Genomic DNA, 115,343 nt, shown 5'->3' on the forward strand with positions numbered 1-115,343 from the left:
ACCTATTTTAGGACGACTCAATGTTTACGGTTATCGGAAGGTTATAGGCAGTTCTGACAGGCTGACCGTTTTTGTAGCCCGGTGTCCATTTTGTTTTAATGGAGTTTAAAACACGGATGGCTTCTTTACCCAGTCCGTAGCCGGGATCTCTGGTAACCCGGATGTTTGATAGAGTACCGTCTTTTTCAATAACAAAAAATACCAGTACTTTCAATGTTTTCAGTTCTTCCAGTTCCGGTGTTTTGAATCGTTTGCCCACGGCGTTTAAGAATTCGCCCATACCGCCCGGAAATTCCGGTAAGGCTTCCAGTTCTACGGTGTTGCGGATCGTGTTTCCGTCGTCGGTACCGGTTCCTGTGCCGTTAGATGGAGCAGTCGTGGTGATGCTTGTGTTTGATGTGGTTCCTTCCCCCTCGGTTGTTACGGTGCTGATTATCGCATTTTCGACTTCCCTGTTTGTGGGAATATCTGTAGCGGCATTTGCTTTTGTTGCCGGAACAAGTTTGGTGTACTTAATTTGTTTTCCGGCCGGAGTTTCTGTTTCCTGCTTTGGTGCAGCCGCTTCTCTTAGCTGTTCGTTCAGTTTTACTTCTACTAATGTTAACGGCTCGGTTAGCGGCAGGTTGCAAATGGCAACATCGTCTTTTTTATGGGTACTATTCAGTACGATCGGAATAGCGATAGCGCTTCCCAATAAGAAAATACCTGAAAATAAAGCTTTGATTGTTGTTTTTGGATTTTCGGCACGTAGCTGATAGGCGCCGTATTCTTTGTTTCGGCCTTCGAAAACAATGTCCAGCCACCGGGTGTCATAGATGTTTAGTTTTGACATAATAACGTAGTTTAAGGTTAATAAATAGTGGTATTACTTTAAATAACGTAAGAAGTCAGTTTTTTAGTGTTTGAATTGTTAATTTTTTGAAATAAAAACAATTGATTTATTGTTTTGGTAAAGAATAATATGTATATGGGGTTTTTTGTGCGGAATGTTGAAGTGGATTACCTTTTTTGCTGAATAATTTCAAATAAAAGCTTTTTGGCACGCAGCAGTTTGATTTTTACATTGTTTAGCGGCTCTTCAAGCTGGTCGGCAATTTCCTGATAACTCATTTCCTGGAAATAACGCAGCTGGATAACTTCCTGGTAGGCCGGTTTTAATTCCTTGATGTACAGTAATAAGCGGGCAAGGTTTTGCTCTTTAATGATCTCGTCTTCAATGGTGGGCGAGGAGTCGATAACATTGTATGCCTGTTGGTTTTCTTCGTCATTGATGTCCAGAAACAATGCCGATTTCTTTTTACGCAGCATATCAATATGGACGTTCTTGGCAATGGTAATCAGCCAGGTATTGAATCCGAATTCCGGATTGTAGGAAGTTATTTTGTCAAAAGCTTTTGCAAACGTTTCAATGGCAATATCTTCGGTGTCCGTTTCGTTTTCGGTACGTTTCAGCATAAAGCCGTAAATCTCATTCCAGAAAAAATCCAGCAAAAATGTAAAGGCTACCTGATCTCCGGATTTTGCCTTTTCAATGTTCTTTTGAATTATCTCTGAATTTATTTCCAATGTACCGGTTTTGAAATAGAGTTTGTAAAATAAACGTTCAATTGCGTGAAGATAAGTATTAATTCGATAACAGGGAACCAATACATGACATCTTTCTCTTTAAGTCTGCCGGAAGCATATCCCAGTGTGATCCATGTGAAAATATAACGGAAAACAATTAACCCGCACACGATCATCCATTGAAACTGAAAAGCTAACAGGATTATTGCCAGAAGGAAAAAGAAAAGTTGCGAAAAGTAGAATAATCCCAATTGGAACTTGTCAAAACCCTTATAGAATGAAGCGGTGGAAACATGGCGGCGTTTTTGTTTGAACCACTCACTGTAAGTGGTTTTTGGTGCCGATATGGTAAAACTTTCCGGAGCATAGCAAATGGTCGTGTTTTTACTGTTGGATGCCTGATTGATAAACAGATCGTCATCGCCGGAACGGATTTTCATGTGATCCATAAAACCGTTCACCTTGAAAAATTCTTCTCTTTTATAAGCCAGATTACGGCCAACGCCCATATAAGGTCTGCCCATTTTTGCCCATGAAAAATACTGTACTGCGGTGAGTACTGTTTCAAAACGAATGATTTTATTTAAGAAAGAGCCTTTGATCTTTTCATAAGCACCATACCCCAGGATAATGGTTTTGTGCAGTGTGAATTGCGAGGTCATGTTCATGATCCAGTCTTTCGAAGTAGGATAACAATCGGCATCGGTGAATAGCAGGTATTCTTTTTTAGCGGCCTTGATACCCAGAGTCAGTGCGAATTTTTTATTTCCCCAGAAGGCTTCGTTGTTTTGAACCTTAACCAGGCGAACATTGGTATACTGTTTTTCGAAAGCTTCAAAAATTTCAAGCGTGTCATCACTGGAAGCATCGTCAATTAAAACAATTTCATAATCCGGATAATTCTGCTCGGCTAAAAGTGGAATGAATTTCGTAACGTTTTCGGCTTCATTTTTAGCGCAGACAATTACAGAAACGGGAATGCGTTTAGGCGTTATTTTTTGAGGTTTTGCAAACGCAAATTTGCTGAAAACAATCAAATAATAAAAAATCTGAAGGGCTATAATTCCAATAAAAATGTAGAGTAGAATTGTTAACATATGCAATTCATGACAGAGTTAAATGTTGGACAAAGGTACAAATCAAATGTTAAATTTCAAGTCGAATTCAACAAATTACTGACAGGGCTATTCCCTTAATTTTCTCATTTCTTGAGCAATCATTGCCGAATTAGCATCTTTTTTGCTTTCTAATTTGGAAATGATGGCATTGTAGTTTTTATCGTCACGATTTTGTGATAATTTATGTACAGCCTGAATGTCTTCAATGGCAATTTCAAAAGCGACAAGTCCGTTTACCTGGCGCATGGTTTTTTGGGAAAGTTCTTCAATGCGCACCGGATTCTCCGAACCGGCTTCATATTTGTCAACCAGCTTTTTCAGCAAATACAGCACATCATCGCCTTCCAGAATTTTTATTTTTCCATAAACATGTACAGCGATATAATTCCAGGTAGGGACGTTTTCATGATCGTACCACGAAGAGGAAATGTACGAATGCGGTCCCTGGAAAATTGCCAGTACCGTATTGTTGTTTTCAAAATCTTTCCACTGCGGATTGGCTTTGGCAATATGACCGAAAAGGACTTCTTCTCCGGCTTTGTTGGTTTCCAGTTCCAGCGGAATATGGGTTCCCCACGGCTTTCCCTGTGTCTGGTTGATGAGGATGCCAAAACTGTTTTGTCTGATAAACGTTTTGATAGCGTCTGAATCCTCGTTTTTATTGCTGTCGTCAATATACATAAGGACCGGTTTAAATAATGTTTACTTCGGCTTCGATAGCGATGCCAAAAGTATCCACTATGGTTTTTTGAATGTTTCTGGAAACGTTCAGGATTTCCTGTCCGGTTGCATTGCCGTAGTTTACCAGAACCAAAGCCTGGTTTTTGTGTATGCCGGCATCACCAAAACGCTTTCCTTTAAAACCGGCCTGTTCGATAAGCCATCCGGCCGGAACTTTAACCAGCGTATCGGAAACTACATAATGCGGCATGTCCGGAAATTGCAGGTGGATTTTATCAAAATCGGCTTTGCTGATAATCGGGTTTTTAAAGAAACTACCGCTGTTTCCTAATTCTTTAGGATTCGGTAATTTACTTTCACGAATCGCAATAACCGCATTGCTGATGTCTTTAATTGTCGGATTGCTGATGTTTTCTTTGGTAAGTTCCGCTTCAATCGCACCATAAGAAGTGTTCGTCTTGTGGTTTTGTCTGGTTAGCTGAAACGTTACGGAAGTAATGATATACTGGTCTTTGGCTTCGTTTTTAAAGATGCTTTCCCGATAGCCAAAACGGCATTGCTCCCTGTTGAAAGTGGTTATTTCCTGTGTTTTAATATGCATGGCTTCGCAGGAAACAAATGCGTCTTTGATTTCCACACCATAAGCCCCGATATTCTGAATAGGTGTAGTACCCACATTCCCGGGAATAAGCGATAAGTTTTCCAATCCGCCCAGATTCTGATCGATACACCAAATTACAAATTCGTGCCAGTTTTCACCGGCCTGTGCCTGAACCAAAGCATAATCGTCATTTTCGGAAATTACCTTTTTTCCTTTCAGATCGACATGAATAACCAGGGCGTCAATATCCTGTGTTAAAAGCATATTGCTTCCACCGCCTAAAACAAATAATTTCTCCGATTGGTGTTCTTTTAAAATTTGAGCCAGTTCGGTTTGATTTTCAACAGCAACAAAAGCTTTTGCCTTCGCTTCAATACCAAAAGTATTATAGTTTTTAAGGGAAAAATCAGTGGAAATCTTCATGGTAAAAAAATAATTTTAGAATGCTGTAAAAATAGTCAAACCGTTTTTAATTCCTTTCCTTTTCATCGCGATAATTGTAAAAAACAAAGGCGATGAAAAAGAAAAGAACTGTAAAGGTCTCCGTGCGGAGGTTATGATAAAACTTTTAGAATTTTAGTGTAAAATTCCTCTTTATTTATCGGTTTGAGTATAATGTCGTCAAAAGGAGTGGTGGCGATATCATGGGAAGTCATGTAGTCATCGCCGGTAATCGCCAGGATCGGAATACCGGCGTTTATCTCATTTTGCTGTTTTATATCCCGGGCAAGCTGTATTCCGGAAACACTGTCAAGCTGTAAATCGGTAATGAACAGGTCAACCGGATTTGTCTGCAGATAGGTTCGGATCTCTGCCGCCGAAGAGAAACCGATGGCTTCTGCTTTAACGGAGGTGATCAGTTTTTTTACGGTTGCCAGGGTTATCATATCGTCATCCACAACGGCAATGGTTGTTTTTTTGAGTTCCGTGATTGCCATAAGTTTTTCCTGGCTGGTTTTGATGGCCTGCGGTTTGTCCAGTATCAGGTGGAAGCTCACTTCCGTTCCTTTTTGCTGCACACTATTGATGCTGATGGCGCCATGGAAAAGTTCTACGATTTCTTTGCAGAGGTTTAAACCCAGTCCGGCACCAAATTTAAACTGCTCGGAATGGAATTTACTCTGGTAGTGTTCGTTAAAGATGTTTTCCAGATCTTCTGCCGGAATACCGGAACCGGTATCTTTTATGGTAACATTCAGTCGGTATTTTGTATCGGTAGTATCCAATAGTTTAGCGGTAACGGTAATGTTTCCTTTAGTGGTGAATTTTATTGCATTGCCGATTATGTTGTAAAACAACTGGTGGATCTTCACATTGTCAGCCCAAACTGCGGTGTCCAGATTCTGGTCCAGTTGCATGATCAGGTCGATTTTTTTGATTTCGGCTAAGGAACGCAGTGATTCCAAAACGGAAAGGATTTCCTCTTTTAAATTAAAATTGGAATTATAAACCGCCAGTTTGCTGCTTTTGTTTTTAAAGAAATCCAAAATCTGGTTTACAGTGATCTGTAAGGAATTGGAAGTAAAAATAAGCGAGTTAACCGTTGGTGTTTGCTCTTTGGGTAAACCGGATGCTTTTAATTTTTTTGAAAAATTCGAAATGATATTTAACGGCGCCCGCATTTCATGGCTGAGCATGCCAATAATACGGTTTTTGAATTCCAGATTTTTTTCGGCTTCCATCTTGGCATTCGATAAATTCCGTTCATACATATAGGCAAATAAGGTATAGGCAAGCAATATCAGTGTGATAACCGCCATGATGCCCAGCAGTGTCAATATGAGTGTTTTCTGGCTTTCAATATTAGTGATCGCTTTGGTGTATTTTATCTTGTCCATTTCCTGGGCCGATTCGGAATAGAGCTCTAGGATCTCCTTACTTTTATGAAGAATGGTTTTGTTGATCTCCAAAAGTTCCTTGTCCTTACTCCTTAAATTATTATAGGTATTGTTCAGGCGCTGGAATTCGTGTGTGTAGTATTTGTCAATACTGTGAAAAGTGTTTTTTAGCTGGTCTTCAAAAGAACCGATCTTTTCCGTATTGCCATACATCATTTTAATGCGCACCTGAAGCTGCTCTTTCAGGATGTCGCTTTTGCCGGAAATGGCTTTTCCGATTCTCGTAAAAAAACCTTTTTTGGAATCCTGGTTGGAAGTTAAAATCGTATCGTAGGTAATGGAATTTAACGTCCGGATGTAATTGTACTTTTTAACATTGAAGTTTAACGGTACGACCGTATCCATTAGCGGTATGATGCCGCGAAGCATCAGGGAATCCAGTTGCTTCTTGATTTTATAAATCTCCCTTTCTGTGGTTTCTTTGGATTTGATCACATTAAAGAAATCCTTATTCACACTGGTCAGGTTGTCCAGGCTGTCCAGGTATATGGTCATCTCTTTAATAGAACTTTCGTATTTGTTTAAGGAAGACTTTTTGTGATTGAGCAGGTAATCGTTAAAAGCATTCTGGGCATCCAGGAAACTGCTGGTTGCTTTGTCTGAAAAAAACAGGGCGCGGTTGGGCTTACTCGCATTTTGAACGGACTCGGAAAGATTGTTGTATTCTTTGCCTTGTTTGTACCAGATCCAAAAAAATAATAATTGAATAATAATGATGGAAATAAAAAGGGCAATATGAACTTTTTTTCTTTGTTGCAACGGGATCTTCATCAGCTATTTTTATTAGTTTTTACTATGTTAGAACAGCATTAGGCAGGAAGGGGCAGGTAGCAATATTGGGGCAGTAAAAATAGAAAAGTCTCTTTGGGATTTTAAATGTTTGGTAATCAAAAAAATAAATATCTTTAATATTTATCTAAATTCCAAATAAAAAGAGTTTTTGGTGCGGAAAAAGAATAGCAGTGAGGTAGTTCTTTACATTTTAAGCAAAAAAACACTCTGAAAATTAAAGCTGAAAAATCCTGTAACTCTGTAAAGTAGACTTTACAATGGCTTCTGTACGTTCCGGATGGGTGTCGGAAATGAATAACTGACCGAATGTCTCATCGTTAACCATTTCAATGATTTTGCTGACGCGCGTTTCGTCCAGTTTGTCGAAAATATCATCAAATAAAAGTATCGGAGCAACCCCGTTTAGTTTTTTGATAAACTCAAACTGTGCCAGTTTTAAGGCGATAAGAAATGACTTTTGCTGTCCCTGGGAACCGAATTTTTTAATAGGATGGCTGTCAATTTCAAAAGACAGATCGTCTTTGTGAACACCCACGCTGGTATATTGCAATGCGCGGTCCTTTGCCAGATTGTCCTCGAATAATTCTGTCATGTTTTTTTCAAACAGCTGGCTGTCATAAACAATCTGAACCGTTTCGGCAGCATTGGTTATTGCCCGGTGGTGCTCATTAAATATCGGGATAAATTCCGCTATAAAGTTTTTTCGTTTTTCGAATATGGCATGTCCCAGCACGGCTAACTGCTCGTTATAAACGGTAAGGGTGTCTTTTTCGAAAGTGTGGTTCAGGGCAAAATACTTTAAAAGGGCATTGCGCTGTGCGGTTATTTTCTGGTACTGGATTAACTGCTGCAGGTAGTAGCTGTCTGACTGCGAAATAACGCTGTCTATAAACTTCCGGCGTGTTTCGCTTCCTTCTATAATTAAATCCTGATCGGAAGGGGAGATGATCACCAGCGGAATAAAACCGATATGGTCGGAAAACTTATCATAGGGTTTGCCGTTGCGTTTCAGGATTTTCTTTTGTCCCTTTTTCAGGCTGCACACAATCTGTTCCGGGCGTTCTTCTTTTTCGAAACTGCCGTCGACTACAAAGAATTCTTCGCCGTGTTTTATGTTTTGTATTGCTAACGGATTGAAATAGCTTTTCCCGTAAGCCAGGTGGTATATCGCATCCAGGACATTGGTTTTACCAATGCCGTTTTTACCCACAAAACAATTGATTTTGCTGTCAAAGTCGTAAGTGGCTTCGGATATATTTTTATAATTAAATAAGGAAAGCTTCTTTAAATACACGTAGCGAAGGGATTATTTCTGAATTTTTCTGTCCATTTTTCAAAAGTGGGTGCAAATTATTGAAAAATATCGATAAAAAGGTCTTTTAAGTTTCAATAAAAAGTATATTTTTGCAGCTCAATAAATTTAAAATAAATGGCAACATATAACAAAAGAGGATACAAAGCCCCAAAACCAAAGGACGAAGCTGTTGAAAACGAATTTGACCAAGTAGAAGATATTCAGGATAAAAATAGTGCTACTGCGGAAGTTTTTAATAAATTAGACGAAGGTGCTTCCAGAACGGAAGAATGGGTAGCTAAAAATCAGAAATATATTTTCGGATTTGTAGGAGCTATTGCCATAGCTGCTGCCGGGTACCTTTTGTATAATAAATTTGTAGTAGGACCAAAAGAGGAAGATGCTGCAAATGAAATGTTCCAGGCACAACAATATTTCCAACAGGCGGTAGACGGACAGGCTTCGGATTCTTTATTCGCTTTATCGTTAAAAGGTGGTGAAGGAAAATTAGGATTCTTAGGAATTACTGAAAACTACTCCGGAACAAAAGCGGCTAACCTATCGCATTATTATGCAGGTATGGCTTATTTGAACACTGCAAAATACAAAGAAGCTGTACAACAGTTAGAGCAATTCTCTTCTGACGATATGATGTTAAAAGCGTTAGCTTTAGGTGGTATCGGAGATGCTTTTTCTGAATTAGATAAAAAAGAAGATGCTTTAACGTACTACAAAAAAGCGGCAGAAGCAAACGATAACGAATTTACAACACCAAGATTCCTGTTTAAAGCCGGTGAAACTGCTTTGGCCTTGAATAAAAAAGCAGAAGCTTCTAAATTCTTTACACAAATTAAAGAAAAATACGAAAGTGCTGCTGAAGCTGCAAATATTGATGCATTGATCGCAATGACAGAATAATAAATATGGCTACTGCAAATAAAAACTTATCCAATTACGATAAAAACACAATCCCAAGCGCGAAAGATTTTCGGTTTGGGATTGTTGTTTCAGAATGGAACGACAAAATAACGGAAGGATTATATTCCGGAGCGGAAGCAGCCTTATTGGATTGCGGTGCTTTGGAAAGCAATATCGTCCGTTGGAATGTACCGGGAAGCTTTGAGCTGGTATACGGTGCTAAAAAAATGATAGCAACGCAAAATGTAGATGTAGTCATCACCATTGGCTGTGTGATTAAAGGCGAAACCATGCATTTTGAATTTGTTTGTGAAGGAGTAACGCAGGGAATCAAAGACCTGAATGTTCAAACGGATGTACCGGTTATTTTTTGTTTACTGACCGATAATAACGAACAGCAGTCCATTGACAGAAGCGGAGGCGCTCACGGAAATAAAGGAACAGAAGCTGCTATTGCAGCGATAAAAATGGCCGACCTGAGAAAAAAGGCGTAATTTTTACCAACACTATACCTGTGAAACCTGTAACGCAAAACGTTACAGGTTTTTGTTTTCAGGGAATCCCGTATTAACAAAAAATTGAGAGGCTTCATTCGTTAATGTCTGCCATTTTCTTTAAATTTGGTGATTCGGAAAGAAAAAACTTTTAATTTAAACAGCTTCAAAATATACGAATGTCGAGTATTATCCAATTACTTCCCGATCACGTTGCGAACCAGATTGCTGCTGGTGAGGTGGTGCAAAGACCAGCCTCAGTAGTTAAAGAATTGATTGAAAATGCAGTAGATGCTGGAGCAACCGAAATCAAACTTATCGTGAAAGATGCGGGTAAAACACTTATTCAGGTCATCGACAACGGTAAAGGCATGAGCGTGACCGATGCGCGTTTGTGTTTTGAACGCCATGCAACTTCAAAAATACGCCATGCTGAAGATTTGTTCGCGCTGCATACTAAAGGTTTCCGCGGGGAAGCACTGGCTTCCATTGCGGCTATTGCCCATGTGGAACTAAAAACCAAGCAGGACCAGGAAGAATTAGGAACCCATCTTATTATTGAAGGAAGTAAATTCGTTTCGCAGGATGTGGCCGTATTGCCAAAAGGGACGTCCTTTTCGGTAAAGAACCTGTTTTTTAATATTCCGGCGCGGCGCAACTTTTTAAAATCGGATACGGTTGAGTTCCGCCACATCGTGGATGAATTTGAACGGGTGGCTTTGGCACATGCCAATATTCATTTTGTCTTGTTTCATAACGGAAGTGAAATGTTTAACCTTCCGGCTTCTAATTTCCGCCAGCGTATCGTGAATGTCTTTGGCGGGAAAACAAATGAAAAACTGGTTCCGGTTAAGGAAAGTACCGAAATTGTGGGCATACAGGGATTTGTCGGGAAACCGGAATTTGCCAAGAAAAGCAGGGGAGAGCAGTTCTTTTTTGTGAACGACCGTTTTATTAAAAGTGCCTACCTGCATCATGCGGTTATGGCTGCCTACGACGGTCTGCTGAAAGATGCCAGCCAGCCCAGTTATTTTTTATACCTGGATGTGCCGCCGCATACGATCGATATCAATATCCATCCGACCAAAACAGAAATTAAATTTGATGACGAACAGGCTTTGTATGCCATTTTACGCTCGTCAATTAAACATAGCCTAGGGCAATTTAACGTGTCGCCGGTTCTTGATTTTGAACGGGATGCCACATTAGACACGCCTTATGAATATTCGGGTAAAGAAGCGGAAACACCTTTAATCCAGGTAGATGCAAATTTTAACCCTTTTTTAGAGGAAACCCCTAAAACGTCGCAGGCGTTTACGGCTTCCTTTTCTGCTTCGGCAGGAAATTCTACAAAGTCTCCGGGTTCGAATCCCTCTTTCTCCGCAAGCTATAAAAAGCAGGAATCCGGTCAGAGCTGGGAGAGTTTGTATGTAGGCTTAAAACAGGCTACAGAAGAAGTGGATGTGGCCGAAATTCAATTTGAGAGCGAGGAAGTAACCGGTTCTCTTTTTGATGACAGCGCGATAGAAGAGGTATCGAATAACAGAACCTATCAGATCCATAAAAAATACATTGTCAGCCCGATCAAATCGGGTATGCTGATCGTTGACCAAAAAAGAGCACACCAGCGTATTTTGTACGAACAGTTCCTGACAAATATTACCGTACAGCAGGCTGCCAGTCAGCAGCTGCTTTTTCCGTTAGAACTGTATTTTACCAAAGCAGAGTTAATCCTGATTAAAGAATTGCAGCATTCACTGGAAAGCACCGGATTTGTTTTTGAATCCCTAGCTGAAGAAAGTGTTACCATTTCCGGTTTGCCGGTTAACGTAGCCGAAAGTGAAGTGTCTATTTTACTGGAGGAATTGGTTGGTGATTTACAGGGCGAGCTTCCGGACAGCAGTTTCAGTCAGTGTGACCGCATTGCCAAATCGATGGCAAGAAGCCTGGCAGTAAAAACCGGAACCTATTTAACGGAACGCGAACAGGAAACAATGGTGAATGCCTTGTTTGCCTGTAAAGAACCGAATGTTTCCCCTTTTCATAAACCCACTTTCATCACGATGCGTGTGGAAGACTTAGATAAACGATTTGCAATATGATGAATATAACCGAAACCGTAAAACAGTTAATTATAATTAACGTTATCTTTTTCCTGGGCGCAATGTTTGTTCCTGCGGCAAATACTTATTTGGCATTATGGTATTTAGAAAATCCTAATTTCGGTATCTGGCAGCCGTTAACACACATGTTTATGCATGGCGGATGGATGCACATTTTCTTCAATATGTTTGCGCTGTATTCTTTCGGGTCGGCTTTGGAACATTTCTGGGGGGCAAAGAAGTTTTTATTCTTTTATATTTCCTGCGGATTGGGAGCAGCCTTACTGCATTCGGGGGTAAATTTTTACTTATTCCACGACGGACTGAATACTTTAGTGGAAAGCGGTATTCCGAAATCGGAAATTCTCCAGATTCTGGCAGAGGGAAAATACAATACAAAATGGCAGGAAGTTTTATCGGTAAACCAGTTTAACAGCTTTATGGAAGCGTTTAGTGTTCCTGCTGTTGGAGCATCCGGGGCTATTTATGGTCTGCTGGTTGCCTTTGCGTTTATGTTCCCAAATGCAGAACTGGCGCTGATGTTTATTCCGGTTCCGGTAAAAGCAAAATATTTTGTACCGGGATTGTTAATCATCGATTTGATTTCAGGACTTTACGGAAGATCTATTTTTGGAGGCGCGAGCGGTATTGCCCACTTTGCCCACATTGGCGGAGCCGTTGTTGGTTTCCTGATGATGTGGTTCTGGAAAAAGAATCAGTTCGATAATAACCGTTGGGACCGATAATTCGGAAATAAATTATAAATTAGGAGTAGAATAACTGTAAAACATAAAGACGAGAATGAACATCATTGAGGATTTTAAAATGCAATATAAAATAGGGGGAATAGCACAAAAGCTTATTTTCTGGAATGTAGGTATTGCTATCCCGTTCTTTCTTTTAAGAGCATTTGCTCCTGCTCTTTTTGAAACAGTATTGGCCTGGACCAGTCTTTCATCCGTTGTGATGACGGCGGTAACCCGACCGTGGACGCTGCTGACGTATGCTTTTCTGCATGCCGATTTCTTCCATTTGTTGTTTAACATGATTGTGCTCAATTTTGCCAGTCGCCTGTTTACAACCTATTTTACACAAAAACAACTATTCGGGTTGTACCTGCTTGGAGCGATTTTTGCAGGAGTGTTGTTTGTTGCAACCGATTTTATTTTTCATAACAATACCATATTAGTAGGCGCATCGGGAGCCATCATGGCGGTTTTGATTGGTGCGGCGGCCTATTCGCCTTTAACCGAAATCCGCCTGTTGCTAGTTGGCAACGTAAAGCTGTGGCACATTGCCCTGGTACTGGTTGTTTTAGACCTGATCCAGATTCCGGTGAGCAATACCGGCGGACATATTGCCCATTTGGGTGGTGCTTTCTTCGGGTTTTTATATATAAAATTGCTGAAAAACGGAACCGACCTGACAAAAGGAGTTTCTGCTTTTCTGGATACGGTAGCAGGTTTATTCAGCCCTAAAAAAACAACACCGTTTAAAACAGTACACCGAAATACCCGTCAGCAGACAAAATCGACCGGCAATTCCGGAATATCCAATAAAGATGTTACCCAGAAGCAAATTGACGATATCCTGGATAAAATCAGTAAATCCGGGTATGACAGCCTTACAAAAGACGAGAAAGAATTCTTGTTTAAAGTTGGCAAATAAATAATTTCAGGCACACGCCTTATCCGCAAATTTAGTCTTTGGACGAAACAGTATGAAGAACTTATCATGGTTTAATAAAGTGGCTTTCTTTTTCAATATAGTGTTGACTGTATTGAGCTTTATTGCCTATGTACTGCCGTTCCTGGCGCCCAAGCTGTTCCCGTTCCTTTCGGTACTGACGCTGGTGCTGCCGCTGATGCTGATCCTGAATTTACTGTTCCTGTTTTACTGGCTGATCCAGCTGAAAAAGCAGGTGCTGCTTTCGGTTTTTGTATTCCTTATCGGGATTACATTCTTTAATAAGTTTTATAAATTCTCGGCTAAAGATTTAATTGCAGAAGAAGATGATTTTGTCGTGATGAGCTATAATGTGCGTTTGTTCAACGTGTTTGAATGGATCAAGCAGGACAATGTGATCGACAAGATCCAGGCTTTTGTATTGTCGCAAAATCCGGATATTCTATGCCTGCAGGAATATTCGAATACGCAGCCGGTACAGTTTGACGGTTATAAACACCAGTTTATTTATATGCAGGGCGATAAGGTAAAAACCGGCCAGGCTATTTTTTCAAAATTTCCAATTGTAAATGGCGGCAATATTAAGTTCCCGAATTCGAATAACAATGTGATTTTTGCCGATATTAAAAAAGGAAGGGACACCCTTCGCGTGTACAGCATGCATTTGCAGTCTATCAAGATAAGTCCCGATATACACGAGAAAATCGATGAGGTGAAGTCTAAAAAGATATTCAGACGTATCAGTGAGGCTTTTGCCGTACAGCAATTACAGTCGGAGCTGATCAAGCAGCACAAAGCCGAATGTCATTACCCGCTGATCATCTGCGGCGATCTGAACAACAGTGCCTTTTCCTATGTGTACCGAAACATTAAAGGGAACATGAAAGACGCGTTTGAAGAAGCCGGTAAAGGTTTCGGGAAAACGTATGACTACGACTATTATCCGGCACGGATCGATTATGTGTTTGTGGACAAACGCATTGAGGTGAAAAACTTTGTGAACCACGATAATTTTATCAATTCCGACCATTTTCCTATTACCACCCGCCTGACTTTACGGGATGAGGCGCCAACGACCAATACTAAAGAAACAACGGAAAAGAAAAAGTAGTTTTATAAAGACTGGTTTTTCAGGTATTCCATGGCATAACGCCCTTCGTTAAAAAGTACGTCCAGGATGCTCAGGTTGTTAATAAACCCGTGTTTTTCTTCAAATACCTGTGTGTAGGGTTCAAAAACGGAAGTGTCTTTTTTACCGTTTGCTAAAGAACGGAAATCAGCTTTATCTGCCGGTTCGGCGAAATATTCAGTTGTTTTGGAGTAGGAGAAATCCATGCCCAGACAATCGGTAACGATTTCCATGACCTCAAAATTCAGGTCCATCATAAAAGTATGCTCTTTTTCAAATACCGGACGGATGTCGTCTTCAAAATACTCAAAGAAAGGCGATGTTCTGTAGGCCGCTTCCAGTGATTTCCAGTGCTGTTTCTGCCAGTTAAAGGCATTTTCAATCTTTACATCCTTAAATTTCTGGTGTAACACCGGACTGTGCTTTACCGGAATATTGAGCATCTGCATCCCGTTAGGGCTGTAAATATACATTCTGTTGCGATTGGTTTGCTTCTGGAAGTTGTCTTCCGTTTCGAACGTAATCGTATCTGCTTGTACCATCGCTGTAAAATGACTGATGGAAGGAAAGTAGGTAGGATGTATAAGGATGTTCATTTTGATGTGTGATTTTTGATGTATGATATACGATATATGAGGTTTGATTTATGAAGAATGAGAAGTAAAAATAATTGCTGTGGTTTATGACAACTTTTAATTTTACTTCTCATTCTGTTTATGACGCCTGCATACTACATCGTAAAGCAGACAGCTTATATCATAAATTAATTACGAGTTTCTTTTCGCTTTTCTTTTCTTGTAGAAGTCATATCCTAACCATGCTGCCAAAACAACTACGAAGTAGATAAAATACGATACCGGTTTCCCGCTTCCGCCAACTGTTGTGAATAGTCTTTCCCAACGTATTTTGTCGATGGCTTTAGCCCAGGGAATATTCTGATCCAGACTCATCCAGATGAATACCGGTTTTCCCACTACGTTTTCGAAAGGTACATAACCCCAGTAACGGCTGTCCTGTGAGTTGTGACGGTTGTCACCCATCATCCAGTAATAGTTTTGTTTAAAAGTATAAGAGGTCGCTACTTTACCGTTAATACGGATTTCGTCGCCATTCACTTTTAAATCGTTGTTTTCATATTCGGTAATGATCTGCTTGTAGAAAGGAAGGGTTTCTTTGTTTAAAACAACAGTTTTGCCTTCTTCCGGAATGTAAATAGGACCAAAGTTATCCTGGGACCAGCTTTGTGTGCCCGGGAATATGCCTTGTTCGCGTTCTTTGGAAATATTTTTTGTGATCGATTTTACAATCGGGTTGTTTTTGATGCGTTCTGCTGCTTCATCCGTTAAGCACTGAAAGTAGAACAGGTTTTTATCCTGAACATAGTGAACTTCGCTCGGATTTAATTTCAGGTCATTAATCAGGTAGTTGTAGTCAAAAGCATTACCGTCTGTGATAACCTGGTAAGAGAACTGTATTTTTTGTCGGTCGTGTAATTCAAGCGGTTTCCCGTTAATCATCACTACCCCGTCTTTAATGGAAAGACTGTCGCCCGGAATACCAACGCAGCGTTTTACATAGTTGGTTTTTTTGTCAACAGGCTTATAGGTATATTGTCCGGAATTGTCGCCAAACATGGTTCTAACGGTGTCTACCGGCCAGTTGAAAACAACAATGTCGTTACGTTCTATTTTTTGGATTCCCGGTAAGCGGAACGACGGGAATTGCGGCCAGCTCAGGTAGGATTTGGTATTGATAAGCGGAATGGTATCGTGAACCATCGGCATTGCCACGGCTGTTTTTGGCGTTCTGGCGCCATAGTGAAATTTGCTTACAAAAAGGAAGTCACCAATCAATAAGGATTTTTCCAATGAAGAAGAAGGAATGGTGTACGGCTGCATCACATAGGTGTGTACTAATGTTGCCACTACCACGGCAAACAACAGCGAACTTAAGGTGTTGTCCTTTTTAACTTCATTCTTATTCGGGATATAAGTTACATTCTGGGTATAGTTGATATAATAGATATACAAACCTAAAGTCACCACACCTAAGATGGTGTCAACCGGCGTATTCTTACCAAAGCTTCTCAGGGTTTCCACCCAGATAACCGGAAACATGATCAGGTTCACGATAGGGATGAACAGCAGGATGGTCCACCATTTCGGGCGGTCGATAATTTTCATTAATACAATCGCATTGTAAACCGGAATAGCGGCTTCCCAGGATTTTCTACCGGCCTTTTCGTATAATTTCCATGTTCCTATATAGTGTACAAGCTGTATAACCAGGAAGAATATAAACCATTGAATAAGTGTCATGTTTTTGTTTGTTTAGTATATTATTAAATCAGATTTAATACGTCTTTCATTGTGAAAACACCCTTTTTTCCGGCGATCCATTCGGCAGCAATTACGGCTCCAAGAGCGAATCCTTCCCGGTTGTGGGCAACGTGTTTGATCTCTATAAAATCCACATCAGAATTATAGGTCACCATGTGTGTACCCGGTACGTTTTCAATACGCTTGGCATCAATCTGTATTTCACCGGCTTTGGGAGCATCCATCGTCCAGCTGTTGTAGCCGGAATTTTCGATAATTCCTTTTGCCAGGGTAATCGCCGTACCGCTTGGCGCATCCAGTTTTTGCGTATGGTGGATTTCTTCCATCGAAACGTTATATTCTTTTACATTCGCCATCATCTTTGCCAGATAATTGTTCAGTTCAAAGAAAATATTAACACCCAGACTGAAATTGGAACCATAAATAAAGGCTCCGTTCTTCTCCTGGCACAATTGTACCATGTCGTTGTATTGTTCCAGCCATCCCGTTGTTCCGGACACTACTGGTATATTAGTAGCAAAACAGGCGGAAATGTTACTAACGGCACTGTCGGGAACGCTAAAGTCTATGGCAACATCGGCTTTTTCAAGTCCGTCATAAGAATCGGCACTGGATTTTCGAAGTACAATTTCATGACCTCTTTCTAAAGCAATTCGTTCAATTACTTTACCCATTTTACCATATCCTAAAAGAGCAATTTTCATTTGGTGTGTAGTATTAAAAATTATAATTCAGTGTTAATCCTAAACTGTGTTTATAATTCATATCGTTTTGATAAATGTCAGGACGAACGGAAAGATTATCGTTTACGTTAAACTGCATTAAGTGGGCATCTACATTGGCATCTACGATGTTTAAAATGTAAATCCCTACGGTAATCAGCATGGAAAGGTCACGGTTTCGCTGATAGAATTTCTGGGCTTCTACCAGTCGGTTGTTATCCAGACCACCAAAATAAGGATCGTTCGGATCAGATGTTCCGTTCAGACGCTTTTTGTATTCGCTGCGGAAATCGTGATACTTGTTATTGTTTGTGGTGTAAAAATACAAACCGGTTCCCAGTCCGATATAGACTAAAGGAACCTTCCAGTATTTTTTATTGTATATCTGTCCTAATCCGGGTACTACAGCAGAATAAAAGGCTGCTTTAGAGGGGGCAAGCGGATTAATCCTGACGGGTTTGACAGAGTCAAGTGCTTTTAATATGGCGTCGTCTTTTTTATTTTGAGAAAAAACAAACTGACTTATTAGAAGCAGTGTGATAATCAGTATGGAATTGCAGCGACTCACTAACCTTCTATTAGCTTAATAATTCTTTTAAAATCTTCTTCAGAATGGAAAGGAATGGTGATCTTCCCTTTACCATTGCCGGCAACTTTTACATCAACCTTAGCCCCGAAAAATTCGGTAATGGCTTTTTTGTTTTCTTCAGCAACATTAAAAGAGGTGCCTTTTGGTGCTTTTGGTGCCGCCGGTTTTAAACTGTCCTGATATGCTTTTACCAAAGCTTCCGTTTCACGGACAGAAAGATTCTGGCTTACAATTTTCTGGTAAATATCGGTTTGAACGTCAAGATCTTCAATGTTGATGATGGCACGGCCATGACCCATAGTGATAAAACCGTCACGGATTCCGGTCTGGATAATCGGATCCAGTTTTAATAAACGAAGATAATTGGCAATAGTGGAACGTTTTTTACCAACACGCTCACTCATTTGTTCCTGTGTTAACTGGATCTCGTCAATTAAACGCTGGTAAGACAACGCAATCTCGATAGGGTCTAAATCGTGACGCTGAATGTTTTCTACCAATGCCATTACTAACGATTCGTTATCGTTAGCCAGACGGATATAAGCCGGAACAGTTGTTAATCCTACTAATCTGGAAGCACGCAAACGGCGCTCACCCGAGATCAGCTGGTATTTGTTGAAATCTAATTTACGAACGGTAATCGGTTGGATTAAACCCAGTTCCCTGATGGAAGACGCTAATTCCTGTAAGGATTCCTCGTTGAAATTAGTACGCGGCTGAAAAGGGTTTATTTCAATAGCATCTAAGTCAAGCTCAATAATATTCCCAACAACTTTATCGGCATTTTTATCCTCAACCGATTTGATATCGTTTTCAGGATCTTTTAATAATGCGGATAAGCCTCTTCCTAATGCTTGTTTTTTAATTGCCTTCGTCATAAAACCTTAGTTACTATTTTTTTTAATAATTTCTTCTGCTAAATGAATATAATTGGTTGCGCCTTTGCTGGTTGCATCATAGTTAATGATACTTTCCCCAAAACTTGGTGCTTCACTTAATTTTACGTTACGCTGAATAACGGTTTCAAAAACCATATCGTTAAAGTGTTTCTGTACTTCTTCCACTACCTGGTTCGATAAACGCAAACGGGAATCATACATGGTTAGCAATAAACCTTCGATATCCAGCTGCGGGTTGTGGATTTTCTGCACACTTTTAATCGTGTTCAGTAATTTGCCCAAACCTTCCAGTGCGAAATATTCACACTGAATCGGAATAACAACCGAGTCGGCTGCCGTTAGCGCATTTAGCGTTAACAAGCCTAATGACGGTGCACAGTCAATAATGATATAATCATATTTTTCCTTAACACTGGCCAAAGCCTGTTTTAGCATATATTCACGGTTTTCTTTATCAACCAGCTCGATTTCGATAGCTACCAGGTCAATATGAGCCGGAATCAGCGAAACATTCGGTGCCGTACACGATAAGGTTGCTTCGTCCGGAGTATTGCTATGCTCTAATATCTGGTAGGTTCCTATTTCTACACTTTCTACGTCAATACCCAATCCGGAACTGGCATTAGCCTGTGGATCTGCATCAATCAATAAAACTTTTTTTTCCAATACGCCTAATGCGGCGGCTAAATTTACTGAAGTTGTAGTTTTTCCAACGCCACCTTTTTGATTGGCAATAGCAATGATTTTACCCATTTTGTCTTTAAAAATTTTGAACCGTAAAAATACAATTTATTATGGTTTATGAAAATGTTATTTGTTAACAATGTGATAAAGTTAAAAGTCCGTGTGAATGCTATGTGTATTGTGTTTAGGACTTTAGTTTTTGTTAGATCTTTTATTAAAAAACAACATGAAAGATTTAATGTTTTAATTGAGATTTTGTTACAAATGGTCTTTGTAAGAATGCTTTTTTTGTGATTTTAATACGAAGTGTTGTTTAATTTTATTATATTGCTATATTATTAACACAAAATTTTATATTATGAGCCTAGATGATTTTGAAAAAAATGTAATTACTCAAAAGAATGTAATTACAAAAAAAGAGTTGATTAATGGTGGGTTACTTACAGGGACGCAAACTGCTAAACCGTACAAAACCCATACAGCCATGAGCACAATTCTCGAATGGATTTACGGAAATGATTACGGCACTCAGACAGATACTGCGGGCGATTGGAATGATGAAGGAACTTGTTAACCTTTTTTTTAGCAGATCTTTTTTAAAAGAGGTCTGCTTTTTATTTTTTTTAGGAGCTCTTTGTGTGTCGTGTAAAAATTTTAAAGAACGGAGTTGCTATGAAGATAAGACGTTTATTGATAACGGGAAACCGAATATTAATAATTTAGACAATAAAATTTATAAAAGCGGATTGAAGTTTGTTCATTCCATACGCTTTTTTAAAGGTGAAAAAGAATATTTTTTAGAATTAAAAAATTTAAGAGAGGAGCCTGTTTTAGTTCAGAAGAAAGATGTTGATGATGATGCTGTATTAATAAATAAATTTATTCTTACAGTTTTTAAAGGTGTTTATAAGTCAGTATTAGAAGATCAAACAATAATAAAATACGATTATTATAATGATGATTGTCCTATTGGAGCTCTTTCGGAATTGTCCGGGATAATTGAAGATGAAAAAATGATTTTTTTGCATCCACCCAGGACTCCTTCCGGTTTTTCTTTTTTCGAAGTAGTACCTTTTCCCGATATTAATTTGCCTTTAGCATTAAATAAAGAATGGGAGAGTAATTTATATATTTCGGAAGACATGAAACAAAGTCTTAAAATAAATGAATCTAATATTTATAAGAAATATAAAGTCGTTGGAAAAGAGGCTGTTAATGTGGGAGGGGCAGGATTGGTTGATTGCTATGTTATTAATTGCGAGTCTTTTACTGGAGAGAAAAGAATTTCATTTTGTAAGCACTATTTTAATGAAAAATTCGGTTTTGTAAAGTTAGATATTAACTATAGAGGGAGGAAAATAATTGTGGATTTGATAGGGGTAAAATGATTTTAATCTTGAGTGCTTATTTTGATCAAAGTACAAATGATGTTATAGATTGGCTCTGTCATTACAAAGTATCTTTTGTTAGAATTGATGGTGAATCATACTTGAATTCTGAACTGAATTATAAAGTAATTCTTTCAGATAACGGTATTGAATTAAGTCTTGGAAATATCTTGTTAAACAATCTTACAGCTGTTTGGAATAGAAGATGGATTCCGTATAATTTTTCATTTAATGATGAATTGAAAAAGTTTGAAGATGTTGATATCGGAGTTTTAGCAAATATTAAGAATAATGTAATAATCGAAATGAGGAAGTCATACAAACTGCTTTTCGATTTTTTACAAACCAAAAATATTAAATCGTTACCCTTTTTTAATTCAATAGCTATAGATAAATTAACAGTTCTAAAAGCCGCTGCCGGTGTTGGATTGAAAATACCTGAAAGTATTATTTGTAATAATAAAAATGACTTATTGAGATTTTACGATAATCATCAGAAAATTATAACGAAGCCTTTAGGAGAAGCAATGAGCTTTTCCGGGAAATCACATAGTTATCTAAATAAAACGGTTATAATTGAGGAGTGTTTTCTTGAACAAATTGAAAAAAGATTTTTTCCTTCACTATTTCAGAAGTATATAGAAAAGGAAATTGAAATTAGAAGCTTTTTTTTAGAAGGTAAGTTTTATTCAATGGCAATTTTTTCTCAATTAGATAAAATGACTTCCGTAGATTTTAGAAATTATAATGATTTGCATCCTAATCGAAATACACCTTTTAAATTACCTGAAGAAGTTGAAAAAAGAATAGATAATTTGATGTCTGTTTTGAATCTTAATACAGGATCTGTTGATATTATACTAACTCCTGATAATGATTTTGTTTTTTTAGAAGTGAACCCTATAGGTCAATTTGGGATGACCTCATATCCATGTAATTATTACTTAGAAAAAGAAATAGCCAAATCTTTAATTGTAAACGTTCATGAATAATAAATTACCCGCCATATACTCATTATTGGAAAAAGTTGAAAAGCAGAAAGAAACTGAAATGCAGGAATTGTTTTTTGATCATATAGGTAAATATAAAACAAAATTAGCTATGTGTTCAGGACCACAAAAACCTATTTCAAAAATGTTAAAAGATGAAGTACTTTAAATTATTTGCCACTTGTATAATTGTAAAAGGTTTTAAACGAAGTTCAATATCAGATTTAGAAAGAAATAAAAATTATATCATTCCAAATTTTGTAGCCGACTTTCTGTTAAGAGGGAATGCTACGATTGATGTAGATGACAATTTAAAACAATGGATTGATTTATTTGTGAAAGAAGAATTAGGTTTTTTTACAAAATATCCGGATTATTATCCAAATTTAAGTTTGGAATGGGATAGCCCGGAAACGATAAATAATGCCATTATAGAAGCAGATAATTTAAATGAAACAGCGCTTATAGACCTTATTAATCAATTAAACGATTTAAGTTGCAGGTATATTGAATTCAGATTTTATTCAAATATAAATATTTCATTATTTGAACAAATACTAATAGACTTACATAAAGGGAGCGTTTCTGGTATCGTGATTTACGCTAAATATGACTCTAATGATATGGAATGTATTCAAGGGTTATTAGCGAAAAGTAATATTATATTAAGTATTGTTCTTCATTCCTGTAATGAGGAAATAATTAATGATAATCCGAGAATATACATTACAAATCAAATTATTAACGCATCTGTTCATTGTGGTCAAATCTCTCAAGACTATTTTTCGATTAACATAAAAACATTTACAGAATCGAATCATTTTAATACCTGCCTGAATAAAAAAATTGCCATTGATAATGATGGAAATATAAAGAATTGTCCGTCCATGAAAGAAAGTTATGGAAACATTAAGGATACTAAGTTAATAGATGTCGTTGATAATTCTTGTTTTAAAGATTATTGGATTATTAAAAAAGATGTAATCGATGTGTGCAAAAATTGTGAGTTTAGACATATTTGTACAGATTGCAGAGCCTATATTGAAGAACCAAACAATAAGTTTTCAAAGCCTTTAAAATGTGGGTATAATCCCTATACTAATAAATGGAGTGAATGGAATTCAGATCATTCTAAAAAGATGTTAATAGAATATTATGGTTTATGAAAATGTTATTTGTTAACAATGTGATAAAGTTAAAACAGTGAGGGAATTAGCAAATTACAATTATTTGCAGTAGCAATACTGGAGCGGAAATGGTTTTGCAGGATTTTTAGGATTATATAATCAGCAGTAATATTGGTGCCTATTATATCTGTCAAAAAGCAATAGAAAATAACAGCAATGCATTCGTTTATGCAGGTTGTGTACTAGATTGTTTAAGCATTGCAATGCATGATATTGTTTAGATGTTGCAGGGGTTTGTTACTGTCCTGCCATTGGTTTTAAACAAGCGGTTTTACCAAAATAAAAAAGACCGGTAATTGCCCGGTCTTTTGATATTTTATTTGTTTCCTTTTTGTTTGATCATGGCTTCCAGCATGTCCCACATTTCTTTTGGAATGGCTTCCAGCAGGTTAAATTGTCCTGCGCCCTGCAGCCATTCGCCACCATCGATGGTAATCACTTCACCGTTAACGTAAGCCGAAAAATCAGAAACCAGATAGGCAGCTAAATTAGCCAGTTCCTGGTGGTCACCCACACGTTTTAACGGTACTTTTTTTGCTAAATCGAACTTGTCCTTTAAGTCACCCGGTAACAAACGATCCCAGGCACCTTTGGTAGGAAAAGGTCCCGGTGCAATGGCGTTGGTACGGATGCCGTATTTCGCCCATTCTACGGCCAAACTGCGGGTCATGGCTAAAACACCTGCTTTTGCTGTGGCCGACGGGACTACATAAGCCGAACCGGTCCAGGCATAAGTGGTGACGATATTTAAAATAGTGGTATTGGTCTGTTTGGTATCTATCCAGTGCTTACCAAAAGCAAGCGTACAGTTTTTAGAGCCTTTTAATACGATATCAATAATCGTGTCGAAGGCATTTGCCGAAAGACGCTCGGTAGGAGAGATAAAGTTCCCGGCGGCATTGTTTAGTAAAACATCTACTTTTCCAAAAGCGTTCAGTACTTCCTGAAGCATGGCTTCTACCTGCTCATAATGGCGGACATCACATGGAACGGCAAGGCATTTTCCTCCGGTTTCCTGTTCCAATTCTTTTGCAGTATTTTGCAGTTTGTCCAGGTCACGGGAAGTTATCGCTACTTTTGCGCCTAATTCCAGGAAATATTTTGTCATGGCTTTTCCCAAGCCACTTCCGCCACCGGTTACGACAATTACTTTGTCTTCCAGTGCATTATCACGAAGCATTTTTGCTGTAAAATTCATAAGTTTTATTTTTTGGAAACGTAAATATAGGGAATTTTTTTATTATGCATGCATAATAAAAAAGAAAGCATGTGAAAGGTTTTGATACCGTTGAAACGGGAAATAAATTTAGGTAAACCAGGTTTTTAAACCTATGTAAAAGCAGCCGGTTACCCGGAATCATAAGGATTGCGGGTGCTGCTACGGTAAAAGCAAAAGGGATAACAACTGCTGTTATCCCTTTTGGTTATTGGATTTAATAGGTCAGGACGATTCCGCCTCCCATACCCATATCGCTGTCGTAATGAGCCGAGAGCGACCAGTATTTGGTGAGGATATACCGGGAACCGACACTGTATTCAAAATCGGTATTCCAGGAGCCCCAAAGCCGGACCCTGTCGGTTACCGGAATGTCTTTGCGGACAAACTGCAAACGGGCTTTGCCTTCATGATCCAAGCGGACATCGGCATTGATAAGCCAGGGCAGCTGGTAGATCAACCCGATACAGGCCACAGCCCTTTGGTTTTGCGTACTTGCCTGCCCGAACAGGTTTTCTTCCCGTTCAAGGCTGTTGTGGTAACGGAAATCAAATCCGGTATATACAGACAGGTATTGGTTTTTATCCAGATAGCGTCCGAAATGAGCTTCGGTTTCATATCCGGTATTCTTGTTAAAGCCCAGGCGCCATTCTACATCAAAGAAATTACGGGTGTTTTCCAGGCGCATTTCGCCATCGCTTCCGTTGCTTTCCAGGCCAACCTCAGCAGAAAAATAATAACGTCTGTCGTCGTTATAAACCATTTTCAAAGCCATTTCCGGATCCGGAATCTGTGGGTTAGGCGGTGAGTTTTCATAGGTAAAGATACGACCCATTCCGGCCATCATGTGGTACAGAATGTGGCAGTGGAAATACCAGTCGCCATATTCCTCCGAAGCATGGAATTCGATCGTGTCGGTTTCCATCGGCATGATGTCCAGTACATTTTTTAACGGAGCATAATCCCCTTGTCCGTTCAGGATACGGAAAAAATGCCCGTGTAAATGCATCGGGTGCCGCATCATTGAATTGTTCGTGACTACAATACGGATGTTTTCTCCTTTTTTGATCAGTACTTTATCCGATTCGGATATGGTTTTATTGTTCAGGGTCCATACATAACGGTTCATGTTTCCGGTGAGCTCAAAATGCAGCGTCCGGACCGGACCATCGGGAAGGTTTGTTTTTACCGGCGATTTCAGCATGGCATAATTCAGGGTAACAATATCGGTATTGCCGGTTTCCTGATGTTGGTGACCATCCATAGCCATACCGGCAGTTTTTTTATCCTTTTCCTTTCCGGTTATTTCGGGATACATAACAGTGTTCATGTCCATTTGCTGCAGGCTCATGTTCATGCCCATATCTTTCATGTTTCCGCCTACGGTCATCATGTCGTTCATCATTTTCATCCCTTCAAAATATTTCAATTTCGGTAAAGGCTGCTGCAGCTGTTTGACGCCGTTGCCTAACCAAAGGGAAGCCTGCCCGGTACGGTCTTCTGCCGTAGCGACCAGTTCAAAGGCGGTGTCTTTATCCGGTATCGTAACGATAACATCATAGGTTTCGGATACGCCTACAATAAAACGGTCGACCGCTACCGGTTGTACATCCATACCATCGCTGGCGACAACCGTTATTTTTCCTCCGGCATAGTTGAGCCAGAAGTAGGTGGAGGCACTGCCGTTAATAATGCGTACCCGTACTTTTTCGCCGGGTTTGAATTGAGGGGCATGATCTTCCTGTTTGCCGTTTACAAAGAAGCGCTCGTAATAAACATCGCTCACATCCATAGCATGCATGCGTTTCCATTCGTTGGTAAACTTGGTCAGGAAATGGCCTTTTCCAATCGCCTCGGCATAATTTTGTGTGGCACCTTTTTTAATGGCATACCAGTCGTTTGCTTTGTGCAGCGAACGTTCGATTTCATGCGGATTGGCATCGGTCCAGTCACTCAGCAGCATGGTATATTCCGGTAGTTCCGGTTCCTGCTTTTTATGGATGATAAAAGCACCGTACATCCCGATTTGTTCCTGCAGCATGGTATGGGAATGATACCAGTAGGTTCCGCTTTGTTTAATCGGGAACTTATAGGTGTGTGTAGACATGCCTTTTATCGGGGCAGTCGTCAGGTAAGGAACCCCGTCCTGTTCATTTGGCAGGAGCAGCCCGTGCCAGTGAATGGATGTTTCGTGGTGCATTTTGTTGTGTATGCGGATTACAGCGGTATCTCCTTCGGTAAAATGAAGCGTAGGCGCCGGAATGCTGCCGTTTATGGCAATGGCTTTTACTTTTTTGCCGGTATAGTTCACCACAGTGTCCGTGACATAGAGGTCGTATTCCTTACTGTTTTGCGCATAGCCGCTAAGGGCTGCAAACAGCAGCAGCAGTTGATAACAATGTTTCATACTGCTGTTATTTTAAAGTTTCCACAGTACTGCCGCAGCTCAGCATGGCAGAGCCGTAATAAGGGTTTTTGATGGTGTTTTCTTTACTTAACCAATGGGCGCCTTTACCGTTATCATACATCGGACACTTCTGATAATAATACGGAGCGCCGTTAGTTATTGTTTTGGCTAGGGCATACAGGTTTTCCGAAAGGGAGGCAAAATGATCGCGCTGGTGTTTTACATCCGTTGTTTCGGCTATATGTCCGGCATCGGTTTTTAAACTGTTCTGGATTTTCATCCACAGGGTATGCTGTTCGGTTTTCATTTTGTCCATTGGCGCAGCAGCAATGGCTTTTAGCAGTTCGGAAGCTTTGGCGGAAGCCGTTTTTCCGTCTGACTTGATCAGCGCATCTTTGATGGAAAAATAGGCCGTATATACCGGGTTAAAAAGCGGACTGTTCTGGTTGGTTTCCGCTGCCGGCATATCATGTCCTTTATGAGAATCATGGTTTTCTGCGATTGTGCTCACTTTTGCCGGGCGGTCATACTGGCAGCATTCCGGCAGGTTTTTATAGGCTTCATCCGGTGCGCGGAATGTTTCGCTGTCATAACCGGCATAGGCTACTTTTTTAAGGATGGCATCGGTATTGGTTTTGGTCTGATCGTAGGTAAGGGTCAGCATATCGGTATCGACATTCCAGTCGGCTTTTACGATACCTTTTTCATTTGCTGCTTTTTCAATGGTTTTCTTACACATCTCGCAGTTGCCATACACTTTTACGGTTTCCGTTTTCGGGTTTTTTATCTGTGCTTCACAGCTTGTAAAGACGAATGCCATAGCAACAGCCATGGCTATATTTCTTAAGGTTTTCATTGTATTGAATTTTTGAATTAAGGAATGATGTAAATAACAATAACCCGTACTGTTTGGGGTACAGGTGTAATCATATTCTAATAATCAAATTCGAAATACTCTGTTAAGCAGGTATATGGGCTGCTTGTAACGGTTGGGTGGGTTGTAATAGGAATAATTAAAGGACTCGGTACTTTTAAAAACATAGGGTATTTCAAGTACGGCCGGTATTGTAAACTGTATATGAAACGGATTGCTGAATTTTTGGGTCAGCAATTCTGCTTTCTGCTGATTGTCGTCAATTTTGATTTTAACCTGTTTGTCTTCGCAGCACGGTTTTTTGGTTGCCTTAATACCGCAAAAGCATTTTGTTTCGTTGGCAGCAGTATGACTCAGTGAGGCCAGTTCTTCTCCGCAAAAATGCGCCGATACATTAACCCCGACTGCGGGGATTAAGTATAAGAGCATTAATATGGTTGCGAAAAACTTTTTCATGAATAAGAATCAATCTTCAAAATTATCGAATTAATGGGATTTTGTCATTAATAATGTGTTAAAAAGTTTTTTAAAGGCTTGGCGGCTAACCGGGATAAGGTTTTTATCGGGTGATCTTTCGCAGGCGTTCCGTTGCCTGTAACAAAGTGTTGTCGTCTTTGGCAAAGCAAAAGCGGATTAGTTTAAGGTCTTTGCCATCGGCATAAAAAGTGGATATCGGGATGGTTGCCACACCATAGTCGGTGATGAGCCTTTTCGTAAAGTCGATATCGTTTTCATTCGAAAAAGAGGCGTAGGAAGCCACCTGGAAATAGGAGCCTTCACAAGGGAGTATCTCAAAAGGAGTTTGGGAGAGCAGTGCTTTAAAGTAATCTCTTTTTTTACGGTACATCGAGGCAATTTCTTTAAAGTCCACAATATCCAGATAGTCGCTAATGGCGGCTTGTGAAATACTGTTGACACTGAATACTAAAAACTGATGGACTTTTTTGATCTCTTTCATCAGGTGTTCGGGTGCAATGGCATACCCGATTTTCCATCCGGTGATGTGCAGTGATTTTCCAAATGAAGAAATCACAATACTGCGGTCGCGGAGTTTTTCATTGGTGTTAACCGATATATGGGGTTGTTCGTAGGTAATGTATTCGTAAACCTCATCCGATAACAGCAGTACATCCGGATACAGGGTCAGTAATTTTTCAAGCTGCAGGAAATCGGCAGCGGTCCATATTTTACCGGTTGGATTATGCGGATTGTTGATGATGAGCATTCTCGTTTGAGTATTCATCTTAGCTGCAATGGCTTCCCAGTCTGGAGTGTAATCGTCATTTAGCGCCACCCGGACCGGTTTGGCATAACTGAGCAGGATGGGGGCTTCATAACAGTCGTAGCTTGGGTCGAGAATGATCACTTCTTCGTTTTTGTTTACCAATGCCTGTATGGTGGCAAAAATAGCTTCGGTAGCGCCTGCGGTCACTAACATTTCCGTAGCCGGATTAACCGCACGATGATAGGACGCTGAGGTTAATGCCACAATTTTGCTCATCAGTCCCGGATGTCCGGTCATTGGCGTATACTGGTGTACATTTTCTGTAGCGAGTTTTGCCGTAATGGTGGTCAATCGTTCGTCTACCGGAAAATTCGGAAATCCCTGCGACAGGTTAATGGCCTGGTGCTCGTTTGCCATTTGGGACATTACGGTAAAAATACTGGTGGTGATATGCGGGAGTTTGGACATTTTTTTGTTTTTATAGTGGATGTACCGGTGTATAAATGTATAAAAATATTTGTTGGAAAGGTAATCTTAGCAGGAGGGATGGTTTGGCGACTGCCGGAAAACAGGTGTATTGTGCCTTCACTGTTACGGATTTTTGAGTGAAGGGTGTTATATGTTCCGGTTTGTGAGAGGTTTTAAGTATTGCAATACAGGGTGTTGTGTTGTTTGTGATGTTTTTTACAATGTGACATGCTGGTTTTTATCATTTTTCTATTTGTTCATTCCGGCCTTTTTACATTTGAAAAACAAAAATACCATTGTCATGCAAAACCGTTTTTGGGCTGTTAGTATTATGGCCATACTTTTTTCTGCACTGCTGCTGGCTGCGAACGGAAAAAGCGTTATCCGGCAGAAAGAACCCGCTGCCTTACCGCTTATTAAAAATGATACTACTTCCGCCACTTTTCCCGGTGGATTCCAAAGCTACTATTCCCTGTTTTTCAGGAATTTTGAGTTTGATAATGTTAAAGACAATAATAAAGAACAGGTTACCGTTACTGTGAATTTTGTTATTACCGAAAACGGTGATATGGAAAACATTGGTGTAACGGGAAGTAATGCTTCGGCTAATGCGGAGGTATTGCGTGTTATAAACAGTCTTGTAACACATAAATGGCTTCCGGCACAAAAGAATGGCATTCCGGTTCGACAGAAGTTAAGACTACCGATAAGTTTGATTTTTGGTGAAGAAGGAAATGATGGAAAAGACGAGCTGATCAGGGCGCTTTTAAAAGTGCTTAAAATAGAAGAACAGGGCGCCAGAGAATTTACGCCGGTACTCAACGCTTTAAAACAAAAACATAAAGGGGTTCCGGATGTCTTCTGGAAAAAGGTATTTAATGAAGGTAAGGAAGCGTATCAGGAACTATATAAACAGGGATACCGGTCTGATTATACAGAAACGGAGATTACCGGTTTACTTGAAAAAGCAAAAGGAGGACCAGGCAATACGGCAAAAGATTTTTATACGGTTCCGGAAGATCAGATAAAAGGTCTTAAGGATTATTTTACGGAAAGAATAACTGAGGTGATCGCGAAAGGGATTGCCCTTGGTAAATTCTCTTCCGATTAAGTAATGTAAATGCAAAAGCCAACCCTAAGGCTGGCTTTTTATAGTGTTTTATGAAAGTTGTTACGCTTCCATTAAAATATCCAGAATCTTAATAGCGGCTTCACTGATTTTTGTTCCGGGACCGAAAACGGCTACCGCACCACTATCGAACAGGTATTGGTAATCCTGCGCCGGAATTACTCCGCCTACGATCACCATAATATCTTCACGGCCGTATTTTTTAAGTTCTTCGATAACCTGCGGCACCAATGTTTTGTGTCCGGCAGCTAAGGAAGAAACACCTAAAATATGCACGTCATTTTCAACGGCCTGTTTGGCAGCTTCTGCCGGTGTTTGGAATAGCGGACCGATGTCTACGTCAAAACCAACATCGGCATAACCGGTCGCTACTACTTTTGCCCCGCGGTCGTGTCCGTCCTGACCCATTTTGGCGATCATGATACGCGGACGACGTCCTTCGGATTTTGCAAAAGCATCGGCCAGTTGTTTTGCTTTTTCAAAACTTTCATCGTTTTTAATTTCTTTACTGTACACGCCACTAAAGGATTTAATTTGTGCTTTGTATCTTCCGAAAACCGATTCCATAGCATCACTGATTTCGCCTAAAGTGGCTCTGTTGCGTGCTGCATCTACGGCTAATTCCAATAAGTTCCCGTTTCCGGATTGTGCACAGGCTGTCAGTGCTGCCAGACATTCCTGTACTTTTTCGGTGTTTCGGGTTGCTTTAATATGTGCTAATCGTTCGAGCTGTTGTTTACGAACGGTCTGGTTGTCTACTTCAAGGATGTGTAATGGATCTTCTTTTTCAAGACGGTATTTGTTTACGCCTACAATAATATCCTGTCCGCTGTCGATACGCGCCTGTTTACGGGCGGCAGCTTCTTCAATTCTCAGTTTGGGAATTCCGGCTTCGATGGCTTTTGTCATACCGCCTAATTCTTCTACTTCTTCAATGAGTGCCCAGGCTTTCTGTGCAATTTCATGCGTCAGGCTTTCTACATAATAACTTCCTGCCCACGGGTCAACCGTTTTGCAGATTTTGGTTTCTTCCTGTAAAAAGATCTGGGTATTACGGGCAATACGCGCCGAGAAATCGGTTGGTAAAGCGATCGCTTCATCCAGGGCATTGGTGTGCAGGGACTGGGTTCCTCCAAATGCTGCGGCTGCGGCTTCAATAGCCGTACGGGCAACATTGTTAAAAGGATCCTGTTCGGTCAGGCTCCATCCGGATGTCTGGCAGTGCGTTCGCAATGCTAATGATTTATCGTCTTTAGGTTCGAATTGCTTCAATAGTTTTGCCCAAAGCATTCTTCCGGCACGCATTTTGGCAATTTCCATAAAGTGGTTCATCCCGATAGCCCAAAAGAAGGACAAACGCGGGGCAAATTCGTCAATTTTCATTCCGGCAGCCAGTCCGGTACGGATGTATTCCAATCCGTCTGCCAGGGTATAAGCCAATTCAATATCTGCGGTTGCTCCGGCTTCCTGCATGTGATAACCGGAAATGGAGATCGAGTTGAATTTTGGCATTTTTTTACTGGTATAATCAAAAATATCAGCAATGATTTTCATCGATGGTGTAGGCGGGTAGATGTAGGTATTACGTACCATAAACTCTTTCAGAATGTCGTTCTGAATGGTTCCGGACAGTAATTTTGCTTCTACGCCCTGTTCTTCGGCAGCGACGATATAGAATGCCATGATGGGCAATACCGCTCCGTTCATGGTCATGGAAACCGACATTTCATGCAACGGAATCTGGTCGAATAGAATTTTCATGTCTTCCACACTGTCAATCGCTACGCCGGCTTTTCCAACATCACCCACTACCCGTTCATGGTCGCTGTCATAACCACGGTGTGTCGCTAAGTCAAACGCAACGGAAAGTCCTTTCTGTCCGGCAGCAAGATTCCTGCGGTAAAAGGCATTACTTTCTTCTGCGGTAGAGAATCCGGCATACTGGCGGATGGTCCACGGACGGCGAACGTACATGGTTGCATACGGACCGCGCAGGTTGGGTGCAAATCCCGCTCCGAAGTGAAGGTGCTCCAGATCCTGTAAAGCTGCTTCGGAATAGGTTTGTTTGATTTCAATTCCTTCTGCATTCACAATGGTTTCCGCATTAACGGCATCCGATTGTGTTCGGGAATTTTCTAAGGTTATATGTTGAATGTTCTTTCTCATTTCAAATCTGATTATTATCCTGATTAGCGTTAAGAAGCTCTTATTGCTTTTCCGTTTCCAGTCGTTCCTGTTCTAATTTTTCAGCCAATCGTTTTTCGATGATCGGTGTGATTAATGTTTTTCTCGGGTTGACTTTTACAAAAGGATATAATTCTAAATCATGGCTCATTCGGTCTTCTTTATTAGGGTATTTGTTGGTTCCCAATAAGATTTCTTTTCCATTATCGAATAATTCCTGTTCTTTTTTAGCGCTTTCACTGATTTTTCGCTGGATGGTTCCTTCGATCAATTGTGTGATGAATCCGCCGTTTGTTTCGATATCTTTAAACAGGTTCAGTGCTTTTTCGGCTAACTGATCTGTCAGGTTTTCAATATAATAGGCACCGTCAGCCGGATTGTTAACGATGTCGAAATAGCTTTCATGTTTTAAAACCAAAAGCTGGTTTCTTGAAATTCTGTCGCCAAACTCGTTGTCTTTATGATAAAGCGCGTCATAAGCCAGATTGGAAACAGCATTGGCGCCTCCTAAAATAGCACTCATGCATTCGGTTGTGGTACGAAGCATGTTGACGTTGTAATCGTAAAGTGTTTTGTTTCGTTTGGTAGGAATGGCAATGATATGGCAGTCAGATTTATGGTCGTATTCTTTTGCCAGTAAGCCAAACAGCAGGCGTATTGCACGAAGTTTGGCTATTTCAAAGAAATAATTGGTTCCTACGGCTACCTGGATCGTTACCGGAGTGCCGATGGTGGCTATGCGGTTGAAATATTCGTTTGCATGGGCTAAAGTGTAAGCGATCTGCTGTACAATATTGGCACCGGCATTTTGATATAATGTACTGTTAATGCTCAGGAAATGAATGTTGGGGCATTTTAGGGAAATGTCATTCAGCGTGTTGAAATCGGTATCCAGATTGCTGTGCCAGTTACCTTCTTTTGCCAGCTGGCCGATAGGGTCAATATGAACAAAAACGGTAGTCTGGTGTTTTTTGGCAATGGCATTTATCTTTTCAAGAAACGGCAAATCCAGGAAATCGAAGTTCAGATATACCGGAACCGTTTCCAGCGGAAGGGCGGATAACAGTTTTTCAATATCGACTTTTTCATTTTCAAGTGTGAATCGCAAACTTTCTGCACCGCGGGCTACTGTTTCTTTAGCTCTTGCGATGGATTTATCAAGGTCGTGAACAAAAATGTTCTGTACAATCTTAAAATTAGAAGCTTCGGTAGTAACTCTTAAAGGTTTTTCGGCTTCATCGATATGATAAAACGGACGAACCTTAATTCCTTCGGGACTTTCCCAAACTAAAGTTTCGTTATAATCGGCTCCTTTCAGTTCATATTGAATTTGTGTTTTCCATTGTTTGGACGACACTGGTTCAAAATCAGTAAACAGTTTGTTACTCATAATGCAAAATTAAAGTGATTTTGTGTCTTCTTCAGGCACATCTTCTTCAAACTCGATGATATAAATATCTTCTTTGTCACGTTTCATATAATATTTTTCACGTGCATATTTTTCTACCTGATCGGGATTTTTAAGTTTTTTGATATTCTCACTGTCCTTTTTGATCTCTTCCTGATAGTATTTTTTATTGTCTTCGAGTTCGTCGATTTCCTTATTTAAAACGCGGTGTTCCAAATAAGAATAGTTGTCCAGAAAAAGCATCCAAACAGCAAAAAACAGCAGCACCAAAACATACCGGTTCCCGAGTATTCTCAGAAATGGATATTTGGTTACAAGTTTTTCGAATGCTTTTTTCATGGGTTATAAAGGTAATTATAAATTATGATATTCTCTGATTGATTACGGCACGAACCACATCGATGGCTACCGTGTTGTATTTGTCATTTGGAATAATAATGTCCGCATAGGCTTTTGACGGTTCGATGAATTGTTCGTGCATCGGCTTTAAAGTAGACTGATAACGGCTTAAAACTTCTTCCATGTCACGGCCGCGTTCGGCGATATCCCGTTTTAATCGTCGGATTAAACGCTCGTCAGAATCGGCATGAACAAATATTTTAACATCGAACATATCGCGTAATTCCGGATTGGTAAGGATTAGGATTCCTTCCACAATCATTACCTTTCTGGGATGGGTCACAATGGTATCATCTGTTCTGTTGTGTGTTACAAAAGAATATACCGGCTGTTCGATTGTTTTTTCCGCTTTTAAATCCTTCAGGTGTGCCACCAGTAATTCAAAGTCGATGGCTCTGGGATGGTCAAAATTAATAAGAGCTCTTTCATCAAAGCTTAGGTTGTGAGTAGCCTTATAATAGGAGTCCTGCGAAATAATCCCTACTTCTGTTTCGGGTAATTCATTCATTATCTGATGGACTACTGTCGTTTTTCCACTGCCTGTTCCTCCGGCAATACCAATTATTAGCATAAAGCGTTTTTATTATTTTTAATCTCGGCAAAAATAATAATTAATAGGATGTAGGGTTTATTTTTTTTAGTTTTATGAGGTTGCAATTCTTTTTGGAAAGTAATTAAGAATAGGTATAAATTGTTCTTTGCAAAAGAAGAACGTAAAAATAAGCAGGAATGGACTTTAAAACATTGGAAAACATCAGCGATACGATTATCCTGGAAGCCTTTAATGCTGCTTTTTCGGATTATTTTATCCCGCTGTTTTTTGATTGGAACAGTTTACAGCTCAAATTGTATTCGGAAAGTATCGACAGGAAGGTTTCGGTAGGCTGCTTCGATGGTGATAAACTCGTTGGGTTTATGCTGCACGGAATGAATGTTGTTGACGGTGTAAAAACAGTTTATAATGCCGGAACCGGTGTGCTCGCGGAAGCCCGCGCCCATAACGGTAAGCCATTAGTGGTGACGAATATTGATAAAACGACAGCACAGGTCAGCCGCTTTCTGACGGCTCATGGGCTGGAACCTTTTATCGGGCAGTATGAAATGAAAATGATGCTGACTTAAGTTACAAGAGTACCGATATGAAAAATACAACGATTAACGATGAAGAAGAGGTAAAGCGCTTTATGCTTTATCTTGCCGGTAAATATGCTCTGGAAGAGATTAAAGTTGATGCCAAAAAAACTCTTTTAAAAGAAGGGGAGAAGGCACTGCGGATCTATTTTGTAAAAGAAGGCTGCCTGCGGCTGTGGATGAACAGTAACGGAAAAGAGATCACGAATCAGTTCTTTTTTGAAGGAAGTCTGGTGGCTTCTTTGGAAAGTGTGATCACGAATCAGCCGAGTGATTTTTACCTTGAAACATTAGAAAAATGTACGTTGTATGTTTTGGAGAAAGACCAATTTGAGGTTTTATGGAAAGAAGATGCCGAATTTAAAGAATGGTTTGACCGTTATATTTTAAATCGGTTTATCTATTATTCCAAACATTTGTTATCGTTTTTAAAAGACAAACCCGAAGACCGCTATGTCAACCTGCTTAAAAAGAATCCGACAATCTTCCAGCGGATTCCGCAGCATTATATCGCTACCTATTTGGGAATAACAGCGGTATCGTTAAGCCGTATCCGGAATAAAACGGCGAAACAATCCTGATTTTCTTAACAATTGTTATCGTTTGGTAGAAGAAGTCTGGCGGAACTTTGCCAAAAAAATAACTTATGAAAGCAGCGATTATAAAACAATTGGGCGATGTTCCGGTTTGTGAAAATTTTCCGGATCCTATTCCTCAAAATGAAAATGAAATTCTGATTAACGTTACGGCAGCGTCGGTTAAAAACCTGGACAAACTGCGCGCAAGCGGCAGGCATTATGCCAGTTACAAACAGCTTCCTGCTGTTGTAGGCTTTGACGGTGTGGGCATTCTGGAAGACGGAACCCGGGTATATGCACAGGGTATAAGCGGTATGATAGCCGAAAGAGCCCTGATTCCCAATCATAAATATATTGTCCTGCCGGAGAAAATCGATGATGTAACGGCAGCGGCACTTCCCAATGCGGTTATCGGTTCGGCAATGGCATTGCTGTTTCGCGCTAAAATTCAAAAAGGAAATGTTGTACTGATCAACGGGGCTACCGGGGTGACCGGTCAGGTAGCGGTACAGCTGGCCAAACATTATGGCGCTTCCAAAGTGATCGCGACCGGCAGAAACGAGCAGTCTTTAGCAAAGTTAACATCTCTTGGAGCCGATACAGTTGTTTCTTTAAAAGCAGCGGATGAAACCATTGTTGAGGAATTGAAAAATATTCAGTTGGCAACACCTGTAGATATTGTTATTGATTACCTGTGGGGACATTCGGTGGAACTGTTGTTAAAAGCACTGAAAGGAGCCGGCGGTTATACCCATCCGGTGCGTATCGTTACCGTGGGAAGTATTTCCGGAGAAGAAATTGAGTTGCGTTCCGATGTGTTAAGGAGTTCAGCGATTGAAATTCTGGGTTCCGGGATTGGCAGTCTTTCCGAAGTGGAAATGAAAAAGTTTATCACCGAAATCCTGCCGGAAGCATTTCAGCTGGCAGCAACGGGAAAGCTTGTCATTGAAACGGTAACCGCAACATTGGACGCCGTTCATGAAGTTTGGAGTGCCAATATAGATCCGGGAAAAAGACTGGTGATTTGTATGTAGCCAGAAAATGCTAAAAATAAGTTTGCTATCCGGAATCTTAAAGAAAATTTCCGATGTTTGTAAATAAAATAATGCCTAACAAAAATGATAGCAATAGTAGCAACACTTAAAGCAAAAGAGCACTACAGGGAAGAAGTTGCAACCGCACTTCAAAAACTGGTGGAAGCATCTTTACAGGAAGATGGATGTCACGAATACCGTTTGCATACCGCAATTAATAATCCTTTGGAATTCCTGTTCTATGAATTATGGGAAGACAAGGAAGCTATAGATAAGCATACTCAAACGGAGCATTTCGTGGGTTTCCAAAAAAATGCCGCCGAATGGCTTGAAAAAAGTGAGATCAATCTTTATAAACCTTTATAAAAATAATTTTAGAATGTCAAAAATAAAACTGCTGGCGTTTTTATGCTGCTTCACTTCCTTTGTTGCCTTTTCCCAAAGTAGTGTTAAGTATGAGGGACAGGAAATCAACCGGATCGATAAGGACGGAAAGAAAACCGGAATCTGGAAATTATTCGATAAAGCAAGGGATATTACGATTGTCGGAAAAATGAAGGATGATGTTTTTGTTTCCAATATCGATTACTATCAGAAAGGAAAGTTAATGGTGACGCAGGATAAAGACAATAATGATGCGTATATTTTTTATATTGATTCGAAACCCGTTTCCGTTAAAGATGTAAGGGAAAATGACAAGGTTAGCATGGTAAAAGATAACGGGGAAGAGCTGGATAAAGGAACAAGAGATTCCTTTTTTAATATCATGATGGTAGAAGCGATGTTTTATGGTGAGACCGGTGCGCTGCCTAATTTTCTTAATAATGAGTTGAATAAAAAAGAATGGGATCATTCCGGGAAGGTAAAAATAGTGTGGATGATTGATAAAAACGGATCGGTAAAAGATGCTAAAGTGATGAAAACCGATGATCCGGTTTTAAACGAAGACGCTATTCGTATTATTGAAAGCATGCCGAGATGGCAGCCGAGTTTTTCCAAAGGAAAGTTTTATCAGACCAGATTAAATACAATAATATCGTTTAATGATATGTAATTTGCATTGAGTGTTACGGACTTCCGTAAGGTGTTGAAAAAAGGATTCAATAACTTTCGTTATAGTAATTTTAAATTCAAATATTATGGCAAAAACAAGTCCATTTCACAGTGAAAAACAATCTGTGTATCACAACAACACCAGTTGTACGGAAGGTAATAACATCGAAAAAGAAAATCGAAGAGAAGGAACGGGAAGGAAACCTCTTTGTAAACATTGTCAGAATCTTTAAAATTCAAGCCGCTTGTTCAAGCGGCTTTTTTATTTACAAAAGGCACTTACTGGAGGCAAGAGTCAGCAAATTCAAAAGAGCTTACATGACAATATAGGCTATTTCTTTTTACAGAAATAATTTTGACAGTTCTTCTGCATGTGCCTGATTATAAGATAGTACATAAGCGATATAAGGAACGAAAAGCAGTATGCTAATCAGTAAACCGATTCCTAACGCCTTATATTCCTCATGCCTGATGATTATGAAAACGACCCATATTAAATTGAGTGTCATTATAATATGTCCTAAATGTGCGATCAGATTTATGGCATTCCATGACAATACAAACATTGCCATCGTTCCAAGAAAATAGATCGGCAGAAATGTTATAATCAGGTAAGCAGCCTTTTTCCTTATCAGAAACGCAAGGAATAAGAGTAAATATAAGAAACTGGTTGGAGCACAGGAATTAAATGAAATCCATTGTATCCAGCTAACGTTCAATTTTACCAAGAAAAAGAATGTGCTGCTCAGGGTGATAAGAAACAACAATACTGCTAAAATAATTCCTGTTGTTTTCTCTGTTTTGGTAAGTCTCATATTTCAAAAAGATTATAAGGGTTTTATAGGAATACAGATATCTACGATAAACCTGTGTTCAGGATTTTCACTGTAATCGTTATGATAGTATTCATAAGTAGGACTATCAGCAGGCTGGCAGCCACTTTCTGTCAGCCACGCACACATCGTGTTCCAGGCTTCTTCAAATTCAGTTTCTTTAATTTCAAAACGACCGACAGCATACTTGCCTGATGGAATATTTAATTTGCCAATTTCGCCGTCAACTTTTATATTGCCATCTACAATAATACTGGCATCCTGGCGTACTTTATCGATACTTGTCACAGCAGGGTCATCCTGATAAACGGTTACGGTTCTGGTGCCTGGGTTCACCAATCCACGGGGAATAGCCCACTTGAAAAGCTTTTCGTAAGCCTGTCCGATCTTGTTAAATGCACCTGTGTGGCGACAATAGATCAGATTCAGTTCCGGCATTTGTCTGATTTCAATTTTTGTGTCCATAATGATTAATGTATTCAATTCGACACTGTAAAATTGTGCATTAATCTGCTGGTAATTTTTGCCAATCTTGCTGACTGCTTTGCAATCCTTGCTATATCTGATCCCGTTTTTAATGTAAATCGGCTTGTCCTGATTGCGAAATTCTGTGGTGGTCATATTAAAATGACTTTTAAATGCCCTGCCGAAAGAGGATATATTAACGAATCCGCAAAGGAATGCAACATCGCTTACCGATGCCTTAGGGTTATTATGCAATAATTGCGCTGCTTTTTCCAATTTAATACGGGACACAAAGTTATTCGGGGTTTCACCCACCATTGCTGTAAATATCCGGTGAAAATGATATGGAGAAAAAGAAGCAACACCAGCCAATGTGGCAAGATCGAATGATTTATCTAAATGGAGCCTTATGTAGTCCATCACCCGGTTTATCCGGGTTGTGTACTCTTGTCTGCTAAGTTGTTTCAGATTCATGTTGTCAATTTTTCGATATAAAGTTACATAATGATGGTGTTGTATTTTATACGAATCTTGCTGATAATAAAATGATTAGCAAGTATTTCGCTTTAGCGCATTTACAGACTGTACAGCATTATCTTATTTTTGATAGCAACTCGTCACATTTGAAATTTGAAGGGAGTATTTAAAAAGCAAAAGCCACTGAATCTTGAGTGGCTTTTTTTATCCTATCAGGACAAGTTTGAACTATTTCCGGTATGATTTTTTAGAGCTTCCGGAACATTGTTAAGGAGAGCAACTTAAATAAACAAAAAAAGCCCTAACTTTCGTTAGAGCTTTTCGTCGGGGTGGCAGGATTCGAACCTGCGACCTCCTGGTCCCAAACCAGGCGCGATGACCGGGCTACGCTACACCCCGTGTGTTCTGTAATTGTGGGTGCAAATATAGAACTTAATTTTAATTTCCAAAATCTTTTTTTGAAATAAATCATTTTTATTTTAGAATAGTTAAAACTAATCTGTTTTGTGTAAAACTTTTTTAATTAAAACTTACATTTGCTATCTAAAAAAAATAAAGCAAAGAATTATGTCAGATACCATCGAAAGAGTAAAATGTTTGATTATCGGTTCGGGACCTGCAGGGTATACTGCAGCTATTTATGCAGCCAGAGCAAACATGAATCCTGTTTTATACCAAGGGACGCAACCCGGCGGACAATTAACAACAACGAATGAAGTAGAAAACTTTCCGGGCTATCCGGATGGGGTAACCGGACCGGAAATGATGGTGCAGTTACAGGAGCAGGCAAAACGTTTTGGAACAGATGTTCGTGACGGCTGGGCTACCAAAGTTGATTTTTCCGGACCTGTTCACAAAGTGTGGATTAACGATACCAAAGAAATTCACTGTGAAACGGTAATTATCAGTACCGGAGCTTCTGCAAAATATTTAGGATTGCCATCAGAACAAAAATATTTACAATTAGGAGGCGGTGTTTCTGCCTGCGCTGTTTGCGACGGATTCTTCTACAGAAACCAGGAAGTAATTATCGTTGGAGCAGGAGACAGTGCCTGTGAAGAAGCACACTATCTTTCCAAGCTATGTAAAAAAGTGACGATGTTAGTGAGAAGCGAGAAATTCAGAGCTTCCAAAATCATGGAAGACAGAGTTCGCAAAACGGAAAATATCGAAATCCTGTTAAATACGGAAACGGATGAGGTAATCGGAGACGGACAGGTGGTAACGGCTGTTCGTGTTAAAAACAGAACAACCGGAGAATTAAAAGAAATTCCGGTTACAGGGTTCTTCGTAGCGATTGGTCACCAGCCGAATACGGAAATCTTTAAAGAATATATCCAGTTGGACGAAACGGGTTACATCATCAACGAGCCGGGAACGTCCAAAACCAGCGTACCGGGAGTTTTTGTTGCCGGTGATGCTGCCGATCACGTGTACCGTCAGGCAATTACTGCTGCCGGAACAGGTTGTATGGCGGCACTTGATGCCGAAAGATATTTGGCTTCTCAAGACTAAATACTCCCAATAAAGCATAAAAAAGCCCCGGATTTCCGGGGCTTTTTTGTTATTGTAATTTCTTGTATAATGTCGCGTTATCGGCAAAGTTTTTCATATCTACCTTAGGCGCTCCGAATAGTTGTATTTCTGATTTTCCTGTGGCAAAAATACTGATCGTTTTTAAAGCATTTACATAACTGCTGGTATACGATTCACTGATTAGCTCCATATCGGTAACAGCGAATTTTTTAGCATTTAAAACAGCATTATTGTCCAGTCTTATTTTAGAGATACCGGAATCACCTTCCAATGTAGCGGTAGCTTTCTGGTACAGGTCAATTTTAGACTCTGCTGCGGCAATTAATGCTTTTAATTCGGCATTTTTGCTTAATTCAATCGTTGCCGATTCTGCTTTAATGTTTAGCTCTGCTTTACTTTTGTCATTCATGATCAGCGCAAAAACAGAAGACTTTACATTCAGGTATGACTTGGAATAATCAAAATTCTTAACGGTCACATTATCCAGCTGCAAATCTGCCAGGGCATTTAACTTGGTTTCATTTTTAGCAGAAATCATTTTAAGATTGTCGGTATAGGTAACGCGAACGCTTAGTTTTTTAGCAGTGGTAATCTCTTTATCGGTATATACCCGTAAAGTACTGCCGTACATTTCGGCTTTAATCGCTTCGTGCAGGTTGTCATCGGCTTCAATTTCCAAAGCCTGTTTGTCGCCTTTTACAAGGAATACTTCAAGATTGTCTTCGAATTCCAGGCTTTCAAATTTATCAACGTCTTTTTGGGTAACCGTTACAATTTTAGAACCTTTTAGTTTTTCTTTTTTCTGAGCAAAAGAAAAGGCAGTAGTAAGCAGTAGGGCAAATAATAAAATCGTTTTTTTCATGAACTATAAATATTTGAAGCGCAAATTTAGGCAAAAAAATATCCGTTTCTAAATGTTTTGAAACGGATATTCGGAAGTTATTCGGTTACTGATTTGATATTATCATCCGGTATACGGACTATCAGATAATTGTAAGGATCAATACCGGCCTGTGCAGGTATTTCTTTTGTTTTGAATGTGAAGGTGTTATCCTTTTTGGTAATCTTATAGCGTTTGTAGGCCAGCACTTTTCCGGTGGTGGCTTCTCCTTCCGGTTTGGCAAAAACAGCCACGTCGATATAATCGGCTATCGGCATTTTTGTTTCGATACCTAAGGAATCCGAACGGAATTTCTCGGAAGACGTTTTAAAGGTCACTTCATATTCTGCACCCAGTTTTTTATACTTTGCTTCGGTTACCCTGTTTGAAAATAAAGTAATGTTTTCAAACATATCACTAATCAGGTATTTTAAACTGTCCGGTGTTACTTTCCGGAATTCGTTAACCGCATTGATGGAAGTCGGGTAAGGCGGATTTTTATAGGCATAGGATTTAATCAGGTTGGCTAAAGCTGTATTTACATTTTGCTCACCCACCATTTCCTTTAGGTAGTACATCACCACACTGGCTTTGTTGTAATGGATATACTGCTGGCTTTCTGTTTTCATCAAAGGACGTTCTGCTTCAAATTCGGAACTTCTGCCGCTTAAATAACGGTCCATTTCATATTTCAGGAATTTCTTCATTTTGTCTTTTCCATATTCTTTTTCCATCACCATTAAAGCCGAATACTGCGAGAATCCTTCGCTCATCATTTCGCTTCCCTGCATGTTAGCTCCACAAACCTGGTGTGCCCAGTATTGGTGTCCCATTTCGTGTGCAACTACATAGAATACCTGGTCAATGTCGTCTTTGGTAACTTCTCTTAGGTCGACAATAAAACCAATCCCTTCACTATAAGGCATCGTACCCGGAAATGCCTGCGCAAAACTGGCATATCGCGGGAATTCAATGATGCGGCATTGTTTGTGGTAATACGGACCAAAGTTTTGCGTGTAGTATTCCAGTGATTTTTTCATGCTCTTCATCATGTTCGGAACATTATAGGCATGTTGCTTGTCATAGTAAACTTCTAAATCGATACCGTTCCATTTTTCGCGGGCCACCTGGTATCGGGCAGAAATAAAGGAATAGAAATTTAAAGACTGTTTGTCCAGTTTGTAACGGAAATATTTTCTGCCGTTTGCGTCCCAGCTTTTTAATAAGGTACCTGGTGCAATGGCAATCTGATCCGGTTCGGTGCTTAAAGTAGTGGTTACTTCAACCCAGTCCGAATCGTTGCTGATGTATGTATTGCCTCTGGCAACCAGATCCGATTCGTTTAGTTTCGGCATTCTGTTGCGTTTCGGAAGTTTCAGTTTGACACGCTTGTTTTTGTCGGAAATTTCATAACCGTTATTGTAGCCGAAAGTAGGCATGAAATCACTGTTGTTAAAGAATGTTCCGTTTTGCGTTAGCTGGGTAAAGCTCACTTCGTTTTCAAAACCTTTGGTGATTTTAGATAACGCAATACTGATTTTTATCGAATCATTCGGAGCCAATGGTTTTTCCAGCGTATAAATCCGGTAGCTCAAATCGGTATCCTTTACTTTTAATTTCGCTCCCGGAATGCTTATGGTAATGCTGTCCGTTAGTTCCGGCATTGTAAAATGCAGTTCTTTAATTGGTGTATTCGATTTGTTTTTGGCCCAGGCTTCTACTTTTGCCGACATGCTGCGTTCTTTCGGCATAAGGTCGATGTTGTAATCAAATTTGTAAAAACGCGGCTGGATAAGGTGTTCGAATTTTTTGTATTTCTTTTCGTAGGCCACCTGTTTGTTTTCCATTTGTTTGGAAGAATCGTAAGTGTTCAGGACCTGGGTGTTGTAATACACAAAACCACCGCAAAGCAGGAACGCGAGTATGCTTAGTGAAAGCGGCAGTTTGCTTTCGCTAAAAGAAACTTTGGCCTTTTTCCAGCGGTATTTGAATTGTGATTCTTTGCCGCGAATGTAAAAAGCAGTAATGACAAAGCATAAAATAAGGCAGAACAGTGTCCAGTAAATACGAAACCATGTTATGGAAGGAATAAAAGGTCCGTAGCCATTCATGTCAGAGTATTTAATATCCGGTGTTGCCCCAAACGATAACATGTTGCTGTCAATCTCCAGTAGGCCCCAGATAAAACTGTTTACGACTACAAAAGCCACAAAAGCAAAATAAGCAATATAACGGTTGTTAATCAGGTAGTGGAAGAAAAGGGACAGTACGATCATAAAGGTAAAACGGGATAATTTCAGGACTAATAAAGATTTGATATATACGCCCGGTTCGTATTTGTAATATCCCTGAAAGGTTTGGGCAATGATCCCGATAACAATAGTACAGCACAGCACCAGCGCAAGCGAAAGAGTGATGGCTAGCAGTTTTGAAGAAAACAGGAAACCCGTTTTTACAGGAGTAGCATCCTGTATTTCGTTAATTTTGGCATCGCGTTCTTTCCACACCAAAACGCCGGTATAGAACGTAATAAAACCGATAACAAAAATATCGAATGAACCGGAAATAGTATCGACCACATCATAGGTCACCGGATATTGTTTTACTCCATACAGGCTTGTAAAGCTCGTCAGACCTGCTACCAGGTTCGCAAGACCAATTACAACAATGATGATAAAAGTCGGGTTTTTAATGATCGCTTTTAACTCGAATACCGTCAGTTTCCAGAAGCTGCCCATCGAAAACCGGAATGTTTCCGGTGTTTTAAGGATAAAACTCGGATTTAATTTTGACAGCTCATTAGCTGTTTTTTCCTTTTCTTTTTTAGGTTTTTCCTTTTTGGTATTGAATGAAAAACGGAAATAGATAACAAACAGTATCGCAAGACTTATTCCCAGCCAGATCAAGCGGTTTATTAAAACATCGCCTTCAAGTCCTATGGCATGCAGGTTTTTCTCGGCAACGGTCATGTATTTGGTCATGATGCCAAAAGGCTGCGTACCAAACGGATCCAGGATGTTTGCCAGCCATTCTTTTTGAATATCTCTGGTATAACCTTGTGAAACCCCGTAGAACACCAGGATCAGCATGGCGCCTATAAAAGAAATGATATTGCTTCTGAAAATAATAGCCAGTCCGTATAGCAATACTCCGGAGATGATAACATTCGGAATTCCGAAGACTAATAAACCCTGAAGGTGTCCGTCCCAGATAATGGCACCGAAACGTTCCGGCGGACTCATGTCGAATACCTGTGCCAGTGGCGGAGCCAATAAAGCCCCGATGGAAACTCCAAGCATCGGAATAAGGGAAACAAGGGTTGCCCCGATGAATTTTCCAAAATAATAATCCCTTTTCTGAATCGGAGAAGAGAAAACAAACTGGTGCATGCCGTATTGAAAATCCCTGTTTGCAGTGGCATTCATAAAGGCTGTTGTCATTAGCAAACAGATGGTAGACATTACCGCATAATAGTTCTGGATAACAAAAGGAGAATTCTTTAAAACATTCCCTACACCACCGCCAATACTGACATTGTCTGATGCAATGGCAAAAAATACCAATAGTGTATTGATAAAAAGAAAGATCCAGGTCATTGGCGATTTAAGCCAGTATTTTAATTCGTATCGTATAAATTTCCACATAATTTTACTGTTTAGTTTCGGTTAGGCAGTTAGACAAGCTCGTTTAATTTTGCAAAAAATACATCTTCAAGATTCTCTTCGGCTGCAACAAAACCGTCACCCGGTGTTGTTTCGGAAAATATGTGGATAAGGGGCTGACCGCCCACTAATTTGTTCGAGATTACTTTGTACTCATTCTGATAATCCTGTAACGTATGTTTGGCGATTTTGCGTTCCCATACTTTTCCTCTGATTTCCAATAAGGCATCATCGGTATCACCGCTAAACAGCACCTGACCTTTGTTCATGATCGCCATCTGGGTACACAATTCCCGTACGTCCTGTACAATGTGTGTGGAAAGGATAACGATGGTGTTTTCTCCAATTTCACTCAGAATGTTGTAAAAACGGTTTCTTTCTCCCGGATCCAGTCCGGCTGTTGGTTCATCAACAATAACCAGCTGCGGATTACCGATCAGGCACTGTGCGATTCCAAAACGCTGGCGCATACCGCCGCTATAGCTGCTCACGGCATTTTTGCGGTGATCCCAAAGGTTTACGTTCACTAATAACTGTTCAACGATTTCCTTACGGTCGGATTTATTGCTAAAGCCCTTCAATAGGGCAAGGTGATCTAATAATTCTACAGCGGAAGTTCTGGGATAAACGCCAAACTCCTGCGGCAGGTAGCCCAATACTTTACGAACCGATTGTTTGTCGTTCAGTACGTCGATGTCGCCTAAGGTAACCGAACCGCTGTCGACATCCTGTAAAGTAGCGAGTGTTCGCATTAAGGAAGATTTCCCGGCACCGTTAGGGCCCAGTAATCCGAACATTCCTTTTTTGATGGTTAATGAAACATTATTTAAGGCATGTACACCATTGCTGTATTTTTTGTCTAAATCTTTAATAACTAATTCCATAATGATATATTGTTTTTTGATTGAGTGTATAAGGATAGGACTTGATTTTAACTTTTTTGTTACACTTATGTAAGTTAATATGTATTTTTTTATTTAGAAAATGTAATTATTCTGAGGAAAGGGTAAAAAAAAAACATCCCTGAAGCAGAGATGTCTTTAGCTATTTAGGATGTGGCTTATTCCTGGGAAATACTGCCTCCTGAACTTAATTTTTTGATAAGGTTGTTGGGAGTTCCGATATAGTTTACAGAACTTCCGCTGGATGCTTCTGCTGTTAAACTCTGTGAGGTATTTAACGTAATGCTGCTGCCGCTGGAGGATTCGGCTACGGCATCTTTTACAGCCAGCGCTTTGGCATCGATACTGCTTCCGCTGGAAGAATTAGAGTCTAAACGGGAGGCTTTTCCGCTGATTTTAATACTGCTGCCGCTGCTGCTTTCACAGCTAACGGTTTCGGCTTCCACTTTAATGACAATCCGGCTGCCGCTGCTGGAAGAAAAAGCCATCGCATTATTTTTCAGTACATTTTTACTGCTCACGGAAGAACCGCTTGAAGCTTCAAAAGAATCTAATTTCGGAAGGCTTACATATACTTTTTTCGCTTTTTCATTTTTGATATTGGCATCGGAAGTTATTCGTAATTCGCCGTCTACAACTTCTGTTTTAATGTGGCTTTGCAGGTTTTCATCTGCTTCTACCGTAACTTTTGTATCCGGACTCTGTTCAAGGATCACTTCTAATCCGCGGCTGGCAGATATGGCAGTGAAATTGGACGGAACATTTCTTGTTTTAGTAACGACATTACCATTGCCTTCAACTTTGTTAAGTCCGCTGATGGAGAAGTTGTTACAGGAACTGAAAAGTAAAGCAACTATGGCTGCTACGATTACTTTGGTGATGTGAATGACTAATTTGACCATGACATTTGTTTTTTGATTGATTAATGATTCATTCCGGTATTCCTGATTTGTTTTGTGAAAAGAAAGCTATCCGCAGCAATTGTGTTTCGGGATAGCTGTCCTTTCAGGTAGTTATTCGTTATTTTGTATTGATAATTATTTTGTTGTCTTTGATCTCAACACCTTCAACACTTTTGGTCACTTCTTTTTTAGAAGCTTCTTTGATCTGAACGCCTTTTCCGTTAATGGTTACCGTTGTTGAGGTAGAAGTGCTGTCCGGGTTTTCTTCATCTGATTCCTCGCTGTTTTCTTCCGGCGGGCAGTTCAGGCATTTTAATTCTTCTTTTTCTATTCTGTAATAGTACTGGTCACTGTCCTCGTTTAAATAATAGTTTGAATAATGGTTTTCCAGATAATTGTCTACATTTTCTGAAGGGTGGATAATGGCACCTTCCGGAAGATAAAGATAAATAAGGACTTTCTGGTGACGGTATTTATTAGCCATACCGGTTAATAAATAATTATCTAAAATTAAAGTATTTCCTTGATTTTCAAAATTATATTTTATTTTTTCAGCTCTTTGTCTGGCATCAGAAAGCGATTTTCCTTCCGATATTTTTTCAATCTGCATGTACGGTTCTTCCGAAGTCTTTAAGATATGGATCTCAATGTTGTTCGAATAGATCACATCATTCTGAGCAGAATCCTGTACAAAACGGAAGTCGGTATTACTGTCGGCTGTTTTAGAGAAATAATCATTAAAACGCATTTTGATATTTAAGGTATCGTTTGCAGCAATAGCTAAGTTTTCTTTTTGAACAACTTTGCCTTCAAAGCCCACTTCGGTTGCCTGACGGATTCCTATATAGATGAGCACCACTATCGAGATGATCCAAACACCTAGCAAGGTAAATTTCGCAATACTTCCGATGGATTTCAAATTGTTCACTAAAATCTTTAATCCCAATAAGAAGAAGAAGAAAAGCGGAATACCAATAGCCAGCAGCATCAGGATGCCTAAAAACCACATCGGCAGATCGGTATAGTTTGAAGCGTTCATATAACTAAACCAAGGGGCGTCGGGCATTGTTGCGGTAAAGATCATCATTATGGAAGCAATAGCAACCCCGATTAAACTCATGAATGAGAAAAGCACAATGAAAGCGCCAATGACTTTGGCAAAAACTCTGAAGATCGTCATGAAAACATCTTCAATGGTTGTTGCTACTTTCGTGGCTCCGGTTTTGGCATTATCGGCTATTTTCTGATGATCCAGATTGTTGATTTTTTCGGAAATCTCGCCAAAACCTTCACGAACCTTCTTTTCGATATTCGAGATTGTGATCGGTTCACCGGTCATTTCTAATTTTTCAGAAGTTGTTTTGGCTTCCGGGATTAAAATCCATAGAATGATATAGGCAACGATACCGGTTCCGAATCCGGCGAAAACCAATACGATTAACAGGATTCGCAGCCAAAGCGGATCGATTCCCAAATAGTGGCCAAAACCTGCCGCTACACCACCTAATAATCCTTTTTCTTTGTCACGGTATAGTTTTTTGGAACCGGACGTACTGTTATAGGTCGTATAAGTTGTATTGGATTCGTTAGCGTCATCTTCAATTCTGTAATCTTCAGGTTGTCCCATTACAGTGATTACCTGATCAATTTCGGTTAAGCCTACAACCTGTTTCTCACTTGAAAGTTTTTCAGATAAAAGTTCGGCAACTCTACTTTCAATGTCATTCATGATTTCATCTCTGCCATCCGGAGAAAGCGAGCGCTTAATAGCATCGAAGTAGCGGTTTAATTTCTGATAGGCGTCTTCATCCATATAAAAGAAAAAACCTCCTAAATTTATACTTACTGTTTTGTTCATGACTATTAGTTTTGGCTAGTTATAATGTTTACTGCATCAGATAATTCTGTCCAGGTATTATTCAATTCTTTTAAAAATTCTTGTCCTTCCTCTGTCAGACTGTAATACTTTCTCGGCGGACCGGAAGTGGATTCTTCCCAACGATAATTAAGAAGACCGTCATTTTTTAATCGTGTCAGCAACGGATATACTGTTCCTTCAACTACTAAGAGTTTTGCGTTTTTTAGAGTGTCCAGAATTTCAGAAGTATAGGCATCTTTTTCTTTTATTACCGAAAGGATGCAAAACTCCAGAATTCCTTTACGCATCTGAGCTTTGGTGTTCTCAATGTTCATAGAATTTCTTTTTTTGGATTAAACTGTTCATTTTTTGATTGATGATTGATGTGATTGATGATTGTATTTTTATTTTAAAAAATTAATGGCTAACGGGTAGTGGTAGCGTTGTCCGTTGCTGCTTTTTACAGCGGCATAAATGACAAGGAAAAATTCCACTACTTTTAATACCCCGAATAAAATCGCCGCTGCTACTGCGATGATAACGATCCCGGTTATGTTCCCGGTTGAAATGTGATCCATTATAAAGTCACCGTTTTCAAAGCTGCTGAAGGATACATTTTTAAATACTACATAAATAAGTATCGGAACAGCAATTAATAATAAAACCAGTGAATATAATAACATGCTCAATTGGAAATTCAATGTTTGTTTTCCATTATAGTCTACAAAATCCGATTTGTCTTTTTTTAAGGCCCATATTAAAATAGGGAAGAAATAATTGCCAAACGGAATAAAATACTGAGTTAAAGTACTCAAGTGTAATATTGTAGCGGTGTTCTTTTCATTAGTTGTTGTCATAATAGTTCGTTTTTTGATTGATGATGGATGATTGATTGATGATGATTTCAAATAATACTATTGATTAGCTATTATTTTCTTATGCAAATATATGGCTAAAAGAAAGTATCTTGCAATGCATAGTACATTAATTTAACTTTTATTTAACATTTTTAAATTTTGTATGATTGCATAGTATTTTTTGTATTTTTATAGAAAAAACAACAGCTATGGAATTTACCCCGTCAAAATTAAATACCTTTTTATTCTTTAAATTACCATCGGCATTTTGGAGTGGTGTCAGGGTTAAAAAGATCTCGGCTGCTTCCTGTCTGGTTTCGGTAAAGCATCGCTGGATTAACCAGAATCCTTTTAACTCGATGTATTTTGCGGTTCAGGCCATGGCGGCCGAATTGACAACAGGTGCATTGGTGATGTACCAGATACAGCAAAGCGGCAAAAAAATATCCATGCTGGTGGCGAATAATAAAGGGAATTTTTCCAAAAAGGCAAAAGGGAGAATAACTTTTGTGTGCAATGATGGTCATTTAATTGAAGAAGCGATTAAGCAAACGGTTGCTACCGGTGAAGGGCAGACCTTCTGGATGAAATCGATCGGAACCGATGAAAAAGGGGATCAGGTTTCTGAAATGGATTTTGAATGGAGTGTGAGAATCAAGTAGGATTCTGCTGCTGATTTTATAAAGTTAAACCTAACTTAAATAGCTTTCATATTATTCTTATTGCATATAAATTTGTAATAAAAAGCTGAAAATGAAATGAATGAAGCAGTTTTGAAAGCAGGCTCGAATCATTTTATAATCAGTAAAAAGAAAGAGGAAATATGAAAGTTTTAATTACAGGAGCTACCGGTTTAGTAGGGAAAGAATTGGTTTCGTTGCTGTTACAAAACGGTGTAGCGATTCATTATCTTACCACTTCCAAAAAGAAAATTGAAGGAGAAGCGTTGTATCAGGGGTTTTTCTGGAACCCGGAACAGGGGCTAATCGATGAAAACTGCCTGCTGGGTGTGGATGTTATTATCCATCTGGCTGGAGCCTCGATATCCAAACGCTGGACAAGCTCCTATAAAGAAGAAATTATCGAAAGCCGGATCCTATCGGCTAATGTGCTGTATAAGGCACTTAAAAACAATCCCAATCAGGTTAAACAGATCATCAGTGCTTCGGCTGTCGGGATATACCCGGATAGTCTAACGGCAGTATATGGCGAAGAGGAAAAAGCGGTGAGCGATACTTTTCTGGGTAATGTGGTCCTGAAATGGGAAGAAGCGGCAGAGCAATTCAAAAGGCTGGATATTGCGGTCTGTAAGCTGCGTTTCGGTCTGGTATTGTCCGGCCAGGGTGGTGCTTTACCCAGTATGGTAAGGCCGGTAAAAATGGGAATCGGTTCCGGTTTCGGCTCCGGCAAACAATATTTTTCCTGGATACATATACACGATCTGGCAGACATGATCTATTTCGCGGTTCAGAACAACTGGAGCGGTGTGTATAATGCTGTGGCGCCCAATCCGGTTACCAATAACGAATTGATGAAGGCGATAGCAAAAGCCCTTCAAAATGATATCGTGCTGCCCAATACGCCGCGTTTGTTAATGAAACTGCTGCTGGGTGAAATGCATCTTTTGCTGTTTGAAAGTCAAAAGGTGAGTGCGCAGAAAGTTTTGGATAATGGTTTTCAGTTCAAATACAAAAACCTGGATAAGGCACTGGATAATCTGTTATAGCCGGAAACAAAAAAAGTGCTGAAATTTTCAGCACTTTAGTGGAATTATAATCGTAAGTAAGATGAAGTAATAAATTATTTTGTTGCTTTTACGCTAACTTTAAGTTCGATATCGTCATTGATAAATTTGTCACCTAAATTGTCAAAAACAGATTTAGAGCCATAATTTACATTCCATAATGTTCTGTTAATGGTAAAAGAATCACTGTCAATGCTGATGCCTTTATCGTCAACCGTTACGGTTGCAGGGAACTTAACGCTTTTGGTAATATCTTTTAACGTTAAGTTACCTTCTATCATTTTCTTGCCGGCTTCGTCGGTTACTTTTGTAATCTCGAAAACACCTTCAGGGTATTTTTTTGTATTGAAGAAATGATCAACATCGCTTTCTTTTCCAAGACCTTTTAAATGTCCTTCCAGTGATGCTTTGTCATCACCTTTTAAATCGGTTACAGTAATGGAAGTCATGTCGATGAAAAACTTACCGGTTTCGATAACGCCGTCTTTGGCATACAATTCACCATTTTTCAAAGCGATGGTTCCGGTGTGCTTTCCTGTTGGTTTGGTTGCTACCCAGTTTATAGTAGAAGCTTTCGCGTCAACATTAAACTTTACGGCTTCGTTTGAAGTTACCGGTGCCTCAACAGTTTCTTTTATTTCTGCTTCATTAGCCTTGTCTTTTTTACAGGAAACAACAGATAATGTTGCCAAAACCAATAAACTTAAAATGCCTTTTTTCATAGAAAATAATTTTTTAGTTTCCACAAACTTATCGAAATCAAATTGAAAACTTCTTAAAATTATATTAAATTTCTTTTATAAAATACTATGAAAGCATACTTTTTTATCGTTTTTGAGTCGCTTTTACATTTTTTATAAAGGCTGCCGGAAGCAGGAATTACGCCAGATCCGGCCTGAAAAAACGGCCGGTTATACTGCCTTAAACAATGGAAAATGAAAATAGTAGGTGACAAATTGACATTTTTAAATATTTGGCAATACTTTTGCAATCCGAAAATGACACGATTATAGCATAATGTTCAAGAAAATATTTAAAAATATGAGCCAGGAAAATACTGAAAACATAGAAAAAGAGCAATTACAAGGAGATAATGTTTCAGAAAACCAAGCAATTCCTCAGCCGGAACTTACCGTTGAGGAGCAGTTACAGGAAGAAGTAGCCAAAGAAAAAGACAAATTCCTGAGATTGTTTGCGGAATTTGAAAATTATAAAAAGCGTACTTCAAAAGAACGCCTGGAATTGTTTAAAACGGCCAATCAGGAAGTATTGCAGGCAATGCTGCCGGTAGTGGACGATTTTGACAGAGCCTTGCCGGAAATTGCAAAAACATTGGGTGATGAAAACCTGATGAAAGGCGTGAGTTTGATTTATGAAAAATTAAAATCCACTTTAGTTGCTAAAGGACTTGAGGAAGTAGCAGTAAAAGCAGGTGATGCTTTTAATGCAGACTTCGCTGAGGCAATTACATTAATCCCGGCACCTTCAGAAGACCTGAAAGGTAAAATAGTGGATGTAATTGAAAAAGGGTATAAACTTGGGGATAAGATTATCCGATTCCCTAAAGTAGTGGTAGGACAATAATAAAAGAATAGCAATAGAATTACAAAAAGCAAGCCGAAAGAGGGACTACCGACAGTGATTTGCTTTTTGTGATTTGATATTTACGAACGTAATCAGTTTATGAAAAAAGATTTTTACGAAATATTAGGAATAGATAAAAGCGCTACGGCAGAGCAGATCAAAAAAGCTTACCGTAAAAAAGCTATTGAATATCATCCTGATAAGAATCCGGGAGATAAAGAAGCGGAAGAAAAATTTAAAGTAGCAGCCGAAGCTTATGAAGTGCTGAGTGATCCTGACAAAAAAGCACGTTATGACCAGTATGGTCATGCAGCCTTTGACGGTGCAGGAGGATTTGGCGGCGGCCACATGAATATGGATGATATTTTCAGCCAGTTCGGAGATATTTTCGGAAGCGCTTTTGGCGGCGGATTCAGTGGATTCGGTGGCGGATTCGGCGGTGGCGGTGGTCAGCGTCGTATGAAAGGAAGCAATTTGCGTATTAAAGTAAAATTAACTTTGGAAGAAATTGCGAACGGTGTTGAGAAAAAAGTAAAAGTAAAAAGAAAAGTTCAGGCTCAGGGCGTTACTTATAAAACCTGTCCAACCTGTCACGGATCGGGTCAGGTAACCAAAATTACCAATACGATTTTAGGAAGAATGCAAACTGCTTCTCCGTGTCATACCTGTAGCGGTACCGGTCAGATTATTGACAGCAAACCTTCGCAGGCAGATGCTCAGGGAATGATTTTGGAAGACGAAACCGTATCAATCAAAATCCCGGCAGGTGTTGTGGATGGCATGCAGTTAAAAGTAGCCGGAAAAGGGAACGATGCTCCGGGAGCAAACAGCGTACCGGGTGATTTAATTGTTGCCATTGAAGAAGTAGAGCACGAAAAACTAAAGCGTGAAGGCGAAAATTTACATTATGACCTGTATATCAGTTTTGCGGAAGCAGCCTTAGGGACTTCCAAAGATATAGAAGCCGTAAACGGTAAAGTTCGTATCAAACTGGAAGAAGGAATTCAGTCCGGAAAAATATTACGTCTCAAAGGAAAAGGAATACCAAGCCTAAACAGCTACGGAAGCGGTGACTTACTGGTTCACGTTAACGTATGGACGCCAAAAACACTAAACAAAGAACAAAAACAGTTCTTTGAAAAGATGGTGGATGACGAGAATTTTATTCCAAATCCTGAGAAATCAGACAAATCATTTTTTGAAAAAGTTAAAGACATGTTTTCATAATGATTATAAAAGTTATACTTTTGAGAATCACTAGTTAAGGCTGGTGAATTCTTTTTCATAGCAATTTTTCCCATCCTTGCGAAAATCGAGGGTGGGTTTTTTGTAACAATTGGAGCCAGTGCGTGTCTAATTTATTACTTTTACAAAAATCTATTCTAACAAATGAGTTCAATCTTAGAGGTTAAAAATGTAGTAAAACAATATGGTGATTATACTGCATTAAATAATGTTTCCTTACAAGTACCCAAAGGAAGTATCTACGGACTTTTAGGCCCTAACGGAGCCGGAAAAACATCCCTGATTCGTATTATAAACCAGATTACACTGCCGGATAGCGGAGAGGTGATCCTTGACGGTGAAAAACTGTCGCCGCATCACGTACAGCATATCGGCTATATGCCGGAAGAAAGAGGACTGTATAAAACCATGAAAGTGGGAGAACAGGCCTTGTACCTGGCGCAATTGAAAGGATTGTCAAAAGAAGAAGCGAAAAAACAGCTGCAATACTGGTTTGAAAAATTAGAGATCCAGGGATGGTGGAATAAGAAAATCCAGGAACTTTCTAAAGGGATGGCACAAAAAATCCAGTTTGTGGTAACGGTATTGCACCAGCCAAAACTGTTGATTTTTGATGAACCGTTTTCGGGATTTGACCCGGTAAATGCCAACCTTATCAAAGACGAAATATTAGAATTAAAGAAAAAAGGGGCTACCATTATCTTTTCGACCCACCGTATGGAAAGCGTGGAAGAAATGTGTGACGATATTGCGCTGATCCACAAATCCAACAAACTGATTGAAGGCAAACTGGTGGATGTTAAAAAAGAACACAGAACCAATTCTTTCGAAGTGGGCGTATTGTCAGACAATGTAGAACGCTTAATGTATGAGCTAACGCAGCAGTTTACGCTGCAGCAAACAAACTTTAAATCGTTAAACGACGAGTTGAAACTGGAAGTGCAAATCGGAAATCAGACGCCTAATGCGCTTTTAAACATACTGACGCAAAACGGGCAGGTAACCCATTTTGTGGAAAAAATTCCAAGTGTGAACGATATTTTTATTCAAACAGTAAGTCAGAAATAATGAGTGTTTTAGCCTTAATTATAAAGAGAGAATTTATCGCCAAAGTGCGTAATAAGTCATTTATTGTAATGACGTTCCTGAGTCCGTTATTAATTGTCGGGATGTCATTCTTAATTGGCTATCTGGCGAGTATGAATGATGATGAAGTGAAAAAAATCGCCATTCATGATGAAGCCGGAATTTTAAAACAGGATTTTAAGAATACCAAAAAAATAACCTACGTTGACCTGTCGGCTATGCCGCTGAAAACCGCTAAGGATACCGCCAGTAAAAATTATGAAGGAATGATCTACGTTCCGAAAGTGGCCGATCCGAAAGAATTACTGAACAAAGTGGAATACATTTCCGACGACAGTCCGAATATGGATTTCATTGTCGAGGTAGAAAAGGTTATCGATAATCAGCTGACAAGAGGAAACCTGAAAGCGCTGGGTTTTGACTATGATAAAATTGAAAAAGCCAAAACAAATGCCAACATCCATTTAACCAGCTTTAATGGAGAAGAGCGTTTTAAATGGCTGAATATCATGAAAGTTGTTATTGGCGGTGCTTTTGGTTACCTGATTATGATGTTCATTATCATCTATGGAAACTTTGTAATGCGCAGCGTTATTGAAGAAAAAACAAACCGTATTATCGAAATTATTATATCGTCTGTAAAACCTTTCCAGCTGATGATGGGTAAAATCATCGGGAATTCGCTGGCCGGTATTTTGCAGTTTGCAATATGGGCGATAGTGGGAGTGATCCTGCTGGTTGGGGTTTCCTCATTCTTTGGTATCCAGACCGGTACGCAGGCAACTGTGGATCCGGAAATGCTGAATGCGGCACAACAGGAAATGGGTGGAACGATCCAGGCATATATCAGAGAAATTTTCAACCTTCCTTTGGGAACACTGGTAAGCTGTTTTGTAATCTACTTTATTGGCGGTTACTTTTTATACAGCTCCCTTTATGCGGCAATCGGTGCTGCAGTAGATAGCGAAACCGATTCGCAGCAATTTTTACTGCCTATTCTGATGCCGATGATGTTAGGGGTTTATGTTGGTTTTTTCACGGTGATGAACGATCCGCACGGAACCGTTGCAACGGTTTTCTCCATTATACCGTTAACCTCACCAATAGTTATGCTGATGCGGATTCCGTTTGGTGTGCCTTGGTGGCAATTAGTGCTTTCCATAGCATTGCTGTTCGGAACATTCCTGTTAGTGGTGTGGTTTGCATCAAAAATATACAGAGTGGGAATCCTGATGTACGGTAAAAAACCAACCTGGAAAGAATTATTCAAATGGTTAAAATATTAAACTAAGGAATGTTGGATGAATTAAAAGACATACTCGGATTTAAATTAATAGACACCAGGAATATCGATTTTTCGGTGGTGAATTTAATTGTCCTGGTGGTGGCTTTAATGATGACGGGAGTCGTTTTAAAATTCATCCTGAAAGTAATTACCCGGAAGATACCGGCAGAAGACAAAAACAAATTTGTAAGCGTATTCCAGTTTTTTAAATACATCGTTTACCTGTTCGTAGTCATGTTTACACTCCATTCATCCGGAGTGAACATGAATGTCTTTTTAACTGCTTCGGCGGCGCTTTTTGTAGGGATCGGACTGGCATTGCAAACCTTTTTTCAGGATATTATTTCCGGAATACTGATGATCCTGGACCAGTCGTTGCACATTGGCGATATTATTGAAGTAGACGGAAAAGTGGGACAGGTAACGGAAATCCGGTTGCGAACAACAAGAGCCGTAACCCGTAACGACAGGGTGATGATCATCCCGAATCATAAGTTTATGAGTGAAACCCTGTTTAACTGGACACAGAACAACAGTACAAACCGGGATCAGGTATCGGTGGGAGTGGCTTACGGAAGTGATGTGCGGCTGGTTAAAAAATTACTGGAAGACTGTGTGAGAGAAACCGAAGGCGTTTTAACAGACAAAGAGGTGATTGCGATCTTTGAAGATTTCGGAGATTCTGCCCTCAGTTTTTCCGTTTTCTTTTATGTGGGCAACGGAATGAGAACACCGAGGGTTCAGAGTGAGATCCGCTTTAAAATAGAAGAGGCTTTTCGGCAACATAAAATTTCGATTCCTTTTCCGCAGAGTGAGGTTACCATTATAAACCGGCAAAATAAAGCCTGATGAAAGCAGTTTAGCATAAACTTCACAAACTTTATTTTGCTTTTTGCTATTTTAGCAAGAGATAAATATTCAAAAACGAATCATAAAATGCCTAAGATATTAATAATAGAAGACGAAGCAGCTATCCGGAGAGTATTGACAAAAATACTGTCTGAGGAGAATGATACCTATATCGTTGAAGAAGCGGAAGACGGACTTAAGGGATTGGAAAAGATTAAAAATGAAGATTACGATCTGGTACTTTGTGATATCAAGATGCCCAAGATGGACGGAGAAGAAGTGCTGGAAGCGGTAAAAAAGATAAAACCGGAAATTCCGATGGTGATGATCTCCGGACACGGCGATCTTGAAACAGCGGTTAATACCATGCGTTTGGGAGCGTTTGACTATATTTCCAAACCGCCCGATTTAAACCGTTTGCTAAATACGGTCCGCAATGCCTTAGACAGAAAACAACTCGTTGTTGAAAATAAAATACTAAAGAAAAAAGTCAGTAAAAACTACGAGATGATCGGGAATAGCGAGCCTATTAACCACATCAAGGAGATTATTGACAAAGTAGCGCCCACAGAAGCGCGGGTACTGATAACCGGACCTAACGGAACCGGAAAAGAACTGGTTGCCCACCAGCTGCATGAAAAAAGCGAACGGGCTGCGGCACCCTTGATAGAAGTGAACTGTGCTGCGATTCCGTCCGAATTGATCGAAAGTGAATTATTCGGTCACGTAAAAGGAGCTTTTACTTCGGCTGTAAAGGATCGTGCCGGAAAGTTTGAAGCGGCCGATAAGGGAACCATCTTCCTGGATGAAATAGGCGATATGAGCCTTCCAGCCCAGGCAAAAGTACTGAGAGCTTTACAGGAAAACATGATTACCCGTGTAGGGGCGGATAAAGACATAAAAGTAGATGTCCGTATTGTGGCAGCAACCAATAAAGACCTTAAAAAAGAAATTGAAGAAGGACGCTTTAGAGAAGATTTATACCACCGTCTGGCGGTAATCTTAATTAAAGTACCGGCGCTTAACGACAGAAGAGACGATATCCCGTTGCTGGTAAAACACTTTGCCGAAAAAATTGCTTCCGAACAGGGAAATACGGCAAAGAAATTTTCGGCTGCTGCAGTAAAACTGTTACAGGAATATGACTGGACCGGAAATATCCGGGAACTGCGCAATGTGATTGAACGGTTAATCATTTTAGGCGGAGCGGAAATATCGGAGAATGACGTGAAAATGTTCGCGAGCAAATAGCAATAAGTAGTAAAAAATAAAAGACAGCAGCGCAAGCTTCTGTTCCTTTCTTTATACAGATGAAATTAAAAAAGATAAATGAAAAACTGGCATTAGCCTTGTCAGAAAACGGGATTCAAACGCCTAATGAAATACAGAAAGACTGCTTCGGAACCCTTAAAAGCGGAGCCGATGCGGTAATTATCATGCCGTCAAAAGGAGGTAAAACCACCACAATTGTTTATACCGTTATCCAGAAACTGGAAAAGGCCGAAGGCGAATCGACCAGAGCCCTGATCATGGTGAAAGACAAGGAAGAAGTGCTGAAAATGGTTGAACTGTTTAAAAAGTTTGGCAATTACCATGACCTTCGTGTTTTCGGAACACATGATAAAGGGGATATCGATTATGATAAAAACCACATTTCACTGGGAATTGACGTTCTTATCGGGACACCGACAAAAATCAATGCCATGTTCTCTTCGGCAGGATTCAACATGAACACGATTAAGATGTTTGTGATTGATGATTCCGATGAACTTTTCAAACTGCGTATGGATGCCATCGTATTGCGCCTGTCGAGCAGTATTGAAAAAACACAGCGTTTGTTCTTCTCGGAAAATCTGACCGAAAGAGTAGAAGTGCTGGCCGATAAAATCATGATCGAACCGTATCTGTTCGGTGTAGACGATTATGAAGAGGATGAAGACGAAAATTTATACATATAATTATGGGAATGATGAAAGTGTTTTCAGGGAGTGAAACTTTAGCACTCACTTTGCAAACAAAACTGGAAGAAGCCGGCGTGGATACAATTGTTAAAAACAATGTTCAAACGGCAAAAGTGAGCGGTGCCGGAGCAAAAGGCCTGGCGGTTGAAGTGTTTATTAATGAAGCTTATTTTGCAAAAGCAAATCCCGTTATTGAAGCCTTCAGGATGAGTCTTGGATAGCCAGAAGAATACAGTATTACAACAAAAGCCGGTCGATAAAACCGGCTTTCGTTTTTCAAACAACCGGAAATTTCAGTAAAGAATAAAAAAGCTGTAAACTCTGCTGTTAAGAAACTGAATAACTGTTCAATAAAAAACTATCTTTGCGCCTTTAAAAATAAAAGCATAACACATTCATAAAACCATACAATGATTACAGTTAACGATATTTCGGTACAATTTGGAGGAACCACATTATTCAGTGATGTGACTTTCGCCATCAATGAAAATGATAAGATAGCTTTAATGGGTAAAAACGGAGCTGGAAAATCTACTTTACTTAAAATTATTGCAGGTGTGAACAAACCTTCAACAGGAAATATTTCTGCACCCAAAGAAGCCGTAATAGCCTATTTGCCACAGCATTTATTAACGAAAGATGATGCGACCGTTTTTGAAGAAACCTCCAAAGCATTTGCCACCATTTTCGAAATGAAAAATGAAATAGATGCCATCAACGAACAGTTAACCGTTCGTACGGATTATGAAAGTGACGAGTACATGAAATTAATTGAAAGAGTTTCCGAGTTAAGTGAGAAATTCTATTCGATTGAAGAAGTAAACTATGAAGCGGAAATAGAAAAAGTACTGAAAGGTTTGGGATTTGTAAGAGAAGATTTTACAAGACCTACTTCGGAGTTCAGCGGTGGATGGAGAATGAGAATCGAGCTGGCAAAAATCTTATTGCAGAAACCCGATTTGATTTTACTGGATGAGCCAACGAACCACATGGATATTGAAAGTATCCAGTGGCTGGAAGACTTCCTGATCAATTCTGCCAAAGCGGTAATGGTAATTTCCCACGACCGTGCTTTTGTTGATAACATTACCAATCGTACTATTGAAGTAACAATGGGACGTATCTATGATTATAAAGCCAAATATTCCGATTATCTGGAATTGCGTAAAGACCGTCGCGTGCACCAGCAAAAAGCATACGATGAGCAGCAAAAAATGATCGCGGAAACACAGGAATTTATTGACCGTTTTAAAGGAACCTATTCCAAAACCTTACAGGTACAATCCCGTGTGAAGATGCTGGAAAAACTGGAAATTGTAGAGGTAGACGAAGTGGATACTTCGGCACTGCGTTTAAAATTCCCGCCCTCACCGCGTTCCGGGCAATATCCGGTAGTTGTGGAAGGATTGTCCAAAGCCTATGACAACCATGTGGTTTTTAACGATGCCAATATGGTTATTGAAAGAGGGGAGAAAGTAGCCTTTGTAGGGAAAAACGGAGAAGGAAAATCGACCATGATCAAAGCGATCATGAACGAAATTAACTTTGAAGGAAAACTGGAAGTGGGACACAATGTTAAGATCGGATACTTCGCCCAGAACCAGGCGTCATTATTGGACGAGAATGTAACTGTTTTTGAAACAATCGATCATATTGCCGTGGGTGACATCCGTACCAAGATCAAGGATTTGTTAGGAGCGTTTATGTTTAGTGGTGACAACACCACTAAAAAAGTAAAAGTATTGTCCGGAGGAGAAAAAACCCGTCTGGCAATGATCAAACTGTTGCTGGAGCCGGTTAATGTCCTGATTCTGGATGAGCCTACGAACCACCTGGATATGAAAACCAAGGATATCATCAAAGATGCGCTAAAAGATTTTGACGGAACGCTGATCCTGGTATCGCACGACCGTGACTTCCTGGACGGACTGGCGACAAAAGTATTCGAATTCGGAAACAAAAGAGTTAAAGAACACTTTGAAGATATTAAAGGATTCCTGGAATTAAAGAAAATGGAAAACCTGAGAGAGATTGAAAAATAAGCTATTCAGGGAATATAATAAAAAGGGCGGTTAATCTAATAACCGCCCTTTTTTTATTCGTTTTTCAAAATGCTTTTTCGTTTGTAGTATAAGGCAATATAGGATGCAATCCCGCAAACGAGCCCGATGATAATCATGTTGCGCAGCGCACTAACCGTTTGGGATAACTCCCCGTTTTCGATAATCAGTATCCGGAAAGCCTTCAGGAAATGTGTTAGCGGAATCACATCGGCAACACATTGCACCCAAAACGGCATCTGGCTTAACGGCCATGTAAAACCACTCAAAATAAAACTGGGTGTGGCAATTACCATTAAAATTTCGGTTGCTTTAAGCTGGTTCGGAACCAGTATGCTAACCAGTACGCCGATAAAGCAGACGGAAATCACAAAGATGCCGGCCACAAAAGTAAGCGGTAACAGGTTGTCAAAAAACGGAATCCGGAACCATAATGTAAACAGCCAGTACAGGATCCATAATCCGAAACTCATAAGCAGATACGGAATGATTTTAACAGCCATCAGCTTTAACAGGGACGGACATTTCTGAACCAGCTCCCGGAATGTTCCGTTTTCATACTCGGAGGCAAACGATAGCGCAAGCCCTAACAGTAAAACCTGCTGTAAAACGGTTGCCAGTACGCCCGGCCAGAGGAAATACATATAATTCGTGCTGCGGTTGTACTTTTTGATAAAAGTCGTTCTGAACGGTTCGTATTGCGTCATGACGAGGTTTTCGGGAGTACCTTGCTTGCGAAGGGTTTCAATCTGCACGCCGGCTTTTAAAGTACCCAGGCAGACCTGTAAAGCCGAAGAAGCATAATTGGCCGTCAGCACATTTGAAGTGTTGACGATCGTAATGATTTCCGGGTACTTTTTAGTGAGTACCTTCTTTTCAAATCCTTTCGGGATCATGACCACACAGGCAGCTTCTTTGTCGATGGTGACTTTTGATAAATTGTTCTGATCATACAGCGTTGCGGCAACATTCAGGACCTCATTGTCTTCAAACATCTGAATGGCTTTCGCACTCATCTCGCTGCGGTCTTCATCTACCACTACAATCGGCAGGTCGGTTACCTTACCTTTACCGTAAACATAACCCAATAAGATACCGTATAAAAGCGGTGCTCCGATAAACAATAACCGAAGGACCTTATTTTGCCAGAAGAACCGGAACTCTCTTTTAAAAAGGGACCAAAAGTTTTCCATAATTATAAGGATAAGGTTACTGTGGTTTTGGTAATCAGCTCTTTTGACGCGTTAATGTCTACAGGCGTAATCCTGATTTCAAACAGGCTTTCCTGCATTTCATAATCCGGATAAGCGGTAGCGATATTACCGTAGGCTCCCAATTGTTTTATGGTGGAAACCCTGCCTTTCATTTCTTTCTTTTTATACGGGACATATACGGACAGCTCCTGACCTTTTTTAACTTTATCCAGCTGGCTTTCCGGTAAGGTAAAACGGAAATAAGTAGTATTGTCCAGATAGCCGTTAAACAGGGTATAACCCGGTAAGGCTAATTCGCCTACATTGAGCGTAATGGTTTCAATGCTCATATCCTGCGGGGCGATGATATAGCGTTCCTTGTCGGCTGTTTCCACTTCCTGCAACGCGCCAAGTGCGCGGTCCTGTTGGCCTAAAGCCATTGTTTGCTGTTCAATTCGGGCCCCTCTTCGGGCATCGTCAAGTTCAGCCTGAACGGCGATATACTGCGATTGGGCACCCTGATATTTGGCAAAAGCCTCGTCATAGGTTTGCTGCGACACCAATGAGTCTTTGAGCATATTACTCAACCGGCGGATGGATTTTTGTGCAAAATCATATTGTTCCTTTAAGGCTTTTTGTTTGGCTTCCAGCTGTTTGATCTGGTTGTCGGTAGCGCCTTTTACCGCCATTTTATATTGTGCTTTGGCAGAAACCACAGCACCTTCTGCCTGATTTTTTTTAGCGTCTACTTCCGGAATATCCAACAATGCCAGCGTATCGCCTTTTTTGACCAGATCGCCTTCTTTAACGAAGACCTTTAGTATTTTTCCAGGAATCTTGCTCACCACGGCAATTTGTTCTTTTTCGACTTTGCCCTGGATTTTTCCATCATTTTTTGATTGACCACATCCAATGATCAAGGAGGTTAGTGTCAGTAAAGTGATTAATTGTCTCATAGGTTCCTGATTTTATTTGGATAACTGTTTGGTTAGTTCCCCGGTTGCTATTATGGTTTCGATGGCGGCTAAACGCTGCTCGATTAAAGTGTTTACTTTGTTTAAAGAAGCTTTGTACAAATCGTTCTCGGCTTCCAGACGCTCCGAAATATTGATTAAGCCTTCTTTATACTGTTTGACAGCCAGATTCAGATTGTTGCCGGCTACCTTTTCCTGCTGGCTGGCGATTGCTGTTTTTTGATTCAGTACCGTATAATTGACGAAATTGTTTTCCAGAAGCAGTTGCAGTTTTTCTTTGGTATCGTCTATCTGGTTCTGTACCTGTTCAATATTGATCTTGGCTTCGTGTACTTTGTGTTTTCGTTCAAACCCGCTGAATAATTCCCATTTTAAGGCAGCACCGATAATCCAGTTCTGGCTGATGGTCAGCTCATTTAAACCCAGATTCAGCGGCTGGTTCAGCAACGGAAGCGGCGGCGTGGTCGCATTGGCATCAAATAAACTGGAATAGGTCATCCCGCCAAAAGCACCCAAAGTGGGTAAATAGGTTCCTTTTTCTTTTTTCAGCGCATACTCATAAGCCGATTTGAACGATTGCAACGCTTTGATTTCCTGTTTGTTTTCGGTACTCAGGTTTTCATCCTGGATGAGATAGGGAACCAGATTGTACTGAACGTTTTTGATCTCACTATCGGAATAACCGGTAAGGTAATTGATCTTTTTATAGACAACTTTTCGTTTTCCTTCCAGTTCTATCTTTTTCGAACTCAGTTCCAGTGTGGCCAGCTTGATTTTATCCCGGTCATACGGAATGGCAAGTCCCTGTTCGATTGCTCTGCTAACGCGCAGTGTTTCGGCATTGAGTCTTTTCTCGCTGTCGTTGATTAGCCGTTCCACTTCGTTTAAAAGTGCCAGCTGGTCAAAAGTATTGATTACGTCTTTGATGATGCCGTCTTTTTCAGACTCCGTCAGGTAGGCAGTCCCGATGGCTTTCTGTTCGATGGCTTTGGCGCCGTTCGGAATTTGAAAACCGCTGAACAAAACTGTTTTTGCCATGATACCGCCGTGGAAAATATTGCCATAATTGTCAAAGGAAGTTTTGCCTTCCAGCAACGGATAATTGACAATGGGTACGTTTACGGTTGGAAAATCAACCATCAGCCGGTTGTCAAAGTACATATAAAGTGCTGTGGCTTCAACGGTGGGAATGTATTTGTTCCAGACACTTTTTTTCTGAAGGTTCAGCTTTTCAACTTCAAGATTTTTATTTTTTAGCGAACTGCTTTTTTCAATGGCTTTGGTAATGGCATCCTCCAGTGAAGTAGACACTTCAATCTGGGCATGAGCCTGGAAAAACAGGAATAGCGAAACGAAGGAAAGGAGTATGTTTTTTTTCATCTTATTTCTTTATTTCGAGGTTATCGTATATTTTTAAGAAAGTCTCCCGGACAATGCGGAGTTCATCCGGATCGATGCCCTTTACCGCTTCATTCACGGTAGCATCGACTACTTTCATAACCGTATTTTCAATAGATTTCCCTTTGTAGGTCAGGAAAATCAGGTTCAGGCGACGGTCTTTGGCGTCCGGTTTGCGGGTCACCAATCCTTCTTTTTCAAGATTGTCTACTAAACGGGTAATGCTTGGTTTATCCCTATAGGTTTCATCGGCAAGTACCTGCTGGGAACAACCGTCATTTTTCCAGAGTACTGCCAGTATGGACCATTTCTCTTTTGTTAAGCCAATATTGTTAGCCTTGAAATTATTCAGCAAAGCCCGGTTAAAAGCCGACTGTATTCTTCCGGATAATATATTGTATAAATTTTCAGTTGTAAAAATAGTTTCCATGACAATAGTTGTTTAAACAACTACAAAAGTAGCGACTTTTACCGGCTAATTCCTTATTTTTCTTGTTATTAACATTTTTTTATAAGAAATACGTTCCTATAAATGTAAGATATATTTTTCTAAAAACGATTCCTGGGTTGTGATTTTTTGGTTAATAATCACAGATTTGATCGCAATTTGAATGGTATTGTTATAAAGATGCTGACTGTAACAGCGGATTAAAAAAGGCATGAAGTTATCCTCCATGCCTTTTTTTGATTTTGCGGGTGTGCCGGAATTTATTTTTTCAGGCTTAATTGGTAAATGTCTGCCTGTAGTTTGTCGGTGTCATTGTCTTCACACAGCAGGAAGGTAATATCATCAGCCGACTGGCGGTAAACGGTTAAACCTTCAAACTTATGCGTGTCGGTGATTTTTCGGGTAAAATCAACTTTCATCTTTTCAATATCAATACAGCCGATAACGCTTCCCAAAACGGCACCGTCATTATAGGTTGAGGTCGTGTTTTCGGCAGCTGCCAAAAAGTATAGCTTATCATTCACGTGTACAGCATCGGTAAACCCGGTACGGACACCTTTAATTTTAGGTAATTTCAATTCGCTGAAAATAATGCTGAAATCATCGATAAGGTTTTTGCCCTGGATGGTAAAAACGATATTTTTCCCGGAACTTCCGTTGCCACGGTTAAAAAAGTACCAGCTTTCCCCAGTATAGGCAACTCCTTCAATATTGAAATTTTCCGGACTGATGGCGGCAAAACTTTGCATGGCCAGGTACAGATCGGAAAGATCGGTTTCGGAAATGACTTCCTTTGTTTTAGCATTAACTTTTACCATTTTGTTTCGGTTTTGTGTCGAACCGGAACCAAAAAGATAAAGCGTGTCCGCATAGGACGTTATTGCTTCAAAATCTGGTTTGATTTTTTTAGCAATGTTCTCAGCCGGATTATCCGCTAACGGATGGCGTTTCAGTTCGGAAGATTTCAGTTGGTATTCATATAAATAAGAACTGTTGTCGCTGATGATGTTTAACGTATTGTCCTTAAAAAACAAACCGGATGCCGAACCTACTCCGATAATTTGAAAGAGTAATTCCAATGTGAATCTATTCATGATTTTGCTGTTGAATTTGCTGTGTTCAAAGTACTGCAATATTTCCAGAATAAGGAAAAAAGTCGCCTGAAATTACAGCAGTCGGATTAAAAATATTCTTATTTTTATAGAAATGTAAAAGTCCAGTGCTATGAAGAATATTAAATGTGATGATTTTAGAGTGGATAAAAAAATAAAATTATCCGATATACCCACGGTGTACAATGTTGATACTTCAGAGAAAAAGAAGTCGAAAGCATTGGAAAAAACAAGGGAAAAGCTAAGCAGGCTCCAGGATAAAATGTATGCCCATAACCGTTATGGTGTGCTGATCTGTCTGCAGGGAATGGATACTTCGGGGAAAGACAGCCTGATCCGTGAGGTTTTTAAAGAATTTAATTCCCGCGGTGTAGTGGTGCATAGTTTTAAAACGCCAAATTCCACAGAACTGGAACATGACTATTTATGGCGCCATTATTTAGCGCTTCCGGAAAAAGGCAAATTTTCGGTTTTTAACAGAACGCATTATGAAAATGTACTGGTTACAAGAGTGCATCCTGAATACATACTCAATGAAAATTTACCGGGTATTGAAAGGGTGGAAGACATCCCGGAAGATTTTTGGGAAGACCGCTATGAGCAGATCAATAATTTTGAAAAGCATATTACCCGGAACGGGATTATTGTCCTGAAATTCTACCTGCATCTGAGTAAGGAGGAGCAGCGCCTGCGATTGTTAAGACGCCTGAATATTGAAGACCACAATTGGAAATTTTCCCCCGGAGATTTAAAAGAAAGGGCTTTGTGGGAGCAATATCAGGAATATTATGAAGAAGTTATCAATAATACTTCCAAAAAGCATGCGCCCTGGTATGTCGTTCCAGCAGATAATAAAGAAACCTGCCGTTATATTGTTGCCAAAACAATATTGGATGAAATGGAGAAATATACCGATATCAAAGAACCGGAGCTGGATCCTGAAATTAAAAAGAATATAGCCGTTTATATTGAACAGCTGGGAAAAGAATAAATAAAAAAAACGCCTTANNTAAGGCGTTTTTTTTATTTATTTTACGGCTTCAAACTTCGCCAGCGGTGCCATTCGGGCACGGTTGAGCTGCAGGGTTTTGCCGTTATGATTGTAGTTGTCTACCGTTTGTAAGGCTTTTAAAAATTCACTTTCTGTTGTCATGTCTTCACAAGCCATAAGCGTACCCATTAAATGGGAAAGCGAGATACGGCTTCCTTCTTTCAATTCATAGGTTCCGCCAAAGCCATTGCATCCGCTGAATCCGGAAACACGATGATCCTCTTTGTTCAGTTGCAGGTAAATGTCTTTACCGTTTTTTGTTGTGGTTACGGGTTTACCCATTAATTCGGTCAGTTTCCATTTCGTGCCTTCTAAGGCAACGGCTGTATCGGCTTTTTTATAAGAATTACATCCTACAGTGATAAAAGCGAAGGTTACTAAGGCTACTACTATTTTTTTCATATCTGTTACATTTGTTTGTTGAGAACATATTTTTTAGCTAATGCTCCCGTAATTTTGTTACCGTTCATATCCAGCATGATCAGTTGATTGGCACTGACAAGGAACTGGCTCGGACCGTTTTTGATATTGTCTAACTTGATGGTGCTGCCATCACTGCTCCATGAAAAAGTACCTGTTATCTGAAAAATATCATTGCCCTTACCCAGGTATTTTGTGGACATCGCAAAAGTTTTGTCTTCATTTACTGTAATGGATGTTTCAATACCTTCACAATCGGCACAAGGAGTAACGCCTATATAGGTTCCGCTCCAGTCCAATAAATTCTCACTGCTTTTTTCCGGTACTGTCGTTCCTTTCATTTCTGTCTCTGCGCCAGTACTTTCCGCTTTGTTTTCCTTTTTACAGGATGTCATTGTCAATGCTATACATGCAACGGCAAGGATTACTTTTTTCATGGGAATTGATTTAAAGTTTATGACTATTTTTCAAGAAATACACTTTAAAGGTAGTGATATTTTTTTAACATTTTTTAAAAATCAGTTAAAAAAACATCACCTTTTTCCTATTATAATTTAAAACCATAGGCCAGTCGAAGCGAAAGCTGTCCTGTATTGAAATGGTTATAATCTTCGTATCGTAAGCTGATATCGATGTTTTTGGTGGCGATACCAACACCGGGAGCCCATAAAAAGGAAGTACCCATGCCATCGTTCACCCCGATTCCGGCACCCACTTCACCCAAAACATAAATCTGGTCCCCTAAAAAGGATTTGAATCCTAATTTTGCAGGAATAAAGCCCGCATCTTTTTCTTTATTGAACAAATGGGTGTACCCCGTAGTTGCTGCCAATGAAGTTTTTTGCGTCAAATCGTATTGCAGCCTTGCATCAGCCCCCAAACTGAAATCATACGCGCTGTTAATTGGAATACCTCCGTTTAACCCAAACCCAAGTCGCCATCCTTTTTCATACCCCTGAGTCTGTGCCTGGGAATCTGTGGAAAAGAATAGTGCTGCAGCTATCGCAGTCAGTCCTAAAAGCTTTTTTACATTTTTCATAATGAATACGTTTAATGTTTAACATTTGCTATTCAAACAATAATTGCGCCATTTTGTTTTGCCTCAAAAGATAATTTTATGTTAAATTAATATAAAAATACATCATAAATAGTGTTATCTGTTTGGTTGTTAGGTTTTTGTAATGTTTTTTGGAAAGGCTAAAAAATTAAGTTTTTTGTTTATTTTATGGAGAAGCAAGTTCTTACCTTTGCCGGAAATGTGGAGAAAATGAGATTGTCGGTATACACAAAAGAGTTCAGATATAATTTAAAATTAGCCTATCCTATTATTCTAGGAATGCTTGGGCACACACTTGTAGGAATCGTGGATAACATTATGGTTGGTAAATTAGGACCAACCGAATTGGCTGCCGTTTCTTTAGGAAATAGTTTTGTTTTTATCGCCATGTCTCTGGGAATCGGTTTTTCTACAGCCATTACACCGTTAATTGCAGAAGCCGATGGTGAAAAGAGTATTGAAAAGGGGAGAAGTGTATTCCATCACGGTTTGTTCCTGTGTACTATTCTGGGAATTTCGCTGTTTGCCCTGATCTATTTTTCCAAACCGATCATCAGTTATATGGGACAGCCTGCCGAGGTTGTTGAAATGGCGAAACCGTTTTTAGATATTGTCGCTTTTTCATTGATCCCGTTAATCATCTTCCAGGGATACAAACAATTTGCCGATGGAAAATCGGAAACCAAATATGCCATGTGGGCCACCATTTTGTGTAATGTGGTACACTTGATTATCAATTATTTCCTGATTTACGGGATCTGGATTTTCCCCAAAATGGGAATTGTAGGCGCAGCGGTAGGTACTGTTTCCTCCCGGTTTGTGATGCTCATTTACATGCATTATGCCTTGAAAGCAAAAGAAAAATTCAAACCATATTTTGAAAACTTCAGCTTTGGAGAGATCAGAAAAACCATGATCAATAAGATTGTAGGATTGGGCTTGCCTTCTTCCATGCAGATGTTTTTTGAAGTAGCCTTGTTTACCGGTGCAATATGGCTTTCCGGCCGATTGGGGACAACCAGCCAGGCTGCAAACCAGATTGCGTTGAGTATGGCTTCCCTGACCTTTATGTTTGCATCCGGACTGAGTGTTGCCGGAATGGTGAGAGTCGGCAATCAGAAAGGTATGCAGGATTATAAAAAACTGCAGATCGTTGCCCGTTCCATATTCCTGCTGGCCGTGGTGATTGAAACGGTATTTGCCTTGTTGTTTATTGCACTGCATAAAGTTTTACCGGGTTTGTTTGTAAACGTGGAAAATGCCCTGCACCTGAAAGACACGGCTGAGGTTATCCTGATTGCTTCCCATTTGTTATTGGTGGCTGCGGTTTTCCAGATTTCCGATGGTGTACAGGTAGTGGTTCTGGGAGCTTTGCGAGGCATACAGGATGTTAAAATACCAATGTACATCACTTTTGTAGCCTATTGGGTTATTGGTTTCCCGATCTCTATTTATCTGGGATTGTACACCAAACTGGGCGGTGTGGGTATCTGGATCGGATTGTTGGCAGGTTTAACGATAGCCGCAATATTTTTGTATCTTCGTTTTAGCCGCCTGACGAACAAACTGCTTTTGGAAGATAAAGCAAGACAGGCAGAAATAGTTAATTAAAAAGACATAAATACGTATTGAACATGGAATTACCAAAATTTGTATTGGCCGATAACACTGATTTTCCGGATGATATTTTTATCATTCACCTGGAATATCCCCGTTTTTTGATCAACCTTAAAGATGATGAAATCGAGTTCCTGGAAGAACTGGATGAAGAAGAGGAAGATGAACTGGAAGCGGAAATGGAGAAATTAATCACTCTTGCCGGAGAATTTTACGACAGAGAGATGGAACGTTATGAAGAATAACGAACCGGTTATTTAAAATACTTTTCCAATAATAACTGAGCGGCTGCAAACGGTGATATTTCATTGTTTTGCACCGCTTTTTTGTTTTCGTCCAGTAATATCTGGATATCCGGATGATTGTAAAAGTTGCGTTTCAGCTGTTCGTTGATGGTTTCCAGTAACCAGTACTGATTTTGTTCCCTGCGTTTTTTACTGAAATAGTCATTGTCCTGCGTTAGCTGGAAATAATCCGTTATGGTATCCCATACATCGGCAATGCCTTCATTTGTCAGTGCGCTGCAAGTAGTTACTTTAGGCGACCAGCCGGAATTTTTCATCGGGAAAAGGTGTAAGGCACGATTGTATTCCGTTTTAGCGAGACGGGCACGTTTGATGTTGTCGCCATCGGCTTTATTGATCACAATCGCATCAGCCATTTCCATAATACCGCGTTTGATTCCCTGCAGTTCATCGCCGGCTCCGGCTAAATTGAGCAGTAAGAAGAAATCCACCATACTGTGTACGGCTGTTTCGCTCTGGCCCACACCAACGGTTTCTATCAGGATGGTATCAAATCCGCAGGCTTCACAAAGAATGATCGTTTCCCTTGTTTTACGGGCGACACCACCCAGGCTTTCTCCGGAAGCAGAAGGACGGATATAGGCATTTTCATCCTTTACCAGTTCTTCCATCCGCGTTTTATCGCCTAAAATACTGCCGTGCGACAGCGAACTGCTCGGATCGACAGCAAGAACCGCTACTTTTTTTCCTAAACTGGTCAGGTATTTACCAAAAGCTTCAATAAAAGTACTTTTTCCAACACCGGGAACTCCGGTAATCCCTACGCGAACCGATTGATTGGCATGCGGCAAACAGGCTTTGATGACCTCATTTGCCTTTTCCAGATGGGCTGGGCTGGTACTTTCTACAAGGGTAATGGCGCGGCTCAGGGCGATTTTGTCTCCTTTCAGGATACCGTCTATCAATTGCTGGGCAGACGGCTGCTTACGGCGAAATTGCTGAATCTGGGAAACGGAAGCCGGACTGATAATTTCAGGTTGTTCGATGCCGTCTTTTTCGTGTAAAGCGGAAGGATGCATTTTCTTTTGAGCCACTGGAATAAATTTGAATGGTAAAATTAAAGAAAAAGTGCACACTGTTCAAACTCAAATTGACAATGTGCACTTTTAGTATAAAAAAAGAAGGAATTAATAAGCTGCTGTAAAGCGTACCTGATGGTGTTTCGGTGTTTCTGCCTCATCGGCAATAACAACGGCTAAATCTTCAACAGAAAGAATACTTCTCTGGTTGTCGTCAAAAACCGGATTGTCTAAGCCCAAACGGTATTTACCGGTTCTTCCGGTGGTGATTCCCTGGTGCATTTCGAATGCCGGACTAAAGAAAGCCCAATCCAGTTCTTTTTCCTCTTTTAAGATGTTCAGGTAATCTCTTGCGGCTGAGGCACCGGCATAATATTCTTTAGGGAAATCGGGTGTGTCAACAGCTTGTAAACCAGGCGCTACAAATAAGCTTCCGGCACCGCCAATCACGATAAAACGGTTTACGCCTGATTTTTTTACAGCTTCCTGTATGGATCTGGAACCGGCAATAAAATCATTATACAGGTCCGGGTTGGTCCACCCGGAATTGTAGGCACTGATCACGATATCATTTCCGGCCAAAACAGACGCCAGTTCTGCGGCATTAAAAATATCCGCTTTTACCCAGCTGATATTTTGTGCTTCCGAAGTTTTCGGATTTCGGGCAATGGCGGTTACCTCGTGGTTACGGCCTGCTATTTCTTTTAAGATGTTTGAGCCTACAAATCCTGTAGCTCCGATGATTGCTATTTTCATAGATATAAAATTAAATATATAATAAAATTTGTTACAGTTTTGGGTAAAAAAAACCGGTCAGAATTTTTCACTGAATTCTGCCAGCGAAATTGTCTTTAATTTGCTGATAATGGAATCGTTAATATCGTCATATAAATGCGTCAGATTAGTGTTGATTTGTTTGCCAACCGGACAAAGCGGGTTGGGATCATTTTTAGAAAAACCGAAGTTGACCTTTTCGAAAGTGATATTGAAAATCTCTTCCATAGAGATGGCTTCGGGCGATTTGAGCAGTTTGGTACCGCCGTATTTTCCTTCACGGCTTTCCACCAAATGGTTCTTTTTAAGATTTGCAATTTCTTTACGTACCAAAACCGGATGAATATTCAGGCTTCCGGCAATATAATCGGATGCCAGGTATTCTTCGGGGAATTTCGCCAGTAAAGTTAAAATGTGGGTTGTAATTGCAAATTTTCCGCTAATCATAACTGTAATAAAATATGTTACAAATTTATGATGTCTATCGGAATAAAAAAATATTTTGGCATTTTTTTAAGATAATTTAGTACGGCTAATCTCCGAACTATTGCCGAAATTTGCACGTTGAAATTTAAAAATGAAGATGACTTTTAAACAGAAATACACGATTCTCTTTATTCTTGCCGGCTTATCAGCTTTAGCCCCATTTAGTATCGACATGTATTTACCGGCTTTCCCGGCCATCGCAAAAGGACTGCAAACCGATATTGCACAGGTAACCTTGTCCTTAACCAGTTATTTTATCGGAATCAGTATCGGACAGCTTTTTTACGGCCCGATAACGGATAAATTCGGAAGAAAGAAACCGCTGCTTTTCGGATTGAGTGTTTTTATGCTGGCTTCGGTTGGTTGTGCCTTATCGCCTTCGATTTCGTGGCTCATCACAATGCGGGTAATCCTGGCTTTAGGTGGTTGCGTAGGAATGGTTGTGGGGCGTGCCGTGGTAAGGGATTTGTTTCCGGTAGCGGAAATTGCTAAAATTTTCTCGATTTTAATGCTGATAGTGGGTGTAGCACCCATACTGGCGCCTTCAATAGGCGGATGGGTATTGACCGTTTCGACCTGGAGGACGATATTTTATTTTCTAACGGCATTCGGTTTTATTTTGACGCTGGCAGTATATTTTTATTTGCCGGAAAGTCAAAAGGAAGCAAACGATAAACCGCTGAATTTTAAAAATGTGATTCAGGATTATAAAACGGTTTTTAACGAAAAAACATTTCTGTTCTATGCTTTTTCAGGCAGTATTGCCATGGCCGGGATGTTTGCTTATATCAGCGGTTCGCCTTTTGTTTTTATGAAATATTTCGGTTTGACGGAAGCGCAGTACGGCTGGGTTTTCGGTACAAACGCGATGGGTTTTATACTGGGCAGCCAGCTTAACCGTTTGCTGTTGAAGCGGTTTTCGTCCCTGCAGATCATCACATTGTCTTCCTGTACGTTGTTCATTGTTGCCGTATCCTTAATCGTATTGTTCCAGAGTGAGCTGATTACTACCGGCGTTTTGATAGCCCATCTGTTTACATTTTTGTTCTGTTTGGGATTACTGGTACCCAATAGTACTGCTATGGCATTGGCTCCTTTTACAGAAAATGCGGGAAGCGCCTCTGCTTTAATCGGGTTTATACAAATGGTTAGCGGCGCAATACTCTCGGCAGTTGTGAGCGCCCTGCACAATGAAACCCTGTTCCCGATGATTTTCGGAATGGCCTTGTCCGGAATTTTAGCCTTTATGATTGTCATGCAGCTGAATGCAAAAGTCAAAAAAGGAAAACTGGCTCCGGTGGCGATTCCTCTAAAAAAATAAAATAATTATAGCGTTATATGAAAACGAATGATATTACGATAACAGCTGTTGAATCCAAGGAACTGGCACAAAAAACAGCTTATTCCATACTATTTTCGATCAGCTTTGCCCATTTACTGAACGATTTGCTGCAGGCGGTGATCCCTTCGGTATATCCGATTTTAAAAGATAATTTCAATTTGTCGTTCACACAGATCGGACTGATTACGTTCTCATATCAGATGGCTGCTTCGATTTTACAGCCATTTGTAGGCTTCTATACCGATAAAAACCCCAAACCGTTTTCGCAGTTGTACGGCATGTTGTTCACCATTGCCGGAATTGTGGTTTTATCCTATGCCACGAATTTCTACCTGATCTTGCTGGCAGTTGTACTGGTTGGTATCGGGTCGTCCATTTTTCACCCGGAATCATCACGGGTATCGTATCTGGCATCGGGCGGAAAACGCGGACTGGCACAGTCGATTTTTCAGATTGGCGGAAATGCCGGAACAGCAATCGGACCGTTATTGGTAGCCATATTTGTTGTTCCTAAAAGACAGCTGTACATCTTGTGGTTCCTGATCTTTGCCATTATTGCCATGTTCGTTTTAAGTAAAATTGCTTTTTGGTACCGCGATCACCTGAGCCTTCGTAAATCGAAAAAAACGGAGCCTGAAATATTGCACAATCTTTCGCAGACCCAGGTTACCTTTTCCATCATTATTCTGTTATTGCTGATTTTCTCAAAGTTCTTTTATACGGCGAGTATGTCCAGTTATTTTACCTTTTACCTGATGGATAAGTTTCATGTTTCGGTTCAGGATGCGCAATTCCATTTGTTCTTATTCCTGATGTCGGTAGCGGCCGGAACCCTTTTGGGCGGACCGTTAGGCGATAAATTCGGACGAAAATACGTGATCTGGTTTTCGGTTCTGGGTGTAGCGCCCTTTACACTGATGCTGCCTTTTGCCAATTTATTCTGGACCGGTGTGCTTTCGATGGTTATCGGGGTGATTTTATCGTCAGCTTTCCCGGCAATTCTGGTATATGCACAGGAATTACTGCCTAAAAAACTGGGTATGGTTTCCGGTTTATTCTACGGATTTGCATTCGGTATGGGCGGTTTAGGTTCGGCTATACTGGGGTATTTGGCGGATAAAACAAGTATTACGTATGTTTACCAGATCTGTGCGTTTTTACCTTTGATCGGACTTATTGCTTATTTCCTTCCGAATATTAAGAAGAAATAGGTAATTTCACCGTATAAAATGATAACAATGACTCCCGAAATAATAGCAAAACTTCAAGAGATAACAGGTGTTTCTTTTGTTTTTACCGATGATGAAACCCGTAATAGCTACGGACATGACGAAACCGAAGATTTTGTTTTTCCGCCCCATGTCGTGGTAAAACCGGCTTCGGCCCGGGAAATTTCCGCGATTGTAAAAATTGCCAATGACTATAAGATCCCGGTTGTTCCGATTGGCGGCAGAACGGGACTGAGCGGAGGCGCTTTGAGTATTCACGGCGGAATTGCGATTTCAACCGAAAGATTGAACAGGATTCTGGAAATTGATGAAAGAAACTTACAGGTTATCACCGAACCGGCTGTAATTACGCAGGTTTTACAGGATACTGTTCTGGATAAAGGCTTGTTTTACCCGGTTGATCCGAGCAGTAGAGGAAGCTGTTTTATTGGCGGTAATGTAGCCGAAAATGCAGGTGGTGCCAGAGCGGTAAAATATGGGGTTACAAAAGATTATGTGCTAAATCTGGAAGTGGTTTTGCCAACCGGTGAGATAATCTGGACCGGGGCGAATACTTTAAAAAATTCTACCGGTTATAACCTGACACAGCTCATGGTGGGCAGTGAAGGGACGCTGGGTATCGTTACCAAAATTGTTTTAAAGCTGCTGCCGAAAAACAATCACAATGTCCTGATGCTGGTTCCTTTTTATAAAGCAGGGCAGGCATGTGAAGCGGTTTCTGCCATTTTTAGAGCCGGTATCGTTCCGAGTGCGCTGGAGTTTATGGAGCGTGATGCGATTGACTGGACACTGAAATTTATTGACGGTTTAAATGTAGCCGTTAAAGCCGATATTCAGGCGCATCTGCTGATTGAAGTTGATGGTAATTATCCGGATATACTTTTTGCCGAAGCCGAAAAAATCATGCAGGTTTTGGAGCAGTTTGACATTGATGAAATTCTTTTTGCCGATACAGACGACCAGAAAAATGCTTTGTGGAAAATGAGAAGGGGTGTGGCGGAAGCGGTAAAATCCAATTCGGTTTATAAAGAAGAAGATACTGTTGTGCCGCGATATGAGCTGCCAAGACTATTGGAAGGTATCAAAACGATCGGGAACAAATACGGATTCAAATCGGTTTGTTACGGACATGCCGGTGACGGTAATTTGCATGTGAATATCATTAAAGGGGATATGACGGATGAAAACTGGAAAACGGAAGTACCGAAAGGAATCCGTGAAATTTTTGAACTCACCGTTGCCTTAAAAGGAACTTTATCCGGGGAGCACGGTATTGGTTATGTGCAAAAGAATTTTATGGACATTGCGTTCAGCAAACAACAGCTGCTGTTAATGAAGAGCATTAAAGCTGTTTTTGACCCGAATAATATCCTGAATCCGGGGAAGATATTTCCGGACTCGCTATAACGTTAAATAAAAAAGCGGCTGTATTTACAGCCGCTTTCTTTATTATTCTTTCGGTAAAACCCTGTTGGCAAGTTTTCCGATCGTCAGTCCCTGTACGATGATGGAAAAGACCACTACAAAATAGGTAATTGCCAGTATCATTTGCTTGTGCGGACCTTCTTCTATGGAAAGTGCCAGCGCGATGGAAACACCGCCTCTTAAACCACCCCAGACTAAAATCTTGATGGTGCCGCGGTTGAATTTCTCTTTAAACGGAATGACCAGCGTAGGGATCCAGATGGATAAAAAGCGGGAAAATAAAACCAGTAAAATACAGATCAACCCGATTTGCCAATACCCGAGAATGTTCGGGATCAATAGCAATTCAAATCCGATGAAAAGGAATAAAATCGCATTCATGATTTCGTCGATCAGTTCCCAGAATTTATTCAGGTAGTCTTTGGTAACGGGTGACATGGCTGTTTTCTTTCCGTAATTTCCAATGATCAAACCGGCTGCTACCATTGTTAATGGTCCGGAAATGTGCATGGTATGGGCAATAAGATAACCGCCCATAACTACCGATAGGGTAATTAAAACGGAAACCTTGTAATCGTCAATTTTACGCATGGCATTGGAAGCGGTGATTCCCAGCAGGATTCCCAACAGGAAACCGCCGAGGGCTTCTTTTATAATCAGCCAGGAAATGTGTCCGAATGAAAGGTCAATTGCCCTGCCTTGTGCCAGTTGCAAAATTACGGCAAAGACCACAACGGCAACCCCGTCGTTAAAAAGGGATTCTCCGGCTACTTTTGTTTCCAGCGATTTTGGAACGTTGGCATTTTTAAGGATTCCCAAAACGGCAATAGGATCGGTAGGGGAGATTAAAGCACCAAACAGCAAACAATAAATGAATGGCATGTCGATGGACAATAACGGAAATATGTTGTATAACAGTACGCCTACAAGTAACGTAGACAGGATTACACTAAATGTGGAAAAGACCATAATGGGCCATCGCTGTTCTTTTAAATCCACGAGGTTAATGTGGATTGCACCGGCAAATAACAGGAAGTTTAACATGGCGCCCATCAGGACTTCGGTAAAATCTACCTCACTGATGAGTTTGGAAAACCGGGTTAAGGTGTCGGGGAAAATATGCCCGAAAACAACTAAAATAATGGAGGTAATCATGGCGATTATCATTACCCCGATAGTGGAAGGCAGTTTTAAAAACCGAATGTTTAAATAAGCGAAAAATGAGGCTAAAACGAGTAAAATTGAAAAAGAATAGTATAACTCCATACTAATAATTTAAGGGTTAAAGGATTATTTTATAGGCAATAAATTTTATGCTGTAAAAAGGTAAGGAAAAAATATAAAAAAGATGTTAAGCCTATTATAAAAATAAAAAAACCCGATGATTATCGGGTTTTTTTAACTATTTCGAAAAATTAGATTATTCGTTTACAATAACCCATTCGCCGGAAGCCAACAGGCTTTCCGCTTTTTTGAATTTCATGGTTTCTGATTTTCCGGTCATGACATGTTTAATGGTAACATTGTCATTACGGTTAATTTTCGGCGCATCGCGAACAATAGTTTCCGTTACCGGTTGTTGTTGCTGTGCCTGTGAAGCCTGGTAGTTTTTCTCCGCAATTTCTTCCGAGTTTAAAACTTCTTCTTTAGAAATCGTGTACTCTTCCTGTACCTGTACTTCTTCAGCTTCCTGGATGTTGTTTGGATTTTGTGACGGTAAATCTCCTTTGAAAAGGAATGAAATTACTTCTTTGTTTACGTTGTCTAACATGTTTTTGAACAGGTTGAACGCTTCGAACTTATAAATAAGTAGCGGGTCTTTTTGTTCGTGAACGGCTAACTGAACGGATTGTTTCAATTCGTCCATTTTACGTAAGTGTTTTTTCCAGGCCTCATCCACAATCGCTAATGTGATGTTTTTCTCGAAATCACCAATTAACGATTTTCCTTCTGTTTCGTAAGCTTTTTGTAAATCTGTGTAAACATTCAAGGATTTGATACCGTCTGTAAACGGAACGACAATACGCTCAAACTGACCGTTGTTGTTTTCGTATACGTTTTTGATTACCGGATATGCTTCTTTAGCACTTCTTTCCGATTTATCAGTATAATGCTGTAAAGCCGCTTTATATACTTTTCCGATTACTTCACGCTCTGTTAATCGTGCGAAGTCGCTTTCTGCAACAGGAGAACTGATTGCGAAATAACGGATTAGTTCAAATTCGAAGTTTTTATAGTCTCCGGCCGCTTTGTTTTGTTCTACGATTAGTTCGCAAACGTCATACATCATGTTTGCTAAATCTACTTTCAGACGCTCTCCGTGTAACGCGTGTTTTCTACGTTTGTAAACTACTTCACGTTGTGCATTCATAACGTCGTCATATTCTAACAAACGTTTACGAACACCGAAGTTGTTTTCTTCCACTTTTTTCTGAGCTCTTTCGATAGACTTGGTCATCATGGAGTGCTGAATTACTTCACCATCTTTTAATCCCATTCTGTCCATAACTTTTGCTACTCTTTCGGAACCGAACAAACGCATTAAGTTATCTTCCAGGGAAACATAGAACTGAGAACTTCCCGGATCTCCCTGACGTCCTGCACGACCTCTTAACTGACGGTCTACACGACGGGAATCGTGACGCTCGGTACCGATAATTGCCAAACCACCTGCTGCTTTCACTTCTTCGGTTAATTTAATATCCGTTCCACGACCAGCCATGTTGGTAGCAATTGTTACTACTCCCGGTTTACCGGCTTCGGCAACAATTTGTGCTTCCTGTTTGTGTAATTTCGCATTCAATACGTTGTGGTTAACCCCACGCATTTTCAGCATTCGGCTTAATAACTCGGAGATCTCTACCGAAGTAGTACCGATCAATACCGGTCTTCCAGCCTGTGAAAGTTCTACAACGTCTTCAATTACCGCGTTGAATTTTTCACGAACTGTTCTGTAGATTAGATCTTCTTTATCTTTTCGGGCAATTCCTCTGTTTGTAGGAATTTCAACTACGTCTAATTTGTAGATTTCCCAGAACTCACCTGCTTCCGTTACAGCAGTACCGGTCATACCGGATAGTTTGCTGTACATTCTGAAGTAGTTTTGCAGAGTAATCGTAGCGAATGTTTGTGTAGCCGCCTCAATTTTTACATTTTCTTTAGCTTCAATCGCCTGGTGTAATCCGTCAGAATAACGACGGCCATCCATGATACGTCCTGTTTGCTCGTCAACGATCAGAATTTTGTTATCCATGATAACGTATTCCGTGTCTTTTTCAAATAGGGTATAGGCCTTTAAAAGCTGTGTTAACGTGTGGATACGCTCGCTTTTTACACCGAAATCCTGGAATAGTTTTTCTTTTGCTTCGGCTTCTTCTTCTTTTGAAAGTTTTTGTTTTTCAATCGCAGCGATTTCCGTTCCGATATCCGGTAAGATAAAGAAGGTTTCGTCTGTATCTTTAGAAAGGAATTTGATTCCGTTATCGGTTAATTCTACCTGATTGTTTTTCTCTTCGATTACAAAGTATAAAGCTTCGTCAACTTTTGGCATCTCACGGTTGTTGTCTGCCATGTATTGATTCTCTGTTTTCTGAAGGATTTGTTTCATTCCTTCCTCACTCAGGAATTTAATTAAAGCTTTATTTTTTGGTAAAGCACGGTGCGCTCTTAATAACTGGAAACCACCGTCTTTTGTATTTCCTTCTTTTAACAGACGTTTTGCTTCGGTTAAGAATCCGTTTGCCAATTGTCTTTGAAGGCTGTATAAGTTTTCTACTTTTGGTTTTAGTTCGTTAAATTCATGACGATCTCCCTGCGGAACCGGACCGGAAATGATTAACGGTGTACGGGCATCATCGACTAATACGGAGTCAACCTCATCGACAATAGCATAGTTGTGTTTTCTTTGTACCAGTTCAGCCGGCGAATGCGCCATGTTGTCTCTCAGGTAGTCAAAACCAAATTCATTGTTTGTTCCGTAGGTAATGTCTGCTTCGTAGGCTTTTTTACGACCTTCCGAGTTGGGCTGGTGGTTGTCAATACAGTCTACAGTTAAACCGTGGAATTCAAATAAAGGTGCTTTCCACGAGCTGTCACGTTTGGCAAGGTAGTCATTCACGGTTACCAGGTGAACACCGTTTCCGGTTAAAGCATTTAAATAGATTGGTAAGGTTGCAACCAACGTTTTACCTTCACCGGTTTGCATCTCGGCAATTTTACCCTGATGCAATACAACACCACCAATTAACTGAACGTCATAGTGGATCATATCCCAGGTGATTTCTTTTCCGGCAGCATTCCAGGTATTTGCCCAAACGGAGTTGTCTCCTTCAATAACGATATAGGGTTTTGAAGCCGACAATTCGCGGTCTCTGGATGTAGCTGTTACGGTAATATGGGTATTTTCTTTGAAACGACGTGCCGTTTCTTTTACAACAGCAAAGGCTTCCGGCAGGATCTCTAATAAAGTCTTTTCAGAAAGATCGTAAGCTTCTTTTTCAATAGCGTCTATAGAAGCATATAAGTCTTCTCTTGCATCAATGTCATCCGTTTTTTCAACCTCTTGTTTTAAGGCTTCTATTTTAGCGTCTTTTTCAGCTCTCGCTTTCTTAAGCTGATCCTTAAAATAGGTCGTCTTATTTCTTAAGTCATCATTTGATAAAGCTGCTAATGCTCCTTCAAATGATTTGATTTTGTTAATAATCGGTTGAATCGCTTTTACGTCTTTTTGAGATTTGTCTCCCACAAAAGCTTTTAATATGCTGTTTACGAAACTCATAATTTTTTAGTTTTCTAATAAAGGTGTGCAAATTTAAGCAAAAAAAAAGCCTCTTTGAGAGACTTTTTCTTTGCTTCTTATTTTTTAATATTCATCCTCATTCCAAAGATAATCTTCGTCTGTAGGATAGTCGGGCCAAATCTCTTCCATTGATTCATAGATTTCTCCTTCGTCTTCTATAGATTGCAGGTTTTCCACTACTTCTAACGGAGCTCCTGTTCTGATAGCATAGTCGATAAGTTCATCCTTTGTGGCTGGCCACGGCGCATCGCTTAAATAGGATGCTAATTCTAATGTCCAATACATCTTATTATCGATTTATAGTTTTATGCAAAAATAAATTTTCTACTGAAATAGTCAAGTAAAATTTCGTTTATTTTAAAAAAAGTTAAGAACGTTTTTTTCGTTTCCCATTTTTGAAAGGTTTTTCATCAGTAATCTGATCAAAACAAATCTTCATAATGAAACAAAACGAATGCCTATGATTTCCGTGGAATCCATTTTACTTCATCGGCCTGCAGGTCAAATGACAACTTTCGTGCCAATACGAACAGATAGTCAGAAAGTCGGTTCAGATAGGTTAAAACTAACGTATCAATAGGTTCCAGTTCATGTAAATGTGTCGCTAATCGTTCTGCACGGCGGCAAACGCAGCGTGCAATATGACAATATGACACGGTTGTGTGTCCGCCCGGTAAAACAAAATGTGTCATAGGAGGCAGGGCAGTATCCATACTGTCGATTTCTTTTTCTAAGAATTCAATGTCTTCCGGAGAAATCCGGTTGATGTTCAAACGCTGCTGACCGTTTTTTAAAACTTCTTTTTCCGGTGGTGTGGCTAAAATAGCCCCCAGGGTAAAAAGACGGTCCTGGATTTCAATTAATACATTTTTATAAAGTGTATTGATATCCTGGTCACGGATCAGTCCGATGTGGGAGTTCAGTTCGTCTACGGTGCCGTAGCTGTCTATCCGGATATGGTGTTTCGGAACACGTGTACCGCCAAATAAGGCAGTGGTTCCTTTGTCGCCGGTTTTAGTATATACTTTCATGATGTTATCGTTATTGTTTATGCATGTTGTCACTTTCTATTACACCGTCTCTCAAACGGATAATGCGGTGGGCGTGTGCGGCGATGTCTTCTTCGTGGGTAACCAGGATAACAGTATTACCGTTTGCATGAATGTCATTGAAAAGATTCATGATCTCAACAGATGTTTTACTGTCTAGGTTTCCCGTTGGTTCATCGGCAAGGATAATGGATGGTTTGTTAACCAACGCTCTTGCCACGGCAACACGCTGACGCTGTCCTCCGGATAGCTGGTTTGGCTTGTGGTCCATACGGTCACCCAAACCTACCTGTTTCAGAACTTCTGTAGCTCTTACATCCCTTTCGCTTTTGGAAAAACCGGCATAGACCATTGGCAGGGCTACGTTATCCAAAGCCGTTGTTCTGGGTAATAGGTTGAACGTCTGGAAAACGAAACCGATTTCTTTGTTCCGGATTTCTGCCAGTTCATCATCTTCCATTTTACTAACATCTTTTCCGTTCAGGATATATCCGCCGGAGGTAGGTGTGTCCAAACAGCCCAATATGTTCATTAATGTTGATTTTCCGGAACCGGAAGGGCCCATTAAAGCAACATACTCTCCTTTATTAATCGTTAAGTCAATACCTTTTAAAACATAAACAGTTTCATTGCCAAGAGGGAAATCTCTTGTGATGCCTTTGATTTCTATAATTGGTGTAGCCATTGGAATAGAAGAATAGTTATTTAAATTTTAGTTTTTAAAATTACTAAAAAGGATTTCGTAATATCCTATAAGTTGGATAAACTTTAGAAATGTTACAAAATAATCCTGTTAAACACGAATTGTAAAATGTTCTTTTTCCTGTTCCCTGCGGAAGAATACCAATCCCCATTGGAAAGTATCGATGGTTACCGTTACTTTAGGATGATTTTTGATGTGCTGCCAGGCTTCGTCCATTTGTTCTGACCAGTGAATGTCGTCGAAAATCCAGACCGTATCGTTGGTAATGGTGGGTAACAGTAATTCAAAATAATGCAGTGTTGCTTCTTTTTGATGGTTGCCGTCAAAATAGATACAATCGTATGTTGTGTCGCCGGTCAGGTTTTCTTTAAAGTAGGCGTCAAATTCCGATACAACGGAATGGATATTGGCGAGGTTGAATTGGCTGAAATTTTCCCGGGCAACCTTTGCTGTTTCCGGACAGCCTTCAAGGGTGGTTATGGCTGCTTTTTTATTGCCTAATGACAATGCGGATGTCGCTAATCCGACCGATGTTCCTATTTCCAGGATGGTATCGGGTTGGAAATAATGAACTATCCGGTATAATAGCTTTGCTCTTTTCTTTGTAATGCCTGCAGTTTTGGCAATCTGAGCGATCTGCCTGTTATCCGATTTGAAGACTCTTGATCCGGCACCGAAATCGGTTATCCGGATATGTGTTTTATTGTTTAAAAGGGCTTGTCTGTACTTTTTTAAAATCCCGTATTCCGCTTTTGCTTTGCTGTCATAAAAGCATTTGGTTATCAGGCTGAAAACAAAAGGGGAGTGAACTCCGTGCTGATTTTTGGAGTTCCGGAGGAATTTTAAATAGGATTGTATTTGAAATAGCATAAAAATGTTTACAAAGAAGTGCGAAGATACAAATTAGGAAAGATAATAGGGAAAGGTGATTAGTAAAAGGTAAAAGGCAAGAGGCAAGAGGCAATGGGTAAATGGTAATAAGGTTGAAGACGTTTTATCGCTACTTTAAAAGATTATATTTGCGACCTTGAAATAATACACATTTTATGATGTTGAAGGAAGAAATAGAGGATAATACTATAATAACTCCGGAAGAAATTGATCGCTGTATTGCTGTATTGGCACAATTGAATACGGATACAGATCAGATATTTGAGATTCCTAAAGCGCAAAGAATTGCTTTGCTTAAAGAGGCTGGCAGGTTTTCCAGACCGGATAGAGACGAGTTTTTCAGACGGATTAAAGGTGGTAAAGAAGCCGCCAAACGTAAAAAGGAAAAGAAAGATAAAACGGCACGTAAAGAAACCGGAATTCGCCATGCCCGTGAAGCCAGTATATTTGTTGCGCCAAAATTATTGTCGTATAACGATCTTGCTCACAAGGAACAATTAGAGTTGGAAACACCCAGAAATTGTTATGTGTGTAAAACGAAATTCACGAAGATGCACCACTTTTATGATACAATGTGTAGCGATTGTGGTGATTTTAATTATGCCAAACGTTTCCAAACGGCAGATGTAAAAGGACAGGTAGCTGTTATAACAGGTTCTCGTTTAAAAATAGGATATCATATTACTTTGATGCTTTTGCGTGGTGGAGCGACTGTAATTGCTACAACCCGTTTTCCCGTTGATTCTGCTTTGAGGTTTTCTAAAGAAGAAGATTTTATGGAGTGGGGGCATCGTTTAAAAATCCACGGATTGGATTTACGACATATTCCCAGTGTGGAGATCTTTTGCAATTTTATTGAGCAAAAGTACGAACGATTGGATATTTTGATCAACAACGCTGCACAAACCGTGAGACGTCCTGCTGGATTTTATACCCATTTAATGGAAAATGAAGAGCGTGTAATCAATACTTTACCGAAACAAGTGCAGGATTTATTACAAGATCATACAAATTGTTTGGATGAATTAAAAATATTGACTTCAGGCGCTTCTCCCAATCAAAATATGCCGGTAACCTGGCATGGACCTGAACCCGGAATTGGACTGCGCGCTTCGGCGAAATTATCTCAGATTCCTTATTCTTTTGATAATGCTTTGGTGGCCAATGAAGTTTTCCCGGAAGGAGAACTCGATGCGGATTTACAACAAGTGGATTTGCGAAAAACGAACAGCTGGCGTTTGCGATTAGGACAAATAGAAACAACGGAAATGATTGAAGTGCAACTGGTAAATTCGGTTGCGCCTTTTGTATTGTGCAATCGCCTTTCGGAAGTAATGAAGAAAGAAAATACGGGGCAAAAACACATTATAAATGTTTCGGCTATGGAAGGTAAATTTCATCGCTTTTTTAAAGAAGACCGCCATCCACATACAAATATGGCAAAAGCGGCTCTGAACATGTTAACACATACTTCATCAGGAACGTTAGCAAAGCATGGTATTTTTATGAATGCTGTAGATACCGGTTGGGTAACGGATGAAGATCCTGCCGAATTAGCGAAAAAGAAACAAGAACTGGAAGATTTTCAGCCGCCATTAGATATTGTAGATGGTGCTGCAAGAGTTATGGATCCTTTATTTGATGGAATCAATACCGGAAAACACTGGTGTGGGAAATTCTTAAAAGATTATAATCCGATTCCCTGGTAGTTTTTTTACATGCAGTAAAAATAAAAACCACAACAGCTATAATACTGTTGTGGTTTTTATTTGCTTAAATCGGATTTTATTGGTTTACTCAGGCTTTATATGATTGCTTAAGTAATGATATGGTGAAAAATGGATTTAATTTATTGAAATTAATTTAATATCAAAAATAAGTACTGAACCTCCCGGAATAGAGCTGTAGTCATTGTTTCCATATCCTAAATGAGCAGGTACCAAAAGGATACCGCTGCCTCCGGTTTTAAAATAAGGGATGCCTTCTGTCCATCCTTTTACAACTTGATCCAGGCCAAAAGAAATCCCATCGGGACTACTTTGGTCAAATACTTTTCCGTCTGTAAAATAGCCTTTATAGGCTACTGTTACATTAGAGGATGCGGTTGGCTGTGATCCGGTTCCGGGTTCTTTGATCACATAATATAAACCGGAATCACTTCTGTGTGCATCTAATTTATTTTTAGCTATATAATCACTGATTTCCTGTTCGTTTTGGGCAACATAATCAATCATTTCTGTTTTTTTGTTTTTAGAACAAGAAACAAAAAGGGTTAAGGCTAATAGTGCTGATAAAAGGTGTTTCATGTAAAAAATATTTTTTAAAGGTGTAAGTATATTTGTTTTCTCCTTTGAGGGTTGCGGAAATTATCCTTCCAGTTTTGCTGAAAGTTCAAACCAGCGTTCTTCTTTGGCCTCTATTTTATTGATAATGTTTTGCAGCTCATTCGCTTTCTTTTCGATGCTGTCATCGGCAACTTTTCCATCGGAGAATAATTGCTCGATTTTAGCTTTATCCATTTCTAAATCTTTGATTTCCCGTTCGAGTTTTTGATATTCTTTTTGTTCGTTGAACGATAAATTTCCGGTTGGATTATTTTGCTTCCAATCTTTCTTTTCGGCTTTGTTTTCTTCTTTCTGTGCAACATCAGCACTGTCTTCATAAGCTCTGAAATCGGAATAGTTTCCGGGGAAGTTTTCAATTTCACCATTTCCTCTGAAAACGAATAAATGATCCACAATTTTATCCATAAAATACCTGTCGTGCGATACAACAAGCAGGCAGCCCGGATAATCTAAAAGGAAGCTTTCCAAAACGTTTAGTGTTACAATATCCAAATCATTTGTAGGCTCATCGAGAATTAAAAAGTTTGGATTCTGAATCAAAACGGTACATAAATACAGTCGTTTTAATTCACCACCGCTTAATTTTTCGACATAATCATATTGCTTTTTTGGATCAAAAAGAAAACGCTCCAATAATTGTGAAGCAGAAATCATACGTCCTTTTGCTAGCGGAATATATTCGCCGTATTCCTTGATGACATCAATAACACGCTGACCTTGTTTCGGATTGATTCCGCTTTGGGTGTAATAACCAATTTTAATGGTTTCCCCTTTTACAACACGACCGCTATCTAACGGAAGTGTCCCTGTAAGAAGGTTTAAAAAAGTTGATTTTCCGGTTCCGTTTTTACCGATGATTCCGATACGTTCTCCCCGTTGAAAATCAAAACTGAAGTTATCAAGAATAACGTGGTCTTTAAATTTTTTGGAAATTTTGTGAAGCTCGATGATCTTACTTCCCATACGCTCCATGTTGATTTCCAGCTCAACCTGGTTTTCTTTACGTCGGCTTTGTGCCTTTTCCTTGATAACGTAAAAATCATCCTGACGGGATTTCGATTTTGTGGTTCTCGCTTTTGGCTGACGGCGCATCCATTCCAATTCTTTTACGAATAAGTTTTTGGCTTTATCAATACTGGAATTTTCAGAAGCAATCCGTTCTTCTTTTTTCTCTAAATAATAGGAATAGTTTCCTTTGTACTGGTATAGTTTTCCGTTGTCTAATTCAAGGATTTCGTTACAAACACGTTCTAAAAAGAAACGGTCGTGCGTTACCATAAACAACGTGATGTTTTCTTTTGCAAAATAACTTTCAAGCCATTCGATCATTTCAAGATCCAGGTGGTTCGTTGGCTCATCCAGAATCAGTAAATCCGGGCGGTTGATCAGAATGATGGCTAATGAAAGACGCTTTTTCTGTCCACCGGAAAGATTTTTAACTTTTAGTTTAAAATCCTCCAGTTTTAATTTGAATAAAATTTGTTTGTATTGCGTTTCGAAATCCCAGGCATTATGCTGATCCATTCCGTCAAAAGCTTTCTGATAAGCTTCTTCGTCATCCGGATTTTCCAGCGCTTTTTCATACGCTTCAATTATTTTAAGGGTTTCATTATCGGAAGCAAAAATGCTTTCTTCGATCGTGAGCTCTTCCTGCAAATTATTATTTTGCGACAAAAACGCCATCCGGATTCCTTTTCTTAAAACTACCTGGCCGGTATCCGGTTCTTCCAAACCATTAATAATACTCATAATAGTTGTTTTTCCAGAGCCGTTTTTGGCAATGAAAGCAATTTTTTGATCTTTATTGATTCCGAACGAAAGATTCTCAAACAAAACACGTTCGCCAAATGATTTGGATATATTTTCTACAGAAAGGTAATTCACGATGGATATTTTTTGCAAAAGTAAGCTTTATTTGTTATTTACTTTTTGGAAATTTTTGATAATCGTAAAGCAGGAAAATTTTTACTTTTGACACCATTTTTAAAAGCATTTATAATGAAAAAGAAGTCTTTAGCCGTGTTGGCTTTGGCAGTCAGTACTTTAATGCTGCATTCCTGCAGTTATGGAACCTATACAAAAGAAACGTTTACCCCATTAATGGACTCTGCTCCGGTTTGTGAAAAGCTGCCGGAAACCGTAGCGTTGTATTTTGAAGGGGAAAAAACAGATTTTGATTATATTAAAATAGGACTGATACAGGTAGAAGGTGCAAAAGATACTCCACAGGAGAAATTGTTAGCAGAATTTAAAGCACTGGCAAAGCGTAACTGTGCCAATACGATTATCCATATCAAAAAGCTGTATAAAACCAGAACACAGGGATGGATTTTGAGCGATGATAAACCGGAGGAGTATGAGGCGGAAGTTTTTCATGGTATTGCTGTGAGCAAAGGTTAAAAAATGCAGCAGTTGTATATATTCTTTCCGTTTTGAAAATTTACTAATTATATTTGTTGCATGCAGTTATCGGTTATCATCCTTAATTATAATGTCCGTTATTTTTTAGAACAATGTGTTTTGAGTGTCCAAAAGGCATTGCAGCATATTGACGGTGAGATTATTGTAGTCGATAATGCTTCACCGGATAACAGCTGTCAGATGATGCGGGAGCGTTTTCCCGACGTTACTTTAATCGCGAATAAAGACAATCTGGGTTTTCCGAAAGGGAATAATATTGGTGTTGCGATAGCCAAAGGAAAATACGTTTGTATTTTAAACCCGGATACGGTAGTGGCGGAAGATACTTTTGAAAAAGTACTGGCTTTTGCTGAAAAACAACCCGATTCCGGAATTATCGGCTGTAAACTGATTGATGGTACCGGAAACTTTCTGCCGGAATGCAAACGGGGTGTGCCTACGCCCTGGGTCGCTTTTACCAAGATTGCCGGCTTGTATAAAATCTTTCCGGCATCAAAATACTTCAATAAATATTATGCCCAGCATATAGCGGAAAATGAAACAGGGAAAGTCGATATACTGGTAGGCGCTTTTATGGTTTTAGAAAGGAAGCTGTATCTGGAAGTGGGCGGATTTGACGAGGACTGTTTTATGTATTCGGATGATATTGACCTGTCTTATCTGGTTTTAAAGACCGGAAAATCCAATTATTACTTTCACGACACTACCGTTATACATTATAAAGGAGAAAGTACCGTAAAAGATGGTACCTACATGAAGCGTTTCCGGGAAGCGATGCAGTTCTTTTACAAAAAACACTTTAGAACGTCACTTTTCTTTGATGTTTTTATGCGGCTGGGAACGTTTGCTTTTGCAACGTTTAAAAAGAACCAATCGAAAAAAACAGTCCGGAATATTGCAGAATACGCCTTGATTTCTACCAGTGAAAGCCTGAAAAATAAATTGGAAAAGCAACTGCAAAAAAAGCTCTCCGTACATAATGATATTAATGAAAATGCGTTATTTTCGCAAGCGGTTAGCGATAAAAAGCAAATCGAGATACTATTGGATAATACCGGTGTCCGTTTTAAAGATATTATTGCTTTTCTGGAAGAAAATAAAAATAAGAGTTTCACTTTTAAAATCATTCCGGCAGGCACTTCTTATGCTATAGGAAGTAACAGTAGTAATGACAGAGGTGAGATAATAGAAATCGTGTAAAAAATTGCATTTTGTGGAATTATAAATTAAAATAATTAGTAATTTTGCAAACCAAATAGGAAAACACAACTTTAGTTTAAAGATATGGCAAAGTTTGAATTGAAATTACCCAAAATGGGGGAAAGTGTTGCGGAAGCAACGATAACCAACTGGTTGAAAAAAGTAGGAGAAACCATTGAAGCGGATGAAGCGGTTTTGGAAATTGCTACGGATAAAGTAGATAGTGAAGTACCTTCGGAAGTTTCCGGTACTTTGGTTGAAATTCTTTTCAATGTTGACGATGTAGTACAGGTTGGTCAGACGATTGCTATCATCGAAACTGAAGGTGGTGCTGTAGAAGCACCAAAACAGGAAGCGGCTCCGGCTGCTGTTGCAGAAATTGCCAAAACAGTAGAAGCTGCCGTTGCGGTTGCTGCTCCGGCTGATTTTTCGGATTCTGATAAATTCTTCTCGCCATTAGTGAAAAATATCGCTAAAGAAGAAGGTGTTTCAGTAGCAGAATTAGAAGCGATTAACGGAACAGGAAAAGACGGACGCGTTACTAAAAATGATATTTTAGAGTATGTTAAAAATAGAGGAAACCAACCGGTAGCGGCTCCTGCAAAAGCAGTGGAAGCACCTAAAGCGGCTCCTCAGCCACAAGCTGCAGCTCAAAAAGCGGTTCCGGTTTCGGTTAACGGCGGTGACGAGATTGTGGAAATGGACAGAATGCGTAAGCTGATTTCAGGTTATATGGTCCAGTCTGTTCAGACTTCGGCACACGTTCAGTCGTTTATTGAAGTGGATGTGACGAACATCGTAAAATGGAGAGATAAAGTTAAAAGTGCTTTTGAAAAGAGAGAAGGAGAGAAATTAACATTCACACCAATCTTTATGGAAGCGGTTGCCAAAGCTTTAAAAGATTTCCCGGGAATGAATATTTCTGTAGATGGTGACTATATCATTAAAAAGAAAAATATCAATTTAGGAATGGCTGCTGCATTACCAAACGGAAACCTAATTGTTCCGGTAATTAAAAATGCAGATCAGTTAAACCTTGTTGGAATGGCTAAGGCGGTTAACGATCTTGGAAACCGTGCTAAAGCCGGTAAATTAAAACCGGACGATACTCAGGGTGGAACATATACGGTAACGAATGTGGGAACTTTTGGCAGTGTTTTCGGAACACCAATCATCAACCAGCCGCAGGTAGGTATCTTAGCTTTAGGAGCGATCAGAAAAGTACCGGCTGTTATTGAAACTCCTGAAGGAGACTTTATCGGAATCCGTCAGAAAATGTTCTTATCGCACAGTTATGACCACAGAGTTGTTGACGGTGCCTTAGGAGGAAGCTTCGTTAAACGCGTTGCAGATTATTTAGAAGCATGGGATATTAACAGAGATGTATAATATCTGATAAATACTAAAAAAAGACCCTGAATTAATTCAGGGTTTTTTTATGCTGTTTCGTAAAGGTTCGCGGCTTTCCCTAATCGGCGTTGGATCTGCCGGACTAAATGTTTCGGGGTTAATACTTTTACGGATTCGCCGAATCCTAAAATTTCGCGCTCCAGTTCAAAATTTAAAACCACATCGATCCGGATGAGTATTCCCTGTTCATTATCACTGAGAACCTGCTGGGAATGGTGCAGCGGCTTGGTTACCACATAGGGCGCCATATTCCTGTCGAATTGTAAAACTACTTTTTGAGCCCTGTCTTTATACGTTTTTGTCACACCTAAGGTATCGTCAAAATAAAGGTCAAAATCGACACCTTCATAGTCAATAAAAATATCCCCGGGTGAAGTGTGGAACTCTTCAATCCGGTCTAATGCCAGCGTAATAAGATAAATCCCTTTTTTGGGCTTGGCAATTAAAAACCAGCGGTTCCGGTATTCTTTTAATAAATAAGGATGATAGATGTCTTTTCTGGATGCTTTTGCCCTGAACGAACGGTATGTTATTAATAAAGGTGTTTTATTTAAAATAGCCTGATACAGCGGATTGATATGTTCAATTCCTTTTAACTGCCTGTTGTTTTCAAACTGTATATAATTCTTGGTCTTATCGGAAGATTTGTGGAGATTGTTTTCCAGTTTGGCAATCATATCACTCATTTCATCAAAATAACTGAAACCGTTTAACTGTTTTAAAACACTAACGATCTCTTTCATCTTTTCCATGTCTGCCGTGTTGATGGGAGAATTGGTAATGCTGAAATCCGGATCTTCATACGTATAGAACTTCTTGTCGGTTACGATTATCGGGGCATTATAACCCAGACGGTCACTGCGCATCATCTGGATATCGCCCTGAATGGTGCGTTTGCTGATTCCGGAAGTTATGCCTTCATATTCGTATAAGGCATTGGAAACCTTTTCGATCAAATCTTCCAGAGTCCATTTTCGGAACCGGTTTTTTAAGCAATAGTCGATGGTTTTGTAGCGGATTAAGGCCAGTTTGTTGGTTGCCATAATTCAGATAGGTGCTGTTTAAGCGTTATTTTTTGAACTGTATCACTTCAAATATATTTAAAAAATAAAAACATGCGCAATGTATTTGCGTAGTTTTTGTTCATGTTTCCTTTTTTATTAAAATTAATTTCTGTAACTGATTTGTTTTTAGTGTTTTGTGAGAAATATTAAAATTTTATACAACTACGTGTTTATGCTGCGCATATAGGCGGTCATCTTTGCAATGTCAGAATGAAACACGGTTCTGGTTTTAAAAAGGAGTTACTTCGAACCAGGTTTGATTCCTGCTCTTTTTGCCTGTTACCCGGTTATAAAAAAGAAATTAAAATGAAAACAATAATAATAGAAAAGTTAAAAGAAATAGAAAAAGCGAACAATATAAAAATACTGTTTGCCTGCGAATCCGGAAGCCGCGCATGGGGATTTCCATCACCGGACAGTGATTATGATGTTCGGTTTGTATATGTCCGGAATATAGAAGATTATCTGTCTGTAAGGGAATATAAAGATCAGCTTAGTTTTCCAATAACAGATGTAATGGATGTTTATGGATGGGATTTGAAAAAAGTTTTGATGTTAATGAATAAATCCAATACGACAATCTTTGAATGGTTGCAATCTCCCCAAATATATTTTGAAGAAGAAGGATTCAGGGAAGCTTTATGGAAAGTGTCACAGAATTTTTTCAGCAAAAGAAGCAATACCTTGCATTATCTGGGAATAGCAAAAAGCGCATCGGCAACAATAGAAACGGGCAATGAAATAAAAATCAAAAAACTGTTTTACATACTGCGTCCGCTATTAGCGGCAAAATGGTGTCTTGAAAAAGGAACAATAGCGCCAATGACAATAGAAAACCTGATGAAAACCATAACGGAAGTCAGTGTTTTTGAACGGATAATGTTTCTGATAAAGCAAAAGGAAACTGCCGTCGAAGATTTTAAAGTGGTTATAGAAGAACCGTTACAGGTATTTATAAATAAGGAATTTGAAAAAGCTTCGGAAGCGGTGAAAGCATTTGGAAAAGATGTTTTTCAAACAGAACAGCTGGATACTTTTTTTAAAGAAATAATAGAATGTTATGACAATAAAAGAGATAAAAGAGATAAAAGAGAAAGGACTGCTACTGTTTGAGTGTGTTAGTGGTAGCAGAGCCTATGGACTCGACACGGCAGCATCAGATACCGATATAAAAGGAGTGTTTTATTTGCCTGAAGAACAATTTTACGGGTTGGATTATGTGGCTCAGGTTAATAGTGAGTCAAATGATGAGGTCTATTATGAATTAGGCAGATTTGTGGAATTACTAATAAAAAACAATCCTAATATATTGGAACTATTAGCCACGCCAAAAGAAAGCATTCTGTTTAAACATCCCATCATGAACAATCTTTCTATAGAGATGTTTCTGTCTAAACAGATAAAAGATACTTTTGCCGGTTATGCTATGACACAGGTACGTAAGGCAAAAGGATTGAAGAAAAAAATACTGAACCCATTGCCGATAGCGCGGAAAGATGTTATGGATTTTTGCTTTATAGTTCAGGGCTATACAACGGTTGCCCTGAAAAATTGGTTAAAGCAGGAAAACTATAATCAGGAACAATGCGGATTAATCAAGCTTCCTCATTTAAAAGGGATGTATGCCTTGTTTTATGATCATGATCAAACCTTTCAATATAGAGGAATCGTGAGAAATGATCAGTCTAATGAGGTTTGTCTTTCTTCTGTTCCTAAAAATGAAAACGAAAAAGCGTATCTGTTTTTCAATTTTGACGCGTACTCCTCATATTGTAAAGAGTATAGGGAATATTGGGAATGGGTGGAAAAAAGAAATGAAGAAAGATATAAAACCAACCAGCAGCATAAAGGAGGGTACGATTCCAAAAACATGATGCATACAATAAGGCTGCTGCAAATGGCCGAAGAAGCTTTGGTTACAGGCCGGTTAAATGTAAAAAGAGAAAATAGAGAGGAATTATTAGCGATAAAATCAGGAGCAAAAGCGTATGAAGAATTGCTGGCAATAGCGGAAAGTTATATAAACCGGATTGAATGCTTTTACAGAGCGAGTTGTTTAAAGGATCAGCCGGATGAAAAACTGGCGAAAGAAATATTGGTTAACATGCGAAAAGAATTGTATGCTGAATAGTAACAATTATATAGCAAAATGTTGTTTCCAAACGGGCGGGAAAATCAAATAAAATTATTATATTTGATTCTCCCGCCTTATCTTTTCAATCCCCAGAAAAAAGAAAAAACTAAAGTACAAAGAAACGCTCTTTGTGTGTTCGTATGCTTAAAAACGATAGAATGGAATTAGATATAGTTGTTAAACAAATAGGTAAAAAACGTCCGGTAATCGAAAGGCAAAAGATTGTATTGGACAATTCGGATGTTTTGGTAAGCTTAAAGGAGCTGATCTTAAAAATCGTTCAGATTAAAGCAGAAGAATATAATAATAAAACTATCGATACCGAAGAATACGATACAACACATTCGCCGTCGGAAGAATATCTTTCTGCATTAACACAAACCGGAAAAGCAGGATTTCAAAATATCTATAACGAGAACAAAGTAGATATTGCGGCTGCTCAGGAAAATGCATTATTGTCCTATGAAGATGGATTATATGCTGTTTTTTATGGAGATGATGAAATGTCAGACAGTAATCAGGTCATTGATTTAAGCGAAAAAAAAGAACTAACATTTATAAGGCTGACTTTCCTTGTGGGAAGTTATTGGTAGTAATATTTAAATTATGTAATCATGTCGATTGAAACTTTTTTAAAGCAGAGAGAAATTAAGAATCCTATTGATCAGTATAAGGAAGAGCTTCAGCAAATTGTTGAGGGAACCGGAATTTTTAAACTGTTCAAAAAGAAAAAGCTGTCTAAAAAAGCGGCCGCTTTAGGATTGGAATTGATAAAGAAAAATAAAAGCGGATATTATGGAAATGCGGCTATTACTCTTGGCTCATCAAGAGCTGAGGTGTTCAAAAATCTGATTCCGGAAAAAATCTGGGATATCCGCGAGTATTATGACTTACTGATTTATTTCTTTGGAGAAGAAAAAGCAGTATATGTGAAATATGCCTGGGAGCAAATGCCATATAAAATATACCAGAGCAGTTATTTAAGGAGATCGTTCAGAGCTCCCAATGATGAAAATTTTGCAATAATCAATCAGGTTAATTTTCTGATCAATATACTACAGCCGCTATCGAAGTACGATTATAAAACAGGAAAGACCAGTTATTACAATCTGAATATGGAGGAGCATATAGCCTATACTCATGAGTTTTATGGCAATGATAACTTTTATATATGGTCGGCTGCCATCGATTTGAATAACGAAAAAATATTCAGGCTGTTAGAAGAGATTATACAGAATAAAAGTGAAACCGGAAAAGTTTCCAGAGAATGTATTTTAGCATTGCTTAACGCTAAGAACAAAGCCGGCTGGCTGCTGGTAGAGAAATTACTGCTGGCTGCACAACGCCAGGAAGGACTTCGGCAGGTTATTGTGGAAGCTTTGGATGAAGCCAATGTGGAAGCATTGAAATACATGATAGACGTTATTTTAGAACATAAACTAACCCGCTTTTCTTCAATCGTCAGAGCAGTTGATGTCTGGACCGGTTTAGGCTGGGAGGCCGAAAAGGAAAGCACAATTAAAACAACCTTACAATTTGCTAAAGAATTTTTAAATCATCCTGAGAAAATAGCCCAGGCAATAAAAAGTACCAACAATGTTGAGGTTTATATGGCGCTTTGGGCACAGGGAGTGGAGGATGTTGATAAAACAGCAGTATACTTACAGGAACTTCTTGACAAAGGAACAATTGAAAAAAAATGTCTGGCGTTAAAATTCGCAAGTGAATTATACAATCCGGCCATAGAAATGCCTTTATACTATCAGGCCGTAAAAGAACCAAATTTACAGATTCTGGCTTTTTGTTTTAAAGGAATGAATCCCCTTTTAAATGCTAATGCGAAATCGGAGTTTTATATTAATAATGATGATTTCCCTGCTTTTTTTGACCAATTAGATGCGCTTTTAGGGCAGATAAGCGAGAAAGAAAAAGTATTCGACGGAAAGGTATTTTCCTGGCTGAAAGCAAAATTCAACAGGAATGATATTTATGAAGCGATGATCTTATTAGTAGGACAGGACAGGGGAAAACTGGACAGGATAATGGAGAACTTCTCCGGGATGGCTATAAGCCTTAGGGAATCACTAACGCGAAACATCCTGAAAGACTTCTATCAGTATTCGTTTTCGTATGGTGAAAAAAACAATAAAAATATACCTTCTGATTTTCAAAGAGAATTTGCCTTTAAGCTGTTAAAAGACAGGGGCGAGGCCATAGTGGCAACAGCCATCAATACATTAAAGCCTCTTAAATTAAATGAAAAGGAATTAAACCTTTTTTTTGAACTGTTTAAAAGAAAAGGAGTGACCCTAAGAATGCACCTGATCGACCTGATATTAAAGCAGGATGACGAACAGCTCAACGCCTTTATAGCAAATCTGTTAACAAACGGTGACAGCGAACAGCGAATGGCCGGTTTGGAACTAATGATAAAATTGAAAGAAGCATCGAGGCTGCTGCCGGAAATTGAAAATTGGACTGCAGCATTCAATAAAAGAGCAAAAATATCTGAAAAAGAGCAAAAAATAATCCGGCAACTTTCAGATCATAACGAAACAGCGATTCTTTCGGCAGCAAATGGCTATGGTTTATACGATCCGGAAAAAATAAGCCCTTTTGCCTTGCCGGTAATAGAAGAAGATAGTTACTATAAAAAAGCGGTAAAAGAAAATAAATATGGTTTTTCAAAACCATTGCACATCATTAAATCTGATTTGGAACAATTGAGTGCGCTTTATTTGAACAATAAGGAATATGAATATACCAGTGAAGATTATTACGGAAAAAAAGAGAAAATACTGTTAGGGAACCGGTTCTCACCAACGAGGTACTCATTTGAAGGACTTTCCTTGAGGGAGAAGTACGAATGTTATCCGTTGTTTGAGCTATGGGAAAAATGGTATCTGGATTCAAAATTACAGCCTGTAGATTTATTCCTGCTCACATTTGCAGAACGAAATGATCGGAAAGCCTGGCGGGAAATACTGGAAAATGAGGTGTTCTATTTTGCCGACTTTATCCCTAATCCTGATAACAGCCGTTATCAATGGAATAATCCGATCAGTAAAATTTTAGTAGCTTTAGGCGGGATTTACCCGTTTGAAGAGAAAAATAAATACTTGGTGGATGCCTGTATTCAGGTATATTCCAAATTGCCGGATACGGTATTGAAGTATAAAAGAAACCAGGAACAAACGAGTTATTACAGTTGGAGTCATGATGAGCACGAGTATGGCAGCGGATGGCAGGCTGAGCGCTGTTTTAATGTTTTTCTCAATGGCATCGAACTTAAACCTGATGATGAGCTTGCCAAAAAAGTCTGGAATTTATACCGGTGGAAACAATATTCGGGACTTGCTGAAAATATTGGTAAAAATGTGCCGCCGCTTTATGTTTTCTCAAGGGCCTATGAACAGCATCTGGTCACCAAGGACGAACTGATTTCTGCGATGCTGCTACCAAACAGGATTCAATGGCTGTCGGCAGATAAAAAAAATAACAGAGATGCAGATGATGTGTTGAAAGACTTTCCGTTTGTAAAGCCTTTTTTTGAAACAATAAGAGAATACCTGCTTGATATTGAATTAAAAAGGAAGAGTTCAGCAACTCCGGTAACGATTTTTGCACAAAACCTTAAAAAAATCTATGGAATTAATCGCTTTAAAGAATTATTGACCGGACTTGGTAAAGCGAGTTTATATAAAGGATATATCTATTCATGGTCGGGTTCCGAAATGAATAAACAGCAATTATTCACCAGTTTGTTAAAGAAATGTTTTCCGTTGCCAGCAGATAACCAGGACGCTTTTAATGCAGCGATGAGGGATAGTGGTATTTCGGAAAACAGATTAATAGAAGCAGCAGTATATGCACCGCAATGGCAGCAATTTATAAGTAATTATCTGGGATGGAACGGACTTGATGAAGCAATATGGTGGATGCATGCCCATACCAAAACAGCAGCTTATCAGCAAAGCAATGCTGAAGATGAAAGTGAGATCGCCAAATATTCAACATTGGATGTAGATGACTTTAAAGATGGAGCCGTTGATAAAGAATGGTTTGACAGCGCTTACAAAAAACTGGGTAAAAAACGTTGGGAACTCGTTTATAACGCCGCCAGGTATATCAGTGAAGGAAACGGGCACCGCAGGGCAAGATTATATGCCGATACCATCTTGGGTGACCTTAAAATTCGCGAAGTTACCGCCAAAGTGAAAGATAAAAGAGATCAGGATTATTTAAGAGTATATGGATTGGTGCCGCTGAGTAAAACAAATTCTGAAAAAGACGTATTAGGACGTTACCTGTATTTGCAACAGTTTAAAAAAGAAAGCAGGGATTTCGGAGCTCAGCGACAGGCCAGTGAAGCACTTGCGATACGGGTGGCGATGGAGAATCTCGCCAGAAATGCCGGATATCCGGATCCGATTCGTTTAACCTGGGCTATGGAAACCAAACAGGTGCTGGAAATCCTTTCTGATGCTACCGAGATTAAAATCGATGATATTGTCCTGAACCTTGTTGTGGATAGCGACGGTAAAGCAGATGTTGAGGTATCTAAAGAAGGAAAAATGCTGAAATCGATTCCTGCTAAATACAAAAAAGAGAAATCGGTTCTGGCTCTTAATGAACATAAGAAAGTTTTGAGGGAACAATTCAGCCGTTCGAGAAAAGGATTGGAAGAAGCAATGATCAGGGGTGATGAATTCCATTTTGAAGAAATGGAAGTATTGATACAGCATCCTGTAATAGCCGGACATCTTCAAAAACTCGTTTTTGTGCTGGAAAGAGAAAGTGCTGTTCATATCGGATTCTATCACAAAGGGAATCTGGTTGATTTTGCAGGAGAATTGTACCCGATACAAAAAGAAGAAACAATACGCATTGCCCATTGTTACGACTTGCATGCTTCCGGAACATGGAGGGAATTTCAGCATTATTGTTTTGAAAAAGAATTGGTGCAGCCGTTTAAACAGATTTTCAGGGAACTCTATGTGCCAACGGCAGATGAGCTGGCGGTAGGCGGTGTTTCAGGAAGATATGAAGGACATCAGGTGCAGCCTAAAAAAACAGTAGCACTCCTGAAATCCAGAGGCTGGAAAGTGGATTATGAAACGGGATTGCAGAAACTTTACAGAAAAGAAGGTTATACGGTAAAACTGTATGCCATGGCAGATTGGTTTACCCCAAGTGATGTTGAAAGCCCGACATTGGAAACTGTTGAATTTCATGATCTGAAAACCTATAAAAACATTCCTTTTTCAGAAATCGATCCCCGAATTTTTTCGGAAGTGATGAGGGATATTGATTTGGTGGTCAGCGTTGCCCATGTGGGAGGTGTTGATCCGGAAAGTAGCCATTCTACTATTGAAATGAGAGCGGTTATCCTGGAAGAATCCATACGATTGTTTAAACTGGGGAATGTTGAGGTTAAAGGAAGTCATGTAATGATAAACGGAACATACGGAACATACAGCCTGCATTTGGGAAGTGCCGTTGTGCATCAACTGCCGGGAAGATACCTGTCTATATTGCCGGTACATTCGCAGCATAGAGGAAGATTGTTTCTGCCGTTTCTGGATGAAGATCCGAAAACTTCCGAAATTATCTCAAAAGTATTGCTGCTGTCGAGAGATAAAGAAATACAGGATCCGACAGTTTTATCGCAGATAGAAATGTATAGTAATTGATAGTTTAAGGCCTGATACCACATATCAGGCTTTTTTTTTGAAAAAAAAGTTTTACTGCGCAATACCATTGCGTTGATGGGTTGCAATTTTGCCCTGTTAAAACAAAAGAATATGGAAAAAATAACAGGAACCGATTTAATTTCGGTAGGATATAAACAAAATGCCGTTTTAGGAATAGCCTTAAAAATAGCCGCTGCCAATTCGGAAAGCATTGGAAAAGAAGCGCTGTTAATGCAGCTGCAAAAGGTAAATGAAAACCCGGAAAATTATCTGGATGACCCGATTCTGGAAGATCTTGCAACAAAGATCATTGAAGAAGCAAATACGCCAAAAGAGGAACTTATACCGCTAAATGAAGTGGCAAAAGAATATAATATTTTTGGCGAACAGCATATAGAAGAAGGAGCCCGGAAGCAAATGCATATCGCCATGAAACTGCCGGTTACGGTTGCCGGAGCTTTAATGCCGGATGCTCATCAGGGGTACGGATTACCTATTGGCGGTGTTCTGGCTACAAAAAATGCTATTATTCCGTATGGTGTGGGTGTCGATATCGGTTGCCGTATGGCGCTGTCTGTTTATGATATCCCGGAAAGCCATTTCTATGAAAATGAGGCAAAATACAAAAGAGAACTGATTGCTCATACAAAGTTTGGTGCCGGTCACGGTTACCATGGCCGGTATAAATCCAGTCATGACGTTTTGGATAGAAAAGAATTCAGCCTGACGCCTTTTATTAAAAACTTGCAGGATAAAGCCTGGTCCCAATTGGGAACTTCCGGAGGTGGTAATCACTTCGTGGAATTCGGGATCATTGAATTTGCGGAAAAAGACGAAATCCTGAATATTGAAAAAGGAAATTATGTGGCCTTATTAACGCATTCCGGTTCAAGAGGAATGGGAGCGACAATTGCGGGACATTACACCCGGCTGGCAAAGCAAATCTGTAAATTGCCGCAGGAAGCATCCAATTTAGCCTATCTGGATATGAACTCACAGGAAGGACAAGAATACTGGCTGGCGATGAATCTGGCTGGTGATTATGCTTCGGCCTGCCATCAAGTCATTCATGATAAAATGCAAAAAGCGGTTGGAGCAACGGTATTGGCTAAGGTGGAAAACCATCATAATTTTGCCTGGAAAGAAATCTGGAACAATGAAGAAGTGATTGTACATCGAAAAGGAGCCACGCCGGCAGCAAAAGGAGTGATGGGAATCATTCCCGGATCGATGACGGCACCGGGATTCCTGGTGAGAGGAAAAGGAGAGGCCAGTGCCATTAACTCTGCCTCACACGGAGCCGGGCGTCAAATGAGCCGGACACAGGCCGTGAAAAATATCACTAAAGCCGATATGAGTGCCGTTCTGAAAGAACACGGTGTTACCCTGGTGGGAGCCGGAAGAGACGAAGCGCCAATGGCATATAAAGATATCACAGTGGTCATGGAAGCACAAAAAGAGCTGATCGATGTTGTGGCTAAATTTACACCCAAGCTGGTGCGAATGGCGGATGACGGTAGTCATGAAGATTAAAAAAAAAGAGACCTGCCGGAATTATTTCAAGCAGGTCTTTTTTTGTGATAATGCTTTTAGTGTAGCGGCAAAACAGTTATATTTGTAGCTATTCAAATTATAAAAATGGAACTTAAATTAAACAGACCTATTTGTTTTTTTGACCTTGAAACGACTGGAATTGATGTGGCAAAAGACCGAATAGTAGAAATCTCGATATTCAAAGTATATCCTAACGGGAATAAAGAAGGGAAAACATGGCTGGTTAATCCGGGCATGCCAATTCCGCCGCAATCAACAGCAATACATGGTATTTCTGATGAGAAAGTTGCCAATGAACCCACGTTTAAACAGCTTTCAGCGCAAATATATAACATGATTAAAGACTCCGACCTGGCCGGTTTTAATTCGGATCGTTTCGATATTCCGCTTTTGGCAGAAGAATTATTGCGTGCTGAGGTGGATTTTGATATGAAAAACCGCGTATCGGTAGATGTGCAGACAATTTTCCATAAAATGGAAGAACGTACGCTAAGTGCTGCCTATAAATTTTACTGTGGCGGAAGTCTTGAAAATGCCCATAGTGCAGAAGCCGATACCCTGGCAACCTATGAAATCTTAAAAGCACAATTGGAGCGCTATCCGGAACTGGAAAACGATATCAAAACACTGTCTGAATTTACAACGCGAAAAAAATCGGTTGACTTTGCCGGATTTATAGCGTTGAATCCGGAAGGACAGGAAATCTTTACGTTCGGAAAACACAAAGGAGCTTTGGTAGAAGACGTGCTGGAAAAAGAACCGGGCTATTTTGGCTGGATCCAGAATGCAGAATTTCCGTTGTACACCAAAAAAGTGCTGACAGGAATAAAACTGCGAAAACTAAACAATAAATTAAGTTAAATAAAACCGGCTTAGCGTTATGAAAATCATCTGTATCGGAAGAAATTATACCGAACATATAGCGGAATTACAAAACGAACGTCCAACAGAACCGGTTATTTTCTTAAAACCGGATACGGCAATTTTGTTGAAGCAGGCACCTTTTTTTATCCCGGAATTTAGCGATGATGTACACCATGAAGTAGAAATTGTCGTAAAAATCAGTAAGGTGGGAAAATATATTGATGCCAAATTTGCGCACAAATATTATAATGAAATCGGACTGGGAATTGATTTTACCGCAAGAGATCTGCAGGCAAAACTGAAAGAAAAAGGATTGCCGTGGGAAAAAGCCAAAGCTTTTGACGGTTCGGCGGTTGTCGGAGATTTTTTGCCAAAAAGTGAATTTAATTCACTGGAAAATATTACATTTGAATTAACCAGTAACGGCCAGACAGTACAAAAAGGAAATACCAGTCACATGTTGTGGAAAATTGACGAACTCATTGCTTATGCGTCGCAATATTTTACACTGAAAACAGGTGACCTGCTTTTTACAGGAACACCTGCGGGAGTTGCAAAAGTAAAAGCAGCTGATGTACTGGAAGGCTTTATAGAAGGAAAACAAATGTTTAGAATACAAGTAAAATAATGGCAATACATTATAACTTATCTAAAGTTTACGAAATTTCAGACAATGATGCCGAGTTTGCTCAGCAAATCATTCACCTGTTCGTAGAAGAAATCCCAAACGAGGTAAAACTGATCAAAGAAGGTATAGAGGACAAGGACTTTGTGAAAACATACAGTGCTGCTCATAAAATAAAACCTACTTTGGATCTGATGGGAATGGATCTGGCTTATGACGAAAACCTTCAGATTATGGAGTGGACAAAATCACAAGGCAAAAAGAAAGAAATAAAAGAAGTATTCAAAAGCCTTAAAGAGCATGTTGATAATACTTTAAAAGAAATTAGAAAAGATTATAACTTATAGGCAGTAGCCCGGTACAAAAGGCAGGAATTTCGATATGAAATTTTTGCCTTTTTACATTTACAGATACAAAATGAAAGCCAGTATTGTTACCATAGGAGACGAGATCCTGATCGGACAGGTTGTCGATACCAATTCGTCCTTTATTGCAAAAGCATTAGAGAAAATAGGCGTTAAAGTACATGAAATGCAGTCGGTTTCCGATGACAGGCAGCATATACTGCAGACCCTTTCCCAGTTGGAAAAAAACGTGGATATCGTAATCATCACCGGAGGATTAGGGCCAACAAAAGACGATATTACTAAAAAAACGCTTTGTGAATATTTTGGCGATGAACTGGTAGTAGACCAGAATGTGCTCGCACATGTAGTGGATATCATCGAAAGAGCGTTTAACAGGCCGGCTTCCCAGATCAATAAAGATCAGGCATTGGTACTGTCTAAAAGCACGGTGCTTTTCAATAAAGTAGGGACGGCTCCCGGTACGTGGATGGAACGCAATGAAACCGTTTTTATTTCCCTTCCCGGAGTGCCTTATGAGATGAAATACCTGATGGAAAACGAAGTGATTCCGAGGTTGATAACGCGTTTTAAAAGGCCGTATATCGTTCATAAAACCATATTGACCTATGGTGTGGGCGAAAGCCTTCTGGCGGAACGGATCGAGCATTGGGAAGACAATCTGCCGGAATTTATTAAACTGGCATACCTGCCCAGTCCGGGACGTGTACGCCTTCGCCTGTCGGCTTCCGGTTTGGATGAATTTTTACTGCACCGGGAAATCAAGAGCCAGATTGAAAAACTGGAACTGATCATAAAAAACGACATTGTCGGTTATGACGATGAGGAAACACTGGAAGTTGTTTTAGGAAAACTGCTGACAGAGCGGAACCTGACCATTGGTACGGCAGAAAGCTGTACCGGAGGAAGCGTTGCTGCAACCTTAACATCGGTTGCCGGTTCTTCGGCCTATTTTAAAGGCGGTATCGTGAGTTATGCAACAGAAGCAAAAATAAACCTGCTGGGAATACCTTCGGAGGTTATCGAAAAGCATTCCGTGGTTAGTGAGGCAGTCGCGTTGGAAATGGCAGTCAGAGTTCAGAAAATTCTGAATGTGGATTATGCCATTGCAACAACCGGAAATGCCGGTCCGGCTAAGGGAGAATCGGATGCCAATGTGGGTACGGTTTTTATCGGAATAGCGACTCCTGAAGGTGTTTATGCTGAAGAATTTAACTTTGGGCAACCGCGGGAAAAGGTTGTAGACAGGGCGGTGAATAAAGCTTTGGAAAAAATTTATAAAGAAATTTTAAAAAACTAATCAAAATAGTTTGTGTAATAGGTTTCTTTTTTGTTACTTTGCACCCTGATTTTGAATAACGAATATAAAGATAAGTATAATGTCAAGAGTTTGTGAACTTACAGGTAAAAGAGCGATGGTAGGAAACAATGTTTCTCACGCTATGAATAAAACCAAAAGAAAATTTAGCGTTAACTTAGTTAAGAAACGTTTCTACATTCCTGAAGAAGACAGATGGGTTACTTTACGAGTGTCTACTGCTGCTTTAAAAACAATTAATAAAAATGGTATCGCTGCGGTTTTGAAAGAAGCTAAAGCTAACGGATTTGTAAAATAATCCCACCTAATAATATACATCAAGATGGCAAAGAAAGGTAATAGAATTCAGGTAATTTTAGAATGTACTGAACACAAAGCTTCTGGGGTTCCTGGAACTTCAAGATACATTAGTACTAAAAACAAAAAAAATACTCCAGACAGATTAGAGATTAAAAAGTTCAATCCAATTTTGAAGAGAGTAACTGTTCATAAAGAAATTAAATAATAGTAAGTCATGGCAAAGAAAACCGTAGCAACTTTACAAACAGCTTCAAAAAGATTAACTAAGGCTATCAAAATGGTAAAATCACCTAAAACTGGTGCTTACACTTTTGTTGAGTCAGTAATGTCTCCTGAGGATGTGGATAATTTCTTAAAAAAGAAATAATTCCGATATACAATTTATAGAAAAGCTACTTTCATATGGAAGTAGCTTTTTTATGTTTATATTTGTCGTAAGAATTGTATGAGAAGCGATAATTGCTAAAACGCAAGGCTGCTTTCCGAACACCTAATTTAATTGCATTAGTTAAATGAATTTTTTTAAAAAAATATTTTCATCAGAAAAAAAAGAGACCTTAGATAAAGGGCTTGAAAAAACAAAAACATCTTTCTTTTCCAAGCTTACCAAAGCGGTAGCAGGAAAATCGAAAGTAGATGATGAGGTTTTGGATAATCTGGAAGAGATTCTGGTTTCTTCGGATGTCGGGGTAAATACGACCCTGAAAATTATAGAAAGAATTGAAGAACGTGTTTCCCGCGATAAGTATTTAGGAACAGATGAATTAAACGGAATTCTTAGAGAAGAAATTGCCGGTTTGTTATCGGAAACGAATTCGGGAGAAGCCAGTGAATTTGAAATACCGGCAAACAAGAAACCTTATGTGATCATGGTGGTGGGTGTGAACGGTGTTGGAAAAACAACGACTATCGGGAAATTAGCCTACCAGTTTAAAAAAGCCGGACACAAGGTGGTTTTAGGTGCTGCCGATACCTTCCGTGCAGCAGCAATTGACCAGTTACAGGTTTGGGCAGACAGAGTGGGGGTGCCCATCGTAAGACAGCAAATGGGAAGTGATCCGGCATCGGTAGCTTTCGATACGCTGCAATCGGCAGTTTCACAAAATGCCGATGTGGTTATTATTGATACGGCTGGTCGTTTGCACAATAAAGTAGGATTAATGAACGAGCTGACCAAAGTGAAACGCGTTATGCAAAAAGTGCTGGACGATGCTCCTCACGATGTTTTACTGGTTTTAGACGGTTCTACCGGACAAAATGCTTTCGAGCAGGCAAAACAGTTCACGGCAGCTACTGAGGTTTCCTGCCTGGCCGTTACCAAACTGGACGGAACGGCAAAAGGAGGGGTGGTTATCGGTATCTCCGATCAGTTCCAGATTCCTGTAAAATATATTGGTGTTGGTGAAGGAATTGAAGATTTACAGGTGTTTAATAAATTTGAATTTGTAGACTCATTTTTCAAATAAGAACCAATGAAAAAAGCTCTTGATTTCATTAAGGCAGTAACACCGCTGAAAATGTTTATTACCGGCTGTGTTTTAGGTCTGGCAGCAACGTTTATAGAAAAACCGTTGCCGGGTATATTCTTAGGACTACGATTATTAAGTTTTATATTATGTATCGGAGCCATTATAAAATATTTCAATAGAAAATAAAAGCGTTATTCATATAACGCTTTTATTTTTTGCCATAATACCTCGTCAAAATCCGATAAGGCCATATTGCTGCCATCGGCGGCATCGCCCATCCGGATAACAACCATCTTCCTGGAAGGGATGATGTATATTTTCTGATCGTTTTTACCCAGTGCCATTACCATATCTGCCGGTGCGGAAGGAATAATACTTCCCGGCAGCTGCAGCTGGCTTTGCGGTAAATGATAGCTTGATTTTCCATTCAGCCACCACAAATAACCATAAGCCAGATTGATGTTTTGTGAGGTATTGGTTGCCTCATTAAAATAGGTTTCATTTAAAATCGGATCGGTATTCCACTTGCCTTTATTCAGCATCAGTAAACCAAAGCGTGCCATGCTTCGGGTAGTGCTCCAGTAAACGCTCAGTCCGTCGCTGGTGTTGATCCACATTCCGTTCATCCCGATTTTATCCCGGAGTCTGGTATTGAAATAACTGCTGAAAGAAGTATGGGAAGCGGCAGCGACCACATCCTGCAATTTTACATACACATTGTCATAAGCCCATCGCGTTCCGGCATCGGCAGTATAGGTTAAACAATCGGGAGTAACACAATCGCCATTGGCAGCATCGTCCAGTCCGGATGTCATGGTAAGCAGATGCCTGTTGGTAATTAAATTCTCTTTAACCAATGGGGCGCTGGTCCACCCGGTATTCAGATAATCGGATACTTTATTGTTGATGTTCAGCAAACCTTCCTGTTGTGCAATTCCGGTCATTGTTGCCGTAAGGGTTTTGCCGGCACTTGCCCAATACCAGTTTGCCGTAGCGGTATGACCGTTGAAATACTGTTCCATCACGATTCGTCCGTTTACAAGTATAATAAACGACTTGCTGTGCTTTTGATTTAAATAATCCAAAAGCGGCTGTACGGCGTTATTGTTCCAGCCCAGCTCTGCCAGGCTCCTGGTTTCCCAAACGGTGCTTCCGGAGGTTACAGGCGGGAAATACATGCTTTCGCCCGGAGTAACCGGAACAACAGGTGTAGTATCGGAAACGACTTCATTATCAGCACTGCAGCTCATCAAGCTGATTGCCGTAAAAACAGTAAGGAAAATTCTTTTCATCGGGTGAGGGTTTGTTGTAGGACTCCAAAAATATTAAATAGTTTAATCAGAACTGTTTTTTCCATCTAAATTTAGTTTTTGCCATATTAAAAGGTAAATTTGTAAAAATGTTTATGCCATGAAAAAAATAATTTCGTCATTGCTGATTTGTTTGGTTTTTACAGCTTGTAACCAAAAAATTGAAGATACAGATATCGCCAAAATTAACGGCTATTGGGAAATCGAGAAAGCGGTCATGCCGGACGGAAGCAGTAAAGAATATTCAATTAATCCTACTATTGATTATTTTGAGATAAAGAACAACAAGGGATTTCGTAAAAAAGTGATGCCGCAGCTTGACGGGACTTACCTGGTGAGTGAACTGGATGAAAAAGTAGCTATTGTAAAAGAAGATAAGCATGTATATTTAAAGTATACTACGGCTTATGCGAAATGGAAGGAAGAACTGGTAAAAATATCCGATGAGGAACTGGTTCTTAAGAATGAGCATGATATGGAATACCATTACAAAAAAGCGACTTCATTTTCAATTAAATAAGCATGGCGAAACGATTTAATGAAGAATCTCCGATAGGGGATGTTTTAAAGCAGTTCATTCAGGATAACCGCTTGCAGTCCGGGATGGATAAGATTGATGTAAGGGATGCCTGGAAAAACCTGATGGGTAACGGTGTAAACAACTATACTACAGAAATAGTCTTAAAAGGAACAACCTTGTATGTTGCCCTTTCTTCGGCAGTGCTTAGGGAAGAGCTGAGCTACGGAAAAGAAAAGATTATCGCAATGATCAACGAGGAATTGCGGAAAGACCTCGTCAAAGACTTGGTATTACGATAAAAAAAGCAGGATATTACTCCTGCTTTTTTGTTTTGATTTCTAAAAGACCATTGCGGCTTTTTTAGTCTTTTTGTAAACACTGGTACCGCCTTTCCAGGTTTCCAGTACCGGAATGTTGCGCAGCTTTTTATAAGCGATATTCAATAGCAACGGATCTTCTTCCAGGATCACAAAATCGGCGAAATAACCTTCCTGTAATGACCCCACCCATTTATCGGCATGACATTGCCAAGCGGCATCATAAGTAACGGCTAATAACGCCTCTTCAACGGTTAAGCGCTCTTTCGGATTTAACACATTATCCGGATAGGAAGCCGGAGAGCCTTCCATGATACGGGTAATGGACTGTTCCATTAAACGCAGCGGTCCAAGCGGACTAACACTGTGGTCTGTATGCAGTGTTATTCTTAAACCGGCATTCAGGGCAGATTTACACAAATCCAGTTTTTCGGCTTTATCTTCAAAAATGGCTTCACGGAAAGCATAACCCCAATAGCCGACATGCCCAATCAGGAAGCTGGGAACTATCCCCAAATCTTTCATGTCCTTGATCTGGTCGTCCGTAAGGATAGAGCAGTGCTCAATACGGTGCATGCGGTCGGTAATGACTTTCTTTTTATCGGAAGCATCCTTAAAGGCATCGCGGTAAACCTCAATCGCATAAGCAACAGCGACGTCACCGTTGGCATGGATCATTAACGGCCATTCTTTTTCGGAAACAACCCTTTTAACCAGCGTTCTGTAGTCGTCCGGTAACTCCTTCGGATGCGGGTCCGATTCCGGGAAGTTGAAAGCACCGTAGTTATTATCCGGATTACAGCAATATTTTTCAGACTGATAGCCGGTTAATCCCTGATTGGAACCATCGGAAATAATCTTGATACTGCCGTAATAAACATCTTCATAGTTTTGAACCGGGACATAAGTCGCAAGACTGTCAATTTCTTTCGAAGTGATCGTCTGGGCAGCACCGATCCGTACTTTTCGCTGATGGAAAGTCAGGTATGTTTCCAGTATTGTTTTCTGCAAAGCATTCATACCGGCATCATACATAAATGTAATACCTCTTGAAACAGCTGTTTCGAACTGCTCGTTCAGGTTGCGGAAGATCGATAAGGCGGCTTCGGCTATCTGAAAGGACGGTATGCTCTTTAAAGCCGGTGCGATACCCACCTCTTCCTGAAGCTGCCCGTTTGTTTTGGCTTTATAATCTTCAAAAGTAGGATAAGTGGGTTTTAAGGCCGCTTCATTTTTTTCATATACAATCTTTAACGCTTTGGTGTTCACATAAGCCGTATGCATCGAAGCACTGGTCATGAATAGCGGATAATCGCGTACAATGGTGTCCAGATAATCACAGTCGAAAGTAATCAGCTGGTTCAGTCCGCCGGGAACATCACTTTTCTGAAAAGGCATTAATGCCGGATCCACACCGCATCCTAAAATCCAGCTGCCTATGGAAAGCTTGGTCTGATGCTTTTTGATGTACGCTTTTATTTGCTTGCTCAGCCAGGTTTTGTCGTAAACCTTTCTCAGATCCTGACCTTTATAAGGACCCAGATCCAGCCAGCTTCCGGTTAGGGCAGAAGGAACTATATGTACATGGGGTTCGATCAGACCGGGTAATAAAGTCTGCTGTTTTTTTAATTTTTTAGTCTTATGAGTGATTCCGTTGGAATTCATCGTGTCTGTTACCGATTGTAAAGTGCCCACAGCAACCACTTTTCCGTCATGAATCCCGATAGCTTCTACGGTATCCATCTTTCCGTTGATCAATGGTCTGATCGTACCGCCGTGAATTACTAATGATTCCGATTCAGGGGCAATAGCCAGATCCCGGTTTTCGGAAAGTTTGGCAATTTGTGACGGGCTGAATAAATCCTGCTCTAAAGTTTTAAGAATAGGGCTGTTGCAGGAACAATGGGTGCAACCATGATGAATGCTTTCGTGCTGACTCATAACTATTTGGTTTTGTTAATATTACTTTGAATAGACCAGGCAAAATCAAGTTGTACCTGATTTTTGAATAACTTCATGTCTTTCATGTCGATATACTGATCGGTTGCATAACCTACACCAATCTGGGTAGCCAAAGCATGACAGGTCATACAGTTGGTCTGAACACCATACTGATAGGTTTTGTTATAATTGTTCGGAATATTAAACGTACCTGGTCCGAAAGAGCCTTCAAGATAAGGGTTGAAAGAGATCATCGGTTTTGCGCCTTTGTCCGTTCCTCCGGTTATCGGCTGGTTAGGCCATACCATCGTGTAAGAAGTGGAAACGGCATAATTGGCAGCTGCACCTTTGATTTGTTTTGGGCGTAATTTGGCAAGGAAAGTAGAACTTGGAGCAAATGGTGTTTCCGGATTGTAACTCCAGAAATACGTCTGCCAGGTCCAGTTGCTGATCTCTTTGGTGCCCACGTGCATGGCCATTAACAATACGTAATCACCGGCTTTAAACTGATCTTCTTTTTTATTCTGATGTTCATTAAGATATGCCGCTGTTTTCTGGTCGATTTTCATATAAAGGAAATCACTCAGGTTACAGCTTGCCGCCTTAATTTGTGCAGGTGTAGGATTGGCAGTGGTTACCGGTGTTATGTTGGTATTGGACTGTTTGTTGTTGATGTCGGCATACACAAAAGTCTGCCAGTCATTATAACCGTAAACTTTTGCCGGATTGGGAGTTCCGGGCCATACAGGAACTTTGATAAAGCCGTTATTGTCCGGTTTTCCTGCATAGTATGTTGGCTTGGTGGTAATGGCAGCTGCCGGGAAATCCGGTATTTTTCCAATACCGTCTTTCACCTGGTATTGGTTCAATACGGATTGATTGAAAATTAAATTTTCGGTAGCAAAACAAGCTGCTGCAGGATTGTAGGCAACCGTTTCAAAAACTTTAAATTTGGTACTGTCAATTACCGCCTTTTTATTGGCAAATAACATTCCGTGTACAAACTGTTTCGGAACATTTAATGGTGTTCGCTGTTTTTTGATCTGATCACATCCGCCTTGTTTGTTACCATCTGCAGCCATTTTAGCCAGTTCTTTAACACCCATCCAGGTTTCAAAAACCATCAGGCTGTCGCCGTTATAAACCTGATTGGATTTTTGGGTAATTCCTGCCCAAAGTCCCCAGGCATGTCGGGCAATACTGGCGGTATCGGCTTTGTTAAGCCAGCCGTAAATTGCAGTTGAATCTTCCGGGAAATTAAAACCGGGAATGTTTAAATTACTTGGAAATTCCTGAGGTTTAATACCGGGAACGATAGCAGCCAGTTTGGCATTTGCTTCCTCTGCTTTTTCTTTTTTACAGGAAACCAGCGATGTGATTCCTAGAGCAGTCAAGGCTATTCCGATAGCCATTGCCTTGGTTTTGTGTAGTGTTTTCATAATTGTTTTTGTTAGTTTGGGTAATGTTTCGTTTCAAAAAGCACTTATACCTGTATGCAGATGCTAAGGTTTTAGGTAAAAGTAGCGCCTTGAAAAAACGTATTATAGCGTATAACTACCCGTTTTTAACAGTTATATTGTATAATTAATAAAAAACAACAAGAAAGTGACCCGTGTTATTAATAGCGATGGTGCTGTGGGAAAGTAAAAGGAATAAAAAAAGGCTGTTCATCGAACAGCCTTTTAAATATAAGGTATCTTGTATTAGAATTGCTCCCTTCCTGCAAAATGGAAAGCACCTTCAATAGCAGCATTTTCATCACTGTCAGATCCGTGAACAGCATTTTCTCCAATAGAAGTAGCATATTTTTTACGGATAGTTCCTTCAGCAGCTTCAGCTGGGTTTGTAGCACCAATTAAAGTTCTGAAAGCCTCAACAGCGTTATCTTTTTCTAAGATAGCAGCAACGATTGGTCCTCTTGACATGAACTCCACTAATTCTCCGTAGAAAGGTCTTTCACTGTGAACAGCGTAAAATTTCTGAGCGTCAGCTACAGTTAATTGCGTTAATTTCATAGATACGATTCTGAAACCAGCTTCAGTAATCATGTTAATAATTCCTCCGATGTGTCCTTTTTCAACAGCATCAGGCTTAATCATAGTGAATGTTCTATTCGTTGCCATTTTGATTTGTTTAAATTTTTTGCAAAAGTAGTATTTTTAAAATAAATAAAACCGATTTCGTATTGCTGAAATTGTTATTTCGTTCAGAAAAGTTATAAAAACAGCAACAGCCTTATAAAACTAAAACCGAAAATTCCTGTTCCAGTGGTTTTAATTGTTTTAGTAAAGCGTCGTTTAAGGCCGGGCCAAATTCCAGATAAAACTCCGAAAAGTTAGCAAAACGCTCCTGTAAACTCTGGTTGGGAAACAATTCGTTCTGTAAATCGGTGATGCGGCGCAGCTTTTCTTCATGCTGGCGTTTTTCGGCTTTTAACAAGCGTTTTTCCAGGTTTTCCAATCCTTTTACCTGCTTCGTTTCCTGTGCTTTTACAGCACCGTAAAAGGAAGCATCTGTTCTGTTTGCCATATCCATCAGGTTTTTAAACTGTTGCGACAGGTGATTTTTCTGTTCGGTAAAATCAATTGTAAATTCCGAAAATGCTTTGGTTTTAGCGGTAACCAATTCACCTTGTCTGGTGAATAAATCGGACCAGCTCAATTGTAAATTGTCAGCTTTCTGAGCTTGTTTTACCGTTGCGATCAAAGCGGAATTCCGTAATAACAAGATCGGAAAAGTAACATTAGACGCTTCAAAAAGGGATTTCAGCTCAAACCAGTATGCCAGTTCACCGCCTCCGCCAATATAGCAAAGGTTGGGTAAAATAACCTCCT

Annotated in this window: 112 protein-coding genes and 1 tRNA gene (1 of these 113 running past the window's edge); 55 read left to right on the top strand and 58 right to left on the bottom strand. The window is 39.8% G+C overall.

Annotated elements, in window-relative coordinates:
* Window positions 1–7: 7 nt before the first annotated feature.
* The 7 genes from B3394_RS12480 to recF all read right to left on the bottom strand — a co-directional run bounded on the left by B3394_RS12480 (window position 8) and on the right by recF (window position 7,950).
* On the bottom strand, window positions 8–832 hold the full coding sequence (locus B3394_RS12480) for an energy transducer TonB (RefSeq protein WP_286924608.1): 825 nt from the start codon (window positions 830–832) through the stop codon (window positions 8–10).
* Between the two features lie 167 nt (window positions 833–999).
* Complete coding sequence (locus B3394_RS12485) at window positions 1,000–1,566, bottom strand: RNA polymerase sigma factor (protein ID WP_273246985.1); 567 nt, start codon at window positions 1,564–1,566, stop codon at window positions 1,000–1,002.
* Window positions 1,557–2,663: a glycosyltransferase gene (locus B3394_RS12490; protein WP_286924621.1), complete on the bottom strand. Its 1,107-nt coding sequence runs from the start codon at window positions 2,661–2,663 to the stop codon at window positions 1,557–1,559. The genes B3394_RS12485 and B3394_RS12490 overlap by 10 nt, the downstream gene beginning before the upstream one ends.
* A gap of 87 nt (window positions 2,664–2,750) precedes the next feature.
* Window positions 2,751–3,365: an FMN-binding negative transcriptional regulator gene (locus B3394_RS12495; protein WP_286924624.1), complete on the bottom strand. Its 615-nt coding sequence runs from the start codon at window positions 3,363–3,365 to the stop codon at window positions 2,751–2,753.
* Between the two features lie 10 nt (window positions 3,366–3,375).
* A complete protein-coding gene (gene murB / locus B3394_RS12500; RefSeq protein WP_177732844.1) occupies window positions 3,376–4,389 on the bottom strand; it encodes a UDP-N-acetylmuramate dehydrogenase in 1,014 nt (337 codons plus the stop codon).
* A 131-nt stretch (window positions 4,390–4,520) separates the two neighbouring features.
* Entirely contained in the window at window positions 4,521–6,635 is a 2,115-nt protein-coding gene (locus B3394_RS12505) for an ATP-binding response regulator (RefSeq protein ID WP_286924626.1), read from the bottom strand.
* Window positions 6,636–6,870: 235 nt separating this feature from the next.
* The gene (gene recF, locus B3394_RS12510) at window positions 6,871–7,950 is read right to left on the bottom strand and encodes a DNA replication/repair protein RecF (RefSeq protein ID WP_286924628.1); all 1,080 of its coding nucleotides are present in this window, start codon (window positions 7,948–7,950) and stop codon (window positions 6,871–6,873) included.
* A 135-nt stretch (window positions 7,951–8,085) separates the two neighbouring features.
* Here recF and B3394_RS12515 point away from each other — a divergent pair, with 135 nt between their 5' ends.
* From B3394_RS12515 to B3394_RS12540, 6 genes are all read left to right on the top strand, one after another.
* The gene (locus tag B3394_RS12515; protein WP_177732850.1) at window positions 8,086–8,868 is read left to right on the top strand and encodes a tetratricopeptide repeat protein; all 783 of its coding nucleotides are present in this window, start codon (window positions 8,086–8,088) and stop codon (window positions 8,866–8,868) included.
* A gap of 5 nt (window positions 8,869–8,873) precedes the next feature.
* Window positions 8,874–9,362, top strand: a complete 489-nt coding sequence (gene ribH, locus B3394_RS12520) for a 6,7-dimethyl-8-ribityllumazine synthase (protein WP_177732852.1) — start codon at window positions 8,874–8,876, stop codon at window positions 9,360–9,362.
* A gap of 179 nt (window positions 9,363–9,541) precedes the next feature.
* Window positions 9,542–11,464: a DNA mismatch repair endonuclease MutL gene (gene mutL, locus B3394_RS12525; RefSeq protein ID WP_177732854.1), complete on the top strand. Its 1,923-nt coding sequence runs from the start codon at window positions 9,542–9,544 to the stop codon at window positions 11,462–11,464.
* The gene (locus tag B3394_RS12530; RefSeq protein ID WP_177732856.1) at window positions 11,461–12,210 is read left to right on the top strand and encodes a rhomboid family intramembrane serine protease; all 750 of its coding nucleotides are present in this window, start codon (window positions 11,461–11,463) and stop codon (window positions 12,208–12,210) included. Before mutL ends, B3394_RS12530 begins: the two co-directional genes overlap by 4 nt.
* A gap of 55 nt (window positions 12,211–12,265) precedes the next feature.
* Complete coding sequence (locus tag B3394_RS12535) at window positions 12,266–13,132, top strand: rhomboid family protein (protein ID WP_177732858.1); 867 nt, start codon at window positions 12,266–12,268, stop codon at window positions 13,130–13,132.
* 52 nt (window positions 13,133–13,184) lie between these two features.
* Window positions 13,185–14,261: an endonuclease/exonuclease/phosphatase family protein gene (locus B3394_RS12540; RefSeq protein WP_286924638.1), complete on the top strand. Its 1,077-nt coding sequence runs from the start codon at window positions 13,185–13,187 to the stop codon at window positions 14,259–14,261.
* Window positions 14,262–14,263: 2 nt separating this feature from the next.
* Here B3394_RS12540 and B3394_RS12545 read toward each other — a convergent pair whose 3' ends face one another.
* The 6 genes from B3394_RS12545 to B3394_RS12570 form a co-directional block, all read right to left on the bottom strand.
* Window positions 14,264–14,875 (bottom strand): WbqC family protein, encoded by a 612-nt coding sequence (locus tag B3394_RS12545; RefSeq protein WP_273246992.1) that lies wholly within the window; start codon window positions 14,873–14,875, stop codon window positions 14,264–14,266.
* A gap of 171 nt (window positions 14,876–15,046) precedes the next feature.
* Window positions 15,047–16,597, bottom strand: coding sequence for a signal peptidase I (lepB, locus tag B3394_RS12550; RefSeq protein WP_177732865.1), 1,551 nt, complete (start codon window positions 16,595–16,597; stop codon window positions 15,047–15,049).
* A 23-nt stretch (window positions 16,598–16,620) separates the two neighbouring features.
* Window positions 16,621–17,322, bottom strand: a complete 702-nt coding sequence (dapB, locus tag B3394_RS12555) for a 4-hydroxy-tetrahydrodipicolinate reductase (RefSeq protein WP_286924641.1) — start codon at window positions 17,320–17,322, stop codon at window positions 16,621–16,623.
* A gap of 13 nt (window positions 17,323–17,335) precedes the next feature.
* The gene (locus B3394_RS12560; RefSeq protein ID WP_246297051.1) at window positions 17,336–17,908 is read right to left on the bottom strand and encodes a DUF5683 domain-containing protein; all 573 of its coding nucleotides are present in this window, start codon (window positions 17,906–17,908) and stop codon (window positions 17,336–17,338) included.
* The gene (locus B3394_RS12565) at window positions 17,908–18,807 is read right to left on the bottom strand and encodes a ParB/RepB/Spo0J family partition protein (RefSeq protein ID WP_177732870.1); all 900 of its coding nucleotides are present in this window, start codon (window positions 18,805–18,807) and stop codon (window positions 17,908–17,910) included. Before B3394_RS12565 ends, B3394_RS12560 begins: the two co-directional genes overlap by 1 nt.
* Before the next feature lie 6 nt (window positions 18,808–18,813).
* Window positions 18,814–19,581, bottom strand: coding sequence for a ParA family protein (locus B3394_RS12570; protein ID WP_177732872.1), 768 nt, complete (start codon window positions 19,579–19,581; stop codon window positions 18,814–18,816).
* Between the two features lie 289 nt (window positions 19,582–19,870).
* Here B3394_RS12570 and B3394_RS12575 point away from each other — a divergent pair, with 289 nt between their 5' ends.
* Genes B3394_RS12575 through gwsS form a run of 5 tightly spaced genes read left to right on the top strand, consistent with a single transcriptional unit; the run spans window position 19,871 to window position 23,055 of the window.
* Window positions 19,871–20,086 carry a hypothetical protein gene (locus B3394_RS12575; RefSeq protein ID WP_286924715.1) on the top strand — a complete coding sequence of 72 codons (216 nt, stop codon included), beginning with the start codon at window positions 19,871–19,873 and terminating at the stop codon, window positions 20,084–20,086.
* On the top strand, window positions 20,067–20,900 hold the full coding sequence (locus B3394_RS12580; RefSeq protein ID WP_286924720.1) for a hypothetical protein: 834 nt from the start codon (window positions 20,067–20,069) through the stop codon (window positions 20,898–20,900). Before B3394_RS12575 ends, B3394_RS12580 begins: the two co-directional genes overlap by 20 nt.
* An 8-nt stretch (window positions 20,901–20,908) precedes the next feature.
* Window positions 20,909–21,892, top strand: a complete 984-nt coding sequence (gene gwsG, locus B3394_RS12585) for a grasp-with-spasm system ATP-grasp peptide maturase (RefSeq protein ID WP_286924724.1) — start codon at window positions 20,909–20,911, stop codon at window positions 21,890–21,892.
* The gene (locus B3394_RS12590) at window positions 21,885–22,058 is read left to right on the top strand and encodes a hypothetical protein (RefSeq protein ID WP_273246998.1); all 174 of its coding nucleotides are present in this window, start codon (window positions 21,885–21,887) and stop codon (window positions 22,056–22,058) included. The genes gwsG and B3394_RS12590 overlap by 8 nt, the downstream gene beginning before the upstream one ends.
* The gene (gwsS, locus tag B3394_RS12595; RefSeq protein WP_286924752.1) at window positions 22,045–23,055 is read left to right on the top strand and encodes a grasp-with-spasm system SPASM domain peptide maturase; all 1,011 of its coding nucleotides are present in this window, start codon (window positions 22,045–22,047) and stop codon (window positions 23,053–23,055) included. The genes B3394_RS12590 and gwsS overlap by 14 nt, the downstream gene beginning before the upstream one ends.
* A gap of 337 nt (window positions 23,056–23,392) precedes the next feature.
* Here gwsS and B3394_RS12600 read toward each other — a convergent pair whose 3' ends face one another.
* From B3394_RS12600 to B3394_RS12620, 5 genes are all read right to left on the bottom strand, one after another.
* Window positions 23,393–24,274, bottom strand: a complete 882-nt coding sequence (locus tag B3394_RS12600; protein WP_177732885.1) for an SDR family oxidoreductase — start codon at window positions 24,272–24,274, stop codon at window positions 23,393–23,395.
* A gap of 235 nt (window positions 24,275–24,509) precedes the next feature.
* On the bottom strand, window positions 24,510–26,699 hold the full coding sequence (locus tag B3394_RS12605; protein WP_286924771.1) for a multicopper oxidase domain-containing protein: 2,190 nt from the start codon (window positions 26,697–26,699) through the stop codon (window positions 24,510–24,512).
* A gap of 7 nt (window positions 26,700–26,706) precedes the next feature.
* The gene (locus B3394_RS12610; protein ID WP_286924817.1) at window positions 26,707–27,555 is read right to left on the bottom strand and encodes a DUF3347 domain-containing protein; all 849 of its coding nucleotides are present in this window, start codon (window positions 27,553–27,555) and stop codon (window positions 26,707–26,709) included.
* A gap of 84 nt (window positions 27,556–27,639) precedes the next feature.
* Window positions 27,640–28,029, bottom strand: a complete 390-nt coding sequence (locus tag B3394_RS12615) for an HYC_CC_PP family protein (protein WP_273247003.1) — start codon at window positions 28,027–28,029, stop codon at window positions 27,640–27,642.
* Window positions 28,030–28,132: 103 nt separating this feature from the next.
* Window positions 28,133–29,266 carry a methionine aminotransferase gene (locus B3394_RS12620; protein ID WP_286924819.1) on the bottom strand — a complete coding sequence of 378 codons (1,134 nt, stop codon included), beginning with the start codon at window positions 29,264–29,266 and terminating at the stop codon, window positions 28,133–28,135.
* A 301-nt stretch (window positions 29,267–29,567) separates the two neighbouring features.
* On the opposite strand from B3394_RS12620, the gene B3394_RS12625 reads away from it, so the two are divergent.
* On the top strand, window positions 29,568–30,377 hold the full coding sequence (locus B3394_RS12625; RefSeq protein ID WP_286924822.1) for an energy transducer TonB: 810 nt from the start codon (window positions 29,568–29,570) through the stop codon (window positions 30,375–30,377).
* Window positions 30,378–30,437: 60 nt separating this feature from the next.
* On the opposite strand, the gene scpA is transcribed toward B3394_RS12625, so the two are convergent.
* From scpA to udk, 4 genes are read right to left on the bottom strand one after another with little or no spacing between them, the layout of a single operon-like run.
* Window positions 30,438–32,561, bottom strand: a complete 2,124-nt coding sequence (scpA, locus tag B3394_RS12630) for a methylmalonyl-CoA mutase (RefSeq protein WP_177732898.1) — start codon at window positions 32,559–32,561, stop codon at window positions 30,438–30,440.
* A 40-nt stretch (window positions 32,562–32,601) separates the two neighbouring features.
* Window positions 32,602–33,969: a methylmalonyl-CoA mutase subunit beta gene (locus B3394_RS12635; protein ID WP_177732900.1), complete on the bottom strand. Its 1,368-nt coding sequence runs from the start codon at window positions 33,967–33,969 to the stop codon at window positions 32,602–32,604.
* 9 nt (window positions 33,970–33,978) lie between these two features.
* Window positions 33,979–34,326: an FtsB family cell division protein gene (locus B3394_RS12640; protein ID WP_177732902.1), complete on the bottom strand. Its 348-nt coding sequence runs from the start codon at window positions 34,324–34,326 to the stop codon at window positions 33,979–33,981.
* Between the two features lie 22 nt (window positions 34,327–34,348).
* Window positions 34,349–34,957 carry a uridine kinase gene (udk, locus tag B3394_RS12645; RefSeq protein ID WP_177732904.1) on the bottom strand — a complete coding sequence of 203 codons (609 nt, stop codon included), beginning with the start codon at window positions 34,955–34,957 and terminating at the stop codon, window positions 34,349–34,351.
* Between the two features lie 158 nt (window positions 34,958–35,115).
* Here udk and B3394_RS12650 point away from each other — a divergent pair, with 158 nt between their 5' ends.
* From B3394_RS12650 to B3394_RS12670, 5 genes are all read left to right on the top strand, one after another.
* Window positions 35,116–35,508: a hypothetical protein gene (locus tag B3394_RS12650; RefSeq protein ID WP_286924868.1), complete on the top strand. Its 393-nt coding sequence runs from the start codon at window positions 35,116–35,118 to the stop codon at window positions 35,506–35,508.
* A 17-nt stretch (window positions 35,509–35,525) separates the two neighbouring features.
* Window positions 35,526–36,098 carry a Crp/Fnr family transcriptional regulator gene (locus tag B3394_RS12655; RefSeq protein ID WP_177732908.1) on the top strand — a complete coding sequence of 191 codons (573 nt, stop codon included), beginning with the start codon at window positions 35,526–35,528 and terminating at the stop codon, window positions 36,096–36,098.
* A 65-nt stretch (window positions 36,099–36,163) separates the two neighbouring features.
* A complete protein-coding gene (locus B3394_RS12660) occupies window positions 36,164–37,129 on the top strand; it encodes a quinone oxidoreductase family protein (RefSeq protein WP_286924870.1) in 966 nt (321 codons plus the stop codon).
* Between the two features lie 84 nt (window positions 37,130–37,213).
* On the top strand, window positions 37,214–37,495 hold the full coding sequence (locus B3394_RS12665; RefSeq protein ID WP_177732912.1) for a putative quinol monooxygenase: 282 nt from the start codon (window positions 37,214–37,216) through the stop codon (window positions 37,493–37,495).
* 13 nt (window positions 37,496–37,508) lie between these two features.
* The gene (locus tag B3394_RS12670; protein WP_286924872.1) at window positions 37,509–38,183 is read left to right on the top strand and encodes an energy transducer TonB; all 675 of its coding nucleotides are present in this window, start codon (window positions 37,509–37,511) and stop codon (window positions 38,181–38,183) included.
* A 340-nt stretch (window positions 38,184–38,523) separates the two neighbouring features.
* On the opposite strand, the gene B3394_RS12675 is transcribed toward B3394_RS12670, so the two are convergent.
* The 3 genes from B3394_RS12675 to B3394_RS12685 form a co-directional block, all read right to left on the bottom strand.
* Window positions 38,524–38,997 carry a hypothetical protein gene (locus B3394_RS12675; protein WP_286924874.1) on the bottom strand — a complete coding sequence of 158 codons (474 nt, stop codon included), beginning with the start codon at window positions 38,995–38,997 and terminating at the stop codon, window positions 38,524–38,526.
* A 12-nt stretch (window positions 38,998–39,009) separates the two neighbouring features.
* Window positions 39,010–39,954, bottom strand: a complete 945-nt coding sequence (locus B3394_RS12680; protein WP_286924876.1) for an AraC family transcriptional regulator — start codon at window positions 39,952–39,954, stop codon at window positions 39,010–39,012.
* Between the two features lie 327 nt (window positions 39,955–40,281).
* Window positions 40,282–40,356, bottom strand: a tRNA-Pro gene (locus B3394_RS12685).
* A 168-nt stretch (window positions 40,357–40,524) separates the two neighbouring features.
* Between B3394_RS12685 and trxB the strand changes: the two genes are divergently transcribed.
* Window positions 40,525–41,472, top strand: a complete 948-nt coding sequence (trxB, locus tag B3394_RS12690) for a thioredoxin-disulfide reductase (RefSeq protein WP_286924878.1) — start codon at window positions 40,525–40,527, stop codon at window positions 41,470–41,472.
* 49 nt (window positions 41,473–41,521) lie between these two features.
* Here the strand turns inward: trxB and B3394_RS12695 are convergent, their stop codons facing one another.
* The 7 genes from B3394_RS12695 to B3394_RS12725 all read right to left on the bottom strand — a co-directional run bounded on the left by B3394_RS12695 (window position 41,522) and on the right by B3394_RS12725 (window position 50,554).
* A complete protein-coding gene (locus tag B3394_RS12695; protein ID WP_286924880.1) occupies window positions 41,522–42,355 on the bottom strand; it encodes a GIN domain-containing protein in 834 nt (277 codons plus the stop codon).
* Window positions 42,356–42,432: 77 nt separating this feature from the next.
* A complete protein-coding gene (locus B3394_RS12700; protein WP_286924915.1) occupies window positions 42,433–46,017 on the bottom strand; it encodes an ABC transporter permease/M1 family aminopeptidase in 3,585 nt (1,194 codons plus the stop codon).
* A 29-nt stretch (window positions 46,018–46,046) separates the two neighbouring features.
* Window positions 46,047–46,919 (bottom strand): ABC transporter ATP-binding protein, encoded by an 873-nt coding sequence (locus B3394_RS12705; RefSeq protein WP_177732938.1) that lies wholly within the window; start codon window positions 46,917–46,919, stop codon window positions 46,047–46,049.
* Between the two features lie 176 nt (window positions 46,920–47,095).
* Window positions 47,096–47,839: a head GIN domain-containing protein gene (locus B3394_RS12710; protein ID WP_286924917.1), complete on the bottom strand. Its 744-nt coding sequence runs from the start codon at window positions 47,837–47,839 to the stop codon at window positions 47,096–47,098.
* A gap of 118 nt (window positions 47,840–47,957) precedes the next feature.
* The gene (locus B3394_RS12715; protein WP_286924919.1) at window positions 47,958–49,697 is read right to left on the bottom strand and encodes a PspC domain-containing protein; all 1,740 of its coding nucleotides are present in this window, start codon (window positions 49,695–49,697) and stop codon (window positions 47,958–47,960) included.
* A gap of 5 nt (window positions 49,698–49,702) precedes the next feature.
* The gene (locus B3394_RS12720; RefSeq protein ID WP_177732944.1) at window positions 49,703–50,032 is read right to left on the bottom strand and encodes a PadR family transcriptional regulator; all 330 of its coding nucleotides are present in this window, start codon (window positions 50,030–50,032) and stop codon (window positions 49,703–49,705) included.
* 69 nt (window positions 50,033–50,101) lie between these two features.
* On the bottom strand, window positions 50,102–50,554 hold the full coding sequence (locus B3394_RS12725; RefSeq protein WP_177732946.1) for a DUF4870 domain-containing protein: 453 nt from the start codon (window positions 50,552–50,554) through the stop codon (window positions 50,102–50,104).
* Between the two features lie 209 nt (window positions 50,555–50,763).
* Between B3394_RS12725 and B3394_RS12730 the strand changes: the two genes are divergently transcribed.
* Window positions 50,764–51,216, top strand: a complete 453-nt coding sequence (locus tag B3394_RS12730) for a DUF4442 domain-containing protein (protein ID WP_177732948.1) — start codon at window positions 50,764–50,766, stop codon at window positions 51,214–51,216.
* Window positions 51,217–51,377: 161 nt separating this feature from the next.
* Window positions 51,378–52,280 (top strand): TIGR01777 family oxidoreductase, encoded by a 903-nt coding sequence (locus tag B3394_RS12735; RefSeq protein ID WP_286924924.1) that lies wholly within the window; start codon window positions 51,378–51,380, stop codon window positions 52,278–52,280.
* Window positions 52,281–52,354: 74 nt separating this feature from the next.
* Here the strand turns inward: B3394_RS12735 and B3394_RS12740 are convergent, their stop codons facing one another.
* Window positions 52,355–53,020, bottom strand: a complete 666-nt coding sequence (locus B3394_RS12740) for a YceI family protein (RefSeq protein WP_177732952.1) — start codon at window positions 53,018–53,020, stop codon at window positions 52,355–52,357.
* Window positions 53,021–53,339: 319 nt separating this feature from the next.
* Between B3394_RS12740 and B3394_RS12745 the strand changes: the two genes are divergently transcribed.
* From B3394_RS12745 to B3394_RS12785, 9 genes are all read left to right on the top strand, one after another.
* Window positions 53,340–53,882, top strand: coding sequence for a nucleotide exchange factor GrpE (locus B3394_RS12745; RefSeq protein WP_394353040.1), 543 nt, complete (start codon window positions 53,340–53,342; stop codon window positions 53,880–53,882).
* A 99-nt stretch (window positions 53,883–53,981) separates the two neighbouring features.
* Complete coding sequence (dnaJ, locus tag B3394_RS12750; protein ID WP_177732956.1) at window positions 53,982–55,109, top strand: molecular chaperone DnaJ; 1,128 nt, start codon at window positions 53,982–53,984, stop codon at window positions 55,107–55,109.
* Between the two features lie 162 nt (window positions 55,110–55,271).
* Window positions 55,272–56,195 (top strand): ABC transporter ATP-binding protein, encoded by a 924-nt coding sequence (locus B3394_RS12755; RefSeq protein ID WP_177732957.1) that lies wholly within the window; start codon window positions 55,272–55,274, stop codon window positions 56,193–56,195.
* Window positions 56,195–57,499, top strand: coding sequence for an ABC transporter permease (locus B3394_RS12760; protein ID WP_177732959.1), 1,305 nt, complete (start codon window positions 56,195–56,197; stop codon window positions 57,497–57,499). Before B3394_RS12755 ends, B3394_RS12760 begins: the two co-directional genes overlap by 1 nt.
* 8 nt (window positions 57,500–57,507) lie before the next feature.
* Window positions 57,508–58,347, top strand: coding sequence for a mechanosensitive ion channel family protein (locus B3394_RS12765; protein WP_286924974.1), 840 nt, complete (start codon window positions 57,508–57,510; stop codon window positions 58,345–58,347).
* An 87-nt stretch (window positions 58,348–58,434) separates the two neighbouring features.
* Complete coding sequence (locus tag B3394_RS12770) at window positions 58,435–59,598, top strand: sigma-54-dependent transcriptional regulator (RefSeq protein ID WP_177732963.1); 1,164 nt, start codon at window positions 58,435–58,437, stop codon at window positions 59,596–59,598.
* A gap of 59 nt (window positions 59,599–59,657) precedes the next feature.
* The gene (locus B3394_RS12775) at window positions 59,658–60,305 is read left to right on the top strand and encodes a DEAD/DEAH box helicase (RefSeq protein ID WP_273246792.1); all 648 of its coding nucleotides are present in this window, start codon (window positions 59,658–59,660) and stop codon (window positions 60,303–60,305) included.
* Window positions 60,306–60,307: 2 nt separating this feature from the next.
* Entirely contained in the window at window positions 60,308–60,529 is a 222-nt protein-coding gene (locus B3394_RS12780) for a putative signal transducing protein (protein WP_177732967.1), read from the top strand.
* A 189-nt stretch (window positions 60,530–60,718) separates the two neighbouring features.
* Entirely contained in the window at window positions 60,719–62,350 is a 1,632-nt protein-coding gene (locus B3394_RS12785; protein WP_286924981.1) for an ABC-F family ATP-binding cassette domain-containing protein, read from the top strand.
* 53 nt (window positions 62,351–62,403) lie between these two features.
* On the opposite strand, the gene B3394_RS12790 is transcribed toward B3394_RS12785, so the two are convergent.
* The 5 genes from B3394_RS12790 to B3394_RS12810 all read right to left on the bottom strand — a co-directional run bounded on the left by B3394_RS12790 (window position 62,404) and on the right by B3394_RS12810 (window position 67,475).
* Window positions 62,404–63,561 (bottom strand): ABC transporter permease, encoded by a 1,158-nt coding sequence (locus B3394_RS12790; RefSeq protein WP_286924984.1) that lies wholly within the window; start codon window positions 63,559–63,561, stop codon window positions 62,404–62,406.
* A gap of 2 nt (window positions 63,562–63,563) precedes the next feature.
* Window positions 63,564–64,517: an HlyD family secretion protein gene (locus B3394_RS12795; RefSeq protein WP_177732973.1), complete on the bottom strand. Its 954-nt coding sequence runs from the start codon at window positions 64,515–64,517 to the stop codon at window positions 63,564–63,566.
* Window positions 64,518–64,529: 12 nt separating this feature from the next.
* The gene (locus B3394_RS12800; protein WP_286924985.1) at window positions 64,530–65,915 is read right to left on the bottom strand and encodes a TolC family protein; all 1,386 of its coding nucleotides are present in this window, start codon (window positions 65,913–65,915) and stop codon (window positions 64,530–64,532) included.
* A 1-nt stretch (window position 65,916) separates the two neighbouring features.
* Window positions 65,917–66,363: a MarR family winged helix-turn-helix transcriptional regulator gene (locus B3394_RS12805; protein WP_286924989.1), complete on the bottom strand. Its 447-nt coding sequence runs from the start codon at window positions 66,361–66,363 to the stop codon at window positions 65,917–65,919.
* Window positions 66,364–66,641: 278 nt separating this feature from the next.
* Window positions 66,642–67,475 (bottom strand): DUF6929 family protein, encoded by an 834-nt coding sequence (locus B3394_RS12810; RefSeq protein ID WP_177732979.1) that lies wholly within the window; start codon window positions 67,473–67,475, stop codon window positions 66,642–66,644.
* A gap of 130 nt (window positions 67,476–67,605) precedes the next feature.
* Between B3394_RS12810 and B3394_RS12815 the strand changes: the two genes are divergently transcribed.
* Entirely contained in the window at window positions 67,606–68,484 is an 879-nt protein-coding gene (locus tag B3394_RS12815; protein ID WP_177732982.1) for a PPK2 family polyphosphate kinase, read from the top strand.
* Between the two features lie 36 nt (window positions 68,485–68,520).
* Here the strand turns inward: B3394_RS12815 and B3394_RS12820 are convergent, their stop codons facing one another.
* The 3 genes from B3394_RS12820 to B3394_RS12830 all read right to left on the bottom strand — a co-directional run bounded on the left by B3394_RS12820 (window position 68,521) and on the right by B3394_RS12830 (window position 70,003).
* Window positions 68,521–68,946, bottom strand: a complete 426-nt coding sequence (locus tag B3394_RS12820) for an META domain-containing protein (protein WP_177732984.1) — start codon at window positions 68,944–68,946, stop codon at window positions 68,521–68,523.
* A gap of 5 nt (window positions 68,947–68,951) precedes the next feature.
* The gene (locus B3394_RS12825) at window positions 68,952–69,401 is read right to left on the bottom strand and encodes a copper resistance protein NlpE (RefSeq protein ID WP_177732986.1); all 450 of its coding nucleotides are present in this window, start codon (window positions 69,399–69,401) and stop codon (window positions 68,952–68,954) included.
* Window positions 69,402–69,511: 110 nt separating this feature from the next.
* Window positions 69,512–70,003 (bottom strand): hypothetical protein, encoded by a 492-nt coding sequence (locus B3394_RS12830; protein ID WP_177732988.1) that lies wholly within the window; start codon window positions 70,001–70,003, stop codon window positions 69,512–69,514.
* A gap of 228 nt (window positions 70,004–70,231) precedes the next feature.
* Here B3394_RS12830 and B3394_RS12835 point away from each other — a divergent pair, with 228 nt between their 5' ends.
* Window positions 70,232–71,632 carry an MATE family efflux transporter gene (locus B3394_RS12835; protein ID WP_177736248.1) on the top strand — a complete coding sequence of 467 codons (1,401 nt, stop codon included), beginning with the start codon at window positions 70,232–70,234 and terminating at the stop codon, window positions 71,630–71,632.
* 23 nt (window positions 71,633–71,655) lie between these two features.
* Window positions 71,656–71,883 carry a hypothetical protein gene (locus B3394_RS12840; RefSeq protein ID WP_177732989.1) on the top strand — a complete coding sequence of 76 codons (228 nt, stop codon included), beginning with the start codon at window positions 71,656–71,658 and terminating at the stop codon, window positions 71,881–71,883.
* A gap of 8 nt (window positions 71,884–71,891) precedes the next feature.
* Here the strand turns inward: B3394_RS12840 and meaB are convergent, their stop codons facing one another.
* From meaB to B3394_RS12855, 3 genes are all read right to left on the bottom strand, one after another.
* On the bottom strand, window positions 71,892–72,962 hold the full coding sequence (gene meaB, locus B3394_RS12845) for a methylmalonyl Co-A mutase-associated GTPase MeaB (RefSeq protein ID WP_286925584.1): 1,071 nt from the start codon (window positions 72,960–72,962) through the stop codon (window positions 71,892–71,894).
* A 108-nt stretch (window positions 72,963–73,070) separates the two neighbouring features.
* Window positions 73,071–73,718 (bottom strand): NAD(P)-dependent oxidoreductase, encoded by a 648-nt coding sequence (locus B3394_RS12850; protein ID WP_273246801.1) that lies wholly within the window; start codon window positions 73,716–73,718, stop codon window positions 73,071–73,073.
* A 57-nt stretch (window positions 73,719–73,775) separates the two neighbouring features.
* Window positions 73,776–74,183, bottom strand: coding sequence for an RrF2 family transcriptional regulator (locus B3394_RS12855; RefSeq protein ID WP_177732993.1), 408 nt, complete (start codon window positions 74,181–74,183; stop codon window positions 73,776–73,778).
* 130 nt (window positions 74,184–74,313) lie between these two features.
* On the opposite strand from B3394_RS12855, the gene B3394_RS12860 reads away from it, so the two are divergent.
* From B3394_RS12860 to B3394_RS12870, 3 genes are read left to right on the top strand one after another with little or no spacing between them, the layout of a single operon-like run.
* Window positions 74,314–75,543 carry a multidrug effflux MFS transporter gene (locus tag B3394_RS12860; protein WP_273246802.1) on the top strand — a complete coding sequence of 410 codons (1,230 nt, stop codon included), beginning with the start codon at window positions 74,314–74,316 and terminating at the stop codon, window positions 75,541–75,543.
* Window positions 75,544–75,560: 17 nt separating this feature from the next.
* On the top strand, window positions 75,561–76,775 hold the full coding sequence (locus B3394_RS12865; RefSeq protein WP_177732995.1) for an MFS transporter: 1,215 nt from the start codon (window positions 75,561–75,563) through the stop codon (window positions 76,773–76,775).
* A 27-nt stretch (window positions 76,776–76,802) separates the two neighbouring features.
* On the top strand, window positions 76,803–78,200 hold the full coding sequence (locus B3394_RS12870; protein WP_286925012.1) for an FAD-binding oxidoreductase: 1,398 nt from the start codon (window positions 76,803–76,805) through the stop codon (window positions 78,198–78,200).
* Window positions 78,201–78,242: 42 nt separating this feature from the next.
* On the opposite strand, the gene B3394_RS12875 is transcribed toward B3394_RS12870, so the two are convergent.
* From B3394_RS12875 to B3394_RS12900, 6 genes are all read right to left on the bottom strand, one after another.
* A complete protein-coding gene (locus B3394_RS12875; protein ID WP_177733000.1) occupies window positions 78,243–79,484 on the bottom strand; it encodes a cation:proton antiporter in 1,242 nt (413 codons plus the stop codon).
* Between the two features lie 154 nt (window positions 79,485–79,638).
* Complete coding sequence (gene secA / locus B3394_RS12880) at window positions 79,639–82,995, bottom strand: preprotein translocase subunit SecA (protein ID WP_273246805.1); 3,357 nt, start codon at window positions 82,993–82,995, stop codon at window positions 79,639–79,641.
* Between the two features lie 84 nt (window positions 82,996–83,079).
* Window positions 83,080–83,301, bottom strand: coding sequence for a DUF2795 domain-containing protein (locus B3394_RS12885; protein WP_002986941.1), 222 nt, complete (start codon window positions 83,299–83,301; stop codon window positions 83,080–83,082).
* 173 nt (window positions 83,302–83,474) lie between these two features.
* The gene (locus B3394_RS12890) at window positions 83,475–84,047 is read right to left on the bottom strand and encodes a cob(I)yrinic acid a,c-diamide adenosyltransferase (protein ID WP_273246806.1); all 573 of its coding nucleotides are present in this window, start codon (window positions 84,045–84,047) and stop codon (window positions 83,475–83,477) included.
* Between the two features lie 10 nt (window positions 84,048–84,057).
* Window positions 84,058–84,750 (bottom strand): ABC transporter ATP-binding protein, encoded by a 693-nt coding sequence (locus B3394_RS12895; RefSeq protein ID WP_273246807.1) that lies wholly within the window; start codon window positions 84,748–84,750, stop codon window positions 84,058–84,060.
* Between the two features lie 108 nt (window positions 84,751–84,858).
* Complete coding sequence (locus B3394_RS12900; RefSeq protein ID WP_286925019.1) at window positions 84,859–85,638, bottom strand: O-methyltransferase; 780 nt, start codon at window positions 85,636–85,638, stop codon at window positions 84,859–84,861.
* A gap of 179 nt (window positions 85,639–85,817) precedes the next feature.
* On the opposite strand from B3394_RS12900, the gene B3394_RS12905 reads away from it, so the two are divergent.
* Window positions 85,818–87,368, top strand: a complete 1,551-nt coding sequence (locus tag B3394_RS12905) for an SDR family NAD(P)-dependent oxidoreductase (RefSeq protein ID WP_286925585.1) — start codon at window positions 85,818–85,820, stop codon at window positions 87,366–87,368.
* Between the two features lie 135 nt (window positions 87,369–87,503).
* Here the strand turns inward: B3394_RS12905 and B3394_RS12910 are convergent, their stop codons facing one another.
* The gene (locus tag B3394_RS12910) at window positions 87,504–87,965 is read right to left on the bottom strand and encodes an FKBP-type peptidyl-prolyl cis-trans isomerase (RefSeq protein ID WP_273246809.1); all 462 of its coding nucleotides are present in this window, start codon (window positions 87,963–87,965) and stop codon (window positions 87,504–87,506) included.
* 60 nt (window positions 87,966–88,025) lie between these two features.
* Window positions 88,026–89,888 (bottom strand): ABC-F family ATP-binding cassette domain-containing protein, encoded by a 1,863-nt coding sequence (locus tag B3394_RS12915; protein WP_273246810.1) that lies wholly within the window; start codon window positions 89,886–89,888, stop codon window positions 88,026–88,028.
* 114 nt (window positions 89,889–90,002) lie between these two features.
* Here B3394_RS12915 and B3394_RS12920 point away from each other — a divergent pair, with 114 nt between their 5' ends.
* The 3 genes from B3394_RS12920 (at window position 90,003) to B3394_RS12930 (ending at window position 93,014) form a co-directional block, all read left to right on the top strand.
* Window positions 90,003–90,404, top strand: coding sequence for a hypothetical protein (locus B3394_RS12920; protein ID WP_273246811.1), 402 nt, complete (start codon window positions 90,003–90,005; stop codon window positions 90,402–90,404).
* A 60-nt stretch (window positions 90,405–90,464) separates the two neighbouring features.
* A complete protein-coding gene (locus tag B3394_RS12925) occupies window positions 90,465–91,625 on the top strand; it encodes a glycosyltransferase family 2 protein (protein WP_286925035.1) in 1,161 nt (386 codons plus the stop codon).
* Window positions 91,626–91,709: 84 nt separating this feature from the next.
* The gene (locus tag B3394_RS12930) at window positions 91,710–93,014 is read left to right on the top strand and encodes a dihydrolipoamide acetyltransferase family protein (RefSeq protein WP_177733017.1); all 1,305 of its coding nucleotides are present in this window, start codon (window positions 91,710–91,712) and stop codon (window positions 93,012–93,014) included.
* A gap of 47 nt (window positions 93,015–93,061) precedes the next feature.
* On the opposite strand, the gene B3394_RS12935 is transcribed toward B3394_RS12930, so the two are convergent.
* Window positions 93,062–94,078, bottom strand: coding sequence for a helix-turn-helix transcriptional regulator (locus B3394_RS12935; RefSeq protein WP_286925043.1), 1,017 nt, complete (start codon window positions 94,076–94,078; stop codon window positions 93,062–93,064).
* Window positions 94,079–94,405: 327 nt separating this feature from the next.
* Between B3394_RS12935 and B3394_RS12940 the strand changes: the two genes are divergently transcribed.
* From B3394_RS12940 to B3394_RS13005, 14 genes are all read left to right on the top strand, one after another.
* The gene (locus B3394_RS12940) at window positions 94,406–95,212 is read left to right on the top strand and encodes a nucleotidyltransferase domain-containing protein (protein WP_286925050.1); all 807 of its coding nucleotides are present in this window, start codon (window positions 94,406–94,408) and stop codon (window positions 95,210–95,212) included.
* A complete protein-coding gene (locus B3394_RS12945) occupies window positions 95,160–96,230 on the top strand; it encodes a DNA polymerase beta superfamily protein (RefSeq protein ID WP_286925055.1) in 1,071 nt (356 codons plus the stop codon). Before B3394_RS12940 ends, B3394_RS12945 begins: the two co-directional genes overlap by 53 nt.
* Window positions 96,231–96,391: 161 nt before the next feature.
* On the top strand, window positions 96,392–96,826 hold the full coding sequence (locus B3394_RS12950) for a hypothetical protein (RefSeq protein ID WP_286925060.1): 435 nt from the start codon (window positions 96,392–96,394) through the stop codon (window positions 96,824–96,826).
* A 21-nt stretch (window positions 96,827–96,847) separates the two neighbouring features.
* On the top strand, window positions 96,848–101,926 hold the full coding sequence (locus B3394_RS12955) for a DUF4132 domain-containing protein (RefSeq protein ID WP_286925064.1): 5,079 nt from the start codon (window positions 96,848–96,850) through the stop codon (window positions 101,924–101,926).
* Window positions 101,927–102,037: 111 nt separating this feature from the next.
* The gene (locus B3394_RS12960) at window positions 102,038–103,459 is read left to right on the top strand and encodes an RtcB family protein (RefSeq protein WP_286925069.1); all 1,422 of its coding nucleotides are present in this window, start codon (window positions 102,038–102,040) and stop codon (window positions 103,457–103,459) included.
* A 105-nt stretch (window positions 103,460–103,564) separates the two neighbouring features.
* Complete coding sequence (locus tag B3394_RS12965; RefSeq protein ID WP_273246818.1) at window positions 103,565–104,341, top strand: 3'-5' exonuclease; 777 nt, start codon at window positions 103,565–103,567, stop codon at window positions 104,339–104,341.
* A 19-nt stretch (window positions 104,342–104,360) separates the two neighbouring features.
* Complete coding sequence (locus B3394_RS12970) at window positions 104,361–104,972, top strand: fumarylacetoacetate hydrolase family protein (RefSeq protein ID WP_273246819.1); 612 nt, start codon at window positions 104,361–104,363, stop codon at window positions 104,970–104,972.
* Window positions 104,972–105,316 (top strand): Hpt domain-containing protein, encoded by a 345-nt coding sequence (locus B3394_RS12975; protein ID WP_177733035.1) that lies wholly within the window; start codon window positions 104,972–104,974, stop codon window positions 105,314–105,316. The genes B3394_RS12970 and B3394_RS12975 overlap by 1 nt, the downstream gene beginning before the upstream one ends.
* 70 nt (window positions 105,317–105,386) lie before the next feature.
* Window positions 105,387–106,634, top strand: a complete 1,248-nt coding sequence (locus B3394_RS12980) for a competence/damage-inducible protein A (RefSeq protein ID WP_286925072.1) — start codon at window positions 105,387–105,389, stop codon at window positions 106,632–106,634.
* Between the two features lie 79 nt (window positions 106,635–106,713).
* Window positions 106,714–106,950 carry a 50S ribosomal protein L28 gene (gene rpmB, locus B3394_RS12985; protein ID WP_177733039.1) on the top strand — a complete coding sequence of 79 codons (237 nt, stop codon included), beginning with the start codon at window positions 106,714–106,716 and terminating at the stop codon, window positions 106,948–106,950.
* Window positions 106,951–106,974: 24 nt separating this feature from the next.
* On the top strand, window positions 106,975–107,157 hold the full coding sequence (rpmG, locus tag B3394_RS12990) for a 50S ribosomal protein L33 (RefSeq protein ID WP_177733041.1): 183 nt from the start codon (window positions 106,975–106,977) through the stop codon (window positions 107,155–107,157).
* A 9-nt stretch (window positions 107,158–107,166) separates the two neighbouring features.
* The gene (locus B3394_RS12995) at window positions 107,167–107,319 is read left to right on the top strand and encodes a DUF4295 domain-containing protein (RefSeq protein ID WP_177733043.1); all 153 of its coding nucleotides are present in this window, start codon (window positions 107,167–107,169) and stop codon (window positions 107,317–107,319) included.
* A 145-nt stretch (window positions 107,320–107,464) separates the two neighbouring features.
* Entirely contained in the window at window positions 107,465–108,418 is a 954-nt protein-coding gene (gene ftsY, locus B3394_RS13000; protein ID WP_177733045.1) for a signal recognition particle-docking protein FtsY, read from the top strand.
* Between the two features lie 6 nt (window positions 108,419–108,424).
* Window positions 108,425–108,607, top strand: coding sequence for a hypothetical protein (locus tag B3394_RS13005; RefSeq protein WP_177733047.1), 183 nt, complete (start codon window positions 108,425–108,427; stop codon window positions 108,605–108,607).
* Between the two features lie 5 nt (window positions 108,608–108,612).
* Here B3394_RS13005 and B3394_RS13010 read toward each other — a convergent pair whose 3' ends face one another.
* The gene (locus B3394_RS13010; protein WP_286925116.1) at window positions 108,613–109,713 is read right to left on the bottom strand and encodes a serine hydrolase domain-containing protein; all 1,101 of its coding nucleotides are present in this window, start codon (window positions 109,711–109,713) and stop codon (window positions 108,613–108,615) included.
* Between the two features lie 118 nt (window positions 109,714–109,831).
* Between B3394_RS13010 and B3394_RS13015 the strand changes: the two genes are divergently transcribed.
* Both B3394_RS13015 and B3394_RS13020 read left to right on the top strand, forming a co-directional pair.
* The gene (locus B3394_RS13015) at window positions 109,832–110,251 is read left to right on the top strand and encodes a lipocalin family protein (protein ID WP_177733051.1); all 420 of its coding nucleotides are present in this window, start codon (window positions 109,832–109,834) and stop codon (window positions 110,249–110,251) included.
* A gap of 2 nt (window positions 110,252–110,253) precedes the next feature.
* Window positions 110,254–110,550: a DUF721 domain-containing protein gene (locus B3394_RS13020; RefSeq protein WP_286925125.1), complete on the top strand. Its 297-nt coding sequence runs from the start codon at window positions 110,254–110,256 to the stop codon at window positions 110,548–110,550.
* Between the two features lie 39 nt (window positions 110,551–110,589).
* Here B3394_RS13020 and B3394_RS13025 read toward each other — a convergent pair whose 3' ends face one another.
* The 4 genes from B3394_RS13025 to bshC form a co-directional block, all read right to left on the bottom strand.
* Entirely contained in the window at window positions 110,590–112,509 is a 1,920-nt protein-coding gene (locus B3394_RS13025; protein ID WP_286925127.1) for an amidohydrolase, read from the bottom strand.
* 2 nt (window positions 112,510–112,511) lie between these two features.
* A complete protein-coding gene (locus B3394_RS13030) occupies window positions 112,512–113,948 on the bottom strand; it encodes a hypothetical protein (protein WP_273246824.1) in 1,437 nt (478 codons plus the stop codon).
* Window positions 113,949–114,212: 264 nt separating this feature from the next.
* A complete protein-coding gene (locus tag B3394_RS13035) occupies window positions 114,213–114,632 on the bottom strand; it encodes a nucleoside-diphosphate kinase (protein ID WP_177733059.1) in 420 nt (139 codons plus the stop codon).
* A gap of 112 nt (window positions 114,633–114,744) precedes the next feature.
* Window positions 114,745–115,343: the 3' portion of a bacillithiol biosynthesis cysteine-adding enzyme BshC gene (bshC, locus tag B3394_RS13040; RefSeq protein ID WP_286925170.1), read on the bottom strand. Its footprint extends 991 nt past the window's final position; the window shows 599 of its 1,590 coding nt (coding positions 992–1,590); its start codon lies off the right edge, out of view — the gene reads right to left on this strand; it ends in the stop codon at window positions 114,745–114,747.

The organism is Flavobacterium sp. UBA4197, from assembly GCF_002379575.1.
GTDB classification, from domain to species: Bacteria; Bacteroidota; Bacteroidia; order Flavobacteriales; family Flavobacteriaceae; genus Flavobacterium; species Flavobacterium inviolabile.

What these genes read in the sequence shown, in the direction of transcription:
- B3394_RS12615 (WP_273247003.1), bottom strand. Translation starts at nt 28,029, where the DNA reads ATGAAAAAGTTTTTCGCAACCATATTAATGCTCTTATACTTAATCCCC.
- scpA (WP_177732898.1), bottom strand. Translation starts at nt 32,561, where the DNA reads ATGAGAAAGAACATTCAACATATAACCTTAGAAAATTCCCGAACACAA.
- B3394_RS12760 (WP_177732959.1), top strand. Translation starts at nt 56,195, where the DNA reads ATGAGTGTTTTAGCCTTAATTATAAAGAGAGAATTTATCGCCAAAGTG.
- B3394_RS12675 (WP_286924874.1), bottom strand. Translation starts at nt 38,997, where the DNA reads ATGAGACTTACCAAAACAGAGAAAACAACAGGAATTATTTTAGCAGTA.
- B3394_RS12635 (WP_177732900.1), bottom strand. Translation starts at nt 33,969, where the DNA reads ATGAGTAACAAACTGTTTACTGATTTTGAACCAGTGTCGTCCAAACAA.
- B3394_RS12805 (WP_286924989.1), bottom strand. Translation starts at nt 66,363, where the DNA reads ATGGAAACTATTTTTACAACTGAAAATTTATACAATATATTATCCGGA.
- B3394_RS12795 (WP_177732973.1), bottom strand. Translation starts at nt 64,517, where the DNA reads ATGAGACAATTAATCACTTTACTGACACTAACCTCCTTGATCATTGGA.
- dnaJ (WP_177732956.1), top strand. Translation starts at nt 53,982, where the DNA reads ATGAAAAAAGATTTTTACGAAATATTAGGAATAGATAAAAGCGCTACG.
- B3394_RS12950 (WP_286925060.1), top strand. Translation starts at nt 96,392, where the DNA reads ATGGAATTAGATATAGTTGTTAAACAAATAGGTAAAAAACGTCCGGTA.
- B3394_RS13025 (WP_286925127.1), bottom strand. Translation starts at nt 112,509, where the DNA reads ATGAGTCAGCACGAAAGCATTCATCATGGTTGCACCCATTGTTCCTGC.
- B3394_RS12865 (WP_177732995.1), top strand. Translation starts at nt 75,561, where the DNA reads ATGAAAACGAATGATATTACGATAACAGCTGTTGAATCCAAGGAACTG.
- udk (WP_177732904.1), bottom strand. Translation starts at nt 34,957, where the DNA reads ATGCTAATAATTGGTATTGCCGGAGGAACAGGCAGTGGAAAAACGACA.
- B3394_RS12725 (WP_177732946.1), bottom strand. Translation starts at nt 50,554, where the DNA reads ATGACAACAACTAATGAAAAGAACACCGCTACAATATTACACTTGAGT.
- B3394_RS12655 (WP_177732908.1), top strand. Translation starts at nt 35,526, where the DNA reads ATGAAAAATACAACGATTAACGATGAAGAAGAGGTAAAGCGCTTTATG.
- B3394_RS12505 (WP_286924626.1), bottom strand. Translation starts at nt 6,635, where the DNA reads ATGAAGATCCCGTTGCAACAAAGAAAAAAAGTTCATATTGCCCTTTTT.
- B3394_RS12600 (WP_177732885.1), bottom strand. Translation starts at nt 24,274, where the DNA reads ATGAATTTTACAGCAAAAATGCTTCGTGATAATGCACTGGAAGACAAA.
- B3394_RS12720 (WP_177732944.1), bottom strand. Translation starts at nt 50,032, where the DNA reads ATGAACATTGAGAACACCAAAGCTCAGATGCGTAAAGGAATTCTGGAG.
- B3394_RS13020 (WP_286925125.1), top strand. Translation starts at nt 110,254, where the DNA reads ATGGCGAAACGATTTAATGAAGAATCTCCGATAGGGGATGTTTTAAAG.
- ftsY (WP_177733045.1), top strand. Translation starts at nt 107,465, where the DNA reads ATGAATTTTTTTAAAAAAATATTTTCATCAGAAAAAAAAGAGACCTTA.
- B3394_RS12890 (WP_273246806.1), bottom strand. Translation starts at nt 84,047, where the DNA reads ATGAAAGTATATACTAAAACCGGCGACAAAGGAACCACTGCCTTATTT.
- B3394_RS12480 (WP_286924608.1), bottom strand. Translation starts at nt 832, where the DNA reads ATGTCAAAACTAAACATCTATGACACCCGGTGGCTGGACATTGTTTTC.
- B3394_RS12935 (WP_286925043.1), bottom strand. Translation starts at nt 94,078, where the DNA reads ATGGCAACCAACAAACTGGCCTTAATCCGCTACAAAACCATCGACTAT.
- B3394_RS12960 (WP_286925069.1), top strand. Translation starts at nt 102,038, where the DNA reads ATGGAAAAAATAACAGGAACCGATTTAATTTCGGTAGGATATAAACAA.
- B3394_RS12565 (WP_177732870.1), bottom strand. Translation starts at nt 18,807, where the DNA reads ATGACGAAGGCAATTAAAAAACAAGCATTAGGAAGAGGCTTATCCGCA.
- B3394_RS12895 (WP_273246807.1), bottom strand. Translation starts at nt 84,750, where the DNA reads ATGGCTACACCAATTATAGAAATCAAAGGCATCACAAGAGATTTCCCT.
- B3394_RS12775 (WP_273246792.1), top strand. Translation starts at nt 59,658, where the DNA reads ATGAAATTAAAAAAGATAAATGAAAAACTGGCATTAGCCTTGTCAGAA.
- B3394_RS12650 (WP_286924868.1), top strand. Translation starts at nt 35,116, where the DNA reads ATGGACTTTAAAACATTGGAAAACATCAGCGATACGATTATCCTGGAA.
- B3394_RS12590 (WP_273246998.1), top strand. Translation starts at nt 21,885, where the DNA reads ATGAATAATAAATTACCCGCCATATACTCATTATTGGAAAAAGTTGAA.
- B3394_RS12680 (WP_286924876.1), bottom strand. Translation starts at nt 39,954, where the DNA reads ATGAATCTGAAACAACTTAGCAGACAAGAGTACACAACCCGGATAAAC.
- B3394_RS12800 (WP_286924985.1), bottom strand. Translation starts at nt 65,915, where the DNA reads ATGAAAAAAAACATACTCCTTTCCTTCGTTTCGCTATTCCTGTTTTTC.
- B3394_RS12970 (WP_273246819.1), top strand. Translation starts at nt 104,361, where the DNA reads ATGAAAATCATCTGTATCGGAAGAAATTATACCGAACATATAGCGGAA.
- secA (WP_273246805.1), bottom strand. Translation starts at nt 82,995, where the DNA reads ATGAGTTTCGTAAACAGCATATTAAAAGCTTTTGTGGGAGACAAATCT.
- B3394_RS12745 (WP_394353040.1), top strand. Translation starts at nt 53,340, where the DNA reads ATGAGCCAGGAAAATACTGAAAACATAGAAAAAGAGCAATTACAAGGA.
- B3394_RS12905 (WP_286925585.1), top strand. Translation starts at nt 85,818, where the DNA reads ATGTTGAAGGAAGAAATAGAGGATAATACTATAATAACTCCGGAAGAA.
- B3394_RS12570 (WP_177732872.1), bottom strand. Translation starts at nt 19,581, where the DNA reads ATGGGTAAAATCATTGCTATTGCCAATCAAAAAGGTGGCGTTGGAAAA.
- B3394_RS12920 (WP_273246811.1), top strand. Translation starts at nt 90,003, where the DNA reads ATGAAAAAGAAGTCTTTAGCCGTGTTGGCTTTGGCAGTCAGTACTTTA.
- B3394_RS12605 (WP_286924771.1), bottom strand. Translation starts at nt 26,699, where the DNA reads ATGAAACATTGTTATCAACTGCTGCTGCTGTTTGCAGCCCTTAGCGGC.
- B3394_RS12660 (WP_286924870.1), top strand. Translation starts at nt 36,164, where the DNA reads ATGAAAGCAGCGATTATAAAACAATTGGGCGATGTTCCGGTTTGTGAA.
- B3394_RS12765 (WP_286924974.1), top strand. Translation starts at nt 57,508, where the DNA reads ATGTTGGATGAATTAAAAGACATACTCGGATTTAAATTAATAGACACC.
- B3394_RS13035 (WP_177733059.1), bottom strand. Translation starts at nt 114,632, where the DNA reads ATGGCAACGAATAGAACATTCACTATGATTAAGCCTGATGCTGTTGAA.
- murB (WP_177732844.1), bottom strand. Translation starts at nt 4,389, where the DNA reads ATGAAGATTTCCACTGATTTTTCCCTTAAAAACTATAATACTTTTGGT.
- B3394_RS13005 (WP_177733047.1), top strand. Translation starts at nt 108,425, where the DNA reads ATGAAAAAAGCTCTTGATTTCATTAAGGCAGTAACACCGCTGAAAATG.
- lepB (WP_177732865.1), bottom strand. Translation starts at nt 16,597, where the DNA reads ATGACACTTATTCAATGGTTTATATTCTTCCTGGTTATACAGCTTGTA.
- B3394_RS12640 (WP_177732902.1), bottom strand. Translation starts at nt 34,326, where the DNA reads ATGAAAAAAGCATTCGAAAAACTTGTAACCAAATATCCATTTCTGAGA.
- B3394_RS12710 (WP_286924917.1), bottom strand. Translation starts at nt 47,839, where the DNA reads ATGGTCAAATTAGTCATTCACATCACCAAAGTAATCGTAGCAGCCATA.
- B3394_RS12755 (WP_177732957.1), top strand. Translation starts at nt 55,272, where the DNA reads ATGAGTTCAATCTTAGAGGTTAAAAATGTAGTAAAACAATATGGTGAT.
- B3394_RS12815 (WP_177732982.1), top strand. Translation starts at nt 67,606, where the DNA reads ATGAAGAATATTAAATGTGATGATTTTAGAGTGGATAAAAAAATAAAA.
- B3394_RS13030 (WP_273246824.1), bottom strand. Translation starts at nt 113,948, where the DNA reads ATGAAAACACTACACAAAACCAAGGCAATGGCTATCGGAATAGCCTTG.
- B3394_RS12930 (WP_177733017.1), top strand. Translation starts at nt 91,710, where the DNA reads ATGGCAAAGTTTGAATTGAAATTACCCAAAATGGGGGAAAGTGTTGCG.
- B3394_RS12885 (WP_002986941.1), bottom strand. Translation starts at nt 83,301, where the DNA reads ATGTATTGGACATTAGAATTAGCATCCTATTTAAGCGATGCGCCGTGG.
- B3394_RS12785 (WP_286924981.1), top strand. Translation starts at nt 60,719, where the DNA reads ATGATTACAGTTAACGATATTTCGGTACAATTTGGAGGAACCACATTA.
- B3394_RS12610 (WP_286924817.1), bottom strand. Translation starts at nt 27,555, where the DNA reads ATGAAAACCTTAAGAAATATAGCCATGGCTGTTGCTATGGCATTCGTC.
- B3394_RS12715 (WP_286924919.1), bottom strand. Translation starts at nt 49,697, where the DNA reads ATGAACAAAACAGTAAGTATAAATTTAGGAGGTTTTTTCTTTTATATG.
- mutL (WP_177732854.1), top strand. Translation starts at nt 9,542, where the DNA reads ATGTCGAGTATTATCCAATTACTTCCCGATCACGTTGCGAACCAGATT.
- B3394_RS12835 (WP_177736248.1), top strand. Translation starts at nt 70,232, where the DNA reads ATGAGATTGTCGGTATACACAAAAGAGTTCAGATATAATTTAAAATTA.
- B3394_RS12670 (WP_286924872.1), top strand. Translation starts at nt 37,509, where the DNA reads ATGTCAAAAATAAAACTGCTGGCGTTTTTATGCTGCTTCACTTCCTTT.
- B3394_RS12530 (WP_177732856.1), top strand. Translation starts at nt 11,461, where the DNA reads ATGATGAATATAACCGAAACCGTAAAACAGTTAATTATAATTAACGTT.
- B3394_RS12940 (WP_286925050.1), top strand. Translation starts at nt 94,406, where the DNA reads ATGAAAACAATAATAATAGAAAAGTTAAAAGAAATAGAAAAAGCGAAC.
- B3394_RS12735 (WP_286924924.1), top strand. Translation starts at nt 51,378, where the DNA reads ATGAAAGTTTTAATTACAGGAGCTACCGGTTTAGTAGGGAAAGAATTG.
- B3394_RS12780 (WP_177732967.1), top strand. Translation starts at nt 60,308, where the DNA reads ATGGGAATGATGAAAGTGTTTTCAGGGAGTGAAACTTTAGCACTCACT.
- gwsS (WP_286924752.1), top strand. Translation starts at nt 22,045, where the DNA reads ATGAAGTACTTTAAATTATTTGCCACTTGTATAATTGTAAAAGGTTTT.
- B3394_RS12770 (WP_177732963.1), top strand. Translation starts at nt 58,435, where the DNA reads ATGCCTAAGATATTAATAATAGAAGACGAAGCAGCTATCCGGAGAGTA.
- trxB (WP_286924878.1), top strand. Translation starts at nt 40,525, where the DNA reads ATGTCAGATACCATCGAAAGAGTAAAATGTTTGATTATCGGTTCGGGA.
- rpmG (WP_177733041.1), top strand. Translation starts at nt 106,975, where the DNA reads ATGGCAAAGAAAGGTAATAGAATTCAGGTAATTTTAGAATGTACTGAA.
- B3394_RS12900 (WP_286925019.1), bottom strand. Translation starts at nt 85,638, where the DNA reads ATGCTATTTCAAATACAATCCTATTTAAAATTCCTCCGGAACTCCAAA.
- B3394_RS12850 (WP_273246801.1), bottom strand. Translation starts at nt 73,718, where the DNA reads ATGAAAATAGCAATCATCGGAGCTACAGGATTTGTAGGCTCAAACATC.
- B3394_RS12875 (WP_177733000.1), bottom strand. Translation starts at nt 79,484, where the DNA reads ATGGAGTTATACTATTCTTTTTCAATTTTACTCGTTTTAGCCTCATTT.
- B3394_RS12740 (WP_177732952.1), bottom strand. Translation starts at nt 53,020, where the DNA reads ATGAAAAAAGGCATTTTAAGTTTATTGGTTTTGGCAACATTATCTGTT.
- B3394_RS12870 (WP_286925012.1), top strand. Translation starts at nt 76,803, where the DNA reads ATGACTCCCGAAATAATAGCAAAACTTCAAGAGATAACAGGTGTTTCT.
- dapB (WP_286924641.1), bottom strand. Translation starts at nt 17,322, where the DNA reads ATGAAAATTGCTCTTTTAGGATATGGTAAAATGGGTAAAGTAATTGAA.
- B3394_RS12665 (WP_177732912.1), top strand. Translation starts at nt 37,214, where the DNA reads ATGATAGCAATAGTAGCAACACTTAAAGCAAAAGAGCACTACAGGGAA.
- B3394_RS12705 (WP_177732938.1), bottom strand. Translation starts at nt 46,919, where the DNA reads ATGGAATTAGTTATTAAAGATTTAGACAAAAAATACAGCAATGGTGTA.
- B3394_RS12830 (WP_177732988.1), bottom strand. Translation starts at nt 70,003, where the DNA reads ATGAAAAATGTAAAAAAGCTTTTAGGACTGACTGCGATAGCTGCAGCA.
- rpmB (WP_177733039.1), top strand. Translation starts at nt 106,714, where the DNA reads ATGTCAAGAGTTTGTGAACTTACAGGTAAAAGAGCGATGGTAGGAAAC.
- B3394_RS12515 (WP_177732850.1), top strand. Translation starts at nt 8,086, where the DNA reads ATGGCAACATATAACAAAAGAGGATACAAAGCCCCAAAACCAAAGGAC.
- B3394_RS12790 (WP_286924984.1), bottom strand. Translation starts at nt 63,561, where the DNA reads ATGGAAAACTTTTGGTCCCTTTTTAAAAGAGAGTTCCGGTTCTTCTGG.
- B3394_RS12540 (WP_286924638.1), top strand. Translation starts at nt 13,185, where the DNA reads ATGAAGAACTTATCATGGTTTAATAAAGTGGCTTTCTTTTTCAATATA.
- B3394_RS12695 (WP_286924880.1), bottom strand. Translation starts at nt 42,355, where the DNA reads ATGAAAAAAACGATTTTATTATTTGCCCTACTGCTTACTACTGCCTTT.
- B3394_RS12975 (WP_177733035.1), top strand. Translation starts at nt 104,972, where the DNA reads ATGGCAATACATTATAACTTATCTAAAGTTTACGAAATTTCAGACAAT.
- B3394_RS12925 (WP_286925035.1), top strand. Translation starts at nt 90,465, where the DNA reads ATGCAGTTATCGGTTATCATCCTTAATTATAATGTCCGTTATTTTTTA.
- ribH (WP_177732852.1), top strand. Translation starts at nt 8,874, where the DNA reads ATGGCTACTGCAAATAAAAACTTATCCAATTACGATAAAAACACAATC.
- B3394_RS12855 (WP_177732993.1), bottom strand. Translation starts at nt 74,183, where the DNA reads ATGATTAGCGGAAAATTTGCAATTACAACCCACATTTTAACTTTACTG.
- B3394_RS12535 (WP_177732858.1), top strand. Translation starts at nt 12,266, where the DNA reads ATGAACATCATTGAGGATTTTAAAATGCAATATAAAATAGGGGGAATA.
- B3394_RS12545 (WP_273246992.1), bottom strand. Translation starts at nt 14,875, where the DNA reads ATGAACATCCTTATACATCCTACCTACTTTCCTTCCATCAGTCATTTT.
- B3394_RS12810 (WP_177732979.1), bottom strand. Translation starts at nt 67,475, where the DNA reads ATGAATAGATTCACATTGGAATTACTCTTTCAAATTATCGGAGTAGGT.
- B3394_RS12825 (WP_177732986.1), bottom strand. Translation starts at nt 69,401, where the DNA reads ATGAAAAAAGTAATCCTTGCCGTTGCATGTATAGCATTGACAATGACA.
- B3394_RS12700 (WP_286924915.1), bottom strand. Translation starts at nt 46,017, where the DNA reads ATGTGGAAATTTATACGATACGAATTAAAATACTGGCTTAAATCGCCA.
- B3394_RS12730 (WP_177732948.1), top strand. Translation starts at nt 50,764, where the DNA reads ATGGAATTTACCCCGTCAAAATTAAATACCTTTTTATTCTTTAAATTA.
- B3394_RS12490 (WP_286924621.1), bottom strand. Translation starts at nt 2,663, where the DNA reads ATGTTAACAATTCTACTCTACATTTTTATTGGAATTATAGCCCTTCAG.
- B3394_RS13015 (WP_177733051.1), top strand. Translation starts at nt 109,832, where the DNA reads ATGAAAAAAATAATTTCGTCATTGCTGATTTGTTTGGTTTTTACAGCT.
- B3394_RS12945 (WP_286925055.1), top strand. Translation starts at nt 95,160, where the DNA reads ATGACAATAAAAGAGATAAAAGAGATAAAAGAGAAAGGACTGCTACTG.
- B3394_RS12965 (WP_273246818.1), top strand. Translation starts at nt 103,565, where the DNA reads ATGGAACTTAAATTAAACAGACCTATTTGTTTTTTTGACCTTGAAACG.
- B3394_RS12980 (WP_286925072.1), top strand. Translation starts at nt 105,387, where the DNA reads ATGAAAGCCAGTATTGTTACCATAGGAGACGAGATCCTGATCGGACAG.
- B3394_RS12820 (WP_177732984.1), bottom strand. Translation starts at nt 68,946, where the DNA reads ATGAAAAAAATAGTAGTAGCCTTAGTAACCTTCGCTTTTATCACTGTA.
- B3394_RS12620 (WP_286924819.1), bottom strand. Translation starts at nt 29,266, where the DNA reads ATGTCCAAACTCCCGCATATCACCACCAGTATTTTTACCGTAATGTCC.
- B3394_RS12575 (WP_286924715.1), top strand. Translation starts at nt 19,871, where the DNA reads ATGAGCCTAGATGATTTTGAAAAAAATGTAATTACTCAAAAGAATGTA.
- B3394_RS12580 (WP_286924720.1), top strand. Translation starts at nt 20,067, where the DNA reads ATGATGAAGGAACTTGTTAACCTTTTTTTTAGCAGATCTTTTTTAAAA.
- B3394_RS12860 (WP_273246802.1), top strand. Translation starts at nt 74,314, where the DNA reads ATGAAGATGACTTTTAAACAGAAATACACGATTCTCTTTATTCTTGCC.
- meaB (WP_286925584.1), bottom strand. Translation starts at nt 72,962, where the DNA reads ATGCATCCTTCCGCTTTACACGAAAAAGACGGCATCGAACAACCTGAA.
- B3394_RS13010 (WP_286925116.1), bottom strand. Translation starts at nt 109,713, where the DNA reads ATGAAAAGAATTTTCCTTACTGTTTTTACGGCAATCAGCTTGATGAGC.
- B3394_RS12495 (WP_286924624.1), bottom strand. Translation starts at nt 3,365, where the DNA reads ATGTATATTGACGACAGCAATAAAAACGAGGATTCAGACGCTATCAAA.
- B3394_RS12910 (WP_273246809.1), bottom strand. Translation starts at nt 87,965, where the DNA reads ATGAAACACCTTTTATCAGCACTATTAGCCTTAACCCTTTTTGTTTCT.
- B3394_RS12625 (WP_286924822.1), top strand. Translation starts at nt 29,568, where the DNA reads ATGCAAAACCGTTTTTGGGCTGTTAGTATTATGGCCATACTTTTTTCT.
- B3394_RS12840 (WP_177732989.1), top strand. Translation starts at nt 71,656, where the DNA reads ATGGAATTACCAAAATTTGTATTGGCCGATAACACTGATTTTCCGGAT.
- B3394_RS12995 (WP_177733043.1), top strand. Translation starts at nt 107,167, where the DNA reads ATGGCAAAGAAAACCGTAGCAACTTTACAAACAGCTTCAAAAAGATTA.
- B3394_RS12955 (WP_286925064.1), top strand. Translation starts at nt 96,848, where the DNA reads ATGTCGATTGAAACTTTTTTAAAGCAGAGAGAAATTAAGAATCCTATT.